Source organism: Fodinibius salinus (assembly GCF_008124865.1).
GTDB classification, from domain to species: Bacteria; Bacteroidota; Rhodothermia; order Balneolales; family Balneolaceae; genus Fodinibius; species Fodinibius salinus.
Map to the genome: position 1 here is coordinate 1 of NZ_VNHY01000001.1, position 115343 is coordinate 115343.

The 115343-nt window shown below is 42.0% G+C and carries 110 protein-coding genes and 1 pseudogene (1 of these 111 running past the window's edge); 59 read left to right on the forward strand and 52 right to left on the reverse strand.

Translation table 11 applies throughout. From position 1 onward, the window contains the following. The first annotated feature begins 245 nt into the window (after window positions 1-245). From LX73_RS00005 to LX73_RS00015, 3 genes are read left to right on the forward strand one after another with little or no spacing between them, the layout of a single operon-like run. Window positions 246-1757 carry an acyl-CoA dehydrogenase family protein gene (locus LX73_RS00005; RefSeq protein WP_148897416.1) on the forward strand — a complete coding sequence of 504 codons (1512 nt, stop codon included), beginning with the start codon at window positions 246-248 and terminating at the stop codon, window positions 1755-1757. Between the two features lie 21 nt (window positions 1758-1778). Beyond that, the gene (locus LX73_RS00010) at window positions 1779-2462 is read left to right on the forward strand and encodes a Sir2 family NAD-dependent protein deacetylase (protein ID WP_148897417.1); all 684 of its coding nucleotides are present in this window, start codon (window positions 1779-1781) and stop codon (window positions 2460-2462) included. Between the two features lie 26 nt (window positions 2463-2488). Further along, window positions 2489-3439, forward strand: coding sequence for an SGNH/GDSL hydrolase family protein (locus LX73_RS00015; protein WP_148897418.1), 951 nt, complete (start codon window positions 2489-2491; stop codon window positions 3437-3439). Here LX73_RS00015 and LX73_RS00020 read toward each other — a convergent pair. Beyond that, window positions 3436-4107, reverse strand: coding sequence for a hypothetical protein (locus tag LX73_RS00020; protein WP_148897419.1), 672 nt, complete (start codon window positions 4105-4107; stop codon window positions 3436-3438). The two genes, LX73_RS00015 and LX73_RS00020, sit on opposite strands and share 4 nt — an antisense overlap. Window positions 4108-4180: 73 nt before the next feature. Further along, the gene (locus tag LX73_RS00025) at window positions 4181-4876 is read right to left on the reverse strand and encodes an SDR family NAD(P)-dependent oxidoreductase (RefSeq protein WP_148897420.1); all 696 of its coding nucleotides are present in this window, start codon (window positions 4874-4876) and stop codon (window positions 4181-4183) included. Between the two features lie 165 nt (window positions 4877-5041). Between LX73_RS00025 and hisC the strand changes: the two genes are divergently transcribed. The 3 genes from hisC (at window position 5042) to LX73_RS00040 (ending at window position 10230) form a co-directional block, all read left to right on the forward strand. Next, the gene (gene hisC / locus LX73_RS00030) at window positions 5042-6172 is read left to right on the forward strand and encodes a histidinol-phosphate transaminase (protein WP_148897421.1); all 1131 of its coding nucleotides are present in this window, start codon (window positions 5042-5044) and stop codon (window positions 6170-6172) included. Between the two features lie 11 nt (window positions 6173-6183). After that, the gene (locus tag LX73_RS00035; RefSeq protein ID WP_148897422.1) at window positions 6184-8286 is read left to right on the forward strand and encodes an alpha-ketoacid dehydrogenase subunit alpha/beta; all 2103 of its coding nucleotides are present in this window, start codon (window positions 6184-6186) and stop codon (window positions 8284-8286) included. 114 nt (window positions 8287-8400) lie between these two features. Next, complete coding sequence (locus LX73_RS00040) at window positions 8401-10230, forward strand: sensor histidine kinase (protein ID WP_148897423.1); 1830 nt, start codon at window positions 8401-8403, stop codon at window positions 10228-10230. Between the two features lie 23 nt (window positions 10231-10253). On the opposite strand, the gene LX73_RS00045 is transcribed toward LX73_RS00040, so the two are convergent. The 11 genes from LX73_RS00045 to paaA all read right to left on the reverse strand — a co-directional run bounded on the left by LX73_RS00045 (window position 10254) and on the right by paaA (window position 20975). Continuing rightward, window positions 10254-11015 (reverse strand): enoyl-CoA hydratase/isomerase family protein, encoded by a 762-nt coding sequence (locus tag LX73_RS00045; protein WP_148897424.1) that lies wholly within the window; start codon window positions 11013-11015, stop codon window positions 10254-10256. Window positions 11016-11099: 84 nt separating this feature from the next. Beyond that, window positions 11100-13148, reverse strand: coding sequence for a phenylacetic acid degradation bifunctional protein PaaZ (paaZ, locus tag LX73_RS00050; RefSeq protein WP_148897425.1), 2049 nt, complete (start codon window positions 13146-13148; stop codon window positions 11100-11102). 123 nt (window positions 13149-13271) lie between these two features. Then, window positions 13272-13868, reverse strand: a complete 597-nt coding sequence (locus LX73_RS00055; RefSeq protein WP_148897426.1) for an acyltransferase — start codon at window positions 13866-13868, stop codon at window positions 13272-13274. 42 nt (window positions 13869-13910) lie between these two features. Further along, window positions 13911-15116, reverse strand: a complete 1206-nt coding sequence (gene pcaF / locus LX73_RS00060; protein ID WP_148897427.1) for a 3-oxoadipyl-CoA thiolase — start codon at window positions 15114-15116, stop codon at window positions 13911-13913. Between the two features lie 47 nt (window positions 15117-15163). Next, window positions 15164-15592 (reverse strand): PaaI family thioesterase, encoded by a 429-nt coding sequence (locus tag LX73_RS00065; protein WP_148897428.1) that lies wholly within the window; start codon window positions 15590-15592, stop codon window positions 15164-15166. 50 nt (window positions 15593-15642) lie between these two features. After that, window positions 15643-16809 carry a 3-hydroxyacyl-CoA dehydrogenase NAD-binding domain-containing protein gene (locus LX73_RS00070; RefSeq protein WP_148897429.1) on the reverse strand — a complete coding sequence of 389 codons (1167 nt, stop codon included), beginning with the start codon at window positions 16807-16809 and terminating at the stop codon, window positions 15643-15645. Window positions 16810-17370: 561 nt separating this feature from the next. Then, entirely contained in the window at window positions 17371-18153 is a 783-nt protein-coding gene (locus LX73_RS00075) for an enoyl-CoA hydratase-related protein (RefSeq protein WP_148897430.1), read from the reverse strand. Window positions 18154-18224: 71 nt separating this feature from the next. Next, window positions 18225-18737, reverse strand: a complete 513-nt coding sequence (paaD, locus tag LX73_RS00080; protein ID WP_148897431.1) for a 1,2-phenylacetyl-CoA epoxidase subunit PaaD — start codon at window positions 18735-18737, stop codon at window positions 18225-18227. 89 nt (window positions 18738-18826) lie between these two features. Then, window positions 18827-19612: a 1,2-phenylacetyl-CoA epoxidase subunit PaaC gene (gene paaC / locus LX73_RS00085; RefSeq protein ID WP_148897432.1), complete on the reverse strand. Its 786-nt coding sequence runs from the start codon at window positions 19610-19612 to the stop codon at window positions 18827-18829. Beyond that, window positions 19609-19923: a 1,2-phenylacetyl-CoA epoxidase subunit PaaB gene (paaB, locus tag LX73_RS00090; protein ID WP_148897433.1), complete on the reverse strand. Its 315-nt coding sequence runs from the start codon at window positions 19921-19923 to the stop codon at window positions 19609-19611. Before paaB ends, paaC begins: the two co-directional genes overlap by 4 nt. Before the next feature lie 104 nt (window positions 19924-20027). Next, entirely contained in the window at window positions 20028-20975 is a 948-nt protein-coding gene (paaA, locus tag LX73_RS00095; RefSeq protein ID WP_148897434.1) for a 1,2-phenylacetyl-CoA epoxidase subunit PaaA, read from the reverse strand. A gap of 200 nt (window positions 20976-21175) precedes the next feature. On the opposite strand from paaA, the gene hppD reads away from it, so the two are divergent. The 4 genes from hppD (at window position 21176) to LX73_RS00115 (ending at window position 26384) form a co-directional block, all read left to right on the forward strand. Beyond that, window positions 21176-22321: a 4-hydroxyphenylpyruvate dioxygenase gene (gene hppD, locus LX73_RS00100; RefSeq protein ID WP_148897435.1), complete on the forward strand. Its 1146-nt coding sequence runs from the start codon at window positions 21176-21178 to the stop codon at window positions 22319-22321. A gap of 98 nt (window positions 22322-22419) precedes the next feature. Then, window positions 22420-23604: a homogentisate 1,2-dioxygenase gene (locus LX73_RS00105; RefSeq protein ID WP_148897436.1), complete on the forward strand. Its 1185-nt coding sequence runs from the start codon at window positions 22420-22422 to the stop codon at window positions 23602-23604. Between the two features lie 174 nt (window positions 23605-23778). Beyond that, window positions 23779-26013 carry an IGHMBP2 family helicase gene (locus LX73_RS00110; protein ID WP_148897437.1) on the forward strand — a complete coding sequence of 745 codons (2235 nt, stop codon included), beginning with the start codon at window positions 23779-23781 and terminating at the stop codon, window positions 26011-26013. 53 nt (window positions 26014-26066) lie between these two features. Further along, on the forward strand, window positions 26067-26384 hold the full coding sequence (locus tag LX73_RS00115) for a methyltransferase family protein (RefSeq protein ID WP_211359329.1): 318 nt from the start codon (window positions 26067-26069) through the stop codon (window positions 26382-26384). 194 nt (window positions 26385-26578) lie between these two features. Here the strand turns inward: LX73_RS00115 and LX73_RS00120 are convergent, their stop codons facing one another. Beyond that, entirely contained in the window at window positions 26579-28258 is a 1680-nt protein-coding gene (locus LX73_RS00120; RefSeq protein WP_148897438.1) for a S8 family peptidase, read from the reverse strand. A 46-nt stretch (window positions 28259-28304) separates the two neighbouring features. Then, on the reverse strand, window positions 28305-29120 hold the full coding sequence (locus LX73_RS00125) for a hypothetical protein (RefSeq protein WP_148897439.1): 816 nt from the start codon (window positions 29118-29120) through the stop codon (window positions 28305-28307). Window positions 29121-29441: 321 nt separating this feature from the next. Here LX73_RS00125 and LX73_RS00130 point away from each other — a divergent pair, with 321 nt between their 5' ends. The 3 genes from LX73_RS00130 to LX73_RS00140 all read left to right on the forward strand — a co-directional run bounded on the left by LX73_RS00130 (window position 29442) and on the right by LX73_RS00140 (window position 33668). Then, on the forward strand, window positions 29442-31019 hold the full coding sequence (locus tag LX73_RS00130; protein WP_148897440.1) for a sensor histidine kinase: 1578 nt from the start codon (window positions 29442-29444) through the stop codon (window positions 31017-31019). A 155-nt stretch (window positions 31020-31174) separates the two neighbouring features. Continuing rightward, a complete protein-coding gene (locus LX73_RS00135) occupies window positions 31175-32827 on the forward strand; it encodes a class I adenylate-forming enzyme family protein (protein ID WP_148897441.1) in 1653 nt (550 codons plus the stop codon). 118 nt (window positions 32828-32945) lie between these two features. Continuing rightward, window positions 32946-33668, forward strand: coding sequence for a hypothetical protein (locus tag LX73_RS00140; RefSeq protein ID WP_148897442.1), 723 nt, complete (start codon window positions 32946-32948; stop codon window positions 33666-33668). A 183-nt stretch (window positions 33669-33851) separates the two neighbouring features. Here LX73_RS00140 and LX73_RS00145 read toward each other — a convergent pair whose 3' ends face one another. Next, complete coding sequence (locus LX73_RS00145; RefSeq protein WP_148897443.1) at window positions 33852-34280, reverse strand: PaaI family thioesterase; 429 nt, start codon at window positions 34278-34280, stop codon at window positions 33852-33854. A gap of 142 nt (window positions 34281-34422) precedes the next feature. Here LX73_RS00145 and LX73_RS00150 point away from each other — a divergent pair, with 142 nt between their 5' ends. The 5 genes from LX73_RS00150 to LX73_RS00170 all read left to right on the forward strand — a co-directional run bounded on the left by LX73_RS00150 (window position 34423) and on the right by LX73_RS00170 (window position 41321). Next, entirely contained in the window at window positions 34423-36219 is a 1797-nt protein-coding gene (locus LX73_RS00150; protein ID WP_148897444.1) for an AMP-dependent synthetase/ligase, read from the forward strand. A 64-nt stretch (window positions 36220-36283) separates the two neighbouring features. Further along, entirely contained in the window at window positions 36284-38656 is a 2373-nt protein-coding gene (locus tag LX73_RS00155) for a 3-hydroxyacyl-CoA dehydrogenase/enoyl-CoA hydratase family protein (protein WP_148897445.1), read from the forward strand. A 131-nt stretch (window positions 38657-38787) separates the two neighbouring features. Further along, complete coding sequence (locus LX73_RS00160) at window positions 38788-39141, forward strand: four helix bundle protein (RefSeq protein WP_148897446.1); 354 nt, start codon at window positions 38788-38790, stop codon at window positions 39139-39141. Between the two features lie 32 nt (window positions 39142-39173). Next, entirely contained in the window at window positions 39174-40361 is a 1188-nt protein-coding gene (locus LX73_RS00165; protein ID WP_148897447.1) for an acetyl-CoA C-acyltransferase, read from the forward strand. 105 nt (window positions 40362-40466) lie between these two features. After that, entirely contained in the window at window positions 40467-41321 is an 855-nt protein-coding gene (locus LX73_RS00170) for an SDR family oxidoreductase (RefSeq protein ID WP_148897448.1), read from the forward strand. Here the strand turns inward: LX73_RS00170 and LX73_RS00175 are convergent. The 5 genes from LX73_RS00175 to LX73_RS00195 form a co-directional block, all read right to left on the reverse strand. Further along, on the reverse strand, window positions 41318-42169 hold the full coding sequence (locus LX73_RS00175; protein WP_148897449.1) for a Gfo/Idh/MocA family oxidoreductase: 852 nt from the start codon (window positions 42167-42169) through the stop codon (window positions 41318-41320). The two genes, LX73_RS00170 and LX73_RS00175, sit on opposite strands and share 4 nt — an antisense overlap. Window positions 42170-42249: 80 nt before the next feature. Further along, the gene (locus LX73_RS00180; protein ID WP_148897450.1) at window positions 42250-42432 is read right to left on the reverse strand and encodes a PspC domain-containing protein; all 183 of its coding nucleotides are present in this window, start codon (window positions 42430-42432) and stop codon (window positions 42250-42252) included. A gap of 54 nt (window positions 42433-42486) precedes the next feature. Beyond that, window positions 42487-43170: a CDP-alcohol phosphatidyltransferase family protein gene (locus LX73_RS00185; protein ID WP_148897451.1), complete on the reverse strand. Its 684-nt coding sequence runs from the start codon at window positions 43168-43170 to the stop codon at window positions 42487-42489. Window positions 43171-43302: 132 nt separating this feature from the next. Further along, window positions 43303-44934: a M56 family metallopeptidase gene (locus LX73_RS00190; RefSeq protein ID WP_148897452.1), complete on the reverse strand. Its 1632-nt coding sequence runs from the start codon at window positions 44932-44934 to the stop codon at window positions 43303-43305. Then, complete coding sequence (locus LX73_RS00195) at window positions 44931-45314, reverse strand: BlaI/MecI/CopY family transcriptional regulator (RefSeq protein ID WP_148897453.1); 384 nt, start codon at window positions 45312-45314, stop codon at window positions 44931-44933. The genes LX73_RS00190 and LX73_RS00195 overlap by 4 nt, the downstream gene beginning before the upstream one ends. A 179-nt stretch (window positions 45315-45493) precedes the next feature. On the opposite strand from LX73_RS00195, the gene LX73_RS00200 reads away from it, so the two are divergent. Together LX73_RS00200 and LX73_RS00205 are read left to right on the forward strand one after the other, a co-directional pair. Further along, window positions 45494-46477 (forward strand): serine hydrolase domain-containing protein, encoded by a 984-nt coding sequence (locus LX73_RS00200; protein ID WP_148897454.1) that lies wholly within the window; start codon window positions 45494-45496, stop codon window positions 46475-46477. A gap of 1 nt (window position 46478) precedes the next feature. Further along, the gene (locus LX73_RS00205) at window positions 46479-47534 is read left to right on the forward strand and encodes a serine hydrolase domain-containing protein (RefSeq protein ID WP_148897455.1); all 1056 of its coding nucleotides are present in this window, start codon (window positions 46479-46481) and stop codon (window positions 47532-47534) included. 56 nt (window positions 47535-47590) lie between these two features. Here the strand turns inward: LX73_RS00205 and LX73_RS00210 are convergent. After that, a pseudogene (locus tag LX73_RS00210) lies at window positions 47591-47701 on the reverse strand (SLOG cluster 4 domain-containing protein); the annotation flags it as partial. A 77-nt stretch (window positions 47702-47778) separates the two neighbouring features. On the opposite strand from LX73_RS00210, the gene LX73_RS00215 reads away from it, so the two are divergent. The 3 genes from LX73_RS00215 to LX73_RS00225 are packed head-to-tail and all read left to right on the forward strand — an operon-like array spanning window position 47779 to window position 51863. Further along, window positions 47779-49353, forward strand: coding sequence for a cryptochrome/photolyase family protein (locus tag LX73_RS00215; RefSeq protein WP_148897456.1), 1575 nt, complete (start codon window positions 47779-47781; stop codon window positions 49351-49353). 18 nt (window positions 49354-49371) lie between these two features. Next, window positions 49372-50355 (forward strand): aldo/keto reductase, encoded by a 984-nt coding sequence (locus LX73_RS00220; RefSeq protein ID WP_148897457.1) that lies wholly within the window; start codon window positions 49372-49374, stop codon window positions 50353-50355. Window positions 50356-50381: 26 nt separating this feature from the next. Further along, window positions 50382-51863: a hypothetical protein gene (locus LX73_RS00225; protein ID WP_148897458.1), complete on the forward strand. Its 1482-nt coding sequence runs from the start codon at window positions 50382-50384 to the stop codon at window positions 51861-51863. 101 nt (window positions 51864-51964) lie between these two features. On the opposite strand, the gene LX73_RS00230 is transcribed toward LX73_RS00225, so the two are convergent. The 13 genes from LX73_RS00230 to LX73_RS00290 form a co-directional block, all read right to left on the reverse strand. Then, window positions 51965-52756: a purine-nucleoside phosphorylase gene (locus LX73_RS00230; protein ID WP_148897459.1), complete on the reverse strand. Its 792-nt coding sequence runs from the start codon at window positions 52754-52756 to the stop codon at window positions 51965-51967. 95 nt (window positions 52757-52851) lie between these two features. Then, on the reverse strand, window positions 52852-53649 hold the full coding sequence (locus LX73_RS00235; protein ID WP_148897460.1) for an MBL fold metallo-hydrolase: 798 nt from the start codon (window positions 53647-53649) through the stop codon (window positions 52852-52854). A 69-nt stretch (window positions 53650-53718) separates the two neighbouring features. After that, window positions 53719-54696 (reverse strand): PhoH family protein, encoded by a 978-nt coding sequence (locus LX73_RS00240; RefSeq protein ID WP_425461083.1) that lies wholly within the window; start codon window positions 54694-54696, stop codon window positions 53719-53721. 117 nt (window positions 54697-54813) lie between these two features. Continuing rightward, window positions 54814-55500, reverse strand: coding sequence for a ribulose-phosphate 3-epimerase (rpe, locus tag LX73_RS00245; RefSeq protein ID WP_148897462.1), 687 nt, complete (start codon window positions 55498-55500; stop codon window positions 54814-54816). Window positions 55501-55506: 6 nt separating this feature from the next. Further along, window positions 55507-56331, reverse strand: coding sequence for a PASTA domain-containing protein (locus tag LX73_RS00250; RefSeq protein WP_148897463.1), 825 nt, complete (start codon window positions 56329-56331; stop codon window positions 55507-55509). A gap of 30 nt (window positions 56332-56361) precedes the next feature. After that, window positions 56362-57297, reverse strand: a complete 936-nt coding sequence (locus LX73_RS00255; protein ID WP_148897464.1) for a hypothetical protein — start codon at window positions 57295-57297, stop codon at window positions 56362-56364. Continuing rightward, window positions 57275-60649, reverse strand: coding sequence for a hypothetical protein (locus LX73_RS00260; protein WP_246138136.1), 3375 nt, complete (start codon window positions 60647-60649; stop codon window positions 57275-57277). The genes LX73_RS00255 and LX73_RS00260 overlap by 23 nt, the downstream gene beginning before the upstream one ends. Next, a complete protein-coding gene (locus LX73_RS00265) occupies window positions 60649-63828 on the reverse strand; it encodes a T9SS-dependent M6-like inactivated metalloprotease (protein ID WP_148897465.1) in 3180 nt (1059 codons plus the stop codon). Before LX73_RS00265 ends, LX73_RS00260 begins: the two co-directional genes overlap by 1 nt. A gap of 15 nt (window positions 63829-63843) precedes the next feature. After that, window positions 63844-64947, reverse strand: a complete 1104-nt coding sequence (porV, locus tag LX73_RS00270) for a type IX secretion system outer membrane channel protein PorV (RefSeq protein ID WP_148897466.1) — start codon at window positions 64945-64947, stop codon at window positions 63844-63846. Between the two features lie 150 nt (window positions 64948-65097). Then, window positions 65098-66279 carry an acetyl-CoA C-acyltransferase gene (locus tag LX73_RS00275; protein ID WP_148897467.1) on the reverse strand — a complete coding sequence of 394 codons (1182 nt, stop codon included), beginning with the start codon at window positions 66277-66279 and terminating at the stop codon, window positions 65098-65100. A 44-nt stretch (window positions 66280-66323) separates the two neighbouring features. After that, window positions 66324-67460: a cystathionine gamma-synthase gene (locus LX73_RS00280; protein WP_148897468.1), complete on the reverse strand. Its 1137-nt coding sequence runs from the start codon at window positions 67458-67460 to the stop codon at window positions 66324-66326. A gap of 12 nt (window positions 67461-67472) precedes the next feature. Beyond that, window positions 67473-68546: a tetratricopeptide repeat protein gene (locus LX73_RS00285; RefSeq protein ID WP_170245536.1), complete on the reverse strand. Its 1074-nt coding sequence runs from the start codon at window positions 68544-68546 to the stop codon at window positions 67473-67475. A gap of 167 nt (window positions 68547-68713) precedes the next feature. Continuing rightward, complete coding sequence (locus LX73_RS00290; protein WP_148897470.1) at window positions 68714-70012, reverse strand: tetratricopeptide repeat protein; 1299 nt, start codon at window positions 70010-70012, stop codon at window positions 68714-68716. Between the two features lie 150 nt (window positions 70013-70162). On the opposite strand from LX73_RS00290, the gene LX73_RS00295 reads away from it, so the two are divergent. Next, window positions 70163-70990: an alpha/beta fold hydrolase gene (locus LX73_RS00295; protein WP_148897471.1), complete on the forward strand. Its 828-nt coding sequence runs from the start codon at window positions 70163-70165 to the stop codon at window positions 70988-70990. Further along, window positions 70965-71342: a RidA family protein gene (locus LX73_RS00300; RefSeq protein WP_148897472.1), complete on the forward strand. Its 378-nt coding sequence runs from the start codon at window positions 70965-70967 to the stop codon at window positions 71340-71342. Before LX73_RS00295 ends, LX73_RS00300 begins: the two co-directional genes overlap by 26 nt. A 56-nt stretch (window positions 71343-71398) precedes the next feature. Here the strand turns inward: LX73_RS00300 and LX73_RS00305 are convergent, their stop codons facing one another. The 4 genes from LX73_RS00305 to rplU all read right to left on the reverse strand — a co-directional run bounded on the left by LX73_RS00305 (window position 71399) and on the right by rplU (window position 74854). Further along, a complete protein-coding gene (locus LX73_RS00305; RefSeq protein ID WP_148897473.1) occupies window positions 71399-73333 on the reverse strand; it encodes a M23 family metallopeptidase in 1935 nt (644 codons plus the stop codon). Continuing rightward, entirely contained in the window at window positions 73330-73989 is a 660-nt protein-coding gene (locus LX73_RS00310; protein WP_148897474.1) for a fumarylacetoacetate hydrolase family protein, read from the reverse strand. The genes LX73_RS00305 and LX73_RS00310 overlap by 4 nt, the downstream gene beginning before the upstream one ends. Before the next feature lie 71 nt (window positions 73990-74060). Then, window positions 74061-74318 (reverse strand): 50S ribosomal protein L27, encoded by a 258-nt coding sequence (gene rpmA, locus LX73_RS00315; RefSeq protein ID WP_148897475.1) that lies wholly within the window; start codon window positions 74316-74318, stop codon window positions 74061-74063. A gap of 20 nt (window positions 74319-74338) precedes the next feature. Further along, on the reverse strand, window positions 74339-74854 hold the full coding sequence (rplU, locus tag LX73_RS13090) for a 50S ribosomal protein L21 (protein ID WP_148897476.1): 516 nt from the start codon (window positions 74852-74854) through the stop codon (window positions 74339-74341). A gap of 154 nt (window positions 74855-75008) precedes the next feature. On the opposite strand from rplU, the gene LX73_RS00325 reads away from it, so the two are divergent. The 9 genes from LX73_RS00325 (at window position 75009) to LX73_RS00365 (ending at window position 81918) form a co-directional block, all read left to right on the forward strand. Beyond that, the gene (locus LX73_RS00325) at window positions 75009-75188 is read left to right on the forward strand and encodes a hypothetical protein (protein ID WP_148897477.1); all 180 of its coding nucleotides are present in this window, start codon (window positions 75009-75011) and stop codon (window positions 75186-75188) included. A gap of 46 nt (window positions 75189-75234) precedes the next feature. Next, the gene (locus LX73_RS13035) at window positions 75235-77301 is read left to right on the forward strand and encodes a peptidylprolyl isomerase (RefSeq protein WP_211359330.1); all 2067 of its coding nucleotides are present in this window, start codon (window positions 75235-75237) and stop codon (window positions 77299-77301) included. Between the two features lie 109 nt (window positions 77302-77410). Continuing rightward, entirely contained in the window at window positions 77411-77863 is a 453-nt protein-coding gene (locus tag LX73_RS00335; protein ID WP_148897478.1) for an RrF2 family transcriptional regulator, read from the forward strand. Window positions 77864-78081: 218 nt separating this feature from the next. Next, window positions 78082-79155, forward strand: a complete 1074-nt coding sequence (locus LX73_RS00340; protein ID WP_148897479.1) for a CaiB/BaiF CoA transferase family protein — start codon at window positions 78082-78084, stop codon at window positions 79153-79155. 101 nt (window positions 79156-79256) lie between these two features. Next, window positions 79257-79880 (forward strand): Crp/Fnr family transcriptional regulator, encoded by a 624-nt coding sequence (locus LX73_RS00345; RefSeq protein WP_148897480.1) that lies wholly within the window; start codon window positions 79257-79259, stop codon window positions 79878-79880. A gap of 67 nt (window positions 79881-79947) precedes the next feature. After that, window positions 79948-80535 carry a thioredoxin gene (trxA, locus tag LX73_RS13095; protein WP_246138137.1) on the forward strand — a complete coding sequence of 196 codons (588 nt, stop codon included), beginning with the start codon at window positions 79948-79950 and terminating at the stop codon, window positions 80533-80535. Beyond that, complete coding sequence (locus LX73_RS00355) at window positions 80532-80969, forward strand: OsmC family protein (protein ID WP_148897481.1); 438 nt, start codon at window positions 80532-80534, stop codon at window positions 80967-80969. The genes trxA and LX73_RS00355 overlap by 4 nt, the downstream gene beginning before the upstream one ends. 46 nt (window positions 80970-81015) lie before the next feature. After that, complete coding sequence (locus LX73_RS00360) at window positions 81016-81495, forward strand: Dps family protein (protein ID WP_148897482.1); 480 nt, start codon at window positions 81016-81018, stop codon at window positions 81493-81495. Between the two features lie 36 nt (window positions 81496-81531). After that, window positions 81532-81918 (forward strand): DUF302 domain-containing protein, encoded by a 387-nt coding sequence (locus tag LX73_RS00365; protein WP_148897483.1) that lies wholly within the window; start codon window positions 81532-81534, stop codon window positions 81916-81918. A 15-nt stretch (window positions 81919-81933) separates the two neighbouring features. Here the strand turns inward: LX73_RS00365 and LX73_RS00370 are convergent, their stop codons facing one another. After that, the gene (locus LX73_RS00370; protein ID WP_148897484.1) at window positions 81934-83010 is read right to left on the reverse strand and encodes a 3-oxoacyl-ACP synthase III family protein; all 1077 of its coding nucleotides are present in this window, start codon (window positions 83008-83010) and stop codon (window positions 81934-81936) included. Between the two features lie 278 nt (window positions 83011-83288). Further along, the gene (locus tag LX73_RS00375) at window positions 83289-83717 is read right to left on the reverse strand and encodes a hypothetical protein (RefSeq protein ID WP_148897485.1); all 429 of its coding nucleotides are present in this window, start codon (window positions 83715-83717) and stop codon (window positions 83289-83291) included. Window positions 83718-84287: 570 nt separating this feature from the next. Between LX73_RS00375 and LX73_RS00380 the strand changes: the two genes are divergently transcribed. From LX73_RS00380 to LX73_RS00440, 13 genes are all read left to right on the forward strand, one after another. Further along, entirely contained in the window at window positions 84288-84740 is a 453-nt protein-coding gene (locus LX73_RS00380; protein WP_211359331.1) for an RrF2 family transcriptional regulator, read from the forward strand. A 220-nt stretch (window positions 84741-84960) separates the two neighbouring features. Next, window positions 84961-85431 (forward strand): c-type cytochrome, encoded by a 471-nt coding sequence (locus LX73_RS00385; protein ID WP_148897486.1) that lies wholly within the window; start codon window positions 84961-84963, stop codon window positions 85429-85431. A 39-nt stretch (window positions 85432-85470) separates the two neighbouring features. Further along, the gene (gene nosZ / locus LX73_RS00390) at window positions 85471-87447 is read left to right on the forward strand and encodes a Sec-dependent nitrous-oxide reductase (protein ID WP_148897487.1); all 1977 of its coding nucleotides are present in this window, start codon (window positions 85471-85473) and stop codon (window positions 87445-87447) included. 81 nt (window positions 87448-87528) lie between these two features. Beyond that, complete coding sequence (locus tag LX73_RS00395; RefSeq protein ID WP_148897488.1) at window positions 87529-88098, forward strand: hypothetical protein; 570 nt, start codon at window positions 87529-87531, stop codon at window positions 88096-88098. Next, window positions 88074-88565 carry a nitrous oxide reductase accessory protein NosL gene (locus LX73_RS00400; RefSeq protein ID WP_148897489.1) on the forward strand — a complete coding sequence of 164 codons (492 nt, stop codon included), beginning with the start codon at window positions 88074-88076 and terminating at the stop codon, window positions 88563-88565. The genes LX73_RS00395 and LX73_RS00400 overlap by 25 nt, the downstream gene beginning before the upstream one ends. 49 nt (window positions 88566-88614) lie before the next feature. Then, on the forward strand, window positions 88615-89862 hold the full coding sequence (nosD, locus tag LX73_RS00405; protein WP_148897490.1) for a nitrous oxide reductase family maturation protein NosD: 1248 nt from the start codon (window positions 88615-88617) through the stop codon (window positions 89860-89862). Then, complete coding sequence (locus LX73_RS00410; RefSeq protein WP_148897491.1) at window positions 89859-90569, forward strand: ABC transporter ATP-binding protein; 711 nt, start codon at window positions 89859-89861, stop codon at window positions 90567-90569. The genes nosD and LX73_RS00410 overlap by 4 nt, the downstream gene beginning before the upstream one ends. Next, a complete protein-coding gene (locus tag LX73_RS00415; protein WP_148897492.1) occupies window positions 90566-91357 on the forward strand; it encodes an ABC transporter permease subunit in 792 nt (263 codons plus the stop codon). The genes LX73_RS00410 and LX73_RS00415 overlap by 4 nt, the downstream gene beginning before the upstream one ends. Window positions 91358-91491: 134 nt before the next feature. After that, window positions 91492-92868, forward strand: coding sequence for an oxygen-independent coproporphyrinogen III oxidase (hemN, locus tag LX73_RS00420; RefSeq protein WP_148897493.1), 1377 nt, complete (start codon window positions 91492-91494; stop codon window positions 92866-92868). Between the two features lies 1 nt (window position 92869). Next, entirely contained in the window at window positions 92870-93907 is a 1038-nt protein-coding gene (locus tag LX73_RS00425; RefSeq protein WP_148897494.1) for a COX15/CtaA family protein, read from the forward strand. A 77-nt stretch (window positions 93908-93984) separates the two neighbouring features. Continuing rightward, a complete protein-coding gene (ric, locus tag LX73_RS00430; RefSeq protein ID WP_148897495.1) occupies window positions 93985-94704 on the forward strand; it encodes an iron-sulfur cluster repair di-iron protein in 720 nt (239 codons plus the stop codon). Window positions 94705-94797: 93 nt separating this feature from the next. Further along, window positions 94798-96612 (forward strand): hypothetical protein, encoded by a 1815-nt coding sequence (locus tag LX73_RS00435; RefSeq protein WP_148897496.1) that lies wholly within the window; start codon window positions 94798-94800, stop codon window positions 96610-96612. A 33-nt stretch (window positions 96613-96645) separates the two neighbouring features. Continuing rightward, a complete protein-coding gene (locus LX73_RS00440; protein ID WP_148897497.1) occupies window positions 96646-98031 on the forward strand; it encodes a tyrosine phenol-lyase in 1386 nt (461 codons plus the stop codon). A gap of 182 nt (window positions 98032-98213) precedes the next feature. On the opposite strand, the gene LX73_RS00445 is transcribed toward LX73_RS00440, so the two are convergent. The 4 genes from LX73_RS00445 to LX73_RS00460 form a co-directional block, all read right to left on the reverse strand. Further along, window positions 98214-98567 (reverse strand): MmcQ/YjbR family DNA-binding protein, encoded by a 354-nt coding sequence (locus tag LX73_RS00445; protein ID WP_148898336.1) that lies wholly within the window; start codon window positions 98565-98567, stop codon window positions 98214-98216. Between the two features lie 7 nt (window positions 98568-98574). Continuing rightward, window positions 98575-98958: a VOC family protein gene (locus LX73_RS00450; RefSeq protein WP_148897498.1), complete on the reverse strand. Its 384-nt coding sequence runs from the start codon at window positions 98956-98958 to the stop codon at window positions 98575-98577. Window positions 98959-99048: 90 nt separating this feature from the next. Then, entirely contained in the window at window positions 99049-99813 is a 765-nt protein-coding gene (locus LX73_RS00455) for a helix-turn-helix transcriptional regulator (RefSeq protein ID WP_148897499.1), read from the reverse strand. Between the two features lie 524 nt (window positions 99814-100337). After that, a complete protein-coding gene (locus tag LX73_RS00460; RefSeq protein WP_148897500.1) occupies window positions 100338-101744 on the reverse strand; it encodes a tryptophanase in 1407 nt (468 codons plus the stop codon). Between the two features lie 118 nt (window positions 101745-101862). On the opposite strand from LX73_RS00460, the gene LX73_RS00465 reads away from it, so the two are divergent. The 8 genes from LX73_RS00465 to LX73_RS00500 all read left to right on the forward strand — a co-directional run bounded on the left by LX73_RS00465 (window position 101863) and on the right by LX73_RS00500 (window position 107444). After that, a complete protein-coding gene (locus LX73_RS00465) occupies window positions 101863-103944 on the forward strand; it encodes an acetate--CoA ligase family protein (protein WP_148897501.1) in 2082 nt (693 codons plus the stop codon). Between the two features lie 45 nt (window positions 103945-103989). Continuing rightward, a complete protein-coding gene (locus LX73_RS00470) occupies window positions 103990-105243 on the forward strand; it encodes a hypothetical protein (RefSeq protein WP_148897502.1) in 1254 nt (417 codons plus the stop codon). A 3-nt stretch (window positions 105244-105246) separates the two neighbouring features. After that, a complete protein-coding gene (locus LX73_RS00475) occupies window positions 105247-105633 on the forward strand; it encodes a group III truncated hemoglobin (RefSeq protein ID WP_148897503.1) in 387 nt (128 codons plus the stop codon). A 2-nt stretch (window positions 105634-105635) separates the two neighbouring features. Then, on the forward strand, window positions 105636-105824 hold the full coding sequence (locus LX73_RS00480) for an acetyltransferase (protein WP_148897504.1): 189 nt from the start codon (window positions 105636-105638) through the stop codon (window positions 105822-105824). A gap of 7 nt (window positions 105825-105831) precedes the next feature. Further along, window positions 105832-106284: a cytochrome c gene (locus LX73_RS00485; protein ID WP_148897505.1), complete on the forward strand. Its 453-nt coding sequence runs from the start codon at window positions 105832-105834 to the stop codon at window positions 106282-106284. A gap of 5 nt (window positions 106285-106289) precedes the next feature. Beyond that, a complete protein-coding gene (locus LX73_RS00490) occupies window positions 106290-106511 on the forward strand; it encodes a DUF3565 domain-containing protein (RefSeq protein WP_148897506.1) in 222 nt (73 codons plus the stop codon). After that, a complete protein-coding gene (locus tag LX73_RS00495; RefSeq protein ID WP_148897507.1) occupies window positions 106499-106948 on the forward strand; it encodes a hypothetical protein in 450 nt (149 codons plus the stop codon). Before LX73_RS00490 ends, LX73_RS00495 begins: the two co-directional genes overlap by 13 nt. Window positions 106949-107036: 88 nt before the next feature. Then, window positions 107037-107444 carry a cbb3-type cytochrome c oxidase subunit I gene (locus LX73_RS00500; protein ID WP_148897508.1) on the forward strand — a complete coding sequence of 136 codons (408 nt, stop codon included), beginning with the start codon at window positions 107037-107039 and terminating at the stop codon, window positions 107442-107444. Window positions 107445-107505: 61 nt separating this feature from the next. Here LX73_RS00500 and LX73_RS00505 read toward each other — a convergent pair whose 3' ends face one another. The 7 genes from LX73_RS00505 to LX73_RS00535 form a co-directional block, all read right to left on the reverse strand. Continuing rightward, window positions 107506-107997, reverse strand: a complete 492-nt coding sequence (locus LX73_RS00505) for a DUF4149 domain-containing protein (protein ID WP_148897509.1) — start codon at window positions 107995-107997, stop codon at window positions 107506-107508. A gap of 94 nt (window positions 107998-108091) precedes the next feature. Next, entirely contained in the window at window positions 108092-108670 is a 579-nt protein-coding gene (locus tag LX73_RS00510) for a plastocyanin/azurin family copper-binding protein (protein WP_148897510.1), read from the reverse strand. Window positions 108671-108745: 75 nt separating this feature from the next. Next, window positions 108746-109174, reverse strand: coding sequence for an OsmC family protein (locus tag LX73_RS00515; RefSeq protein ID WP_148897511.1), 429 nt, complete (start codon window positions 109172-109174; stop codon window positions 108746-108748). A 13-nt stretch (window positions 109175-109187) separates the two neighbouring features. Next, the gene (locus tag LX73_RS00520) at window positions 109188-110297 is read right to left on the reverse strand and encodes a hypothetical protein (RefSeq protein WP_148897512.1); all 1110 of its coding nucleotides are present in this window, start codon (window positions 110295-110297) and stop codon (window positions 109188-109190) included. Window positions 110298-110312: 15 nt separating this feature from the next. Further along, entirely contained in the window at window positions 110313-110639 is a 327-nt protein-coding gene (locus LX73_RS00525; RefSeq protein ID WP_148897513.1) for a metal-sulfur cluster assembly factor, read from the reverse strand. A gap of 6 nt (window positions 110640-110645) precedes the next feature. Continuing rightward, window positions 110646-110888: a DUF2249 domain-containing protein gene (locus LX73_RS00530; RefSeq protein WP_148897514.1), complete on the reverse strand. Its 243-nt coding sequence runs from the start codon at window positions 110886-110888 to the stop codon at window positions 110646-110648. Between the two features lie 87 nt (window positions 110889-110975). Continuing rightward, window positions 110976-111314, reverse strand: coding sequence for a ferredoxin family protein (locus LX73_RS00535; protein ID WP_148897515.1), 339 nt, complete (start codon window positions 111312-111314; stop codon window positions 110976-110978). A gap of 175 nt (window positions 111315-111489) precedes the next feature. Here LX73_RS00535 and LX73_RS00540 point away from each other — a divergent pair, with 175 nt between their 5' ends. The 4 genes from LX73_RS00540 to LX73_RS00555 form a co-directional block, all read left to right on the forward strand. Then, the gene (locus LX73_RS00540) at window positions 111490-112239 is read left to right on the forward strand and encodes a hemerythrin domain-containing protein (RefSeq protein ID WP_148897516.1); all 750 of its coding nucleotides are present in this window, start codon (window positions 111490-111492) and stop codon (window positions 112237-112239) included. A 27-nt stretch (window positions 112240-112266) separates the two neighbouring features. Further along, the gene (locus LX73_RS00545) at window positions 112267-112905 is read left to right on the forward strand and encodes a helix-turn-helix transcriptional regulator (RefSeq protein ID WP_148897517.1); all 639 of its coding nucleotides are present in this window, start codon (window positions 112267-112269) and stop codon (window positions 112903-112905) included. A 196-nt stretch (window positions 112906-113101) separates the two neighbouring features. After that, window positions 113102-114469 (forward strand): MmgE/PrpD family protein, encoded by a 1368-nt coding sequence (locus LX73_RS00550; RefSeq protein ID WP_148897518.1) that lies wholly within the window; start codon window positions 113102-113104, stop codon window positions 114467-114469. A 63-nt stretch (window positions 114470-114532) separates the two neighbouring features. Next, window positions 114533-115343, forward strand: the 5' portion of a protein-coding gene (locus tag LX73_RS00555; RefSeq protein WP_148897519.1) for a phosphosulfolactate synthase. The gene runs 14 nt beyond the window's last position; only the first 811 of its 825 coding nucleotides appear in the window; the start codon lies at window positions 114533-114535; the stop codon falls past the right edge of the window.

Consider the following 115343-nt stretch of genomic DNA (forward strand, 5'->3'; position numbering starts at 1 on the left):
GCGCCGATGGTACTGGCCAACCGGCCGGGAGCGTAGGTCCCCGACTGCTCGTTATTATATAGCCCTTTGCGCCCTGCGCAAAGGGCTTTCTTTGTAGAAAAAAGATGGAGCTCCCACAAAAAAATATTTTATAGTTGGCAGATGTTTTTCTATAGGCATTAAATTCGCTATATTATAGGCAATTGATTGATATCAATTTTGAGTCTTTTTCTAGTGATAAATACTTTTCAATCCGATTTAAGGACATGGATTTTTCTTCTTTTATAACCCGCTATAAGACAAAGCTGCATAACTTATTTAATGTCCAGAACGATATTGATGAGATAAGTCTGGATCGTGGGTTGCCTCGGGATATTATAGATGAGGCAATGAATTGTAAGCCTCTCAGCGTTTTTATCCCGGAAGAGTATGGTGGGCGGGGAGCACAGACACACGAGGCGCTTTCGATGTTAGAAGTTAGTTCTTACGAATCGCTTCCACTTTCCTTGATGATGGGTATTAATGGAGCGTTATTTCTACAACCGGTCGTTAACTATGGTTCTGAGCAAATAAAGCAATCTATTTTTGATCGTTTTCTTCAGGAAAACAACATGGGTGGGTTGATGATTACGGAGCCAAACTACGGTTCTGATGCCCTACACATGGAAACTTCTTTTAGGAAGGTGCAAAATAATGGTGAAGCTGTATATAATGTGTCCGGTACCAAACATTGGGCGGGACTAACTGGGGCCGCTGACTTTTGGCTTATCACTGCTCGTAAAGAAAATGGAGGTGGAAAGCTCGGACGAGATATTAATTTCTTTATTCATGACAGCCGCCGTGGAGGTATTGAAGTTGAAGAGTATTACAATAATTTAGGACTTTACATGCTTCCGTATGGACGTAACAACATCAATATTACAGTACCGGAAGAGTATAGGCTGCAACCAAAATCTATTGGCATTAAAATGATGCTTGATGTGTTGCACCGCAGCCGCCTTCAATTTCCTGGAATGGGCATGGGCTTTTTAAAACGTATGTTAGATGAAGCCATAACTCATTGTAAAGAACGGTACGTGGGGGGGCAAAGTTTATTCAATTATGACCAGGTGAAAAAGCGCATTACCCGACTCCAATCATCGTTTACCATCTGTTCAGCCATGTGTGCGTTTACGAGCGAGAATGTACCTATCAATAAAGATGTATCCGATATGGATTTAACTGCAAATGCTATTAAATCTTATACCACTGATTTAATGCATCAGGCTGCCCAGTCATTGGTACAGTTAAGTGGTGCAAAAGGATATCGATTGGATAATATTGCCGGCCGGTCAATGGTTGACAGCCGTTCTTTTCAGATATTCGAGGGATCCAATGATATTTTGTATCAACAAATATCTGAATCAGTCTTGAAGAATATGCGCAAGTTGAATTTGCGTAACCTCTATACTTTTTTGAGTGATTTTAGACTAACCGAGCGTGCTGCTGATTATTTCTCAGATTTGCTGGATTTTAAAATTAACCAAAAACTTACACAAGATCGGTTGGTAGAATTGGGTCGTATTTTGAGCCGAATCATTTCGCTGGAATTCACCCTTCGATTGGGAGATAAGGATTTTAATCAGAAATTGATTAATAATGCTGTTAAGGTCTTGAGAACAGATGTTAAGCGGATGACAGCGTCATTTGTTCGTGACGAAGCGGCTGAGGTGGTAGAAGATTACGAAGAATCCAGTTCGTGGTTGGACTCCATTACTCCGGAACTTGTTCACAGTTAGTAACACCAATTCTTAGTACTGATGAAAAAGATTGTTGTGCTCACCGGTGCGGGGATGAGCGCAGACAGCGGACTCAAAACATTTCGTGGTTCCGATGGTTTGTGGGAAGGGCATGACGTGAGCGAAGTGGCAACTCCCCAAGCTTGGCAAAGAGATAAAGAGCTAGTACTAAAGTTTTACAATGAGCGAAGACAACAAGCTCACGCTGTAGATCCTAATGAAGGTCATACTGCCCTAAATAAGCTTGAACAGCAGTACGATGTACAAATTATAACACAGAATGTAGATAGCCTCCATGAGCAAGCCGGCTCATCACAGGTCCTGCATTTACATGGGCAGCTGTCAAAAGTCAGGAGTGAAAAAGATCGTTCCTTGGTTTATGAGATCGGTGGCGATACAATTGAACTGGGGGATACGGCCGAAGATGGTGCTCAGCTGCGTCCGCATGTCGTATGGTTTGGAGAACCGGTTCCAAATATGCGAAAAGCATCCAAAATTATGCCGGAAGCCGATATATTAATTGTTATCGGTACTTCGTTGGTGGTATATCCTGCTGCGGGATTGGTAGACTTGGTTCCCGACGGTATTCCAAAATATGTTATAGACCCTGCTACTCCGGAATTGATTGATGAAGAATGGAATCATTTGCAAAAACGAGCTGAGAACGGAACTCCAGAATTAGTTAATATACTTTTAGAAAACTAACACAATAATTTTTTTAGTTAATATTTATGGCTGATTATTTAGCTAGTGATGAAGAAAAAGAAGTACTCGAAAAATACTTACTACAGTTTTTGAATCTTGAAAAACGATACCCATTGTTACCGGGTATAGAAAATGAAGAAGCCATAGCTGGCTTAATGGGGCTTGAACACAGTGAGCTAAAGAAGTTGCGCGATCGATTTAGTTCAAATGCAAAGCAGGCTGCTATTGAGCTTCTTGAGGATCCTGAAGTAGCTGAGTGGATTGAGGAACTTCCCTTTGAAGATGGAGATACTATCGTGGCTCTCGGTGATTCTATAACTGATGACCTCCAGAGTTGGTTTCATATTTTTGAGCATGTACTTGAGATAGGGCTGGAAGGAAGTGAATATACCTTTATTAACAGTGGTGTGTCGTATAATAGTTCTACTGAGGCACTCAAGCGATTGAACCGAGATGTGCTGGATCACGAACCGGACTGGGTCATTGTGGCACTTGGTACTTTTGATGCACAGCGGTTGCATGTAGCTCCTGATCGCCCCATGGTTTCACTTGCTGATTACTGGGAAAACCTAAATACTATTGAAGCGAATGTTTCGGAAGTTACGGATAACCCACTTATTTGGATGACGCCACCGCCCGTTATTACAGAGATGCTGCAACAAATTCGGTTGTTTAATTTCAATTTGTTTGAAGAAGACTTGAGTAGTATCCGGGAGATTTTGACGGGCAAGAAAGGATACATTATAGATCCTTTGGGAGAGAGAATGCACGACGAAGACCAAGAAGAGCACGAAGGTGAAGAAAATGGAGGGCCAGCACCATGGAATTACCTCAGTGACGGTCTCCATCCATCACTTTCTGGTCACACAAACACAGTTAAAGAGCTAGTACGATTTTTAGCATTGGCAAAAGATCCCGAAGAAGGAGCCCAGCTGGAAACTCCGGACGATTTTGATACAGGAGAAGACGAAGATTAAAAACCTAGCTGTAGTTGTACAATGTTGATTGCCGGTCGGTGGGTAACTGTTACCGACTGGCTATTCATTGTCTTTTGCTCAATCATATCAGGTTTCAGCATACCTACTTGAAGAGACTCAGATTTATTGCTGTAGGTTATCAATCCGCCAACATCTTGTTGGGATATTGAAGTCTGCTGCCCGTAGTTGGGACCTGTAGCAAATACAAATGTATCAATAAGTCCAAAGCCAAAACCAGCCCAAGCGCCAACCCCCGACCCATATTGTAATGCATCAAGAAGTGGATTTTGACCAACAAGCGCAATAGAAGAAGCTATGATTGCGCCACCAGCTGCACCGTAAATAGTGTCGAGCAGTACAATTACCGAAGAGTTAGTACCGTCGTTAAAAGTACCGGAAATATAAAACTGTTGACCTGCATCTACTTGTGTAATATCATAAATTCCTATTCCGATGCCGTAAAGTGTGCCACCGCCGAGCCCTACGCGTACAGGAGCAAGGTCTTCGCTATTTTTAAGAGCCATGGTAGCTCCTCCGAGCAGTACTCCATTAATGGCTCCATTTAATGTGTTGCTGCCCAAAAGTTTAATAGATTGAGCAGATGAATTGAAAACAGGTCCCGTAATGAATGCAGCTGCTAAGAAAAGAGAAATTAAAAGTTTTTTCACGACTCTCATATTGTGATTAAAAATTAAAAAGTAATGTAGAAAATATACGATACTATTCCCACTACAGTACGTTTTATTCCGGGTCTTCTAAGGCAACCGGCAGGATTTTTCCATTATATAATTCAGATCCGTTGAGTGCAAAATCTGCAATATAGTCACCCATTTTTTTTGCGGATACTGGAGCTTCAATCCCCGGAAAAGCTTGTTCCAGCATTTCGGTTTGCACTGCTCCCAGACATAGCGCATTTGCTTTTATATTTTGATCAGATAATTCTACAGCCAGACATTCTGTAAGGGTACTTAAAGCCCCTTTGGAAACGCTGTATGCTGCCAGACCGGGAAATTTGGCACTTCCTTGAAAACCTCCCATACTGCTGATATTTACGATATGGGCACTTTCATTTAGTGATGGTAGCAATTGTTGTGTTAGGTTAACGGCAGTAATCAAATTACTCTCAATTTGAGCACGCCAATCAGACAGGGAAAGTTCGCTGAATGATTTATTAATAAGTGCACCGGCATTATTAATAATGATGTCAACACCGTTTTTGTACTCTTCTATACGCTTTGTCAGCTTTGCAACGGCTTGTTCATCTGTAAGATCTACAGGCATTGTGTAGATATACTCAGGATATTGCTCTTCGAGTGTAGCTAGTTTATCCTGGGATCTGGCTACTCCCATTACGTGATGTTCTTTGCTGGCAAGCGTTGTACAAATTTCAAATCCAATGCCACGACTAGCACCGGTTACTACTGCAAATTTTGACATAATTGTATGGTTCTTTGCCAGTGAAAGTAATAAGCTAATGTTGTTCTTACAATATTGATTTATCAAAAAAATTTAGCCTTCATTCGTTGTGTAAATGAACTAATTTCGGCATATTAATAACGCTTAATTTCGTTATTAATAGTTCAATAAAGTTGCTGTAATTTTATGTCGAAACTGGGTAATCGTCCGTTGGTTCCTCTTAATATTCGTGACCTTTCGCCATATGTGGCCGGCAAGACTATTGCCGAAGTGAAAGAAGAATACGACCCACCGGAAATTTCAAAGCTCGCATCCAACGAAAATAGGTTAGGGTGCAGTTCGCACGTGCAGCCACAGGTTGTTAAGGCAATGCAGGAAATTCAGGATTATCCAGATCCGGCATCGGGGCAATTACGCGAAGTATTAGCTGATGAAAATAATATCGATCCGGAGAATATTATTGTAGGTGCTGGATCAGAAAGCCTCATTGCCAATCTTTGTCGAACTTTCTTCTTGAATAACGAAGAAGCCGTAACTGCCGACGCTACCTTCGTCGGTTTTTTTGTGCAGGGTAATATTCGAGGCATATCTATAAAAAAGATTCCGGTAACTGATGATTACCGATACGACTTAAATGCTATGGCTGATGCCATTTCTGAGCGGACGAAGATGGTGTATATCGCCAATCCAAACAACCCAACCGGCACGTATATTACGAGATCAGAGTTTGAGCAATTTATGCGCAAGGTACCCAGTGACGTGCTGGTAGTCATGGATGAAGCCTATTTCGAATTTGCACAGGATGTATCTGACTATCCTCATTCACTGCGATACGATTTTGATAATGTGATTACCTTACGCACTTTTTCGAAAGCGTATGGATTGGCAGGTTTTCGAGTGGGATATGGTATTGCCTCGAAAAAGATTATTACCGAAATGATGAAAACAAAGTTGACTTTTGAACCAACAGTAGCAGCCCAGGCAGCTGCACTTGCGGCATTGGGAGATCCGGCTTTTCTAAAAAAAACCAAGGATGTAGTTAACGAGGGCAAAAAGAGACTCTACAAATTTTTTGAGGAGCACGGTGTATCATATGTTTCTTCAATATCTAATTCGGTAATGATGGTATTGCCTACCGAACAAGCAGCGATAGATTTTACGCAAAAGATGTTAGAGCAGGGGGTAATCCTGCGACGTATCAACGCTTTTGGATTACCGAATTGCGTGCGTATAACAATCGGTAGGAAAAAGGAGATGCGCCATTTTGAGCGGAGTTTTAAAAATCTTATAGAAGCACAAGAATTACCAAGTATTTAACTTAGATATTTATGTCAACCTCACAAACAAATAACAAAGAAATACCAACTACCGCAGCATCAGTTGACTGGAACAGAATTACTAAATTAATGCTGCGTTCACGGGCCATGGACGACAAAGAAGAGAATGAATTAGTACCCAACGGAGATGTATTATATCAATTTTCTGCTCGGGGACATGAACTGGGACAGATGTTATTAGGTTCACAATTGAACCACCAGCACGATGCTGCCAGTGCCTATTATCGTTCACGGCCGCTGTTGCTTTCACTGGGATTATCCCTAGAGGATGCCATGGCTGCTCCAATGGGCAAGTCCGGTGGTTATAGTGATGGTCGCGATATCGGTGTTGTATGTAATAAGCCGGGCATTGAGGGGGCAACTGTATTACCTATGGCCGGTGATGTGGGTTCCCAGTATACACCCGCTGTTGGATGGGCTCAGGGGATCCGGTATCATGCCCAAACGCTTGGTAATGAGGAGTATGAGAAAGCTATTTCAGTTGTATTGGGAGGTGAGGGGTCTGTAGCAACAAATGGTTTTTGGTCGGCTTTGACGATAGCAACTACCCAGGATTTGCCCATATTGTTTTATGTTGAGGATAACGGCTACGGGATCTCGGTGCCCGGTGAATATCAGACACCCGGCGGAAATATTGCTAACAACCTTTATTCATTTAAAAATATTCGCATTTTTGATGGTGACGGTACCGATCCGGTAGAATCCGCAGACCTTATTGACCAATCAGTAAGTTATGTACGTGACAGGAAGGGACCGGCCTTAATACATCTGACGATGCCACGGTTAAATGGTCATTCGTATCAGGATAACCAAGCCTACAAATCGGAAGAACTTATAGAAAAAGAACGCCAGAATGATCCGCTTGATAAGGTGAAATCGTTTCTAGTTCCGGATCAAATTTCTGAAAAGGAGTGGACAACATTTGAAGAGGATGCAGCAGATGATATTGAAGAAGCAAGCGAAGCGGCATTGGACCGTTCTGCTCCCGATAGCAGTGAGACGACACGGTATGCTTTTGAAGAAAAGAATGAAGATGGCAGTCCCGATATCCAAACAATTGGCGGACTGGCTCCATCTGATCATTCATTTCCGGAAAGTGCAACAACTCCTGAGCCAAGTAAACAGCGGATCAATATTGTAGAAGCTATTCGCAAAACGCTGGATTATGAGCTGGAGACTAATCCCAAACTGATGGTATTTGGGGAAGATGTAGCCGCCAAAGGCGGGGTACATGCTGCAACAATGGGGTTGCAGACTACCCATGGAGAGTCTCGTGTGTTTGATACCAGTTTATCAGAAGAGGGTATTATAGGTCGTGCTGTGGGGCTTGCTTACTCGGGGATGATGCCGGTGGCCGAAATTCAGTTTAGAAAATATGCCGATCCTGCTACTGAACAGTTAAATAACTGTGGTACTATCCGTTGGCGTACGGCCAATAAGTTTGCCGCACCCATTGTTGTTCGGATGCCCGGCGGCTTTGCAAAGTGTGGTGACCCGTGGCACAGTCTCTGTAACGAAGTATTCTTTGCTCATGCAGTTGGTTGGCAGTTGGCTATGCCAAGTAATGCCCGCGATGCTGTGGGGCTGCTACGGTCGGCTATGCGCAGTAATAATCCTACTATATTTTTTGAGCACCGAAATTTGTTGGATGCGAAGTATGCGCGTTGTCCTTATCCAGGAGACAAATATGTTGTGCCGTTTGGGGAAGCTCAAATTCTCCGAGAGGGTAATGATATTACCCTGGTTACTTGGGGCGCAATGTGTGAACAGTGCGAGCTTGCTGTTGAAGAATCAAATATTGATGCAGAAATTATTGACTTGCGTACGCTTATGCCGTGGGATAAAGAGGCGGTGTTGCGATCAGTACAGAAAACCAATCGTTGCTTAATTGTCCATGAGGACACACAAACGGCGGGATTTGGCGCAGAAATAAGTGCTATCCTTTCTCAAGAAGCATTTAAATATCTGGATGCACCCATCGAGCGACTTACTATGCCTGATATCCCTGTTCCCTACAATGTTGAGCTCATGGATTCCGTTTTGCCCGATAAGGGAAAAATTATTCAAAAAGCACAAGATTTGCTTTCTTTTTAAAAAGTACTCATTCTTTTAAGTAAGTTGGGATACATTTCATCGTCGGTACTTTTTGATATTCTATTAGCTCTTACAGAAAATTGATCTTGGGTAACGGCTTAACAAATCATTTATATGAAGCTTAGAACTAAATTGATACTGAGCTTTACGATTGTTGTAATTCTTGTTGGGGGAATAGGTATAACCTTTTCATACATCAATCAGTCGGTAAAAGATAAAGTTACATCCGAAAGTGAAGAGGCGATCCGCGAGGTTAATTTAGTTGGTGAAATGACAACACAGCTTTTTCGAAGTATTACCCAGATGCAGTATTTGCTTGGTAATCAGTACCGCAAGAGTCTGTCTATGAACTTTAGCAGAAGTGAAAAATCACCGGAAGCACTGAATGCAGAGTTAGATTCTACCCTTAACCGGTTTAAAAGTAGTTTTAGTCAGATGCAAAAGCTGGTTAAAAAAGATTCTGCGAAAAGCCAGACAGTGAATGGCCGAACTGCTCGAATGATATCGCTTTTAGACAGGTTACAAAATAAATTTCAAATTTATGCTTCTCTGACACAGCGATTTCAGCAACTAAGTTCCAAAAATTATGAGGATGGCAAAGAGTTCTTTACGGTGACCATTGAGCCTTTTTTCCGGAGTAATCTCATTCCGCTGATCGAGGATGTGCGCCGAGAAACGAAGATGAATCATGAGCAAAAAATTGCCAGCCTTAATGATCGGTTAGATAAAACAAGTTCTATTTTGGGATTTGCAACGTTGGCAGCTTTAGTTATAACTATTATCATTACCTCTTTTCTGTATCGTTCTATTGCCAATCCTGTTCAAAGAATTGCACAAGCTGCCCAAAAAATTGGTCAGGGTAACTTGGATGAGCGTATTGATTATCATTCCAATGATGAGTTGGGCCAGCTCAGCAATACCTTTGACGAGATGGTCGAGAGCCTGCAGGAAACTACGGTATCGCGTGATTATGTGGACAGCATTATTGAAGCTATGGCTGATCTGCTGGTTGTAACGGATAAAAATTATAATATAACCCGGGTTAATTCTGCGGGAGCGACCATGGTTGACAAGCAGGAAGATGAGCTATTGGGTCGTCCGCTTGGTACTATTTTTGATGAGCTGCCTGAAGACTTGTTGCAAGATAGTTCGGCAGAAGGCATAAAAAGCCGCAATGCAAAACTCTTTGTAGAAGAAACTTCAGAAATTCCGGTAAGTGTTTCCAAGGGCACCATCAAAGATAAATCAGGTGCTATATCGGGATATGTAATTGTTGCCAGTGATATTAGTTCTGAAATTGAGGCCCGTAAAAAGATATCTGAGTCACTAAAAGAGAAAGAAATTTTAATTAGTGAAATCCATCATCGGGTAAAGAATAATCTTGCCGTTATATCGGGATTAATAGAGATGCAGCTCTGGCAGGCTGAGAATAAATATGCCGTTTCGGCCCTGCAGCAAAGTCAGCTTCGGGTACAAAGCATTGCACTGGTTCATAAAAAACTATATCAGACGGATAATCTTTCCTTTATTAAGTTTAAAAAATATAGCCGTGAACTACTCAATGCTATTCGTAATACCTATCTTAGTGAAGATTCCGATATTGATATCAGTCTTCATGTTGATGATTTGGCATTGAATATTAACCAGGCCATTCCGTGTTCGCTGTTGATAAATGAGCTGGTTGTGAATGCTTTAAAGCACGCATTCGAGGATAGTAGTAAAGGGACTATTGAGGTAACATTACAAAAGGATGATTCTCATATTATTCTTCGCGTGCAGGATAATGGGCGTGGATTTGATGAAGATCCACAAGTAGATGAGTCACTGGGGCTCACACTCGTTTCTACGTTATCAAAACAGCTAGATGCAGAACTTTCTTTTAAAAATGACAATGGAGCTTTCATAGAAGTAAAATTTACTGCTGAAGATGTGGTAAACTCTTAAATTCCCTTTCTTAGATATTGGTATTATCCATTCTTGAAATTATCAATAAAGGTTTTAGTAAAGTCGGATAGCACCAGCCGCCCGCTTATCTCTGCGCGTTGCTCCAGTAGTTCGTCCCAGTTTTCTGTCCCTTCCCAAAATATTTTTTTCAATTCCTTCATAGCTTCTGGGCTGTAATCGGCAAGCTGCTCAGCCAACCGATCTACCTCTTGATCAAGGTCATCATGGGATTGACAAACATAAGAAAACAGCCCCTTTCTGCGAGCCCACTCAGCATCATTCCAGCTGCTGGCATCAACAGATAACGAGCTAAAAGCCGAAGTACCTACTTTCCGTTTTACAGCTGGTCCAACGACAAAAGGACCGATACCAAGGGCCAGCTCACTTAATTTTACCGAGGCTGCCTTGTGTGCAATGGTGTAATCTCCGGCAGCAGCAATACCAACCCCACCCCCGACTGTTTTACCCTGCACACGTACAATTGTCAGTTTTGGACACTGCCGCATGGCGTTAAGAACGTGAGCAAAGCCCATAAAAAAGTGTTTGCCTTCCTCGTAGTTATCAATGGCAATAAGCTCATCAAAGGAAGCGCCGGCACAAAAAGCCCCGTCTCCACGACTTTTCAAAACGATGACATTTGTATCGGGATTTTTACCTATGTCTGTGATTGTCTCCGCAAGTTCACGCAGCAGTTTACCAGGCAGTGAATTTCCTTTGGGATGGTAAAATTCAATGGTTCCGATGTTATTAGTGATGTCTGTAGTAATTTCTCCGTTTTGGGACATACTTACTTAAATATTTTTGGCCGCGCATGAGCGCGAGCTTAGGTTATTATTATCTATCTAAATCTGTATAAAATCTGCGGAAAATTAGTTTTCCTCTTCGAAAATATCCATATCCAAGGTGTGCTTACGCTTGATGAGTGTCAATATCGTGTATTCAGCGACAATCTCGTTATCCTGATTAGTGACTTCTACGTCCCAGTAAACAATACCAAAAGGAAATTTGTCTTTGGCTTTCTTTTGGCGGACAGTCTTCCGTTTTACAATCAGCTTTGCCTGAATGGTATCGCCGGGAGAAACCGGAGCCACAAATCGCAGGTTTTCTAATCCATAATTAAGTAATACGGGACCTTCATCAGGGTGAACAAACAAACCGGCTGTTGCTGAAAGTACAAAATATCCGTGGGCCACAATTTCTCCGAATAGGGAACGTGCTGCTGCATCCGGATCAGTATGGGCGTAAAACTCATCACCGCTCAGTTCGGCAAATTCTTCTATATCCTCTTTAGTAACTGTGCGTTTTTCGGTAGTACGGGCATCCCCCACCTCAAGTTCTTCAAAATACTGCTGGAAAGGATGGGTATCCGCTTCGTTCGTTTCGGCACCCTTGATATACTGATTGGTAATATTTTTGAGTGTGGTTGGGGATCCCTGCAATGCTACCCGCTGCATATTGTGGATAACGGCCCGTGCGCCGCCTTGTTCTTCGCCACCGCCCGCGCGGCCCGGTCCACCGTGAATAAGTTGTGGCATCGGAGAACCATGTCCGGTTGACTCATCAGCAGAGTCACGATTAATAACCATGAAACGACCATGGTAAGGGGCGCAGCCCAGCGTAATTTCGCGGGCAATATCATCATCCGCCGTAAATAGTGATCCTACCAGCGAACCATCAGCTTTATTGGCCAAGGCAATAGCTTCATCATTAGAGTCGTAAGGCATTACGGTAGTCATTGGTCCAAAAGCCTCAACCTTGTGGACTTCGTCAACATCCAGCGGCTGATGGCAAAGTAATACATGGGGACTTGTAAATGCTCCTTTTTGTTCGCCGTTACCGTAAACGGATTTTGTAACGTTGGTGAGCGTAGTAAGCTGTTCATCAAACCGATCGGCTTGTAACTTACTAGCCAAAGGACCCATTTGTGTCTCTTTTTCGGCAGGGTTTCCAATTGTTGTTTGATCAAGGTTTTCATTCAGGGCTTCAATGACATTATCTACTTGATTTTCCGGGACGATCGTCCGCCGAATGGCTGTACATTTTTGTCCTGTTTTTACGGTCATTTCTTCGGCTACTTCATCAATAAAGAGGTCAAACTCTTCCATATCTGGTGTTACATCCGAGCCGAGGATGGAGCAGTTCAGGGAATCAGCTTCCAGGTTAAAACGAACATTGTTGGCAACGATATTAGGATGGGCTTTAAGCTTGCGCCCTGTTTCTGCTGATCCTGTGAAGGCCACGGAATCCTGACTGTTCAGATGATCCAGCAGATCACCCGGTTTATCAGCGGCAATAAACTGAATGGAACCTTCAGGAAGAATTTCAGATTCTACCATGTCTTTGAATACATTATAAGCCAAGTATGAACCTACTGGTGATGGTTTGATAATAGCGGGCATCCCGGAAATAATGGTCGGGGCCAGCTTTTCCAACATTCCCCAAACCGGAAAGTTGAACGCATTAATGTGTACACCCACTCCGTGCCGCGGCACGCAGATATGTTGTCCCACAAAAGTACCCTCGCGCGACAGTTGCTCATGGCTCCCTTCGACATGGTAGGGCAGGTCAGAAAGATTGATCCGCGATTTGCTGGATAGGGAAAACATGCTGCCGATGCCACCCTCAATGTCAATCCATGAATCTTGTCGCGTTGCACCGGTATGCGTGGAAAGCTCGTAATAGTCTTCTTTACGTTTGAGTAGATATTGTGCCAAAAACTTGATTTTAAATGCCCGCTCGTGAATTGACATTGATCGGAGTTTAGGTCCGGCCTGCTGGCGGGCATATTCACAGGCACCTTTGTAGTCAAGATCGCCTTCTACCATTTGGGCGACCGTGTCACCGGTTACTGCGCTGATGAGATCGGTCTCTTTACCTTCGTTTATCCATTGGCCTTTAATATAACTTCGTACTTTCATAGTAAATACTTAATTGATGTTGAAGATATTACTCATGTGATTGTGAGAGAGCAGAGTAACCGCTGCGATTTTTAGAGGTTGATTCAGAATCAAAATGAAGATGCTTCCAATGATCCTCCATAACTATTCCTTTCTATTTCCCCATGTCTCATACTTAACCGACTGACTGGGATGATCTTCTGACTCCTCCCGCAGCGGTTCACATTCTTTGAGCGTATCATGTAATTGCTTGGGTAATTTTTGATACAGTTTTGTACCTTCTGTTTTCCATTTGATCATCTCATCGGATACATCTTTAACAATTTTTGCGGGATTCCCGACCACCAGTTTTCGCTTTGGAATGTCCATGCCTTCTTTCAAAAACGACATGGCTCCCACAATACACTCTGCTCCAAGATCTACATTATCCATGACGACGGAATTCATTCCCACAAGACAGTTCTGCCCGATATGTCCGCCGTGAATGATGGCTCCGTGCCCGATATGTGCACTTTCTTCGAGCACTACGGTTACACCGGGGAACATGTGAATAGTGCAGTTTTCCTGAACGTTGCACCCGTCTTTGATGATGATTTTACCCCAATCACCGCGAATGGCAGCTCCGGGCGCGATATAGACATCTTTGCCGATGACTACGTTACCTGTTACTGCTGCCTGTGGGTGTACATAAGCACTTTCGTCAACAACCGGCTTGTAACCATCAAATTCGTATATAGCCATTTTTGTTGGTTAATGGTTAGTAGTTTATGCTAGCTGTTATATTTATGTTTTTTCCAGAATCACCGCCATGCCTTGTCCTACGCCCACGCACAGGGTACACAGTGCATATTGCTTGTTCTGTTCGTGCAGCTCAATAGACGCTGTTTGCAGCAGTCGAGCTCCTGACATGCCCAGCGGGTGACCAAGAGCAATAGCTCCTCCGTGAGGATTCACACGGGGATCATCATCGTCAATACCTAACTCTCGCAGTACAGCTAAGCTTTGGGCTGCAAAGGCCTCATTAAGTTCAATAATATCAATATCATCAAGAGACAAGTTTGTACGACTTAACACTTTACGGCTGGCGCCTACCGGACCCATCCCCATAATACGGGGTTCCACACCCACCACGGCCGAAGCTACAATGCGGGCCATTGGTTCCAGGTCGAAATCCTTAATGGCCGAATCGCCGGCTACCAGCATAGCACAGGCCCCGTCGTTGATGCCACTGGCATTGCCGGGCGTGACTGATCCACCGTCACGGAATACTGCCGGTAGTTTATTAAGTACTTCCACCGTAGTTTCCGGGCGAATAAACTCATCTTCCTCAAAAATTTTGGGATCACTTTTTCTTTGGGGAATTTCCACTGGCATAATTTCTTTGGCCAGTCGACCGTTTTCGGTAGCGCGGGCTGCTTTCTGTTGTGATTGGGCCGCAAACTTATCTTGGTCTTCGCGGCTTACGCCAAATTTCTCTACAATATTTTCAGCTGTTTCGCCCATTGCTTCGCTGCCATACTCTTCGTCCATCTTGGGATTTACGAATCGCCATCCAAAGGTGGTATCATGCATCTCGTTGGTACCGGAGTAGGGCGCTGACCCTTTGCCCAGTACCATGGGCCCGCGGGTCATATGCTCCATGCCGCCCGTAATGAAGAGGTCACCTTCGCCTACGTTAATAGATTTATAAGCTTGTACGGTACTGCTCATGCCCGATGCGCAGAGCCGATTTACCGTTTCCCCGGGCACCGAAGTGGGTAGGCCTGCCAGCAGGGCAGCCATACGAGCTACGTTTCGATTATCTTCGCCTGCCTGGTTGGCGCATCCCAAAATAACATCTTCAATACGTTCGGGATCGATGTCACTATTACGATTCATGAGCTCTTTTATCGGTAGTGCTGCCAAGTCGTCAGCACGGATGGGAGAGAGCGATCCGCGATACTTTCCAATGGGAGTTCGGATAGCGTCAATAATATAAGCTTCAGACATAAGCTAGTAGAAAGTTTAAGGTGTTAAATAAAAAAGTTTCTTCAATTTCAATTCTGCTCAAAATGTTGTTCTTGCGTTCTAAAAACAGTGCCTCGGAATGTGGCTATAGTATCATCATGCTGGTTCATAATTGTAACATTATATACGCCGATGCGGTTTCCGAGGCTTAGCTCTTCGGTTGTTGCGGTCAGCATATCGCCGGCCGTAACTTTTTTTATAAATGAAATATTATTTTCGAGAGCCAAGGATATTCTGCCGTAGCTGTTGGATGCAAAGGCTAAAGCGCTGTCTGCCAGCGAAAAAGCTATACCCCCATGGGATACGTTAAATCCATTGGTCATTCCTTGCCGCACTTCCATCTTCAGGGTTACAGATCCTGGAGTAATATCGATGACTTCAATCCCCAGCCACTGGCTAAAGGCGTCATCAGCCATCATTTTTTCAACCACATTTTCTGCTAGTTTTTGTTTATCCATAGGCTGCAAGTTTATACCGATCGGTACGGATTAATTGATGGTATCTGTGGCTAATAAAAGGTTTCGTTATTTCTGACTTTTCGTTTCAATAATGGATTCGGGCGATAGCGATCTTCACCGTATTCCATCTGCAGAGCAGTCATTTGCTCTAAAACTTGTTCCGGTCCTATATCATCTGCCCATTTTAATAGTCCTTTGGGATAGTTGACGCCTTTAGTCATAGCAAGGTCTACATCTTCGACGGTCGCCACATTCATAAATACAGCATCTGCTGCCTCGTTGATGAGCATGGCAACAATGCGATCGACAATATCTTGCCCCAATTCTTCATCTTTGGTTGGTTCGGGATTGTTGGCACCATCGCCGTATTCGTAAAATCCCTTTCCGGATTTTTTGCCCAGATATCCGGCTTCTACCATCCGTTTTTGGGTAAATGAAGGTTTGAAACGTGGATCGTAGAAGAACTCTTCAAATACTGTTTGGGTTACTTTGTAATTTACATCGTGACCGATAAAATCCATAAGTTCAAAAGGTCCCATCCGAAAGCCACCGATCTCTTTCATAGCCCAGTCTATAGTGGCTACGTCGGCCACGCCTTCTTCAAGCTGGCGAATAGCTTCGCTATAAAATGGTCGCGCTACACGATTGACAATAAATCCGGGTGTATCTTTAGCCAGCACCGTAGTTTTGCCCCAGTCATCAATGAGCTGGCGGGCAGTTTTGGTTGTCTGATCGGTAGTAGTAATACCCGGCACAATTTCCACCAGCGGCATAATAGGAGCAGGATTAAAAAAGTGAATCCCAAGAAATCGCTTTGGCTTTTTTAGTGCGGATGAAATAGAAGCAATGGAGAGGGAAGAAGTATTTGTGGCTAAGATAGCATCACGCGGCACAATACCTTCGAGTCTTTGAAATACATCCTGCTTGATCTCTAGATCTTCAACCACAGCTTCGATGACAAGTTCGCATTCATCAAACTTGACAAGATCATCTTCAAAATGGATGCGCTCCATAATGCCGTCAACTTCTTGCTGGGTCATCCGTTCTTTTTCAACTTGGCGCTGTAAAATTTTTCTGAGAGCATGCTTGGCATTTCCAAGCTGATCTGCATACGCATCATACAAATAAACCTGATGTCCGTATGTTGATGCAATTTGGGCTATGCCTTGTCCCATTGTTCCGGCGCCAACTACACCAATTGCCGCTGACTGATCCATAAATGAAGTATATCTAAATGTTAATATTTGGTAATTTTGAAAATAACGATTTCAATCTTAAAACCAACCCATTAACTATACGAGATGCCGCCGTTGAGTTTTAGAAGGCTTTGTAAAACTATCTCTATGTTGTCATTCTGAACTTGTTTCAGAATCTCATGTCAGTTGTTGCGTTTAAATCAAGATCCTGAACGGAATTTGGGATGACAAGCTAGGTTTTGCAAGCCTTCTTTTAATAAAATAGTAACTTCATAATAAAAGATCTGTAATTATGCCCAACAATGGGCTATTTTGAGGTGTTGATGCGATATTGACTAAAAAATTACGCAAGAAGGAGCCCCCAATGGTTGCTTTGAAAAGAGGGAACAGTTTCGAGCATTGCCGTATCATACAATTTCTTATGGCATAACAGCTAGGCTTTCTTTCCGGCTGTCAACGGTAGCTTGCCACACATTATATGATGCTGAGTACCTAAGGTGGCCGTTGATGATGCAAGGATATTCTATCTGGTGATAAAAGGTTGACCAAGGCGGGCAAGCAGCTACGTTACTGAATCCTATTTTATTTACCCTTGTAGTCAGGTTTACGTTTCTCCAAAAAAGCCTGCACGCCTTCCTTATAGTCATCCGTTTTACCGGCCCGGGTTTGTAGGTCTGCTTCAACTTCCAAATGCTCATCTAGATTATTCGACAGCGATTGATTCATGGCTTCTTTGTAGAGTCCAAATCCTTTGGTGGGCATACTTGCCAGTTTTTGGCATATTTGCTTGGCTTCGTCGATTAACTTAGCTGGTTGAACGGCTTTATAGATCAGCCCGATTTTTTCGGCTTCTTGTGGAGAAATTTCTTCATCCAGCAAGTACATGGCATTTGCACGCTGCATGCCAACTAAGCGAGGCAAGAAAAAGGTTCCGCCACAGTCAGGGATGAGCCCAATTTTACTAAAAGATTGCACAAAAACAGCTTCTGTTGAAGCTAGTACCAAATCACAGCATAGGGCAAGATTTGCCCCAGCGCCTGCAGCCGTGCCGTTAACGGCACAAACGACTGGTTTTTCAATAGTGCGAATGGCTTTGACAATGGGATTATAGCTGGATCGAACAGCATCCCCAAGCTCAAAATCTTCTGCTTGTTCAGCAGCTTCTTTTAAATCCTGTCCCGCGCAAAATGCCTTTTCTTTACCGGTAATCAGAATACAACGCACCTCATCATTTTCTGCTGCGTCAGCCAATGCATTTTGCAGCTGTTTGGCCATAGGCCGAATAAAGCTATTGTATTTTTCAGGCCGATTAAGTCTGAGAGTGAGAATGCTGTCAGTAAGCTCTTGTTCAATAAATTGACTCATTAGTAATTATCTTGTTGGGTGCAGATTTTTAAGCTTATGAATTGTGGTCTCAAATTTAAGTAGATGAGCAGCTAAATACATTTAAAATGTTCAAAAGGCTCATCACAGTCATGGCAGTAGTATTGTGATTTACAGGCTGTGGAGCCAAACTCACTCTGCAATTCCGTATTTTGAGAATCACAATAGGGACACGAGATAGTTTTGTCGGATTGTTTGAGTGAAGATAGGAAATCCTCATCCGGGTCGGTTTTGCCCGGTGGAGAAATTCCGTAATCTTTAAGTTTTTTTTTGGCGTCGTCCGACATCCAGTCTGTGGTCCATGTTTCTGAAAAATCTTTTCGGACCTCAAAATTTTGGATTCCGTTTTTGCGAAGTGTTTTTTCAATTTCATCTTCAATAGCCTTCATCGCGGGACATCCGGAATAGGTGGGCGTAATTTTAATCACATACGTATCATCTTCGCGTTCAACGCTGCGAGCAATACCCAAATCAACGATAGTCAATACGGGAATTTCGGGATCGGTTACTTCAGCGATAAGCTCCCAGATATCCTCTTTGCTATATTTGGTTACGGGTTCAGGCATAACTACTTATTTAACGAAACACGAGCTTACATATTGAAAAAAATATCAGGTTAATAAATCTGGTTACAAATCATCAACCCTGTAACCTATCACTCCCAGTTGGCATCAGGATAGGAGCGTCGCAAGTGCTGCATTTCAGCCAAAAGGTGGCCAAGATGTTCGGTATGCAGTCCTTTACGTCCTCCTTCGGCCATATATTGATCGAAATCAGGAACTTCCAGTGTTGCTTCTTTTAGAGTATCCGATACAAGGTTTTTCCAGTCAGTTTTAAAACTTTTGGTATCAGCAGCTATCTCTTCATCCTGTAAGAGGTCATCAATTTCATCTTGATAAAATAGGGCACCGGTATAGGTCCAAATTTCGTCGAAGGCATCCTGAATACGTTGGTGACTTTCTTCGGTGCCGTCGCCAAGCCGCAGTACCCACTCGCGGCTGTGTCGCAGGTGGTATTTTACTTCCTTCAGGTGTTTGGCCGCCATGCCGCTGAATTGTTCATCATCGGCATCAGCCAGAATTTGATACAGGTAAAAGCTAAATGCTGAGAACAAAAATTGTCGGGCAATAGTAAATCCAAAATCGCCTTTGGGCAGTTCAGTAATCTTTAGGTTAGTGTATTCGGGATCATTGCGAAAATAGACCAAGTCATCTCGATGGCGCCCTTCATCTTCAATTTCTACTGCATACTCATAAAGTGAAGCGGCATGACCGATATAGTCCAGTGCAATATTTGCTAGTGCAATATCCTCTTCTAGGATGGGACCGTGTCCACACCATTCCGAAAGCCGATGGCCAAGAATCAGGCGATCATCAGCCAAGCGAACTAAATAATCGAAAAGTGCTTCTTTTTTTGTCAATGTTTTTGTTTGTGTAGTCATGATCGTCGTTTTGTAGATCGGGGGACATCGTAAAATTGCGGGTGCCGATAGGGTTTGTCATCAGCAGGATCGAAAAAAGGACCTGCATCTTCACCTTTGGATGCCACAATTTCTTCGCTGGGCACTACCCAAAGGTTTACGGCTTCTTTACGCCGCGCATAGACATCTCGGGCATTTTCGAGCGCCTTTTCGGCATCAGGGGCGTGGAGGCTCCCTGCATGCTGATGGGGCTTGCCGTCTCTGGGTTGAGTAAATACCTCCCACAGCGGCCATTGGGTGTCTTTGTTTTCTGATTTTTTATCGTTGCTCATGTTTAACTTTTGTTCAGAATATAGATTAATTCTTAAAAGGTTATGGGATAGTTATTCATTAATAGAAAAATCCAAGTAACGAATAATTATTAACCGGTAATCAACTAACTTGCTTTTTCTTTGCTTAATTTCTGTTTGCGGGCGTATTCTTCGGCTGCTTCGCGTACCCATTCGCCATTTTCGTGGGCTTCTCGGCGTGCCTTCATCCGCTGTTTATTCATGGGGCCGTTGCCTTTAACGACATTCCAGAACTCATCCCAGTCAATTTCCCCAAATTCCCAGTGGCCGGTTTCTTCATTGTACTCCAGGTCTGGATCAGGAATTTCAAGTCCTACAGTATGGGCCTCTTGCACATGCCGGTCAACAAAACTCTGGCGTAACTCATCATTGGTTTTAGATTTCACGCCCCACTTAATTAGCTCTTCGCTGTTGGGCGAATCTTCGTCGTGGGGGCCAAACATCATGAGTGTAGGCCACCACCAGCGATCCACAGCATCCTGAATCATTTCTTGCTGCTCAGATGTACCATCAGCCATCTGGGCTACCATTTCGTATCCTTGCTTTTTGTGGAAACTCTCTTCTTTACAGATGCGGACCATTGCCCGTGAGTAGGGGCCGTATGAGCTTCGTGCTAGCATAGTTTGGTTAATAATAGCTGCCCCATCTACCAGCCAGCCAATAACGGCTACGTCAGCCCAGCTGAGCGTAGGATAGTTAAAAATACTTGAGTATTTGGCTTTACCTTCTAGTAGCTGGTTGATTACTTCTTTCCGGCTGGCGCCAAGTGTTTCGGTAGCACTGTACAGATAAAGACCATGGCCGGCTTCATCCTGTACTTTTGATAACAAGATCATCTTACGGCGCAACGAAGGGGCACGGGTAATCCAATTTCCTTCGGGCAGCATACCCACAACTTCAGAATGCGCATGCTGAGACATCATCCGGATGAGCTGTTGGCGATAACGATCCGGCATATCATCTTTAGGTTCAATAGTTTCGCCGTTGTCAATTCGTTCTTGGAATGTTTTTTTATTTGTTGATTCTTCACTCATAAGTACAAGAATTTGGAGCACATTTTTGTTACTCAGAACATATACATGAACGTTAAATTAAACAAATGCATTCATGTCTCGATTTAGTATTATTTTTATAAGCTAAATAGATATTTCACTTAAATAATTTGAGACGTTACCGGTAGGATACTATATTAAAGTTTACAGTAGTTAAAATGATAACTGAGTCGGAGTAACGTATGAAAGCTGATCCCAATAGTGCAACCTTGGAACGTCCCGTTGAAGAGGAGTTTGATGACCATTTAGGTCTTCAAGATGTTGATTATATAGAACATTACGTCAGTAATGCAAAGCAGGCGGCTCACTTTTATCAAACAGTATTTGGATTTGAACTTAAGGCCTTTAGTGGACTTGAAACGGGTAACCGAGACTGCGTTTCATATTTGCTTCAGCAGGGCAATATTCGATTTTTGCTAACTTCGGCATTGTCCAGTGATTCTTTTATAGCTAAACATGTTTTACAGCATGGGGATGGTGTTCGCGATATTGCCATGCATGTAAAAGATGTTGATCGGGCCTACCAAGAGACGGTCAAGCGTGGGGCGGAAAGCGTAGAAGAACCACATGATCTTGAAGATGAGCATGGAAAAATACGCAAAGCGGCCATAGCAACCTATGGTGATACTATTCATACGCTTATTAATCGTGTGGAATATGACGGGATTTTCATGCCGGGTTTTGAAGCTACAGAATCCCCACTGAAAGATGTGAGTTCAGTTGGTATCCAGTATGTAGATCATTGTGTGGGAAATGTTGAACTGGGTGAAATGGAAACGTGGGTTGATTTTTATCGCGATGTGATGGGCTTTACCCAGTATATCCATTTTGATGATGATGATATTTCTACAGAATATTCGGCGCTTATGTCGAAAGTAATGGCTGGTGGGCGCGGGATGATCAAATTTCCAATTAATGAGCCTGCTGACGGCAAGAGGAAATCCCAAATTGAGGAATATATTGATTTTTATGAAGGACCGGGCGTTCAGCATATTGCATTGTTGACGGGTGATATTATTGAAACAGTTGAAAAGTTACAAAACCGCGGACTCGAATTTTTACACGTGCCTACTACTTATTATGAAGAACTCGAGAGTCGGGTTGGTACTATTGACGAACCCATTGACAAGCTGGAAGAGTTGGGCATTTTGGTTGACAGAGATGATGAAGGATATTTGTTGCAAATTTTCACAAAGCCAGTTGTAGATCGTCCGACACTATTTTTTGAAATTATCCAGCGTAAAGGAGCTCGTGGTTTTGGGAAGGGTAATTTTAAAGCGCTCTTTCAGGCAATAGAACGCGAGCAGGAGCGGCGCGGAAATCTTTAAATTTAGTCGAAGGTCCTAAGTACTGGGTAAAAGGTACTTTGTTAGGTACTATAACTCTGAACTTTTGACTTTCTACTCTCTACAAAAAGGAGGTCACCATGATTTATCACCAGCTAGGAAAAATCCCCCCCAAGCGGCATACACAGTTTCGACGTCCGGACGGGGAACTGTACCAAGAGCAACTGTTTGGAGCAGAGGGTTTTCACGGAAGTTCATCACTGCTTTATCACCATAACCCACCAACACGAACAACCAAGGTAGAACGCGGAGAAGAGATTAATATCGAAAAGTGGGATGAAGGAATACTTCGCCATCACCACCTGCGTACGGCCAATGTTGCCAAAGGTGGCGATCCAGTAATGGGACGAAAAGTGTTGCTCTACAATAACGATGTTCAAATTGGTGTGGTACGTCCTACGGAATCGATGGATTATTTCTATAAAAATGGAGAGCATGATGAGCTGCTTTTTATCCACGAGGGGGAAGGATACGTGCAGACTATGTTTGGCAAGCTCGATTTTGGATATGGAGATTATATTTTCATTCCGCGCGGCACAATTTATCAGATGGTATTTGAAACCGAAAAAAATCGCATGCTCACGGTAGATTCAACCGGACCTATTGACGTGCCGGATCGCTATTTGACCGAAAAGGGACAATTTGCCGAGAATAGTCCCTATTGTGAGCGTGACATTCGCCGCCCCGAAGGACCAATTTTTGTTAACAAACAAGGTAAATTTGAAGTCCGGATTAAAAAACAGGGACGTTATACATCATATTGGTACGAACACCATCCCTTTGATGTCGTTGGTTGGGATGGGTACCTGTATCCATGGATTTTTAATATCAAGGATTTCGAGCCGATTACGGGACGTGTCCATCAGCCGCCACCCGTTCATCAGACGTTCGAAGGCCCCAATTATGTGGTGTGTTCATTTTGTCCTCGCAAGTTCGACTATCATCCCAAATCTATTCCCGCACCTTATGCTCACTCCAATGTTGATTCGGATGAGGTGTTGTACTATGTAGAAGGTGATTTTATGAGTCGAAAAGGTGTAGAAACAGCCAGTATTACGCAGCATCCCGGTGGTATCCCTCATGGGCCGCATCCTGGGAAATATGAGGGTAGTATCGGTAAAGAAGAAACTGATGAGTATGCGGTGATGATTGATACCTTCCATCCGTTACATCTCACCACCGAGGCCAAGAAGCTGGATGACGATGGTTATCCCTACTCTTGGATCGAGGATGGGGAGAAGGAAAAAATCGAAGCGGAAGAATAATCTACTCAATAACACTTATTTAAAGCCTGTCGCTTCTATTTACGGCAGGCTTTTCTTTTTTTCAAGCTATTGTAGAATAGGTACACATGTTTGGAATTTCTGTTCATCTTCTTTCTGTTACTAGGTAGCATCATCAAATTAAAATACAGATTAGTTAGATAGTAGAATAAAGCGATGGAACATATTTTAATCACTGAGATTGACAATCAGGGACCGGGAGATATTCTGGGAGCCATCGGCGGTGAAACAGATATTGATCCCGCTATAATTGGCAATATTGATATAAATGGCTCAAAAGCTTTTGTAGAAGTTAATGGCAAAAAAGCGACGAAGCTTGCGAAACAGCTGGATGGCAAGAAAGTAGGTCAGTCACGGGTATCGGTTCGGGATGTCGATACGGAAAATTTTGAAGATTTAGAGACGGTTTTTGAATACTCGGATCGTTTAAAACAGCTGGTTGAACTGGAACGCGAACAGGAGATGCGGGAGCACGAAGAAAGTATTCGCACACTTTCAGGTCAGCAGCGAGAGGCCGATGGAAAAGCTATTCTTCATTTGAGAGGCCGCGACGAAGGCAATGCGCTTGAAGGAAAGCTGGTGAAATTCATGCGTCAGCACAAAGGAGAGCCCCTGCCGGAAACTGAGATTTCGGTTGGCGACCTGGTGATGATTTCCCACAGAGATCCTCTGCTGAGTGATAATCCTACCGGAACGGTAGTACAAAAGACAAACTATTCGATTACAGCAGCTTTCGACCAGCCCCGAAGTTTTATATTCGGTAAGGGACTGCGTATGGATCTTTATGTCAATGATATTACCTATCAGCGGATGAAGGATGCATTAACTCAGCTGGAAGAGGCTAAAGGAGCATTAGCTGAGTTGCGCAATATTTTTGTGGGGATCCAAGCTCCAATACCTTCTGACGACAAAGAGGTAGAGGAGTGGTTTAATGGTGATTTGAATGAATCCCAGAAAAAGGCGGTCTCTGCTAGTTTGGGAGCCGATGATTTCCATCTGATTCACGGGCCGCCCGGCACGGGGAAGACGACCACAGCCATCGAAGTTATTGAACAGGCCATGGCAGATGGAAAGTCCGTCTTGGCCACGGCGGCTTCGAATACGGCTGTTGACAATATCCTTGATTTTCTGCTGGATCGCAGCAAAGAAGCCGTTCGCGTAGGTCATCCAGCTCGTGTAACACCAAAGCTGAAAGAGCATACGCTGGACAGTTTGATTAAAGAACATCCGAAATTTAGTCAGTCAGAAGAGTTACGGAAACAGGCATTTGAAAAAAAGGAAGAGCAGGAAGAATTTACGCATCCATCAGGAAAATACCGGCGGGGAATGAGCAATAGTAAAATTAAAGAACTTGCCGAAGACGGACGAAGCTCGCGCGGTGTTTCAGCTGACAAGATTCAGGAGATGGCGCAGTGGATTGAGATTCAGGATGATATTGAAGAACTGTTCGAGGAGGCTGACCAACTTCGGGAAGAGGCCGTTGATGAGCTCCTTGACAGCAAGCAGGTTATTTGTACGACCAACAGCACTGCTGGCAGTGAACTGTTGGAGGGACGCCATTTTGATCTTGTAGTCATTGATGAGGCTACGCAGGCCACTGAGCCCAGCTGTTTAATTCCGATTACCCATGGCAGAAAAGTGATTATGGCCGGTGATCATCGGCAGCTTCCACCGACGGTGAAAAATCGTAAGGCTGCTGAACAGGGATTTAAAGAGACCCTTTTTGAGCGATTGGCTGAGAAATATTCCGGCAAAAGAAGTATGCTCGACATACAGTATCGCATGCATGAGAAAATTATGGACTTTTCTAGCCGTCAGTTTTACGAAGAGGGACTTTCTGCTGATGAAAGCGTAAACACTCACACGCTTACAGATCTCCAGCTCGATATTAATGCGTTTGATAATGAGCTGATGGATATTCTTGATCCAGCTGAGCCGGTTGTGTTTGTCGATACAGTTCAGTTAGATGCGGCAGAACGATCCCGGCAGGGATCAACGTCGAAAGAAAATCCTGAAGAAGCGCTGTGGGTAAGCAATATGGTTGATAACTTGCTCCGTGCCGGAGCGTATCCCTCTGATATTGCTGTTATCAGTCCGTATGACGATCAGGTTGATTTGCTCGACCGAAAAATTGATGTCGAAGACCTGGAGGTGAAGACGGTGGATGGATTCCAGGGACGTGAAAAGGAAGTAATCATTATTTCGCTGACGCGCAGTAACAAAGACGATCAGATTGGTTTTCTTAAGGATGTGCGAAGGCTTAACGTATCGCTAACCCGTGCCAAGCGAAAACTGATTGTCGTGGGGGATAGTGCTACGGTGACGTCGCACGAAACGTACCGTGAATTTGTGGATTACGTTAAAAGTTGGGGGCGGGTAGTAAGATTATAATTTCAATTCCTAGTCGAGGCTGTTAGGATGGGTAATAGTATTACTGGGTACTTTTGATTAATCACTTTGATCTGTTTGGTTTACGGCAGGTATACCTGCATCTGAAAAATAACGAAATAACTCCCATTGGGTTCCAGGAGCCCAGTTTTTACAAGTATGTTCGGCATCCGCTCATGCTGGGTTTTATTATTGCTTTTTGGGCGACGCCGCATATGACCCTGGCACATCTGGTGTTCTCAATAGCAACGACCGGCTATATTTTTGTCGGCATTTGGTTTGAAGAACGTGATTTGATCCGATATCACGGTAAAAAATATAGAAAACACCGTGAGCGGGTGAGCATGCTTATCTCAATACCCAAAAAGGATTAAAAGGTTAATCATTTTTTAAATCTAATATTATAGCTGATCCGCAAATGGTAAAAGAAGCATTCGAGCACTATCAGAAAGCAATAAAGCTTTGTCCTTCTGCGGGTAAAAGTACGGCCACGACGAAGGTAAGCCTGCACAATAGTTCTGAATATGAGGCGCCTGGGAGTTTGTGGTTGTAACAGGATACTTTTGTCTTATTTATTGCTCACCTTCTCTGCTGCCTGGAGAGCCCGATATACATTGACTACTCCGCCGGTAACCGAAAGGGTGTCAAAATCAGCTAAGGTTCCTTCTGCATTAGCTTTGTGGGGAATGATAACATCTTGGTTGGGATATTTCTTCACACTCTCCATAATGACAGAACGAATCTGGTTGGACGTAAGATTGGGATAGTAGCTCATGAGGAGAGCGGCGGTGCCCGAAACAACTGGTGCGGCCATGCTGGTTCCCTGATTACGTTCATATTTACTGTCAGGAGTTGTGGAATAAATATCTACTCCCGGAGCAAATAGGTCAACCCGCTCAGCACCGTAGTTGCTGAAGGAGCCCACAAAAGAAGAGTCCGGTTTCCATGAGCTGGCTCCGATAGAAAGCCAGAGGTCAGCAGTTTCAGATCCTTCAAAATAGTCGCCATAAGTATCGGTAGGGTAGTTCTCTTTTTGATCTGTATTCTCGGATGAGTTCCCTGCCGCGTGTACCATTAACACGCCTTTTTTATTGGCATAGCGTATGGCTTTATCCACCTGTTTCTTATATGGTGAATAAGATTTCCCAAAGCTCATATTGATAACATCAGCTCCATTATCAACGGCATAGCGGATGGCATTGGCTACATCTTTATCACGTTCATCGCCGTCAGGCACGGCACGTATTGGCATAATTTGTACATTGGCAGCTACGCCGTTCATGCCAATTCCGTTATTTCGCACAGCTCCGACAATTCCAGCTACATGAGTACCATGGCTCGGATCGGGACCGATCACGTCGTTGTTCCCGTAATAACGCTCCGTTTTATTATCATAGTCATCGCCCACAATATCACGAGGTGAAAAGTCCGGGTTATAGCCGTACTTCATAAATTCGTAAAGCTGTTTTTTCTGCTCGGCAATAACAGTAGAATCAATGTCGTTTTCCAGCACATAGGTCATTACATCTTTGGCAAAAGCCATTTGTTTATCCTGAGGCTGTATTGCCTGTATATCCTCATAGGTATAAGAGCCACTAAAATAATTCGAAAGAATTTTCTCTGCTTCCTTCTTGCTGTCCTCAAGTGAGCTTATATTATTATATTGCCGTTGTTGTTTGTTAATCTGATAAGCATAGGCTTTTTTGATTTTTTTATAGTATTCGTACTTCTTTTGGGCTTTGGCTGATAATACGGTGGTGTCGGCATCGGCAAATTTTGGGTGAAGTCGGGCGTAAATCCGGGTTACTTCAAAAGTATCATTATTCACATTCTTACCGTCAGCACCGCCAATAAAGTTCCAGCCGTTTACATCATCTTTGTATCCATTCTGGTCGTCATCTTTTTGATTATTAGGAATTTCGTCACTGTTAGTCCAGATATTTGCTTGAAGGTCACTATGTTTAATATCAACACCGCCGTCAATAACCGCTACTATTATTTGTTTTTGGGACGAACGATCTTGAAAAATTGTCTCGTACGTTAATTTGCTGCTTATCCCCCGAAACTGGGTTTGCTGTTCGTCTAAGTGGTGCCAGTTTTTAGGTGGGGTTTCTAAAGTTGAAAAATCTACTGTTTTTTGAGTTGTATCTACGGACTGCTCTATAGAAGGCTGAGTAACTTCTTTGGTGGAGCTACAGCTGTAAAATGTGATAGCGCAAATAAGTGTGATAACGAGTCGGTTAGTCATATTATATGACAGCTAACAGTTGTGATTGTTGATTTGTTTAAATGTTTTAGATGCTTTCAACAGATGATAAAAATCGTTCTTCAGCTTGCTTATAGGCGTGATGAATAGATTTTGTTATGGCATCTTTTAGCCATTTTCCGGAGGGGGTTTGATAAAATTTTGCATAGCTTGCTAAAGTATTACCATCTATCCCGTGATACATTACAAGCAGTTGGTTTTGTATTTGCTGGTCGATTTGCTGTTTAACCCTGTTGCGGAAATTGCCGACAATACCTTCAATTTGTGAGGAACCGAGTGTTCGCTGTTGGTTTAGAGTATTGAAGGCTGAAACAAGCGATCGAAAGATGATGATATTGGATTCAATTTTAAAATTTGCTGCTGATGTATTTTCAGCAAGCTTGCGTATTAGTTTCTTCCTTGATTCGGCAGGGGGCGTTTGTTCAAGCTCATATTTGTTGACAACTTGCTTTCGCTGACCTTCCAGCGTATAAAATTCTTTTCGTTTGCTAAGCACTTGCTCACTTTTCTCCATGTTCATCCAGCGGATGACAGAGTCAGCATATGTAGCATTATAATTTTTTTGGAAAGCCTTTTTTGCATCTCTATAAAGTGCCTGCTTTTGGTATGCTTGCTCAAACAAGTTCATCATTCGTTTGTTCTTGGCGGCAGGTAACCCAAATGGGTTTTGCTGAAATTGTTGATGCAGTTTGTCAGGTACTTCATAGGCGATATCTTGCAATGGGATGTTGTTGAGTATATCGCTGATCGTTTGATCGGAATCCTCAGATTGCTGACCAACTGTTGTAAATGGTAATACTGCAAAACAAATCAAAAAAAGTAATATTCGAGATAACGTACTCATAGACAAAGCTAAAGGCTTTATTATTTCTTTATTTATGTAAAAGCTAAGCATAATTTGGGCTTTAAAACAGAAAATGATTATTAAAAGATGTTTTTTAAATAGGTTTTGCTTGAATTTATAGCTGATATCCATTAGAATAATCTTCAATTCTTAAAGGTTTCAGAGAGAAATAAATGGTAATTTTTAAATATAGGGGTCGCTTGATTAGTACAGAGCTGGACTATAATTAGCAGATTACAATAAAATGCTAATTACAATCTTTTTGTACTAGTGCATTAGCTATTGAGTAACGGCTTTTCGGACTCCCAAAACTTTTTAATTATGGCAGAAAATAATGACGGTTTACACACACCGATATCACGGGGGCATTGGCGTCCTTTACCGCTCGGTCATCTGTTAGAGAACTATAATTTGTTCGATAAGCGTGTAATCCTGGTTGTAGGAGGATGGTTAGTTCTTTTTGCATTAAGTCTTTTATCAGTAGTATATCTGGTACCCACAGATTGGGGGTCGTTGGCAACCGACCAACAAGCTATTTCTATTTTCTTGCTATATTATCCGCCGTTATTGATATGTAATTTCTTACTGTTTTGGCTGGGGTTTGAATGGGGATTTATACCTGCTTACCTATCTACATTTATGGTGGCTTTAGCGTCACAAATGCCTGTGCAATGGGCTATGCTTTTCGGCGTTGCCGTTGTGCTTAGTATGGCTATTTTCGCACTTGTATATTATAGTACGCACTTTAAATATACGTTGGACAGTCTTAGCGATCTTGCCTTTTTTGTTGGGGTAGCCTTGGTAGCATCTATGGCGTCATCACTCGGTTCATTAATATGGAGCCATGTACAAGAATTAACAATTGAACAAACTCTTGTTGCCTGGAAAAGCTGGTGGACAGGTACTTTTCTACAAATTGTGCTTATCAATGGCCCTATTTTATATTTGGTAGGAGATCGTGTAGAGCGGTTAAAAGATAAGTATTTTGATGTCCCCAATCGTCCGGAAATTACTCTTCGATGGGTTTACACATCTATTATTGCCGTTGTTGTGGTGCTAAGTATTTTTATCCTTTCAGCCGAAAAACTGGGCTCGTTACGTATTCAAGAAGCACTCTTGAATTCTCCTGAAGATATAGGAACTGAAATTGTCGGAGCTTCCCAAACTTTCAAACTTACAGCCTGGATATCTATCATTATTTTGGTGACTGTTGGGCTAAGTGGCATACGGCTTGTGGATACATGGAACAGTACGCTCAAAGAGCAGGTTCGGGTAAAACGTGCCCTTATTTCTGAGATACATCACCGTGTGAAAAATAACATGCAGCTTATCGCGGGATTAATAGAGCTTCAAATTCATGATTCCAAGAGTGAGGAAGTAGGCAAAGAACTTCAAAAAAGTCATTCCCGTATTTATTCCATGGCAAAAGTTCATGAGCAGACCTATCAGCAACAAGACGCTGCTGATGTCAATATTGAGGGGTTCGCTCCGCAAGTAGTACAAAAGATAGAAGCAAATTTTATAGAAGGAAACAACGTTAACTTCAAACTGAATATCCCTTCTGTAAAACTTGTTATTAGTCAGGCAGTCAATTTTGGACTTCTATTGAATGAGCTACTGAGATATGCTGCAAAAATATCGTTCAATGATGAACGTGTTATATCTGTAGATATCGAAGAGAATGATGAAAGGATAACTGTTCACATTCATGATGCTGGAGGTGCATTGCCGTCTGTTGAGGATATCAATACGGACAAGACATTAGATTTGACACTTATTAATAGATTTTGTCGCCAGCTAAATGTGCAATTAGATGAAGATGTAGCGGAGGGAGAAGGAGAAATATTGGCATTTTCTTTTGAACGCAGAACACCCGACCCTGATCAGGTGATAGGTTAAATAATAAATTTGTGTAGTTTAAAATGTAAATCTGTTCACTACTGAGTTGATTGATTTTATGGATTGTGGTCTTTTTAGGTATTACGTGCTTGCCTTTCCGTTGCTCATAAACTAACATAGAACAAACGGGAAAGTTAACATAGAATGTTTCCTCAATGGATTTTCAACAGCTTCAGGAAAAGATTGATTATGCTCGTAATACAAGTCACTCACAATCACCGCTTGAGGTTGATGATTTTAAAAAATTGTTACAGCAGCGGACAGAAGATGACGAAAGCTATTTAACATACATTGATGAAGATGACAATAGAGTAGAAATAAGTTACAGCGAGTTTTATCAACATGTCTTGGGCTGCGCAAGATTTTTACAAAATCATGGATTAAGGCATGGTGATCGGATTGCAACAATTTCCCATAATCATTGGCATACAGTTATCCAATACTATGCGGCCTGGCTGCTGGGATTAGTAGTAGTACCTGTAAATCTGGGTGAAGATGATGAACGTATCGCTTACATTCTGGAAAATGGTAATGTAGAGCTGGCTTTTGTACGAACAGAATACCGAGAGCGGTTTAGGAAGATCCTCGAATCTTATGGTTATTTAAAGCATATAGAGTGGATTGTATGCGAAGGGAAGTTGGAAAACTTTACGCGAGACCAGGGTGAGCTAACGTTGCCCGAAGATTCGCTGGCCGAATCAGAGTCGTTAATCGTATTTACTTCGGGCACCACCGGGGCACCTAAAGGTGTAGTATTAAGTCAGCGGAATCTGCTGGAAGATGCTCGAAGCATTGCGCAATGGCACAACATTGATGAGAATACACGTATGATGTGTGTGCTGCCTATCCATCACGTAAACGGCACGGTAGTAACATTGATCACGCCCTTTTTTGCAGGAGGATCGACTGTACTGAATCAGCGGTTCAGGGCCAGCCGATTTTTCGAGATTGTTCGCGACGAGAAGGTACATATTGTTAGTATGGTTCCCACGCTGTTACAATATTTAAACAGTTATTACGAGGAGAAACAACGGCCTAAGACTCCTTCGTTGCGACACGTTATTTGTGGTGCCGGTCCACTAACCGTAAAAGTGGCAGAAACCTTTGAAGATGAAATTGATGTGCCGATTATTCATGGCTACGGACTTTCGGAAACAACCTGTTATTCTTGTTTTGTACCTGTTGATATTGATCGGGATGAGCACAACAAATGGCGCAGCGATTATGGATATCCCAGTATTGGTATTCCCGTCTCAGCCAATGAGATGGCTATCCATGATGAAGAGGGGAATGAGCTTGGAGAAAATGAGCGTGGCGAAATTGTGATCCGCGGCGTAAATGTGATGCTCGGATACTATAATAACAAAGAAGCTAACGAAGAAACTTTTAAAAACGGATGGTTTCGTAGTGGTGATGAGGGATTTTATATCAATGACGAAGAGGGGCGTCCTTACTTTTTTATCACCGGACGTCTTAAGGAGCTTATCATTCGCGGAGGGGTAAATTTAGCTCCGTTAGAAATTGATGAGGTTATTAATAAAGCCCCGGGTGTAAAAGCTGGCATTGCCGTAGGTTTTGAGAATGATTGGTATGGTGAGGAGGTCGGAGCCTATGTCGAACTTGAAGAAGGAGCGGAAGAAGATGAGGAAGCTATTTTAGCTTTTTGCAGAGAACACCTGCCGTTTAGTAAATCGCCCAAGGTAGTGGTCTTTGGAGATCAGATTCCCGTTACTTCAACCGGAAAATATCAGCGCCGTAAGGTGACGCACCATTTCAAGGAATGGAAAGACGTACAGTTTAGAAAGTAATCTTAAAAGCTAATACTTTGATCCTCTACCAGGGTTTTACAATATTTCTTACTCTTGGTTGCGTTAGTACGTAAAGTACAGAAAAGCAAAATGCTGAGTAATATTTTTGGAGGTTCTTATGAGTACGTCCCCGCTCACACTTGATTTGTTTACACAAGTTCAATCTGATTTTGAATCTTCACAATATAAAATCTTAGCTGGACTCAAGTCGGTTTCTAAAGAGTTTAAAAACAATAAAATATATCCCCACCTCAGTCACTTGGTAGAGTTGTATTCCACCCTGTCAGATATTCTGAATCAATTGCAGGGGCTTCGGGATAAGTTTCCCAAGCGCATTAAGAAGATCGATTTTATCAATGAGAAAATTGAACACGAGGTAATCTTTGTACCCGGTGCCGATATTAACAGGGTAGAAGAACTTATAGAATGGGGATTACCCTACATCAAAGATCATATTGAAGAAGGAAAAACTATTTTTGAATTTGTAGATGATGAGATTAATCTTGAAAAGGTAGGGATTGTACCGGGTTATACCGATGAAGGATACTTCTTTGTACCTGATAACGAAGAATCTCGATTGTTGTTATTCCAATATGAGGTGACGGTTTTTGAAAGTGCCAAGGATAAGTATCGCTCACTAAAAACAACCTTCAAAAAAGCGATCGAAAAAGGGAAAGCTCATCGATCACCCAACGCCATCAAGCTGGAGCTGATCAACGAAAATGAAGAATTGCCTAATCCTGCTACTTACGCATTTAATACCGATCTGTATTTTCCTTTTCGAGAGACTATCTTTCCGGTAACCAAGCGAAAACTGCTGCAGCAATTATTTAAAGAATAAAATATTGCCCCTTTTATTCACTACTCATGATTATAGGGCTTTGCCAAACTTTGTCATTGCGAATGGAGGGAATAGAATGAACGGAATGTAGTAATCTCCACGCCCCAAATATCGTGGGGCTCGCGATGAAAATTTCAGATTGTGTGGTTTTGTAAAAGGCTCGATTAAATACCTCCTACTATTTTATCTATCAACCACAGCCAACGTACATCGCGAGCTACAAACTAATTGATTTCGACTATTTGTAATTTTCGTTTCCCACACTTGTACAGATCGTCCCTTGTGAATAGGTGTAGAAACGCCACTAACTTCACGGCCTTTTTTTACGGCGCGCATATGATTAGCATTAATCTCGATGCCAACAGCTGATTGATCATTATTATCCAGGTTTAGCCAGGCTCCTACCGATGCCAATGTTTCGGCCAGTGTTACTGATGCCCCGCCGTGTAAAAGGCCAAAGGGTTGTATGGTGTTTTTATCCACCGGCATCGAGGCTTTTACTTCATCCGTCTTGAATGAAGTAAAAGAAATGTTGAGTACATCTCCCATATGTTGTTGGGGAGCATCTAAAAATGTTTTAACGCGATTTTTAATTTCTGGCTGGATATACATAATCGATTCTGTTACAATTGGTTTATTGTTTTAATATAATGGAATCGAATCACAAAAAAATAAAATAAGACTTTAAAATAATCCTTAAAGGCTTAACTTAGGATTAGATAACGCTGTTATTTTTACTCAATAATGCACTATTATGGAATATGAGCCAAGTACTATTATTTCGGAAGTTAAAAAGGGGCTTAACAAGCACGATAAAGATGTGCTAATTGCTACTAAAAGAGAAGGCCAATGGGTAAAAACCGGCCGAGAAGAATTTACCACTAATATTAAAAAGTTGGCGCTTGGCCTATATGAGTTAGGGGTTCGCAGGGGAGATAAAGTGAGTCTCCATTCCGAAAATAGTGCAGAATGGTTGATGTGTGATCAGGCAATATTATCGTTAGGTGCTGTTAATGTACCTATTTATACAACCCAACCGGCTGATCAGATTAAATATATATTAGATGATTCTGGAGCAAAAGTACACATTGTGTCTAACGATCAGCTTTTTGAGGAAACTCGGTCTATCAGAGATACTATTGAGAATGTAGAAACCTATATTTCGATTTTTGAGTCTGGGCATGATGAGGTTCGTAATTTGGACGAGATTATCCAGTTGGGAGCTCAGAAAGATGAAGAAGATCCGCAGCTTTTTGAACAGCTTAGAGGACAAGTAGATCCGCATGACCTGGCCACTCTTATATATACATCCGGTACTACCGGGGCACCCAAAGGAGTGATGCTTACGCATAATAATATTGCTTCGAATGTGCAGGCCTCTCTCGAGCGGGTCCCTTTTGATACTACTGTACGGGAACATGAACAGATGCTTTCTTATCTGCCGCTCTCACATGTCTTTGAGCGAATGATGACCTATCTATATTTGCGTCTGGGGTATCCCATTTACTATATCGAGGATATAGAAGAGATCAGAGAAGACTTAAAAGAAGTTGAGCCACATTATTTTGCTACGGTCCCCCGACTGCTGGAAAAAATACATACTGGCGCTAAAGTAAAGGGACAAGAAATGAGTGGGCTTAAAAAGCGTTTGTACTACTGGGCGATTAATAGAGCTGAAGAGTTTGATCCTGAAAATCCTCCGTCCGGGCTTGAGGCCATAAAGCATAAAATTGCTGATAAGCTTGTTTATTCTAAGATCAGGCCACTTTTTGGGAGACATCTTGCCGGCATGGTTAGCGGGGGTGGTGCGCTTTCTTCCACGATCTTCCGTTTTATGAATGCAGTTGGAGTAGATTGCCGACAGGGATATGGGCTAACAGAAACTTCGCCTGTTCTTTCTGTGCAAGATGATGATCATTTAATGCCCGGTAGTTCTGGTGCACCGCTTTCTAATGTGGATATTAAGATTGCCGAAGATGGCGAGATACTGGCTAAAGGTCCTAATGTGATGGAAGGGTATTATAATAATGAGGAAAAGACCAAAGAAGTATTTACCGAAGACGGCTGGTTTAAAACTGGTGATATTGGGAAACTTGAACGAGGCAATCTGTGTATTACGGACCGAAAAAAATCTGTTTTTAAATTATCAACAGGTAAATATATAGCTCCGCAAATTATTCAAAACTTGTTAACTGAAAGTGGGTATATCGATCAGGCGGTTGTTATTGGCTACAAACGAAAATTTTGTTCAGCACTTATTGTACCAAGTCTCGAAAATATTAAAAAACATTTTGGGAACCGAGATATAGGTTCACTGGATGATATTAAGGATAATCCTAAGGTTCGCGAGGTTATTCAGAAAGAAGTGGATAAAGTAAATGTGAACTTATCACCCTGGGAAACAGTTAAAAAGTTTGTACTGCTTTCGAAACCGTTTACTATTGAATCTGGTGAGTTAACGCCTACCCATAAAATAAAGCGATCTGATATTAAAGAGAATTATGCCGATGTAATTGATAAGATTTATGAGGATGCTGATGAGGAAGAATAATTATTGATGAGTGAGTGCTTCAAGACTCTTTAAATTTAAACCTGTTTACTAACGCAAATATTTTATGAGTACTTCTGATTACGATATTCAAAAAGTAGCTGTACTTGGGTCGGGAACGATGGGATGCCAAATAGCAGCCCATTGTGTAAATGCCGGACTCCAGGTTTGGTTACTCGACCTTAAAGATGAAGAAAGTGACAATCCCAATCAGCAGGTGGTTGATAATATAAAGGAACTCACGAAAATGAATCCCGCTCCATTGGGCAATCCGTCGGATGCTGAAAAAATAAAACCGGGTAATTTTACTGATGATCTTGATATTATTGCCGAAATGGATTGGGTATGTGAGGCCATCGTCGAAAAAATGGACATCAAACAAAGTATGATGGCCGATATTCAGGAAGTCCGCACGGAAGGTACCATTGTGACTTCCAACACATCAGGATTACCAATTGGAGATATTAGTGAGAATTGTTCAGCTGAATTTCGAAAACACTTTTTGGGGACGCACTTTTTTAATCCCCCCAGGTATATGAAACTTCTGGAAGTTATCCCCACCTCAGATACGGCAGATTCGGTCACTGAATTTATGGCCACTTTTTGTGAGAAAATGCTGGGCAAAGGCATTGTGCGGTGCAAAGATACCCCAAACTTTATTGCCAATCGAATTGGAATCTTTTCGATGGCTAACATGATGCCGTATTTCTTTAACGGTGATTTCCGAGCCGAAGAAATCGACTTTTTAACAGGCACACTCACCGGTTATTCCAAAGCAGCGACCTTTCGTACGGCTGATATGGCAGGACTGGATGTCACCCATCATGTAGCTAACAATTTGTACCCATCTATACCTGATGATGAACGGCGCGATGTTTTCCAGCTGCCGGATGAATTTGATACCATGATTGAAGAGGAGAAACACGGTAATAAAACAGGCGAAGGTTTCTATAAAAAAGTTCGCACTGAGGAGGGCAAAGAATACAAGGTTATTAATCCCGATACGCTGGAATACGAATCGCAGATAGATCCTGAGTTTGAAAGTGCAAACAAAGCGAAAAAGAAATTCAAGACTCCAGAGGAACGGCTCAAATTTCTGGTTAAACAAGATGACAAAGTGGGGCAGTTTTTGTGGGATATTCATTGCGATTTGTTGCTCTATTCAGCAAACAGAATTCCAGAGATAACTGAATCCGTTGAAGCCATTGATCGTGCGATGAAGTGGGGCTTTAACTGGGAGCTGGGACCCTTTGAGCGCTGGGATGCCATTGGCGTGAAAGAATCAGTGCAACGCATGCAGGATGAAGGGTTGGATGTTCCTGAATCAGTAGTACAGATGCTTGAAAAGGGCCGCAACCAATTTTATGATCAAAATGAGGGAACGGTATACAATTTGGCAACTGGAGAAGTGGAGCAGTTGAGTCCGCCTGCTCAAGGTGCCATCGAGATATCAACACTCAAAGCTAACGACAGGGAAGTATTCGGCAACGATCATGCTGGTTTATATGATCTTGGGGATGGCGTTGCGCTCTTTGAATTTCGTACGAAACGACAGACACTTGGTTTTGAGCTTGTCCAAGCGCTACAGAAGTCCTGTGACATTGTTGCCCGCCAATTTGATGCACTCGTCATCAGTCATGACAATGACAACTTTACGTATGGTGCGAATCTGATGGAAGCCATGCAGGCGTGGAAGCAGGGTGACAAGGAGCGCGTGAAAACTGCAGTACAGCATTTTCAGGATACTGCAGTGGGACTTCGTTATCAGCCATTTCCCGTGGTAGTTGCTCCTTTTGGGCGATCGCTGGGCGGTGGTGTAGAATTTATTATGCATGCCGATAAGGTGGTTGCTCATCACGAACTGTATGCTGGACTGGTAGAAGTAGGGGTTGGTTTGTTGCCCGCAGGCGGTGGGACGAAGGAATTGCTCTACCGTGCCATGCATCAGGTGATGGACGATGAGCAGGTGGATCCCATGCCGTATATTAAAGAAAATTTTAAAACGATTGGTATGGCTAAAGTCTCGGATGGAGCGCCCAAAGCACAGCAGTTGGGATATCTCCGGGATTCTGATTCCATTATTATGAATCGCGATCTGCTAATTTCCAATGCCAAAGATGAGGCTCGTCGTATGGCTGATTTGGGTTACCACCCGCCCGCAAAACCGACGATACAGGTACAGGGTAAGAAGGCACTGAGCTCGTTAAAGCTGATGCTTTATATTATGCATGAGGCAAATTTTATCACCGATTACGATAAAGTTGTTGCTGAAAGGGTGGCTTATGTAATGAGTGGAGGTGATTTGAGTGAACCTCAAGAAGTATCCGAAGACTATTTGCTAAAGCTCGAAAGAGAAGCCTTTTTAAAACTTCTTGAAGACGAACGAACCCAAGCCCGAATAGAACACATGCTTGAGAAAGGGAAACCGCTGAGAAATTAGTTATTTAGTAGAAAGTATATGGTATTGAGTAGAGAGTATATTGCATTAAAGTTTCTTCAATTAATCTGTAAGAAAATTGTCATAAAAAGGTCTTAATGGTAAGTGTAAATTATTAACTAAATTCACTTACTATGAATAATTTTAGAGAATTAGATGTTTGGAAGAAAGCCGTCGAACTTGCTACCAGAATTTATCAACTAACTGATGATTACCCTAAACAAGAAGTATATGGTTTAACTTCTCAAATCCGAAGATGTACTGTTTCTATCAGTTCAAATATTGCTGAGGGAGCAGGACGAAGGAGCGAAAAGGAATTTCAAAAATTTCTCGATATTGCAACAGGATCTTGTTACGAACTCGAAACGCAATTAATTATTTCAAATAACTTACAGTATTTAAATGAGGCGGAGTATAAAAATATCAAAGGTAAACTGATTGAAATCCAGAAGATGATTTATGCTCTAAGACAGAGTTTAGCAGAGTAATTTTTAAACTTTCTACTTAATACTTTTTACGTATGACTAACAGAGAAGCCGTAATTGTCGCCGCAGCAAGAACGCCAACCGGAAAAGCCAATAAAGGATCACTCCGGTTCACGCCACCCGACACGCTGGGTGGAGAAGTAATTAAATCGTTGCTGGAAAGAGCACCTTCCGTAGAGCCGGAAATGGTTAATGACGTAATTATGGGATGTGCCTTTCCCGAAGCTTCGCAGGGGCTTAACGTGGCCAGGCAGTGTGCTGCTCTCGGTGGATTACCAGCGTCAGTTCCTGCTGCCACCGTGAATCGTTTTTGTTCGTCCGGGCTGCAGACCATAGCGCAGGCCTCCGAAAGGATTATGACTGGTGCTGCTGATATTATTATTGCCGGTGGTGTTGAATCGATGTCAAAAGTGCCGATGGGCGGATTTGTTGTAGAGCCCAATCCCGAACTGGTTGAAGAGTATCCCGAAATTTATATCAACATGGGGCTGACGGCCGAAAACGTAGCTGATAAGTATGATGTTAGTCGTAAAGATCAGGATGCTTTTGCTTATCGGAGTCACCAGCGGGCGATTAAGGCTTGGGAAGAAGATTATTTTGCTGATCAAATTGTGCCCATTGAAGTGACCGAAAAGAAAGTGACTGCCGGTGGAGAAGTGGGAGAACAAGCGTTTACCTTTGATACCGATGAAGGACCTCGTAGTGATACTTCTGAAGAAATCTTAGCAAAATTAAATCCTGCCTTTAAAAAAGGAGGCACGGTAACAGCTGGCAACTCTTCACAAATGAATGATGCTGCTGCAGCTGTGATGGTTATGAGCAGAGAAAAAGCCGAGGAGCTGGAGCTTACACCGATGGCCCAATATCACGGGTTCTCAGTTGCAGGTGTACCACCCGAGATTATGGGGATTGGTCCTGTGGAAGCCGTACCCAAAGTGCTTGATCAAACTAACATGGATCTGAACGACATTGATCTTATAGAATTGAACGAAGCTTTTGCCGCACAGTCAGTGGCTGTTATACGCGAACTTGGCCTCGATGAAGATATTGTCAACATCAACGGTGGGGCTATTGCTATGGGACATCCACTTGGTTGCACCGGTGCAAAGCTTACTACGCAGATTTTGCATGATCTACAGCGCCTTGACAAACAGTTTGCTATGGTTACCATGTGTGTAGGTGGTGGCATGGGGGCAGCAGGCATTTTTGAGAATTTAAATTAACTTTAATAGAACACAGATGTAGCGAATAAAACTGCTTTTCATTGTTATATGTAGTCAGTGAAAATCTGTCCGATCCGTGCCATCAGTGTTCTAAAATTATGTTTTATGTTCAGAGAAGACACTCTTAAGAAGAAAACAATATTAATAACCGGCGGTGGAAGTGGCTTAGGTTTGGCAATGGCTAAAAAATTTGCTTCTGTAGGCAGTAATATCGCCATTTGTGGTCGAACACAGTCAAAGTTGGATAATGCCGCCGATGAAATTGCAAATGAAGGTGATATCCAGGTTGAAACTTATCAATGTGATGTCAGAGATCACGACCGAGTCACCGAAATGACCCAAAGTATTGTAGAAGATTTTGGCGCCATGGATGGACTGGTTAACAATGCGGCTGGTAACTTTCTGGCAGCCTCTGAAGATCTTAGCCCGGGTGGCTTTAAAGCCATTATTGATATTGTGCTGCACGGTTCGTTCAATTGCACTCATGCTTTTGGAAATTATCTGATCGATAGCGGCCGGGGAGGTAATATCCTGAATATTGTAACAACCTATGCTGATGATTTTGGATCATCATTTGTGCTCCCCTCGGCTTGTGCTAAATCCGGAGTACTAACCATGACGCGTTCACTGGCATATGAATGGGCTACATATGATATCAGGTTAAATGCTATTGCCCCCGGACCTTTTCCCACCGAAGGGGCATGGACGCGTTTGGTTCCTGATGATAGTTTTGAAGAAAAATTTCTTTCCAAGATACCTGCTGGCAGGTATGGTGATCCCGAAGAGTTGGCAAACTTAGCTACGTTTATAATGTCAGATATGTCACCGTATATGACGGGTGAATGTGTAACAATTGACGGTGGTGAGCGTTTGTCTGCCGGGCAGTTTAACTTTATTGATAAGCTGGCTTCCCGGGATGAGCTGAAAGAATTCTTTCAAATGATGAAAGAGAAATCTTAAACCCGGGCTAGCTTTTTCTCAACTTTTTCTATTGTTTTCGTTAACTCCAGCAGGTGGTGGCCGTTATAAATAGCTGGCCGATTTAACTGGATAGATTTGATAAATTCTAAGGCCGCCATTTCTGCTGATTTTGAAGCATCAAAATGATGACGTTTAAAGTATAAATGGTCTTTTTTTGAGGCTTCTCCCAATCTTACGGATTGTTCATGTACATTACAGTCGAGCAGGTAATTATTATTTGCAACTACTCTGTGGTGTGAAGTTTCTCCTGCAGCAGTATTAATATATATACTGGCCGTTGCTCCACTGTCGAACCGAAGAAACATTTGTATAGCCTGTATTGTATCTTCGATAACTGAAATTGTTTGTAGATCCATATGATGAACAGCCCCGTTAACCCACCGGAGGCATAGAGCAAGTTCGTCAATCCAGTAATAATTGAAGTTATATTCAGATTCGAGATGATCAGTATGATTAATCTCGCGTTTTACCTGTATAAATGAAGGGCGCTTAATTTTTTTGTGCATCCATTTTGTGGCTGGTGCGAGTGTAGGCCAGTGCGAAAACTGGAGCAGTACATTTGATTCTTCGGCAGTATGATAAATTTTTTGAACTAACTGTTTATCAGTAGGTAGCGGAGAAACCAAAAAGGTATGGTAGCCATTTTTGACTGCATCCAGCATGTGCCGTATCCGTTGCTTGCTTTTATCCAGTAAAATACAAGCGTCAACATTACCGATATCGGCAAGTTTAGAGGTGATAACAACTTCGGAAACTGTTTTATGGGGACGCAGATGCTGTTCCCAGGCTATTGCACGATCTGCCGATCCGACGATCCCTATCTTCATATTGTTGTGAATATATGAGTATTTACTTCACATATTTATGAAATGGGGATCAACTTTCAAAATAGAAATGGTTGATTTATTTAATCAGGCATGACGAGGGCCAGAATAAAATAGAGTAATACCGGAGCTCCTGAACCCAGAAATGTGATAACCACAAATATGATTCTGACAATGGTTGGATCCCAGCCCAAGTATTCGGCAATACCTCCGCATACACCGGTAAGCATTTTATCAGTACGTGATTTTCTTAATCGAGCTCCCATATTGGTAGTTATTAAGTTGAAGTAGTTGATGTTCTTTACAGGTGTACGTATATACTAATCAGATGTTACAGCAGGATTCCAGTTTAGATAAAACGAAAGTCCAAAATAGTAAAAGGGGAACAGGAATGAGCTGTAAATTAATGTAGGAGAAGAATCATCAAAGTAATACATGAGTGCAAAAAGTTGCAGGACAAAAACACTCCCCAGCAGTAAGGTTAGGGGTCGTAGAAAGGTAGTGCGCGTGGGATATAAAAATTTAACCGGTAGAAAGGTGACAAGGGCAAAAAACAATAAAATGCCTGAGGCAAATATGACAGGCAAATCCAGCAGAAAGATATAGAAGACAACAATATTCCAGTACGAGGGAAATCCAAGGAAAAAGTGGTTGTCAGTTTTGGCCTGTTTATTCGAAAAGCCAAAGACGCTGGCTAGGGCACAGATCATCAGCACCCATATTGGTAATCGCATAGTGGCGTAAATCCACAACAACGGAGCTACTGTCCACGTCAAAAAGTCGATGATATTATCCATCAGAGCACCGTCAATTTGAGCAGCATATTTTTTTGTGTTCACCAGTCGAGCAAGTGCCCCGTCAATGGAATCAATAATAGCTGATAATGCTAGTATCCAGATAGCTTCTTGATAAAAGCCATCGTAAATAAGGATAATAGCCCATAACCCTAAACTGGCACCTAAGGCCGTTAAAATATGTACCCCATATGCAGCTGTCTTTTTCACACCTAAATTATTCTAATATGTAAATTGCCTTCCGATATTTAGTTCCTTAATAAAATAAAAAAAGCGGAACCTATGAAGTCCCGCTTTAAAATCATATAGAAATGTGAAAGTTACCTCTTAAATATCAGTAATCTATGATTCGTTTTTACTATCTGGTAACTTATAAGTAATAGGGAGTGAATACTGCACGCGTACTGGCTGACCTTTTTGCATACCTGGTTCGAACTGTGCTTGTTTTACAACCCGAATTGCCTCTTTGTCAGCTCCTCCACCGATACCCCGAATTACTTGTGGGTTTTCGACTTCCCCTTGTTTATTAACAATAAACTGTACGATTACTCGCCCTTCTATACCGGCTTTTTGGGCCATTTCAGGATAGTTTATTTTTTTCTGTAGTCCAGCTAAGCCCCCTTTAATCTCAGGCATCTGTTCGACTTCTACAAAAAAGTCTTGATGTTCTAAATCACTTACATTGCTGTTTTCTTCTTTTAGATCTGTAAATGCTTTCTGTTTTGTTTCATTCCAAATATGAAGTTCAACTACACCATCTTTGGCTTTTGGACCGTATTTTTCAACGGCTTTATCTCCTTTTAAAATATCAATTGATTTAATGTATTTTGATTTTAAACGGCTCAATTTTTGAATTTTCTCATCGCTGGTTACTTGTTCGCCATTCACAAAAAATAACTGTTGTTGGTTCGTACTTTGTATTTGGGATTGGGCTTGTTGAACCTCTGAATTTGTGATACCATTCTCAGCCATGTCGGTACAAGAAATGGTCAGCACCACAAGTGTGGCCGAAACCACTGTCATTAAAACGCTCGATCGGAATTTTGAGGAAATATTGGTTTGAGAAGACATAATTTGGATTCGTTTTTTGAGTGAAGAAGGATTAATAGCCATGCTCATGGCCAATTGGGTTTGATGTTCGCGTTTTGCAAGTTTGTAGAGCAGGGAGGCATACTTCTTTTTGGAAAATTGTTTGTTAGCCAGCACTTCACTATCACAAGTGATTTCCCGGTACTCTTGACTGGAATTGTGTAGATAATGGACCAGTGGATGAAACCAGAATACGGCTTTAATAAATACCAGCAGACCGTTGAGCAAATAATCGCGATGTTTAATATGCATCAACTCGTGTTGTACGGCCATTGCCAGGTTTTGGCTATCTGTTTTTAAATCAGAAGGAATCACAATTTTGGTTTTTCGCCATCCGTAAGTAAAAGGTATAGTGGCTATATTTGAATATGCTAACAGTGTATTCGTATCATGTTTTTCGTTGATGGATAGGGCATCGGCAAGCTCAGAGCAGGAGTGCAATGGTTGGAACTGAAGATGTTGCTCCATCTTTTTAAGCTGAACGAAATCAGTTGCCATCTTGCATAAATACAGCACTATACCCAAGACAACAAGAGTTCCCAGCAGCCCCAGCCAGATATTAGGTCCATAGGTGGTAAGAGCTAAAGAAGATTCGGAAGACCCCGGACCGACAGTGATAGGATTTTGGACAACGATAAAAGCTGTTGATGCTGTTTCCGAGCTTTTAGCCAGAAAATCAGTCAGCAAGGCACCTGCGATGCCTAGTGGCAGCACCAGTGCCAGTGCAATACGGCTATGATACTGATATACTGCCGGCATTGATTTCGTCCAGCGAAGATATCCGGTGATAGGAATAGCGATACATGTCCAGACCAGCAGCGGGAACAAAATATATTCCAGCATCTGATCTCCAAAATACTGTAAAAAATTGATGATTTGTGTCATTGGTCATCCTCCATTTTATCGATCATATCTTTAATCTCCATGAGATCTTTGTCGGTCATGTCATCACTATTGACGAGCGTTTGAATGAGCTGTTTCGGTGATCCCTTGAAGACCTTTTTTATTAATTCTGATATAAGATTAGAACGTACCGATTCGGGCTCCTCGGCGGGACTGTAAACGTATGTGACCCCCTCTTTACGATATTGTAGATATCCTTTCTCTTCCAAGTTTTTCATCACCGTCATAATAGTGGTATAAGCAACCTCTCGGCTTTCGAGAATGCGTTCGCGCACCTGTTTGACTGTTGCTTCACCTAAGTCCCACACATGGTGCAGTACTTCCATTTCTGTTTCTCCAAGGGGAGTCAGTGATTTCTTCATCTTTTTATTGTTGAATTATTATTGAATGGTTTTGCTTAATGTTAGGTCCTAATTATTTAGTACTAACATAATAGTATTAATATTTGTATAAAGCAATTTTACCCTATTTTGAATCTACATACTATTTCCGTAGTATTTAATACTATCTAAATAGTATATCGTATAAGGTTTTATTCGTAATGGCCCGTTATTCTCTATATTTGTTCCTATTTATTATAACTATTCCCAATATTGTATATGCACAAACAAATAGTATTGATCATCACCAACTCCAAAAACTAATACATACAACAGATACTACTAAGGCAAGTAAAGCCTTGGTTATTCATAATTCTGAAGTTATAGGATCCTTCAATTCTAATAACTGTGACAAAACTTATATGGGTACCGCTTCAATGGTTAAATCTTGGACGGGCTTGGCTGTGGGTATATTAGTTAAGAAAGGATTTATCAAGAGCGAGAATGAACAGATTTGCAATTATGTGCCGGAATGGAAGTCTGGATGTGAAAATAATATCACGATAAAACAGTTACTTACCATGTCTTCAGGTCTTCAAAGGATTAGACCTGCATCTGAGTCTATCTTAGCTCAAGACGATATGGATAGTTTTGCTCTAAATCAGGATGTGACAAAAGAACCTGGAAAGGATTTCTCATATTCAAATGAAGGGGTTCAATTGCTGGGTATTTTAATTGAAAACGCCAGTGGACTAAGTGCTAGTGATTTTTTTCAGGATTACCTTTTCAAACCACTGGAAATGGATTCTACAAGTCTAATGGTTGATGAAAGTGGTAATGATATTGTTTATGGGGGTGCTCAAACTACCATTCAAGATGCTTCAAAAATTGCATTGTTGATGTTGAATGAGGGAAGCTACAAGGGGAAACAGATTGTACCCCCGCAATGGGTGGGAAAGTCAACAACTCCTTCACAAACTCATGAGAGTTATGGTTACTTATGGTGGATAAATACAGAACACTATGGTTCTCAAATGGAAAATTATTCAGCAATGGGTGATTTTGGGCAGTTAACAATTATTTTTCCCAAAAAGAATTTAATCTACTTAAGAGAGCAAGCCTGTAATAAAAAACCAGGTACTAATATGAAATGGATGGGGCAAGATTTTATAAATATAATTGGAAAAGTCATCATACGTAATTGAAATGAAAACAACACTCAGATATCTACAACTTTCCCTATGTCTAGTTCTATTTATTAACTGTACTACCTCAAAAGAGATTAGAACAATAGATAACAATTCGCTGGAACTTGCTAAGGAATACTCCGAGAATAAATCTGGAGAAGCACTGCTAGTTTGGGCTGATGGTGATCTTATCTTGGAAGACTATCACAATAATACTTCACCCGAAAAAAGGTATGCACTTGCTGAAGTAAGTACTTTGTTTTCTGGTCTCATTGCATTGGCTGCGAGGGATGATGGTTTGCTTAAACTTGATGAGCCAGTATCAGCAACCATCACTGAGTGGCAACATGATCCCTATAAATCCAGCATAACTATTTCACAGCTCCTCCATTTGACAAGTGGAATTACTCCGGGTAGTTACAAATCTATGCCCCCGGTAAAAAAGGTACTCAAAAGACCTTTAATTCAACCACCAGGGCAAGAGTTTCGTTATGGGCCTATCCCATTTCAAGTATTCGGACTCGTTATTCACGAAAAAGGGGTTTCTAATTACTTAAAAGATAGAATTCTTAACCCTATCGGTATAGAAGGAGGATATTGGAAAATAGATCAAGAAGTATTTACTAGCGAGACTAATAGTTATACCATTCCGCGTTTTTTTGACGGTTCTAGCCTGACTGCTGAAGAATTGGGCCGGGTTGGAAAATTATTGCTCAATCAAGGTAAATGGAAGGGGAAGACCATTATTAATGATATAAGTCCGCTCACACAACCATCACCAGCAAGTCCGGGCTACGGGCTTGGCGTGTGGCTCAACAAGAACATTAAAACAAAATCGGACAGCTCGTTTATTAGCAATTTGCCTGATAACATCATGTTGCTAAGAGGCACTAATAAGAAAAAATTTATATATGATAAAGCCCCCTCTGATTTATATATGGCAGCTGGTCGTCTTAATCAACGTCTTTATATTATTCCATCAAAAGATATAGTTATCGTTCGTTTAGGTGGTGCTGACCTAAGATGGAGTGATGCAAAGTTTTTAGCTCGATTATTAAATGGTCAACATTTATAAAATATTTAATCTAATAAGCCGGCATTCATTACACCCACATTTCTACCGCCTGTTTAGAGAATCCAACCCTGTCTAGCAATTAATTTCCCCAGTTCATAGGCATAATCAATATCCTTTTGAGAGGCTCCATCACCGGGACCCATGACACCTATAATAGACTTGTTCATAGTAAATATACTTTATTGGAACTTAGCTGCTATCAAATATATTGATATAACTCATTCATTAAATACAATTCTGAAAAATGTCATCTCGATCGTATCTCAAAGAAATTGACAACCGTATAAATTACTCCGATCCGGGTGCTTTTGGTCAAGCTGTTTTTGTGCTACATGATCAGTTAAATATGTCGGTTTGGCCGGATTGGGTACGTAGAGAAAAACCGTTATTGATATTTGTTGAGGCGAAAGCCAAAGGGGAATCATTACCCTATCACAAAAAGAAATTGGCTTATGTCCTCAGTTCCATGCGTCATTTTGCGGTAGAGTGCTTCGAGAACGGTTATCCTGTTTACTATCATGCAACTGACCAGCATTTTGGCGAAGGGGCGTCAGAGATTCTGGAAGATTATGAAGATTTGTCTCTCACCTATATGACTCCTTCGGAATGGGATAGCCGCAAGCGGCTTCGGGAGGTGAAAAACAAATTTGAGAATAGGGTCATGGAAACCCACAACACCTTCTTTTTTGCTGATGCTGATCAATGGAAAGAGAATATTGCGCCCGGATATCGTATGGAATATTTCTATCGGGATATGCGCAAGAAAACCGGTTACCTAATGAACGGCGATGAGCCTGAAGGAGGTGAATGGAACTATGATGAGGATAATCGGGAATCGTTGCCTAAAGAATATTCCGTTCCAGAGGTTACATCCTTTGAGCCGGATGAAATTACTCAAGAAGTGATAAACCTCGTAGAAGACCGGCACCCGCATCATTTTGGCAAGATCGATGATTTTCGTTTTGCAGTGAACAGAAAACAGGCACTCCAATTGCTTGATGAATTTATTGAGGAGCGATTGGCTGACTTTGGTCCTTATGAAGATGCCATGGCTACAGATGAGCCAACACTTTTGCATTCAATACTGTCACTGTATTTGAATAATGGATTGTTGCTGCCTTGGGAAATTTGTGCACAAGCAATTAAAGCGCATGAGAAGGGTAAAGCACCTATTAATTCTGTTGAGGGATTAGTACGCCAAATTCTGGGGTGGCGCGAATTTGTCCGTATTTATTATGAGGCGATGATGCCAGAGGTTCGTGATACTAATTTCATGGACTTTGAAAAGTCGCTGCCCGAACTATTTTGGACCGGTGATACGAACATGCACTGTATGCAACAAAGTTTAAAACCAGTTATTGAACAGGGGTATTCACATCATATTCAGCGACTGATGGTACTCAGTAATTTTAGTAATCTTACGAAAACTGATCCACGGGAGCTCAATAAGTGGTTTTGGTTTGCCTATGTGGATGCCTATGAATGGGTAGTGCTGCCTAATGTACTGGGCATGTCAACCTTTGCTGATGGAGGTATTCTTGCCTCAAAACCATATGTGAGCAGCGGGAATTATATCAACAAAATGAGCAATTATTGTACATCATGTGAATACAGTGTTACCAAGAAGACAGGGGAAGAAGCCTGTCCGTTTAATTATTTATATTGGAATTTTGTAGATGAGCAGCGCGAAGCATTTGAAGTAAGTGGTCGCAATAGCTTTATGGTGAATATGTTCGACAAGAAATCTGATGAGGATAAAAAGGCCATTAAAGAATCGACGAATCAGTTTTTAAATCAATTAGAGCGGTATTCAGATTAATCAAAATTATTGTAGAGTATGGAGTTTAGACAAGTAAGCGATTTGAATTTTAATATTTCGAGAGTCACGCTTGGAACTTGGGCGATTGGCGGTTGGATGTGGGGTGGGTCCGACGACCAGCTGGCGGTAGGTACGGTAATAGAAGCCCTCGAAAAGGGTATAACGACCATTGATACTGCTCCAGTGTACGGCTTCGGTAAGAGCGAAAAATTGGTCGGTCAGGCTCTACAGGAGTTCGGCAATCGTGATGAGATTCAGCTTGCAACGAAGTTTGGTTTGGAGTGGGATGATGAGGGTAATGTCCAACGCAATTCAACCCGCGAACGCATTCTTAAAGAGGTAGATGATTCGCTCCGGAGGTTGCAAACTGATTATATTGATATTTACCAGGTGCACTGGCCGGATTTGGATACCGATTTTTCAGAAACGGCTGAGACACTGCAAGAGCTTCTTGACAGTGGAAAAATAAGAGCTATTGGAGTGTCTAACTTTTCTCCGGAACAAATGGATGAATTTCAGCAAACAGCGCCTATTCACGTTTGTCAGCCACCGTATAATTTATTTGAGCGCGGTATTGAGAAGGATGTTATTCCATATTGTAAAGAAAATGGCATTACGCTGCTTACGTACGGGGCGCTGTGTCGCGGGTTGTTATCCGGGAAGATGAGTAAAGATCGAACCTTCAATAAAGGGGATATGCGCCGTGATGCGGACCCGAAATTTCAGGGCGAAACATTTGATAAACATCTCGAGGCCGTTGAGAAACTGAAAGAATATGCGGATAAGAATTTTGATAAAAAAGTTATTCACCTGGCCGTCCGTTGGATTCTGGACAAAGGAATTGATTCAGCGATATGGGGAGCCCGAAAGCCCGAGCAGGTGACCTTTGATAATGCGTTCGGCTGGAAATTTTCGCACAAGCAGGTCAAAGGAGTTGAGGAAATCGTAGAAACAATTGTTGAAGACCCGGTAAGTCCTGCTTTTATGGCTCCGCCTGAGTAACAATTTACAGATTTTGAGTATCTATTATGAAAAATATCAACAGCAAACGTGTTTTTAAACGGAACGGAACGGAACCTGATTCTGATGGCGATTATGTACTGTATTGGATGCAGATAAATCGGCGTTTTCAATACAATTATGCACTGGAATATGCTGTAGGATGGGCTAATAAGTTAGATAAGCCGCTACTGATTTATGAAGGGTTAAGTTGCGATTATCCGTGGGCCTCTGATCGTTTCCATCACTTTCTGATGGAGGGGATGAAAGAAAATTTGTCCTATGCTGAAGAGGAGAATGTTAACTATTACTCCTATCTGGAAGACAAACCGGGAGCGGGGGATGGACTACTTTATGAGTTAGCCGAAAATGCCTGTGCCGTCATTTCAGATGAATTCCCGGTCTATATCATCCGAGAGCATAATGAGAAAGTTGCGCCTAAATTAGAAACCCCTTACATCACGGTAGATTCCAATGGTATTATTCCACTTGGGTTGACGGAGAAAGCCCCTTACAACGCTTACTTTTTCCGCAAAATAATGCAACGCAATTTTGTAGAGTGTTTTACGAATTCTCCTAAGAAAGATCCGTTGGCCGATCTTGAAAACCTGTCAAAGGTTAAGTTGGGTGATGAGTTTTTGTCAAAATATCCCCCGGCTGATAAGAAACTCGAGAATCAAGAGTCTTTTATTGGCTCCTTACCTATTAATCATGATGTGAGTAAAATTGCGTTGGAGGGCACCCGTCAGTCAGCGCTGGGCAAATTAGGCCAGTTTATTCAGTACGGCCTGTCGAAATATGATGAGAATCGTAATGATCCCGACGAAAATGCCGCCAGCGGATTAAGTCCGTGGCTCCATTTTGGCAAGATATCGGAGTATGAGATTGTGGATGCTGTGCTTGATCACCAACCCAAAGGATGGGACTTAGATAATATTACATTTAACAAAGGGTCCACCGGCGGATTTTTTAATGGTGATCCCAATGTGGATTCTTTTTTGGATGAAGTAATAACGTGGAGGGAGGTCGGGTTCCATTTTGCACATCACGAGCCTGATTACGATCAATATGAAACGTTGCCAGACTGGGCATTGGAAAGCCTTGAAGAACATAAAGATGATCCGCGGGAATACATTTATGAGCTGGAAGAGTTTGCACAGTCCAAAACCCATGATGAGATCTGGAATGCTGCTCAGACCCAGCTCAGAGAGGAGGGGGTTATGCAAAACTACCTGCGTATGCTGTGGGGAAAAAAAGTGCTGGAGTGGACGCCTAATCCCGAGACCGCACTGGCTTATTTGATTGAGCTCAACAATCGTTATGCTATTGACGGACGTGATCCCAATAGTTATTCGGGTATCTTTTGGATTTTTGGCCGTTTTGATCGGGCCTGGCAAGAGCGTCCTATTTATGGTAAGGTGCGCTATATGACGAGCGACAGTACGCGTCGTAAACTAAAACTGAAGGAGTATCTGGATAAATATGGGAACCAGAAAACGTTAGATATGTAATTGGTCCGTCACGGGTATGCGCAGATCAAAAACTATAATCTTATTAATGGGATAATATAAAATTAGTGCATATCCGTTTGATTTGAATGATCCGCGTTCATTCAAAGTTTTGCAACCAATTCTTTAACAAGTTTTGCAAAATCCTCTTTACGGGAATCAGCGGCAGCTTTAACTTCATCATGATCAAGTTTTTCGCCGGTAACTCCTGCAGCCATATTACTAATCAGCGATATAGCTACTGATTTAAGTTCGAGTCGCGCTGCCTCGAATAGCTCAGGTGCGGTGGACATTCCCACCGCATCAGCACCCATTTTACGAAAGGCACGAATTTCGCTCTTGGTTTCGTAATTGGGGCCGGTAGAAAAAATATAAGTACCTTGTTGGGTAACGAGTCCCAAATTAGCGGCAAGTTGTCGAACTTCATCAACCCATTGGTGGTGCAGATACCGGTGTTTAGTATTCCCGCGCGGAGAAATAGCCAGATTATTACGAATGATACCTTCAATGACCATCAAGTCGCCCACCGAAAAAGATGTATTGATTCCGCCGGCTGCATTAGAAACGATAAGCTTGTTAGCCCCCAACGATTTAGCTATGTAAACTGGGGTGGCTGCCTGTTCGAAAGAAAAGCCCTCGTAGTGATGAAAGCGACCGGAAAATGCCATAATATTTTTACCACTCACTGTTCCAAAGATGAGTTCACCGGCATGACCTTTTACTGATGAAACGGGCATGCCGGGAATATTGCCGTAGGGTATGGCTTGAGGATTTTTAATTTCATCAGCAAACCCGCCCAGACCGGAACCGAGGATTATAGCCGCTTCAATTGCATCAGGAATTTCTTGTTGTTGCAGGTAATCAGCTATTTGATCAGTAAAGTCAGGTAGTTTCATAGCTTACAAAGTTAGTTTACGCAGAAATGAAAAGTCGCAAGGATGTAATAGGATTGGTAAAATATTGCGCCTTGGGGATGTAGCCTGCGCATTTTTTACATAGGTTCAATTTTATATCCTTGTTGTTCATCGTAGTCCGTCAGGTTAAATAGGGGGTGATGTGAATCGTGATAGCCCATTACCGTGTAATCTTCTTCGTAGGCTAATTTTGTTAATTCTTGACGGGCTTCCATGCTACGGTCGGCGTCAAAATCATATTTGGCAGCGAATTTCCGGTTTACTTCACCTCTGTTGGCAAGCACATCGCCACCCATCAGGTATTTTTGGTTACCGTCATCAAAAAGTAGGACCTGTGAAAACTCAGTATGTCCGCCAATCTTTTTAACACTAATTTCGGGATAGGGCTGATCCTCCTCATCCAAGAAATTTAAATCAGCTTTGGCATCTAAGAAATGAGTAAATTCTGTTTTTTCGTCATCATAATATTCATCCATATCCATTACTTTTTGCCATCCTTTTTTCGAAACCCAAACATTGGCATCGGGAAAGGTGAGTTCCCAAAATCCTGATGATTTACCTGCAAGCCCGCCTATATGATCGTAATGCAGATGGCTGGCAAAAATATCAGTAATCTCATAGTCAGTGACTCCCAGCTGATCGAGATTATCTTTGATGGTGTCAGTACTGGTATCTTCTCCAAAGTCGCCGATACCTACATCAAAAAGAATATTTTTGTCTTTAGATTGAATCAAAAAGGGATTGAGAGATATTTTAAGTGCTCCTTTAGCAGGCGGGTCGTCACGGTCAATACGATTGAATTTCTTGTCAAGCCCAACGCTAAAGGTACCTTCGTAAAGCGGATATGCAAGACTTTTTTGGGATATTTCGGTCATTAATAGTAGGGGGTTTGAATTGTAAGTTTTGAATGTTGAATGGAGTCATTCAAAACTCAGAATTCATTGTTATGAATTCTTTTCTTCATGTTGATCATAGGCTTCAATAATTTCGCGAACGAGTCGATGCCGAACCACATCATCCTCATCAAGATAGACAAACGAAATTCCATCAATATCTTCTAAAATATGCTGTATGGATATGAGTCCCGATTGTTTTTTGCGAGGCAGATCTGTTTGGGTAATATCACCGGTAATAATAGCGCGGCTGTTAAAGCCTATACGCGTCAAAAACATTTTCATTTGCATGTTTGTGGCATTTTGTGCCTCATCGAGAATCACGAACGCATCGTTAAGAGTACGTCCCCGCATATAGGCCAAGGGTGCTATTTCGATGTTGTTTTTGGCTAGTTGCAGTTCCAGCTGGTCATATTCAATCATGTCCTCAAGTGCATCATAAAGCGGGCGGAGATAGGGATCAATTTTCTCGCGGAGATCGCCAGGAAGGAATCCCAGTGTTTCGCCTGCTTCTACGGCAGGACGGGTAAGGATAATTTTTTTCACCTTACGTTCTTTAAGTGCTTTCACCGCCAGTGCAACTGAAGTATATGTTTTTCCCGTTCCTGCCGGACCAATAGTAAAAACTATGTCGTTTTCCGCAGATGATTTGAGAATTTGTTTTTGACCCGGTGTTTTGGCTGTTATTGTTTGGTCGTCAAAGGTGTGGAGGATAAACTCTTCTGAATTGCTATCATCTTCGAGCGGATTCGGTCTTTCAGGTTTCCGGTCTTCTTTTTTAAGGGCCAGTACCGTATCAATATCGCTATCGTTGAGATTGCCGTTTTCAACGGCCATTTTTTCAAGCTCGCTAAAAATATTAACCAATTCTTGACGGTCTTTGTCCGGGCCGTCAATTTTAATCGAGGCACCGCGAGCAGTAAGCGTAGTATCGGGATACGCTTCGTCGAGCTGCTTTAGGTGCTCGTCATGGAATCCCAACACGAGAACAGGTTCGACATCCTCAATTTGATACGTTTCGTTGCTGATAATAGATTGATCTGCGATAGAAATATCAGGATTAATTCAAAATAGCATCGTAAAGATAAGGAAACTGAATGAACATTTTATAAATATTGATATTATTGGCAGTACATAAGGATATTGTTAGACAACTGTTTCTTTACCTTTTTGTGCTTTTTCGTTCAGTCTTTTTATGCGTTCAGCAATGTTTTGAGCTTTAAAAACAGCACTGCCGGCCACCAGCACATCAGCCCCTGAATGGGTAATATTAGTAATATTATCTGGTTTAACCCCGCCATCCACTTCTATAAGAAATCCGGCTCCCTTTTCTTTGCGCATATTTCTGAGATCTTGTAATCGTTGGAGGGTGGCCGGGATAAATGATTGACCGCCAAAGCCGGGATTAACGCTCATCACAAGTACCAGGTCGAGTTCATTCAGCACGGGAGTGATAGACTGCAGTGATGTTCCCGGATTGATCGCCACGCCGGCGGTGATGCCATACTGATGAATATTTTGGATTGTTCGGTGTAGGTGTGGGCAAGCTTCTTGGTGAACGGTGATTTGATCTGCTCCGGCATCTACAAAAGCCTCAATATATTGATCCGGATTTTCAATCATAAGGTGTACGTCCAGAAAGGCGTCAGTACAGTGATTCGCATCTTCTACAATACTCGGTCCATAGCTAATGTTGGGCACAAAATGACCGTCCATAATATCACAGTGAATCCACCGGACACCGGCGGCATTACATTCCTCAATTTGTTCGCCAAGCTTACTGAAGTCAGCGGCTAAAATGGAAGGAGCAATGATGGGAAGTTCAAAATCCATAGTATGTTATTTGTTTGTGGAATCGGGAGAAGCAATATTAGTTGTAGTATCGATGACAGCTCCCGACTCACTTTCTTCTTTTACATTAAATCGTTCAGAAACAGTTAATTTAATTGTTTCACCAATGACAATTTCTTCTTTTTTAGGTGAAAAATCGAGAATGACATTTGGTTCAAATTCTTTACTGGGCTTGAAGCGAATTTCGCCTACCCGCAGACCTACTTCCTGTAGTTTTTGTTGTGCTTCCGAAAGCCGGAGTCCGCGAATATTAGGTACTTGTACCACCTTTTCTCCCAAGCCGTCACTGACAGCAAGATCCACAACAGTACCTTTGGGCACTACTTTGCTTGCGGGTACCGATTGGCGTAGTACGCTGTTTTTAAATCGTGAAGACTCATAGCTTACCGTTCCTACCTTGAGTCCATTGTTTTGGAGTTGAATCTTTGCATTTCGATACGAAAGACTAGTCACATCAGGTACTTTAACTGTTGGGTTACTTTCGGTATTTACGGTTAGATAAATTTTGCGATTTGGTTTAACGATTTCAGCAGGAGAGGGGGTTTGGTCAATGACATAATCAGCTGGATAGGCTGTGTTTGAACGTCGTTCTGCCACTTCGTACTGCAATCCATAATTTGTGAGCTGTTGCTGAGCTTCTTCCAGCGAAATCTGTGAGACATCCGGTACTGTTAGCCCCTCATCATAATTAGTGTAAGCAGGCATAATAACGGTATCAACCAGTAATAGAAGCAGTGCTCCTATTATGATAATGGCTGCTGCACCGATATACGTTTTTTTACTTGTGAAGAAACGTTTTATTGCTGAGATCATATATCAAAAAATCGAACTTTAAATAGTAAATTAAAAGTGAAATTTAACCGAAAGTGTTTCTTGGGGATTGATCAGATTAGTATCAGTTTCTATCCTGGCATTTTTCAGCTTAACAGTTAAGAAGGCATCAAAAGCAGACAAGAAATGGTTTATCAGAAGTAATGAAATCATATTTCTGGCAATACGATAGCTATCGTTAAAGTTTTCGGCTTGTTGCGAACCGCGCATAAAATTCATGGGCATTGCGCTTCCATCCCAAGGTAGCTGGTACTTATTGTTGATATTTGTACCAAAACCTTTCCATCCGCTGCCAAACTGGTAATATTTGCTGATCAGCTCATAATATTGTTGTGAACCGAAGTCGGGTGTTACATGGGAAAAAGTATTGCCGACCTCATTATCCGGGTACACAAATCGAGTATTTCGTTCAACTTTTCGGAGCAAGTCCAGTTTTACTTTTTCCCAGTCTTGAGTGCTGTATGAAGGAGTGATACCGCTAACCTGATTTCGAAGATCATCAATATGGGGATTTTGCAGCTGGGGATTTTGGTCGTGATAGTTTACAAGCCATTTGGCATAGGAGACTACACTCCAGTTGTTGTTGGCAAATTGATTATAACGGCGCTGCTGACGATGTGCATCATTAATCTGTTTAAAGTGGATGCCGAGTAAAACAGCATCGGCAAGTAGATATGCTCCGGCGCGGATCCATTTCTTATTGGCCGCTTGCCCGCTGCCGGGGATGATAGCAGAACTAAGCAGTGCCAGACCGGCTTTTTTGCGAACAGGCTGGTAAAAAGGATCGGAGTTACTGTAATTGATTGTCGGTTTTAAATCCTGCATAGTGATTTGCTCAGCGGTGGATGGTTCCCCGGATTTGATTACCGGTTGGGCATAGCATGCTAGAGAAAGACTGATAAAAAATAATCCCCAAACCGTAATTTTATTGACTATGGTTGAAAACATTAAAATCGAAAGTTAATCCAAAATGGAAAATAAATTCTTTACCGTATGATATCTTTCCTCCAGATGTTTCGGTGATAAAATTATCAGGTAAAGTAACATCAAAAGTATTAAATCCATAGGCGCCGCTCACAAAGAGTTTTACTGGGAACAGGTAGTAGCTGTTAAAGGCAAACCGAAGCTCTCCGCCCAAGCCTGTTTTAATAGTATTACCGATCTGTAGCGGGCCGTCCCAGCCATTGCCACCTTCCGCAAATAAACGTAGATAAAGCTTATCCATTGTGTGACGTCCTATTTCTTTATTGATACCGCGCAGAAGCGGGAAGGTATATGAGAGCGTTAACATAGCAGTCGTGTTGCCTCCCAAAGCAAAATAAGGGTAGCTGCGCATTCCTGAAAAGCCACCGATGTAGTCGAGATAGAAAAAGTCATTTGGTTTATTAAGGTAGCTGAATCCACGTCCGTACAGATTTACTGCTGTATTGGTTGATACCGGAAATCCATATCTCACTGAAGCTTGTACAGAATGATTTTTAACCGTTTCATAAACAGGGGATAAAGTACCACCACTAATTTCATATTCTTCCAATAACTTGTTTGGCTCGTAGGAATATCGCAGGGAGGTCCGAAGCCCTAGTGGAGCTACATCTGCGTGTGGATATGACCAAAATTGCTCATAGGTGTAAGCGGCGGTAAATCTGGTTCCCCGAAAGTATTCTGATGAAGAGGAAGGTACGAACTGTTGTAGTTCTTCAGAGAAAAAACCGTCGGTCTGTACTTCGTAGGGACTGTATCCCACGCCCAGTTCTATAATATTTTGGGCATTAATTTTACTACGTAAAAATAGGTTAGCCTCCCAGATATTATAAGCTATATCGGTAGTAGTAGTATCGGGCAGACATGACGTACAGGGAAATTCTTCGATTGAAAGCCCGTCAGCTACATTGCGCCGCTGACTGTAAAATTCCAGAGATATCGTAGGAGACCACCGTTTTTTGATAAAGGGGAGCCCTTGGTATTCGGTGATTAAAAACAGATCTCGATCAATATCAGTAAGTCGGGAGGGAGAGAAGAAGTCTCCAATACCGCTAGCTGATTCTGAGGCAGGTCCAATCAAAAATCCGCCAAAAATATTGAGCTGATCAGTGACATCACGAGAGCTAAAATAGGTTCCAATTTTTAAATCCCGCAGTAAGTTTTCTCCAAGAGCTCCAAACTTTCCATTAGTGAGCAACCTGCCATTTGGACCATTTTTTTTCGAATAGTTGTCAAATCGGATGACTGGATAAAAGCTTATGCTGGTAAAATTATTATCATAGGGGTGCAAAAAGGCCGGGTTGCCACTATTAGATTCTTTCTGATTTAATGATAAAGAATCAGAGCGACCGAGCTTTTGTAATTTTTTTTGTGACAGACTTTCTATCTCATCCAGTGAAGGCCGATCGGTAAGGCGTGATGAGTCAGGTATTTTAAAGTTAGTGAGCTCAGAACGTTGGTATGAGTGATTTAGATTTAATTTGTCGTCGGATTTTTCGGGTAGCTCAGTAGATGCGATTTGGTATCCTTCGGCAGTAAATTTGGAGAAGTATAACATATCGTCCGAAGTATGCGGCATAAAGGCTCCGCCCAGCACACTGGTAATTTTTTGGGGCTGTGACTGATCTTGGTCTAAGGGCAGACAGTAGATATTGAAAATACCATCGGGGTCAGCAGCATAATATAGGTAGTTGCCTGATGCATCAATATAAGGGTCACGGAAATCGGTGAGCGTGTCTTTTAATACAACGTTCGTGCGATTGGTGTTAATGTTGTATGAATAGATATTACGCGAATAATGGTTAGCAGCAGAAAAATAAATATGTTGGGCATCTGGGTGCCATGACGGGGTAAAGATGACTTCGCCCTCAGAAAAATTAGTCAACTGTTTTATCTGACCCGTAGAGATATCAAGCTCTACGATGTTTTGCGTTCTATTTTTTTGTTGAACGGCGGCTAATTTATTTTGCTGTGGGTGCCAGGCCGGTGATGACAGGCGCTTACTTTTGCTTATTGGGATAATTTGTTGAGTATCAACATCATAGATATACAGACCGTTGTACTGTTCCCCAAACTTATTTAGGCTCTGCTTGCTAAAGGCTAATTGTTGACCATCTTTAGAAAAGGAATAAGCCGACTTAATTTTTTTGATAATGGGCTCTTGATAATGCCCGGAATGTTGGTTTGGAGAAGATTTTTGGAGTAGCCCCAAATTTATAACCTGTCCAGAGCTATTACTGTCCAGTGGCTGAATAAAGAGCTGTGTACCAAGTGCTTTCAGGTTTTTGTTTGAGAGGTAAGCCAGTTTTGAACCGTCGGGAGAAAGCTTGGGATATAAGTTTAAAAACCCTTGATCTTCAATATTATTGGTTGCCGTCACTTCCAGAGAATCTATTGCTCGTTTATACTGCTTTTTGGAAGTGTGAATAAAACTATCAAATAATTGTTGAGCAGATTCCCCAGTGGATTTTTCCAGTGCTTCATCAATGGTAAATACCCCAGACTGTCCGAGTGAATCAGAAATTTTTGGGATAATGGATTCTCCGTATTGCTCGGCTAAATAGGTGGTAAAAGCAAAGCCTTGGTTGTAAATTTGTTCTCGTTCTAAACCATTTTTGGACGTAAAAAAACTCATTTCTTGAAAATCGATTGGCTCATCCGCCAGCAGGGATGTGCGCAACAGCATATCGCGGTGCGAATCCCAAAAGTCGTGGTAAAGTTGTTGACGCTGATACTGGGCCACCCCTTCTGCAAACCAGGCAGGTACATTAATAGAAGAAAATGGATAGGTGATAATGCCTTTGGGAAATCCATAAAGTACATCGGGACGCCGGACATTAGCATATGAGAGCCACTGAAAGTAGATAGCAGGGAAGCGCCGGTTCCTCTTCATAGCCGTTTGTAGCTGAACGATATGTGTGAACTCGTGGGTAATCACATCCCAGAGCCAGTCATGGGTGCCGCGGAAAGGCGTATCCAAAGCAGAGACCCAAATATCGATATGGTTGTCAAAAAAGTAAGCCGCCCCGTTGGAGTAGTCTTGCCGATCCCTGAGTACGATATCTGTTTTAGTATCGGGCTCGAAATTGTACAGCGAAGTTATAGGTGGATAGACTTCTTCAGCGATTCGAGACGTTACTTGCGCGGATTGACTGTTACCTTCTTGAAAATGTATCTGAAAATGGTCAGTCTCTATGGAATACCAGGGCAGGTGATTTTGGGGATAATTATAAAGGTCGGGTGATAGCTGAGCAGTGGCACTACTCACCATCAATACCCAAAATATGCAGTATAATATGTATGATGCGATATTTTTCATTAGTGGACGACAACCATTTTGATCATCTTTCGAGCTTGTTCTCCATTAATTTTTGCTGTTACCATCGCTAAATACAGACCACTGCTCCAGTCTTTGGTTGAAATACGATGTTCTTCAGCAGTCCCGCCCGAGGCATTAAATTGCTTTTCTAGCACGACAGTACCACCTGCCGTAATCACTTTTAAATCTACATGTCCGGATCCGGAAGTTTTAAACCGTATATTGGTAAAGTCTTTAGCGGGATTGGGCCAGTTATAGGTTTCTTCTTTAACTAATATTGATTTTTGGTCACCATGATTTGAAGAAGGACTTGTATTATTAATACCGGATACTTTATTGAAAGGTGCATTCCCATATCGATTTCCCCAGAGCACTTTTGTAATATTATTGATCTTCCAGGCTTTTATTGATCCCTCGTGACTGACAGCATAAAGTATATTCGTTTTTAATATTGGGTGTACCGGCTGGTTTTGTTGGTTATTTACGGCTCCAACATAAAGCGGAAATCCATCTAGTTCCTTCCCATTTTTGCTGTAACCATAAATATTTATCCCTACACTGTCTTGGGCAGTTATGTAAATGTGTGGAGAATTAGAGCTGCTAGTATTGGCAATTAGTGGGGTGCCAATGAATGAGCTGCCTTTGGGAGGGGAGAGCGGAAAGTGGGCAAGCATGGCACCGTTGATGTTACGGGCTTCTAACTTTTGCGTAGATTTATTGACAAATAGAAAATCAATCTTTCCATCTTCATCAAGATCTGTCATGGCTGGCCATTCCAGGGGAGTCCCTTCAATAATTTCGTTGGGATTTATAATATCATTGGGATTAAAAACCAGTAGCTGTTCATCAGTAAGTAAATAGAATCGAATTTTTTTAGCTGAAAGCTTAACAACGCCCGTATAACGTCTGTTCGTTGCTGACGTCATGGCGAAAGAGCCATTCCCCGAAGAAATTTGGAGCTTACCATTTTGGATGCTAGAAAACTGACCGTCAATAATTTCTGAGCGTTGTTTAGGTTGGGCCAGTGGTGAAGAAAAGGAGCCGTTATTGGCATTAATTTGCTGGTCAGTAAAATCCAGCGACAGGGTTTGGGCATTGTTAGCACTGATAAAAGCATCGTTTGCGTTTGCAGAATTAGTCCAGTTGGTATTCCAGCTGCTTCCGTCCCAATTCCACGAGCTAAGCATAATTTGGTTGCCGATTGGGGGCTGGCCCAGTACAAGTTGGCTGCCTTGGAAAGGTTGTTGAATGTTCCCTGATTGAAAATCAAAGAGTGAATTCGAATTGTTACCTAAGTTGATGGCATAGGCTGACTGCCGGCCGGGAATAATCAAAAATGAATCTGACTGTGCTTTATACAGTGATAGCTGGAGCGGATAAGATTTATAATAATCTTCGTTGGCACTGGTAAATGCCTGATCAGGAATTTCATCTTCAGCCAGCGGTATGGTCGAAATATTATCGCCGGATGTCGGACGAACACGAAAAGTAGCCGTGGATTGATTGGCCGAAAAATTAAAAAGCTCAAAAAAGTTGCGGGCTCCCGAATTACTTTCATTTGAAGGACGGGTATTAGGGCCAAATCTATTTTCATAGAAGCTTAACGTATCTCCCGACAGTGTAATAACGGAAGCGTCATTGTCAGACCACCAGAAATCAAAAGCGGTACCCCGTGCTTGTTGACTAAAATCATCACTTGCTGGGCGGCCGATATCTTGGGCACCATCAGCTTCCTCCAGATCTACCCCCCGCCGTTGTGGATTGGCATTTACGGTTTGGTCTGTCAGCGATCGTTCAATAACAGCCTCATCGATATGCCATATAAGTATGCCACCGTTGAGTATGCGGTCATCGGATGTGCCTGCCTTCCCGTCTGTCCCAACATCAATACCACCGGGCAAACTCCAGTCAAAATTACTGACATCAGTAAGCACACCTTTTGGGAAAAGATCTGTAAATCCGTCTGATTGATTCGTAAATATCTGATCGGTATTACTAAAATTTTTAGTTGTTTCAGTGCCATCCGGTTGTTGAAAGGTAAGAGTAAGATTGTTGCCGGCAGGAGCGCGATGACGGTTTTCAATCAAAAAGTATTCGCTGCGGGATAGGGAGTATTTAGCAATGCTGTTATTTTGATGAAAGGCAACTGCCGGTAGTGCGATGGGGCCGCCGGTATTTTTTGAAATCATGAAGGGAGACTGCCATCCCAAAAAAATCTTTTCCCATGCTGAGGGTTCGGGCGGGAACAAGCCCCGATAGGAGAAAAAACTTTCACCGTCCATCAGTCCAAATCGCCCGATGCCGGAACTTCCCGTAGTGGTATTAAAAAGGTCTGGTAAGCCCAAGTAACTGCCGATTGAGGCTGTGAACAGTCCATTGATAGAAAGTTGTAGCACAAATTCTTCGCCCACTGCATTTTTTCCTTTGCGGGAAAGGGTACGGGGTAGTACCATTGAATTGGTTATCCGGAATGAGGTGTTGTTGATGGCAAATCCATCAAAGGCGGGGGCATTTAACAAATCTCCCAGTGTATTCTGGTTCATGAACAGCGAAGGAATATCCTGCGGAGTTTTATCTAAGTTAGTGCCGATAAGCTCGATATCTCGTCCGACGCCGGCATGAAAAATAACAAAGGCGGTTTTTTGGGGATCCAGGGTGTCGGTTGAGAATCCACCGTTATTTTTTACGGCTTGCCAGGAATCCCTGACCAATTGTGCTACTTTTTCATTAGTAAAGTTTTGGCCGGTCGGAGAATATCTTTCCATTTTATTATTGAGCTGATAGATAGGACCCAAAACACGGTATTCAACGTGCATTTGCTGTCCTGACACAGTCTCGAAATAATTTTTTGCAAAGCGGAGATGGGACTTAAAGTAGGATTCGTTGTGGGGCAGAGGATCCAGTGTTATATCAGGCCTATCAAGATATGAAAGGTTCCCGTCCTGGAATGTACCGTTACCTGTTGTTAAACGGTTATTATCTTCTTGGAACTGTATCCGTATAGCAATAATTGTCAGTGAATCGGGGGCTTTGGCAGTTAATTGCTGGCCATTGTTTAAGGAATGACTTCGTTTTGGAATCGTTTGTTGCGCTTTAGCAAGTAGCGGGTATAACAAAAAAGGCATGCTCAATAAGAACATGCCTGTAAATATGCGGGCAACAACGGTGTTATTCATCATGACCAGCTTACTGAATTAGAAGTTCAGCAGCAAGCCAAATCGTGTTGTATTGGCCAGTGGGTGATTTTTGTCGCCGATCGTGTAAATATAGCTAAAATCAATACCAAAGAATTTATATCGCAATCCTGCACCTAAAGTCATAAACTGGCGATCTCCGTTATTTGGATCTTCGTAATAAAACCCACTTCGTAGTGCAAAAAGATCATTATACCAGTATTCAATGCCGCTGGCAATCATCAGTTGTTCAGCTAGAGAAAGTGTTTCTGGCCCATTACCTGTTTTACGCTGATAGCTGTCCCAAGATGTAAATAAGGGAGTCAAAAATCCGTCCGAACTGCCGGTAGTATCCGCACGTGCCATTATTTTGGAAATGTCATTGGCAATGGTCAACGTATTTATGCCTTCTTCATCTAAATTAGTAGTAAAAGACCATCCCAGCCGCATCATTGTTGGGAGAGGGTCTTTTTGTCCATTGTCGGTGTATTTCATTTTGGGACCAATGTTAGAAATGTTTAAGCCCGCCTTCATTGATGCATCACGACTCAAAAAATTAAAGGTATCAGATTGATACATACCTGCGATGTCGATTCCCACACTTGAACCAGGATTAATTTTTTGTCCTCCTGATTTCCCTTCTGCTAAACTGCTATAAATAAATCGAGCTCCCGTTCCCAAAGACCAATTTTGATTAATTTGGAAACCGTAGGATAATCCTACTGCTAATTCATAGCTATTAAATTTATTTATAGTGTTACCAGTTTCATTAGTCCGAACCTGTTCGCCAAGGTTGAGGAAGGTAATATGACCTCCGATGGTACCGATATTTTCCAGATGATATTTACCGACGAGATAATCGTAAAACAGGTCAGCATTGAATTGAGGAAGCCATTCGCTATGGGTAATACTTATCTGATTGCCTCGCTGAAACCCCAATCCTGCAGGGTTCCAAAATACAGCTGAAGCATTATCAGCAATAGCAACACCAGTATTTCCCATACCGGCAGCACGAGAATCAGGTTCTATTTGTAGAAAAGGAACAGAAGTGATACCAACTTGTGCATAAGCACCACTTATAGAAAAAAGCAGTAAGATGAATGTGGCAAAAACTTTTTTAACCATAAAAGATAAAAATATAGCATTAAAAACCTGCGAACGGATGAATTGAAAGTACCCTATTTATCAGCTCGAATGCAAAACCTAATAAATTAATTTATCATAATATTTTAAAAATAAAAAAGGCGGGACATGGTCATATCCCGCCTTTTTATCTTAACTTACCATTTCCAAAACCATTGCTGATGCTCCGCCACCGCCATTACAAATGCCAGCACAGCCGTGACTTCCGCCAGTACGCTTTAGAGCATGTAGCAGGGTAACGATAATACGGGCCCCCGAACAACCAATGGGATGGCCAATACTTACAGCACCTCCGTGAATATTTACTTTTTCGGGATCCAGTTGAAGGATTTCATTATTTACTAGCGTGACTACAGAAAAAGCTTCGTTTACCTCAAAAAGATCAATCTCATCCTTAGATATACCAGCTCGTTTTATTGCTTTAGGCATTGCATCAGCTGGGGCAGTCGTAAACCATTCGGGTTGTTTGGCAGCACTTGCCTGACTGGTTATTTGAGCGATGGGCGTAAGGCCAAGTTCATTTGCTTTATCTTCGCTCATCAATAGTACAGCAGCTGCACCGTCATTAATGCTGCTGGCATTTGCGGGGGTTACAGTCCCTTCTTTGTCAAAAACGGGATTCAGTTTGGGAATTTTATCATAATTAACACGCTTGAGCTCATCGTCCATTTTTACTTTAGAAACGTTACCCTTGCGGTCTTTTATTTTCATTTCAATAATTTCATCATCATAATAACCCTCTTCATGTGCATTGATGGCGCGTTTGTAGGATTCTATTGCAAATTCATCCTGCTGTTCGCGGCTTATATCGCATTCATCAGCGCAAATTTCAGCGGCATTTCCCATGTGGAAATCATTATATACATCCCACAGTCCGTCTTTAATAATGCCATCTTCGGCTTCAGCATGACCCAATTTGGATCCAAAACGATGTTTTTGCAGGTAGTAAGGTACGTTGCTCATACTTTCCATTCCGCCAGCAGCAATAATATCTGCTTCGCCAAGCTTAATTTGGTTCGCACCGATCATAATGGCTTTCATCCCAGATGCACACACTTTGTTGACTGTCGTTGAGGGCGTAAGGTCCGAGAGTCCAGCCTTAAGTGCTGCTTGCCGGGCTGGTGCCTGACCAATACCGGCAGTGAGAACATTTCCAAATACCACTTCCTGGATATCATCGGCACTGATGCCTGTCGTTTTAACAAGTTCTGTGATTGTGGCAGCGCCTAGTTCAGGTGCTGAGTATGATGATAAGCTACCGCCAAAAGAACCTACCGGTGTACGTTTTGCTTCTACAATAACTACGTTCTGCATAAGAAAATCTTTTTTAGATTTATAAAGAATGTATTTCAGTTTGTTTAAAATGCCTGATCTAAATCCTGGATAAGATCATCAGCACCTTCAATACCAACGGACAGGCGAATGAGTGAATCTTTTAGTCCTGCTGCTTCGCGTACTTTTTTGGGGATAGAACCATGTGTCATGGAAGCGGGATGATTTACCAAGGATTCTACGCCTCCCAAACTTTCAGCAAGAGTGAAAACCTCTGTCTGACTCATAAATTCTTTAGCTCGTTCCTGAGCGTCATCTTTTAGAGAAAATGAAACCATAGCTCCAAAATCATCCATCTGTTTTTTGGCAATTTCGTGTTGCCCGTGACTTTCAAGTCCTGGATAACTAACTCGTCCCACTTTTGGGTGGTTATCCAAAAATTCTGCTATCTGTTTGGCGTTATCAGTAGCTTGTTGCATGCGTACAGATAATGTCTTTATACCTCGTAACGTTAAATAGCAGTCCATCGGTCCGGGTACAGCACCGGTTGTCTTTATTTGAAATCGCAATTGTTCCATAATCTCTTCATCAGAGGTTGCAACAGCTCCACCAATAATATCAGAATGACCTCCCAAATATTTTGTAGTAGAGTGCAGTACAGCATCGGCTCCAAGGTCTAATGGACGTTGCAAATAGGGAGACGCAAAGGTATTGTCAACGACTGATAACATATTCTGATTATCAGCAAAATCCGTTAATGCTTTAATATCAACGACGCGCAAAAGTGGATTTGTGGGAGTTTCTATCCACAGAAGGGAAGTGTTTTCAGTAGCAGCCTCTTTAACGTTAGCCAGATCGGTCATATCTACAAAAGAAAATTCGATACCGAATGGCTCAAATACTTTGGTAAACAAACGATAGCTGCCGCCATATAAATCATTAGATGCAATGACGTGGTCACCAGGACGAAACATTTTTAATACTGCATCCATAGCAGCACATCCACTTGCAAAACAGGCACACTCATCGGCGTTTTCTAGTCCGGCAATTAATTTTTCCAGTGCTGTTCGTGTAGGATTACTCACTCGGGCATAGTCATATCCCTTGTGTACACCCGGTGCTTCTTGTGCATAAGTAGATGTCTGAAAAATCGGAGGCATTACTGCACCCGAAGTTTCTTCCATTTTTTGTCCTGCGTGGATAGTCTTAGTATTAAATTTCATTACAGAAATTGATTAAAAATTAGACTTTATGTTTTGGGCTTCTTCCTTCATTCCTAAATAAGAATATGTTTGGTACAGATTTCGCCAGAACGTTTTGTTTTTGGGATGTTTCTCAGTTAGCGCTTTGTATAACGGCAGTGATTCTGTTAAAAACTCCTTCATTCGTTTTTGGACAGTTGATGCGAGGTCACCCGTAGCAATACTTTGAACTTGTTGGTACACAGACGCACTGTTGAGATAGAATTGTGCTGCCTGCTGTTTAATATTGATGTTTTGCGGATTGTCTTCTAAAAGTTTGTTAAAAAGTGTATGGGCACGTTGAAACAGAGAATCTACTGAGTTAAAATTATTTTCAGTGAGTTTGCTTTGTTTCTTTTTCAGGTTGTCCATTTGTTGTGAGCCAATATGATATAGTTCTGTGGCCAAACTTTGCTTATAAATAATATTATTAGACTTCTGTTCCACCAGACTTTCTAATAATTGAATAGCTTGCTGGTGCTGTTTGTTCGCTATATATGCATTTGAAAGTCCGTGAATAAGGTTGGTATTTTGGTCAGATATAGAAACTGCCTGTTGGTAGATTCGCACAGCTTTTTGAGGCTGATCATTTTGCAGATAAAGATATCCCAATTGTTCTAATACCGGTATAGGTGGTCGATCTATTTGCTTTTGCGCTTCCTCAAGCAATGCAATAGCTTTTTCCGGTTGTTGGCTGTGATAATATGCCTGTGCCCCCAGCTTGTATGAGGTAGCACTGTCGGGAATAATTACCGTAGCATTGTGGAAGTGATCACCGGCCCGTTTATAATAATCAGAAGCTAATACAGAATCATCCTGGGTAATTTGTACTCCTTTATTGTGTTCGTTACTCCAAGAAACATTCAATAGTTCCGAAGCCTTGTTCTGATCAGTATTTGTATATGCTTGCTCATACTTTTGTGCTGACAGCATAAGCGTAGTATGGGCTTGTTGATATGTTGAAAGGCGACTGCCTACTTCCTTTTTTTCTGCCAATTTGATTAACAACTCCCCTTTTTGATACAACATAGAAGCAGTACTGTCAGATTTGGACAATTGCTTATCCAACTGCTTTATTTGTTTTCTAAGCTGTTTTTGAGTGCGTTTATCAGATTGAGAGGTTGAAGATTTCTGTAAAAGTGTACATCCAAAAAAGAACCCGAATGCAAGTATAACACTTGCTATTCGGGTGATAGAATAATTCATGAACAAAAGTTAAAGCTATATGAGGTTAATTAGTTCATTCCAGCTTTTTTCATGGCTTTTTTGGCTTTTTTGTCCATACCCAAGTTGGTATAGATGCTAAACAGGCTTCGCCAGTAATCTTTATTGTCGGGATCAATTTCAGCCGCCTGTTCATAATACTTCATGGATTGACGAAGGAATTTTCGTCCTTCTTCATCCAGCTTTTTAGCTTTCGCATTATCCTCCGTCATATTACGCTTATCAAACTTGGCTTTTGCTTTGTTTTGGTATATAACACCAAGTGTATTATATGCACCGGGATTTTCAGGATTATATTCTACCGTCGTTTTTAATTCTTTCTCAGCCCGATTTTCTAACTCAGTAATTTGAGAACTTAGTTTTTTATTTTCTTGTTCTAAGTTAGAAATTTTTTGTTTGTTTCCACCTTCTTCTTTGAGCGTCTTAATTTTCTCTTTATTGGCAGAAACAGTATCGCCCAGAGTAAGCGCCTTTTTATAAAGTTGGGTGCCGAGAACTTGGTGAAATTTAGGCTCTTCAGGATTTTGTTGGACAAGTTTTTCAGTAGTACTTATTGCTTTATCAGACTTTCCAACCCGGTTATAAGCATCAGCTAAATTTGAAATAATGTCTTTGTTTTCAGGGAAAAGTTGTGCAGCTTCCTCAAATACTTTAACAACTTGTTGGTTATTTTCCTGATTAAAATGGTAGCTGCCCAACTGCATATAATCAGTAGCTTTTTTCGCAGAGTCAGGTATCATTTTTAGATATTGAGACTTTGCAGAGCTGGCCCTTTTGTAAGATTTGTTTGCACCTGCTATTTGCGCAAGTACATCCCATGACATCGCACTGTCTGGTTGCACCATAGTGGCATTTTCGAGGTGTCCCTCTGAATATTGTAATGGATTATTTACAGTGTTCTTTAAACTATCATTCCGAAAATACTTGATACCGAGATTATGTTCTGAACTCCAAATTTGTTTTTTAATAGTGGGGATACGGTTGATTTCATCAGGAGTATTTTCACTATTTGCTGCAATTTTTTCGCCTTCGGCAAATGTTTCGTTCATACGTTTATAGTAATCCCGTCTAGCAGATGGATCATTTTCTTGTTTTGCTAATCCACTTAGAGCAACACCTTTGTAATAATATCCCAAAGGGTCCTCAGGATATTTTTCAATAGACTCATTTGCTGCTTCTAATGCTACTTGGGGATTCTGACTTTTAATATTTGATTCGGCTTTTTCAACTAGTGGGTTTGAACTTCCACACCCAATCATAACGCCGATGAGCAAGGTCACGAGTAAATATGGTAATTGTTTTCTTAACATGGTGTTAATTGCTATAAAATTGAATATTAAAAAATCCGTTTTGAAATTGGAAAGTAACTATATATCGCCCTTTCTGCAATATAATCACTAAAAATTATTATATTCTTTCTCGTTCATAAAATTTGGCAGTATAAGTTTTATAAAATAAAAATGTTTGGAGCTAGCAAGTATAAAATTCAGCGTAAGCATGATTTTAAGTATATCCAAACCAATGGAGGGCGTTCGAAAACAAGTACACTTGTTTTTCTGCACGGTATGTTTGGGCAGTTAAGTAACTATGACCCGCTGATAAACCAACTTGGAGAAGTTCCGATTGTTGTTCCCGAAATTCCGCTTTATGATGGTTGCAGTTCACAGCTGACGATACGCCAACTCACAAAATGGTTTCATTCTTTTTTGGAGCAGATGGATATTGAACAACCTATTTTGCTTGGTAACTCTATGGGTGGACACTTAGCGCTGGATTATACCTTGCAATATTCCGAAAATGTAGATTCTTTAATTTTGACGGGCAGTTCAGGAATTCAAGAAAAGAATTTCGGCTATACTTTTCCCCGGCGAAAAGATCGCGATTTTATCCGCAAGAAAGCAGCTCTTACGTTTTATGATGATCTTGTTAATGAACAAATTGTGGACGACATAATGGATGTTGTTTCATCTCCGTCTAAAATGCTTAACTTGCTGGCCATTGCCCGGGATACCTACGAATATAATGTTGAAAAATATTTACCGGATATACCACATCCGACATTGCTTATATGGGGACGGAATGATGAAATTACGCCCCCCAACGTGGCTCACCGTTTTTATGAGCAATTACCCAATGCAAGTTTGCGATGGATTGATAAATGTGGACATGCACCAATGATGGAACATCCCGAAAAGTTTGCCTCTTATTTGAATGACTTTTTGATTAATCAGCAATATAACTCAAAACCAAAAATTTCTAGTCATGAAAAAAATTATTCATACTTCTAATGCACCGGATGCGATAGGCCCTTATAGCCAGGCGGTAGTACATGATGATATCGTTTACTGTTCTGGACAGATAGGATTAGATCCCGATACCAATGAATTTGTGGGAGCTGATGTCAGTTCTCAAGCCAAACAGGTAATGGAGAACCTGAAAGCGGTATTAGAAGAAGCCGGATCAGGTTTCGAGAAGACTATTAAATGCGGTATCTACCTTGATGATATGAGCAACTTTGAGACCGTAAACAAAATATATGGGGAATATTTTAAGAATGATCCACCGGCGCGCGAAACTGTTGCCGTCAAAACACTGCCCAAGAATTGCAAGGTAGAAATTGGCTGCACGGCTTATATCTAATATTCGGTATTTGATTATTAGATATGGACCTGGTGATTGCATCAGGTCCTTTTTTATTACTTTCTCAGTTCAAACGTTGTAGTCCGTTTGTTCCCTACCTTGTCAAAGGTTGTGATTTTAATATTCATTACGTTTGTGGGAGTAAAGTTCGGATGATAATAGACAAACTGATTATCTTCGGGAGCATATTCTGGGATGCCCTCTTGCCCATTAACCGTAATTTTTGTTTTCTGATAGGCAATACCGGATAGGTTATCTTGTGCATCAATAAGGATAACCCAATGGCCATCGGGACGTTTTTTTAAACGTGGATTGTTTAACTTTGGGGGGATAGTATCGCTTTTTAGGACAAAAGTTCCCAGCGACTCGACTTCACCTTTTATGAATTTATCAGTAAAAGAGGTCGGAATCAGTTCCCATTTTTCATCTTCATCAAATCGATCGAGCTTATAGAAAGAAAAGCTAGAAGAGGTGGTAAGCATCGAGTCTTTGGGGAGATAGAATGTAAATGCCCCTTGCTGAGGAACAATCTCCGGGATTAGCTCAACAGAGATAGAATCGCCTGATGCTTTTTGAACGGCCATCCCTACAGATACAGTGTCATAAAATGTATGTTTAGGAAATATGGCAAATGATTGTGTATCTGCTGAACGTAAAAAGGTTGTCATATTTGGAGTAATACGCCGAAATATGGTGGGTCCCGTGCCTTGGATATTCATGAACAACGGATCCTTATTTTGTAGTGGTAGAGTCCATCCGTTTTGGTGACGGCTGATATTATCACTGCTGTCTATGGTAATAGTAGTGGTAGAAAACTGCTGTTCTGAGAGTGTTACCCAATCGGGAAACCAACTCCAAGTATGGGAATTGGCCACAATACTGCCAGAAGCCGTTTTTCTTCCCGTGTTGGTTTTCTTTGCTGGGTTTGATGATTTTGCCAATACGGTTATTGAGAACGAAACACTGCTTCTGTTTCCAAAATAGTCTGCAGCTGTAATTGTTACCCGGTGCTTGCCCGGAGCAAGGTTGAGAATTCCGTTTTCACTGCTGGTAGTATAAAAGGGAAGGGTGTTACCGTTAGCCACAAACAACCGCTGATACCCTTCATCTTGTTTTTTTAACAGTGGATAGATACGATCAATGAACATCTGTCCGGTTTCCTGATACGAAAAACTGTCCATCTTGGCATGGAACATCTGTCGACCATCAACACGCATACCGAGTTCGTAAACAGCATAGGAATTGCGGACCCCATTGGATTGATCAAACACATTAATTCCCAATCCCACGGGTCCTGTTATCCGTATATTCGAAGTTTGATACGAAGAGTTACCTCCCCACACATTTTGGGTATGGATTTTATTGCTACCATTAATAGTCGAACGGTGAGAAAACGGTTCAACAGAAATGCCCGTAATTTGTGGAGCAATATTATCTTTGACTGATAGATTGGTCAATAAAGGATTAAATGGCTTATGGTCGGGGGTTCGCAGCTCGAAATGCAAATGGGGCGGGCCAATGCCCGATGCACCACTGTAGCCGATTAGCTCTCCTTGTTTGATAGTTCGGTTTACCCAGCCACTGAATTGGTCTATTTCAAAACTGTAATTATTGGATATACGTACTGAGTCAGCAAAATGCTGAAGCTCATCATTAAACGAGAGCAGGTGGGCATAGACGGAATATGACCCGTCTTTGTGTTTAAGATACAGTACCTTGCCGTAGCCACGGGGGCCAATGGTGATACGATCAACAATTCCGTCTCGGGTGGCATAGACTTCGTATCCACGGCGGCCCCAAGTTTTTAAATCTAGTGCGGCATGAAAGTGGGCAGTACGTGTTTCTCCGAAAGTTGATGTTAAGTAGTGGCTGGCATTGGTAGGCCAGAGGTATTCGGCTTTTGATGGATTAAAACTGGATTGTCCCAGCACCTTCGCAGATCCTCCGAAAAGGATGAACAGTATTAGGATTGATGTTGGCAGGTGCTTCATGATCCACTGACCGTAACATTGAGTTGTACAAGATTATCGCCCAGTGTGGCCTGAATATCATCACCGGGTTGTATGGCTGAAACGCCCTTAGGCGTGCCTGTAAAAATAAGGTCACCCGGCTGTAACGTAAACATAGAGGAGAGGTAGCTGATTAATTTCGTTATCGAAACAATCATTAGCTCGGTATTATCGGATTGACGAATTTCTCCGTTAACGCTGAGTGTAAGATCTATATTCTGAGGGTTGGTAATTTTATTAGCGCGAACAAAGGAACTGATTGGGGCAAAGGTGTCAAATCCCTTTGCTATTGACCAAGGGTGACCAGCCTCTTTTGCCTCTTGTTGGATGTCTCGTGCCGTTACATCAATACCAATTGCATATCCGTCTACATGCTGCAGGGCGCGTTTTTCGGAGATATTTTTACCTCCTTCACCAATTGCAGTTACCAGCTCAACTTCGTGATGCACATTATTACTTTGCTCGGGAATTTGAATAGTATCTCCGTCAGAAATAATGCTGCTGGTAGGTTTTAAAAAGACGAGGGGACAATCCGGCGGATTGTTGTTGAGCTCACGAGCATGTTCTACGTAGTTACGACCAATACAGAATATATTGGTAGCAGTAAGATGGGGCAATCCCGGTATGGTGGTTGACATAATAATCAGAATATAAAAAAGCCTTGGTCTTTGAAGAAACCAAGGCTTTCAAAATATTGATAAAAAAGTTGTTATGCTTGTGGCTCTACATTTACAAATTTACGGCCATTTGCACGTGTGCGGAATACAACCTTGCCAGCTTCTTTGGCAAAAAGTGTGTCATCGCCACCACGACCAACATTTAGTCCTGGGTGGAACTTCGTGCCACGCTGTCGAACAATAATATGTCCGGCTTTGACCATCTCTCCGCCGTATTCCTTAACTCCCAGTCGTTTTGATATCGAATCGCGACCGTTCTTTGTTGAACCTTGACCTTTCTTATGCGCCATAACGTTGTGTAATTTCTAAATTATCCTTCTTGCTTACTTTCCCATGCATCCAAGACCGTTACACGATCTTCATCTTCGGGAATGAATCCTTCTAAATCTTCAAGATCCGTATTATTAATATGCTTTATTGCTTCTTTGGCAAGCATATCGGTAGAAAGCTGTTGCTCGTCGCTTTCTTCGGTCTCTTCTTTTTGGGTAGAAGAAGAGCTTGAACTTGCAGATCCTGAGATAGAAATACTGTTAATTTCTATTTGAGACATCGGTTGTCGGTGTCCGCGCTTCTTTTGGTATCCTTTGCGGCGTTTCTTTTTAAAGACAATAACCTTGTCCGACTTTACATTATCAAGCAATGTTGCTTCAATAGAAGCTCCCTCAATAACGGGTTTGCCGATCGTTACGTCACCGTCATCATTGGTTAAAAAGACACGGTCGAATGTTAAGTCTTGGTCAACCTCGTCACTTTGCTTATCTACAAACAAGACATCGCCTTCAGAAACCCGATACTGATGCCCACCTATTTCAACTACTGCGTACATCTAATTGTAATGATTTGTGGTTATAAAATACGTTTTCACAGAATGCCAAATATAAACTTTTCACCATCCAAAACAAAGTAAAAAAAGCTGATGAATTAAAGGATACAAAATTGTATCATGATAGCTGAAGAAAATCCTATTAAAATTTAGTGCAATGGATAAAGACTTACCAGATTTACACGAACAGGCTTTTATGTTTAAGAATACTAAACGTTTTCAACACGATGGGGGACGGGCATGGATTAAAGATTCACAGCTACACGAGGCCCGGAAAGATGGGAATGGAAAGCTAACGACGGTTACAGAGAAAAAGGATGCGGCCCGCGTCGAATAAGCTGAAGATCACAAGCCTTCCCTGTAATTAATGAGCGAGCTATTTTATGAAATATGTTAAATTTCGGACATGGATTATACTGGTTACAGTAGTTTTAGCCGTGTTTTTTTTACTGATGTATTCTGGCGGTGAGAGGGGAACATATAAAAGTGCACAACCGATTACTGATTCGGTACTCACCCAAACTTATCCTAACATATATGAGGCCATTTCGGAGCGGGATGGCTCATTGTTACAGCCGTACCTTACTCATAGCAACGATGAGGTGCGGGGACAGGCGTGGCGTGCTTTTGCCAATACATCGGTAGATTCACTTGGGCCGTTTATTAATCTAGCCGTCCGGCAAAACACTGCTGTTTCGTGGTTTGGGATAAGTCAGCATGAAATGAATAAAGAACAGTTGCGCCGTTTGGAACAGCGCTGGAAAGAAAATCCCAATGAGCGACCCGGAATTTCAAGAGTGCTGGGACAGCAAGGCGACCAGAAAAGTCTGCAGTTATTTTTACAATATTCGGACTCTACAAATTTCGAAAGTAAATATCATTTAGCCTTGGCTGTCGGCCGATTGGTTGCTCAGTTTGATCTTACAGCTGACCAACAGTTAAAAGTGGTACAGCGTGCTTTTAATGCAAATGAAGATAAGACAACACGGGCTTATTTATATGGATGGTATCGCGGCGATGCTTCTCGATTGAATCCGGTAGTCCAAGATACACTCATGTCGCGCTGGCAGGTACTTGGAAGGGGACTAAGCCCCGAAATTGAACAGTATATCAATAAGATGATGCCGAAGCGTACCACTTCTGAATTGGCAATCTTTTATAACGGAGAACAACGGCTGGACAGTGAGGTACAACTGTCGATAGAATTGGCAAAATCAATTGGTGAAGTTAAGCTTACAGATCAGAATTCATTAGCAGCAAAAATGCTGTTAACCAATGCTAATACGCATGTTCAAGTACAGACACTAAAAAGCTTAAATGGAAAGCTTGATCGGAATGATGGTCTATATAATTATATTACCGGTACGATGCTTACGAATGCACAGCTTGCTGATCCTGTATGGCTGCAGGCGCTTGCGACCTCGGTTAATATTGATAGCGTTCTTGCGGATAAATATACAGATCGTTTAGGCTCCATTCCTCAAGAAAACAAGTATTTTACGCCGAAGGTATTGGCTGTTTATGAAAAAGCTAAGGGTCCTGATGCTTATTTAAACAAAATTGAAGAACTTGTGGGGAGCGATACCCTCAAAACGATGTATGCCCTGCAGAGCATGAACCGGTATTGGCAAAAATTGTCTGGTCAAGAGCAGGCCGAACCGCATATAAAGCAGGTTCGAAGTATCGTTTTTGATGCACTCGAAATGGGCGATCGCGGAGTAGCATATATGACACAGCCGTTGCTGGAAAATAAACAATTATTTAGCAATGGAGATTTTGATCAGATAAATAATGTATTATCATACTTTTCTTTACCGGCAGATGTTGAAGTATATCAGGTTTTTGGGTCCTTATATTATGATCGATTCAGGGAGCAGGCGCGTCCCGTTATTGATTCGCTGGCTGCCCAAAATTATGCTCCACTGAACCGCTCGCTGTCTGATGCAGGTTGGGATGTAGAAGTACCGGAAACGGTTGAACCCAATTTTCGAATGCCTAACTGGGATAGATTATGGGAGCTTGGCCGCCATCCTGTCTGGACCCTGAAAACAGAAAAGGGAAATATTTCTATCGAGATGAATACATTGAGTGCCCCAGCGACGGTATCTATGATCGACAGTTTGAGCAGGGCTGGAGCTTACGATGGTGTACCATTTCATCGTGTGGTACCGAATTTTGTGATTCAAGGTGGAGATATTGAACGTAAAGATGGTTTTGGCGGGCCTGAGTTTGTTATTCCTACAGAAGCTTCAGCTCAAGGGTTTGTGCGTGGAGCAACGGGTATTGCCAGTGCAGGTACCGATACCGAAGGGAGCCAGTATTTTGTTATGCACCAGTGGAAACCGCATCTCAACGGTAGCTATACGCGTTTTGGTAAGGTTGTTGATGGAATGGATGTTGTAGATAATATTACCATTGGAGATAAAGTGTTGTCGACAACTTGGTACTAAGGTTAGTTAATAAAAAATGGCAGCAAGGAACCTATCCTTAATTATGAATTCAAAAATGAGTTTCTTTATATTAAGATGATGTTGTCTGAAATATTAAACGGTATGTTTTATGCTTTTTTCTAAGTCTTGTGTTTATGGGTTACGAGCAACGCTTTTTTTAGCATCAAAAGAGGATGAGGAGCACACCTCCATACGTGAGTTGAGCGAAGAACTTGATATTTCTTTTCATTTCTTAACCAAAATTCTACAGCAGCTTACAGAAGTAGATCTGTTGGAATCTAAGAAAGGACCCAAGGGCGGAGTTCGTTTGACAAAGCCAGCTGAAGAAATATCATTATTAGATATAGTAGTAGCTATAGACGGTGATGAGTTATTTAAAGAATGTGTGTTGGGCTTACCTGGTTGTGGGATAGATAAACCGTGTCCGTTACATAGTATTTGGGCAGAAAATCGTGATGATATTCAAAAGATGCTGGAAACACAGACTCTGCTGGATATGGCTGAGAAGGGAAAACAGCAAAATTTAAGAGTAACTGCTGACGGAAAATTTGAGTGGGGTTAATTTTAAGTAGAATAGATTTAGCACTTTTCAAAACTACTATTTGCAATTCACAAGACAATCCACCCATATACCTAACATTTGGAGATACTGATTTGAGCAGTTGTAATAATATTCAGATTGATGAGCACTGGATTTCGAAAAAAGAGTTGATGGAGCTCATTAATTTTGAAAAATACTTTAGAGCTGTTGCTTGGTTCTGATGAATAAATTTTGTGCTTATGCAGTCATTATTTTCTGACCTCACGATTGTCGAGTTGGCCAGCGTGCTAGCTGGTCCGGCAGTGGGGAATTTCTTTTCTGAATTGGGGGCTGAAGTAATTAAGGTCGAAAATAAAACAAATGGCGGTGATGTTACTCGACAGTGGCGCCAACCGAATGAAACTACTGAGGGTCCCTCGGCCTACTACTCTTCGGTCAATTGGAATAAGGAATCCGTGCTGTTGGATTTTACGGATGATACCGACATGCAAAAGGTCAGACAGCTTCTTCGGGACGCCGATATTGTTATAACCAATTTTAAGAAAGGTGATGACAAGAAATTCGACCTGACATATGAAGATTTAAAAACGTTAAAGCCATCGGTTATTCACGGAAAAATATCTGGTTTTGGAAGTGATAGTGATCGTCCGGCCTATGATTTAATTCTGCAGGCCGAGACCGGTTTTATGTCGATGAACGGCCAACCAAAAAGCCCACCTACGAAGATGCCGCTTGCCCTTATTGATCTATTGGCTGCTCACCAGCTCAAAGAGGGTATTTTATGTGCATTGCTGAAACAGAAAGAAAATCCTAATCAGCCTTTTAATATAGAGGTTAGTTTATATGAAAGCGCGATATCATCGCTTATTAATCAAGCTACTAATTGGTTAATGAATGGTAATATACCGCAACAGATAGGGTCAAAACATCCCAATATTGCGCCATATGGAGAGATCTTTACCACTATTGATGATTACTCTATTACTTTCGGCATCGGAAGCGACCGACAGTTTCGGGATTTGTGTAATATTTTAGATGCTGAGACTTTAGCAGAAGATCCAAAATACGAAAGCAACGAAGGACGTGTTGAACATCGACAGGAATTAGCAGCGATTCTCCGGAATAAAATAGAACAGTTAAAAGGTGTCCCGCTGTTAAAGAAGTGCCGGTCTGAACTGGTGCCTGCTGCAGAAATAAAAAACGTTCAACAGGTTTTTGAAGGACAGAAAGCCCACAAAATGCTGCTCCGGGAGACAATTGAGGGGCGTGAAACGGTACGTCCCCAAACGACCGTTTTTAATATTAGAAGCTAACTTCTTTTCTCTTATACAGGACGTAATGTTGGTATTTAAATATTTAGGACAATTAACTCTTTTATTATTATTTTAAGGTAATCCAAAGAAAACGTCCAAGTATGAAGGTACCAACCGACCTTTCGTCTCTTACCGATACGCTGGAATCAGATATGGACCTCAGTGATCTGGGGATTACCAAACAATTTGCGCCCGGTGAAACTATTGTGGCCGAGGATGCGCCCGTGCGAAGTATTCCTATTGTTACAAAGGGAAGTATTAAGGTGTTGCAATCAGATGACACCTTTAAGGAAATGGTGCTTTACTATCTGCGTCCCGGTGAAACGTGCATTATGTCTTTTTTGGCAGGCTTATATCACGATACCAGCAAAGTGAAGGCGGTAGCCGAAGAGGAGTCGGAAGTACTGTTTATTCCGGTTGTTAAAATTCATAATCTCATTAAAGGGCATCCTGAATGGTTGAATTACATATTTCAGATTTATCACAAGCGTTTTGAGGAGTTGCTAGAAGTTGTGGATGCGGTAGCCTTCAAAAACATGGATGAACGGCTACTTCAGTTTTTAGAGAAGCGTTGTGAAGTCATGGAAACGGACACGCTTTCCATGACACACGACCAGTTGGCCCAAGAGTTGGGAACGGCACGCGAAGTCATATCACGTTTGTTAAAGAAAATGGAGGCTGAGGGCCTTGTAGAGCTGGGTAGAAATAAAATTAGGCTTATGTGACCTAAGTCACTGACATTGGTACTGCGGTGCTTTATTATAGTCTTCGAATGAGAAAAGAAGTGTAGTTATGATTAAAACTGTAAAAAGTAGATTGTTAACCAACTGGCATTTAACGCGATGGATTGCCCTTGCAGTTGGTTCGTTTTTTATCATACAGGCACTTCAATATCAAGATATGATATTGGGACTAGTGGGCGGGTTTTTCCTGTTCCAGGCCGTAACCAATACCGGTTGCCTTTGTGGAAGCTGTGCCGTCACCTCGTCGCCTTCTGCAGAACCGAACGACAGTAATATCAAACAAGTAGAATTTACACAAATCAACGGAATTGATATGCCTAGGACCAAACAAACGGAGACTTTTAACGATATTATTAACGCTGATAAACCAGTGCTGGTAGACTTTTACGCTGACTGGTGCGGTCCATGTAAGATGATGGGCCCCATCCTGAAAAAGCTCAAAAAGAAAATGGGCGATCAGATCAATATCATTAAAATAGATGCCGAAAAAAATGTTGATGCAGCTATTAAATATAATATAAGTGGTGTACCTACGCTTATATTATTTAAGGATGGAGAGATACTTTGGCAGAAGTCAGGTGTTATGCAAGCTCATCAGCTAGAATCAACCATCAATCAAAATCTTGGGATTTCATGAGCGAAGAACATACATATAATGTAAATTTATCCTGGAAAGAGAAACGAATAGGAACGATAGGTTCGCCAGAATTAAATGAAGAAATTGAAGTAGCTACACCGCCTGATTTTGATGGTGGCGAGGAGGATATTTGGTCGCCGGAACACCTATTTGTTTCTTCGGTAAGTAGTTGTTTTATGACCACTTTTATAGCTATAGCTGAGTATTCTAAGCTTGTTTTTGAAAATTTAGAGATAAATGCTACAGCCAAACTGGGAAAGGTAGATGGAAAATTTGAAGTGGCAGAAATTACACTAAAGCCTGAGTTGGTGATCAGCGAAAAGAAATTTACTGACAAAGCCCGTCGGATTATGGAAAAAGCCGAGCAGGCCTGTTTAATTACCCGGTCTATTAAGACAGAAATTATTTTTGAACCTAGAGTTTCTATTAATTAATGTTCTGCATTAGAATTTAACAAATCAAAATAAGAGGAATATCATTATGGATAACTTAAACGATATAGGCTTAGACAAAGCCAAATCAAAAGAGCTCGAAGAAAAGCTGAGCGAACTGCTGGCGAATTATTCTGTATTTTACCAGAATACGCGCGGCTATCACTGGAATATCAAAGGGGATGATTTTTTTGAACTGCATGTGAAGTTCGAAGAATTATATAACGATTTGCAGGTGAAGATCGATGAGGTGGCAGAGCGAATTCTCACTTTGGGATATACGCCCAGCCATCGTTATTCCAACTATATTGAAAAATCAGAAATTGCTGAAAGTAAGCAAATATCAGATGGGAAAGCAGCAGTTCGTGAAATTTTAGAAGCATTTAAAACTACCCTTCGGCTGCAGCGCGAAATTCTTGAACTTTCGGATGAAGCAGGAGACGAGGGGACTAATGCGCTGATGAGTGATTATATCCGCGAGCAGGAAAAAGATGTATGGATGTATTCCTCATATGTCGATACGAAGTAATACTTGTAACGGACAATCAACAAAATCGAACAGATTATGTCTTATCATTTTAGCAAAACATTGGATACTTCTTTTGAAGAAGCTATTGAGAAAACAACTGAAGCACTAAAAGAAGAAGGTTTTGGAGTGCTTACCGAAATTGACATCAAAGCAACGCTCAAGAAAAAGCTGGATGTGGATTTTAAGAAATACCAGATTCTTGGAGCATGTAATCCGCCGCTGGCGCACCAAGCACTAACGGCAGAGGACCACATCGGACTGATGCTGCCTTGCAACGTAATTGTACAGGAGCATGACGATGGTAATGTTGAAGTTTCGGCTGTGGATCCGGTTGCTTCTATGCAATCCGTCGAAAATGATGAGCTGGGCGGTGTGGCACAGGAAGTTCGAGGTCTGCTAAAAAAAGTAATCGAGTCGTTATAACAAATTAGCCGGTGGTCAGGCCATTTTGTAGACTACGGAGTTGATATTCATTCCGGCTCCCACGGAAGAAAGTACGATAATGTCATCTTTCTTAATTTGATGGTCTTCCATCTTATCTCTTAAGATAAGATCCAGCATCGTAGGTACTGTAGCTACAGAAGTATTGCCCAGCCATGAAATTGTCATGGGCATAATATTATCAGGGACTTTTTGGTCGTATAACTTGGCCAGTCGATCCAATATAGCTTGATCCATCTTAGCATTGGCTTGATGGATTAACACTTTATGGACATCCTCGAAAGGGATATCGGCCTTTTCCAAGCTGGTTTTAACAACTCCCGGGACCTTACTTAGGGCATATTGGTAAAGCTTGCGTCCATCCATCTTCATGTAAAGTGTATCGTCACGCTTGTCATTAAAAGAGGGTTCCATCTGCAGAAAAAAAGCCTCTTTTTCGGCATCGGTACGAGCGTCGTGGCTAAGAATGCCTACCGGCATATTATTTTGCTTAGCTTCTAATACAGTAGCTCCAGCGCCATCGGCGTAAATCATGCTATCGCGGTCATGGGGATCACAGATTCGAGATAGTGTTTCTGTTCCAATTACCAGACATTTGTTGGCATCGCCGCTGCGCAGGTAATAGTGGCTCTGGATGACGCCCTGCAGCCAGCCCGGACATCCGAATGGAAGATCATAGGCAATACAGCTGGGATTGGTAATACTAAGTTTTTGCTTGACTCTAGATGCCAGGCTGGGGACCATATCTACACTGGGATTGTCGGCGCGTAAGTCCCCAAAGTTATGAGCTACGATCAGATAATCTAACTCATTGGGATCGGTTCCAGCTGCTTCCAATGCCTTTTGGCCGGCTTTTGCTCCCATATCCGAAGCCATAACGTCGTCGGCTGCATATCGTCGCGATTTTATGCCGGTGATTTCAGCAAATTTTTCAATGATTTCTTCATTGCTTTTCTTATAAGATTCCCCATCAGGCTTTAGAAAACTCCGGTCTAAAAAATCAGAATTTGGCACATTATTGGGTGGGATATATGAACCAGTGCCGGTAATAACTGATTGAATGGATGTAGTCATATTATAATTTTTTTGGGAAAAAGATCATCAAAAAATCTATAGTAGTGTAAGTTGGTAACGCTATCACTATTTGCCGATAGTTATTGTGAGTAAGAATAACCTGATTAAAGGAACTTTATTTTAAATGTACAGTATAAAATAAGAATTTAAAATTATTAAGAGTATTTTGTCTCATAATAGATATGGTGCTAAACTTCTGCAGGGCAGGGGGCTATTTTATGATGCAGGATAAATAATAATGTCAGAAATTTATGTTTGAACTATTGGTTTTATGCTAATTAAGGCCATACAGACCAAGGGATACGAAGCAACATCAGGAAAATTCCCAGCCCGTAGAAAATAAGGATGCTTTTGTATCGGCTGATATCATTGGTTCCGTTCTTGGCTTTAGAGTAGCCAACGGTAATCAAAATGATGGCAATAATCATGGTGAGAGGGTGCTCCAACATATATAGGCGCGACATAGCATCGCCCATGGCTTCACCGGAGAAATTAGATATTCCTTTTGGTGAAATTATATAAAGTACAAGTCCAACAAGAAGCTGTAGATGGGTAATAATTAGTCCCACAAGTGAAACTTTGCGTACCCTTTCTGTGAAGGCCTTATCGTTAAAGTACTTAAATAGCACGTATCCAAAGATAATTGCTAGTGCGGCAAGTACCAGATAAGCCAGTCCTGAATGTAGGTGTTGTAGTCCTGTGTACATAAATAGTTGTTTTAGGATCTTTTTATTTAGAGATCACAGTATAAAAAACTCCGCCTGTAACGGAAACTTAAAACGGATTTTATTTTCCATTGAGCTCTTGCCTAGTAGGGTGATCTAGATATCCAGTCCACAACCCACATAATTTTTGCGCGTCTCTTGGAAAGCGGGTTAGTAGGAGCAATGTTTGGTATATATTCACTAAATTTTCAAATCCCAGAATTGTATCGGTGCTGTTTAATTTATTTTTCCGAACTTTGGCGACTAATAGTATTGTGGAAGGGGAGGGGACGGGTATTCTCTGTTATAATTGCAAAGAGTTCAAGTTCGGCTCATCGACTAGCTCTATTATCTCAAGAGCATCAGATAAATTGTTTTCTTTTTGTGGATGAATCGTATATTCCCGAAGGCATAGATTTATGCATTTCTTATTTTAACAAATCGGCTATAGCCCCAAGCAAAATTGACCCATTTCCTTTCTTACAGGAGAGAGAAAAAAGTGCAAAAAAATATTTGTATTAGACGTAGGATAGTCATAGTTTAAGATAAAATTGTCTTAAAACTTAAATTATAATGATCTTCTCCAAATCATGTGTGTATGGCCTACGGGCGATGATCTATCTCGCGTCGATATCGAGAGAAGATTATGTATCGATCAAAGGATTGAGTGAAAAGCTTGATATCTCATTCCATTTTTTAACGAAGATATTGCAGCAATTAACGGCGGCGGATCTCTTGGAGTCGATGAAAGGCCCCAAAGGCGGGGTGAGGCTGTCAAAGCCCGGTAGTGAAATTACGTTGAAAGAGGTTGTTGAAGCTATTGACGGCCCGGCAATTTTTACCGAGTGTGTCCTGGGGTTACCTGGTTGTGGTAGTGAAAAACCGTGTCCAATGCACGACATGTGGCAAAATACACGGGATGGAATTAATGAAGTATTTATGAGTACCAGTTTGAAGGATATGTCAAAGGAAGGGAAAAAGAAGGATTTACGAATTACACCTGACGGAAAATTTATTTGGGGTTGATGCTTATGTATTGCAGTGCTGCAAATTGTTACGAGAAATGCTTTGCAGCCATGCAATGGTAAAAAGAGACGCCCTTTGGTTACTTTTATCGCTGATATTGAAAACGCCGTCAAGACCTTTAAAATAAGTTTTTGATTGAAATAGACAACGAAGTGTAATTTGGCACGATAGTTGCAAATTCACTAATAAAAGATAAAATACTCTTAAAACTAAAAGCATAATGAATACTCAAATATCAAAAATTACTGGATTGATAGTATTAACAATGGCACTGCTAATAGGCTGTGGCAAGAGTTCGGATAGCGAAAAGGATAGCACGGATTCTGAGGAAGAAAAGCAGGAGCTTACCGATTTTGAAATGACAAATGGTATTGGTCCGGTTGACGAAGAAATTACGATTGAGGAAATCGATACCGAACTAGCCAAAGAAGGGATGCGAGTTTTTGATATGAAGTGCGGTGCTTGTCATAAGTTGGACAAGCGCTATGTAGGGCCTCCATTAGGGGGCGTTATGAATGCACGTACGCCGGCTTATGTCATGAATATGATTCTAAATCCGGAAGAAATGCTTAAAAAGCATCCTGTCGCTAAATCGGTCGGGTCTGAATACCCCACCCGAATGACGAATCAACAATTGACCAGAGAAAAAGCACGCGCTGTGGTAGAATATTTGGCACAAGAATCACAATAAACAATCACTAATACATAACAATCAAAAAAACACAATACTATGAATAAATTATTAAAAAAATCTTTGTTGTGGCCCCTTGCGGCAGTAGCAGCAATAGGTTTTCTATCTGTGGGTTGTAGCTCGAATGGGGAGTTTGGTTCCTCTTCTGACGCTGCAGAGAAAGTTTACGTAGCACCGGGAGAGCACGATGAATTTTACGGCTTCTTTTCCGGTGGTTACAATGGACAGCTTGGCGTATATGGATTGCCATCTGGCCGACATATCTACACCATTCCGGTCTTTTCACAAACTCCGACAAATGGCTATGGATATTCTGAAGAAACAAAATCCATGTTGCAGACTACCGACGGATTTGTACCGTGGGGCGATGCACACCACCCTGAACTTTCTCAAACAGATGGGGAAACGGATGGTCGCTGGGTATTTATGAATGAGAATAATACCCCACGTGTTGCTCGTGTTGGTTTGGATGAATTTAAAACACAAGAGATTATCGAGATCCCTAATTCAGCGGGTAATCACGCATCGTCTTTTGTGACTCCCAATACTGAGTACGTATCGGCAGCTACACGTTTTAGTATTCCCATGGACGAGAAAAATATGGAGAATATGGATGTGAGCATCGACAGCTATAAAGAGAATTTTAAAGGGACTATCTCTTTTATCAAGGTATCTGACAAAGGAAAGATGAATATTGATTTCCAAATTATGATGCCGGGCTTCAACTATGATCTTTCCCACGCAGGAAAAGGCCCTTCTCATGGCTGGTCGTTCTTTACTTCATATAACAGTGAAGAAGCAAATACGATGCTTGAGATCAACGCTTCAAGAAACGACAAGGATTATATTGCAGCTATTAACTGGGAGAAAGCAGCTGAGTATGCTAAGCAGGGTAAAGGTAAAATGATGCCCGGAAAGCACTATCGCAACTATATTGACCATGAAGAAGGCGGTGTTGCTAAAAGTGAAGTTATTGAAAAAGTGCGCGTACTTGATCCGCGGAAGCTGGAAGGTATCGTTTACTTTCTGCCTACGCCTAAATCCCCCCACGGTGTTGATGTAGATCCTACGGGACAATACATCGCAGCGGGTGGTAAACTTTCTACAGTTATACCGGTACACTCATTTGCCAAGATGGAAGAAGCTATCGAGAATAAAGATTTTGAAGGCAAAGAGCAGGGTATTCCGGTATTGAATTACGATTCCATTCTGCATGGTGAGGTCGAAAACCCAGGATTGGGACCACTCCACACCGAGTTCGACGGCAAGGGGTATGCTTATACAACGGCCTTTATCTCATCAGAAATAGTAAAATGGGATATAGAAACAGCCGAAGTTGTTGACCGTATCGACGTGTATTATTCTCCCGGCCACTTGATGATACCGGGCGGTGACAGTCAGAATCCCGACGGTAAATACTTGGTAGCACTAAACAAAATTACTAAGGATCGTTATCTGCCAACAGGACCAGAAATGTTCCACTCGGCACAACTGATTGATATCTCAGGCGATAAGATGAAGTTATTGCTGGACTTCCCTACAGAAGGTGAGCCACACTACGCACAGGCTATTACGGCTGATAAGGTGAAGGAGCGTCAGAAACGATTCTACGAAATCGATGACAATAACCATCCCCGAGCAACAAAAAGTGAGAAAGAAGCACGGGTAGAGCGTGATGGCAACGAGGTGCATGTATATATGACGACTATCCGAAGTCACTTTGCACCCGATAATATTGAAGGTATCAAAGTTGGTGACGAGGTGTATTTCCACGTCACAAATCTCGAGCAGGACTGGGATGTACCTCACGGTTTTGCTGTAAAAGGTGCAAATACCTCCGAGCTGCTCATTATGCCGGGCGAAACGTTGACATTGAAATGGGAGCCCAAAAAGCCAGGTGTTGTTCCGTTCTACTGCACCGACTTTTGTTCAGCTCTGCACCAAGAGATGCAGGGTTATGTACGGGTATCTCCAGAAAATTCAGATACACCAATCTCTTATGGCACAGGTGAATAAATGACCTCAATCCTTGGGGAGAGGAGGGTGAAGCCTCCTCTCTTCTTACCTTAATAGAACTTAAAAAGAAATACCAATATTATGGATACTAAAGAAAAAATTTGGATGGCCATTGCAGCACTAATGCTTATAGGAGTTTATTTTGTTCCCATTTGGAGTATCAGCATGGATGCGCCCCAATACCCAGAGGGAATTGGAATGAATATTACGGTAGATAATATCCAGGGCAAACAGAAAAACGATTTAAAAAATATTAATGGATTGAACCACTATATCGGGATGAAAGAAATTAATCCCAATTCAATACCCGAGCTCAAGGTTATGCCCTATATCTTTGGTTTCTTGATTATCAGTGGATTAGTTATTGCTGGAGTTGGTAATGAAAAATGGATTTTATTTTGGCTCGGAATATTTGTTTTGCTGGCTATTGCCGGTCTAGTAGACTTTTACATTTGGGGATACGATTATGGACATAATTTAGATTCCTCCGCCCCAATTGTAGTGCCAGGTATGACGTATCAGCCACCACTTATCGGTAGTAAGCAATTGCTAAATATTAATGCCACCTCACTGCCGCATATCGGATTTTATATTTCATTACTTTCAATGGGAATAGCCAGTACAGTATGGTGGAAGAGCAAAAAGGATTGACAAACAAAAAGGATACAACAATGTATTTATACAAATTATTAAAGATTATTGCTGTTATAGGACTGTTGCTGTTGGTTACGGCTTGCAGCCAAGAACCAGCAGAAATTCACTACGGTAATGATGAGTGTGCGCATTGTAAGATGATGATTACAGATGCTCAATTTGCATCACAGATTGTTACCGATAAGGGTAAGGTCCATAAGTTTGATGCCATAGAGTGTATGGCCATTTATTATCAAATGAATCAAGATGAGTTGGACGGCGCAAAGCTTTATGTGAGTAATTATGCTAAACCCGGAAACTGGTTAAACGCGAAGAAGACCCAATTTGTAAAAAGTGAAGTGGTCAACAGTCCTATGGGTGAATCCCTGATTGCTTTTCCCTCCCGAAAAGAAGCAGAGAAGCACATTAGTGATCGACCAGGAAAATTATTGAAGTGGGCAGAGGTGTCCCAAATTGAAATGTAGCAGTAAGGCTACAGATTGGTACTGAAAATTTAGAATAAGGATTGAGGCTATGAGATTATTTAAACTAACAATGTTATTGTTTGTTGGGTTATTGCTATCAGCCCAACAGGTTTGGGCGACTCAGATTACCGTTTCTAAGAACGGTGACATCACTTCTGTACAGGCCGGTATTGACCAAGCCCAACCGGGTGATACCGTTTTTGTTAAAGCAGGACGCTATGTTGAGTATAATATCCAAATAGATAAAAGAATCACGTTATTGGGAGAAGACAATGCTATCATTGACGGTGATGAGCAGGGTTTTGTCGTTGTTGTTAAAGCGGATAGTACCGTGATAAAAGATATTGAAGTTCATAACAGTAAAGCTGGTTTTATGGATGACTACGCTGGCATTGTTGTTGAGGAAGCCAATAACGTGCATATCGAGAATGTGAAGATGGTTAATAACTTTTTCGGGATCTACCTCGCAAAATCGGAGGGGACTATTGTGAAGGGAAATCATATTATTGCATCACGTCAGCGCGAAACCAATTCCGGAAATGGTATTCATCTTTGGTACACTAAAGATGTAGAAATTACTAATAACTATGTAAGTGGCCATCGCGACGGGCTTTATTTTGAGTTTGTGGAAGGGGCCTTTATTGCCGGTAACGAAAGCGAAAACAATATTCGCTACGGTATTCACTTTATGTATTCTGATAATTGTCGTTACGAACGCAATACTTTTCGTGATAATGGAGGAGGAGTTGCCGTAATGTATACTTCAAACGTAGAAATCGTAAATAATCACTTTGCTGATAATTGGGGGTCGTCGGCATACGGAATGCTGCTAAAAGAAATAAACAGAAGTATAGTGACTGGAAATACCTTTACCAATAATTCTGTAGGATTGTATATGGAGGCCTCCAGTCGAAACAAGGTGAAAGACAATGCATTTGAACAGAACGGCTGGGCTGTTAAATTGATGGCAAATTCTACGAACAATACGTTTACTGAAAATAATTTTATCGCTAACTCTTTTGAAGTTTCAACGAACAGTCGAATGAATTACAGTAATAATTTTGATCACAATTACTGGAGTCAGTATGAGGGGTATGATCTGGACCGCGATGGTGTAGGCGATGTTCCGCATCGCCCGGTGCGCCTGTTTTCGATTTTAGTAGAGAAACAACCGCAGTCGTTGTTATTGCTGCGGAGTCTGTTAATTGATCTTTTGGATGCCGCCGAAAAGTTTATGCCGGTCCTAACCCCGGAGACACTTATTGATTCTAAACCGCAAATGGAACCTGTATTATGATTTCAATACAACAACTACAAAAAGATTTTGGTGCCCGTACGGTCCTTGATGAGCTGGATTTAGAAATTCCGGCCGGACAGGCTACCGGTATCGTTGGTCCTAATGGATCGGGCAAAACGACAACAATTAAGGCACTATTAGGATTGGTAAAACCTACTTCTGGAGATATCTTAATTGATGGAAAATCAATCGAAGGAGAGTGGGAGTATCGCAATAAGATTGGTTATATGCCGCAGATTGCCCGGTATCCCGAAAATATGACGATTGGTGAACTCTTTCAGTTTATCAAAAATATGAGGAACAGTGATACCAATCGCGATCGGGAATTACTCGAATATTTTGAACTGGATAATGAAATTGACAAGCGAATGCGGGCCCTTTCCGGTGGGATGCGCCAAAAAGTGGGTGCTATTCTGGCGATGATGTTCGATCCCCAAATACTGATCTTTGATGAACCCACAGCGGGGTTGGATCCCAAGTCGAGCGTACAGTTCAAGAGGTTGGTGCACCGCGAAAAGGAAAAAGGAAAAACGGTGCTGTTAACATCACATATTATGAGTGAGATCGAAGAGCTGACCGATCATCTGATCTTTTTAGTGGAAGGGGATATTCGATACGACGGCCCGATGCATGAGCTCATGGAACGACAACAAGAACAGCGGCTTGAAGGCGCCGTGGCAAAAATGATGGAGGAAACAGCAGCATGAAAACACTAACGATTTTAAAATATCAATGGAAAGATCTGCTTCGCGGGAAATGGATTGTTGGCTATGGCCTCATCTATCTGCTCATTGCCGATGCAATGATTCGATTTGGTAATGCAGGGCCCAAAGCAATGCTCAGTATCTCGAATATTATGTTGCTTCTGATTCCACTCGTAGGGATGATATATGGCGCGCTGTACCTATATCAGGCGCGTGAATTTACCGAGTTATTGTTGGCGCAACCGATTGACCGCTCCTCGTTATTTTGGGGGTTATTTGGCGGATTGGCGATCCCGTTGGCGTTAGCATTCACAGTGGGGACAGCACTGCCTATGATTTATACCGGTATGATCCTTACAGCAAATCTGCAATCGATTTTGCTGATCTTGATGCTTGGTATCATCTTATCATTGTTATTTACAGGTATAGGTTTTTGGTTTGGTCTCAAGTTTTTCGAAGATCGCGTGAAAGGACTCGGTTTTGCACTTGTAAGCTGGCTCTTTTTAGCGGTGCTTTACGATGGACTAGTCCTCTTAGCAGTATTTGCTTTCGGGGATTATCCCATTGAAAAGCCGATGCTGGGCCTGGCTCTGGCAAATCCCATTGATTTGGCTCGGATAACTGTCTTACTTGAGTTTGATATTTCGGCCTTGATGGGATACACCGGGGCAGTTTTCAATCGCTTTTTTGGTAGTATGGTGGGGATCAGTGTGGCATTCAGTTGTCTGATGTTGTGGCTCGGTATTCCCTTATGGAGAAGTCAGCAACAGTTCGAAAAGAAAGATTTTTAATAACAGTAGAATACTGATAACACAGATATAACGAACTTTTGCAGCTAAAATTTACTGAGGGTCTACAGGTAATATTTTCTTAAACTGTGACTTTCCGTAAAATCTGTGGTATCTGCATGCTAAAAAAATAAATTATGGAAGATGTTAGCCTCGATCTGATCAAGAAATACAACGTTCAAGGACCGCGATATACTTCGTATCCCACGGCCGTACAGTTTCAGGAGGCCAACGAAGATGATGTAGCATCTTTGCATCAGTACCTAATTGATCGCAATGCCGAGCCTCACCCCGTATCGCTATACTTCCATGTCCCGTTTTGTTTTTCGCTTTGCTGGTACTGCGGCTGTACGAAAGTTATTACCAAAGATCAGGATCGCGGTAATCTTTACCTCGATTATCTTGAGAAAGAGATGGACCAGGTAACTGAGTTACTCCACCCTGATTCCGAAGTGGTACAAATTCATTTTGGCGGAGGCACGCCCACATTTTTAAAACCTGAACAGCTGCAGCGACTTGGTAAGGCGATTCACAGTCGATTTAATCTAACCGAGGAAACAGAGTTTGGCGTAGAGATAGATCCTCGAAAATGTACGCGAGAACATATTCAAACCCTGGCTGATATCGGCACTAACCGGGCCTCGCTGGGTGTGCAGGATACTAATGAAGAAGTTCAAGAAGCCATTCATCGCATTCAGCCGTTTGAGCAAACCAAACAGGTTACCAAGTGGCTGCGTGAAGCAGGAATCGATTCTATTAATTTTGATCTTATTTATGGTCTTCCGCTGCAGACGCTCAGCACTTTTCGCAAGACGATGGATGATGTACTTAGCCTACAACCCGATCGCCTAGCCGTATATAGCTACGCGCATATTCCAAGTATGATGCCGGCCCAGAAGCTCCTCAACGAAGAAGAAATGCCCACAACGAATGAAAAGCTGGCCATGTTACAGCTGAGTATTTCGCATCTGACTGATAATAGTTATCGCTTTATCGGGATGGATCACTTTTCGCGCGAAGATGAAGAACTTTCTCGAGCTATGGATGACGGTACTTTACAGCGCAACTTTCAAGGGTATAGTACATTGGCCGGCGCAGATCTCTACGCTTTTGGAATGTCAGGTATTTCGAATGTGGGTTCTTGGTATTGGCAGAACCAAAAAGATCTTGCTGAGTACTACGAACAACTGGATGAAGGGAAGGCTCCGGTTTTTAAAAGTTATACCCTTAGCAGAGATGATTTGATTCGGCAGGATGTTATTATGAGTATCATGTGCCGGATGGGTGTTGATTTTGATGAAATTGCTGAAAAATGGGAAATTAACTTCTCTTATTATTTTAGCGATGAGCTGGCTCGTTTGCAGGAACTCGAAAATGACGATCTGGTTATTAGAACGAATGATACTATTCGGATAACAGAACAGGGGCGACTCTTCTTGCGAAATATAGCTATGTGTTTTGATAAGTATCTGAACAACAAAAAGCAGCGGAAAAGTTTTTCGAAGACTGTTTAATATGAACTCACAACAAAAAAAATATATCCGAAGATGGTTTTGGTCTGGTGCAATACTCATTTTCTTGATGGTTGTTGTAGGAGGTATTACCCGACTTACCGACTCCGGGCTGTCAATGTCCGACTGGAACTTGATTATGGGCACGTTCCCACCGATGAATGAAGCCGAGTGGATGGCTGTATTTGGGCGTTATAAAGAGTTTCCACAGTACCAGCAGTTGAATATGGGTATGTCCCTTGCCGAGTTTAAAGAGATTTTCTTTTGGGAATATTTGCATCGTCTGCTGGGGAGAATGATCGGGTTTGTTTTTTTGATCCCCTTCGCCTTTTTCTGGATTCGTGGATATTTCAACGCTAAGACGTTGCGTCGTGCATGGATTTTATTTGGATTAGGAGCCCTACAGGGTGCCATGGGTTGGATCATGGTGAAGAGTGGCCTCGTTAACGTACCGTACGTGAGCCATTATCGATTGGCGGCCCATCTGATATTGGCTATGCTATTATTCAGCTTTTGTATTTGGTATGCTCTTGATCTTTATGAAAATGATCCGACTAAGAAAAGTTTAAATGTGCAATCGCTGCGTCGATGGTCAGTCGGACTCATAGTTCTTTTCATATTCCAGGTTATTTGGGGAGCTTTTACAGCCGGACTTGATGCCGGATATATTTACAATACGTTCCCCATGATGAACGGAGAATGGATACCCCAAAATGGGTGGAACCTTCAGCCGCTCATTGCCAACTTTGTAGAAAATCCGGGAACGGTGCAATGGACGCATCGTATCTTAGGCACTTTGCTGGGATTGGTCGCCCTTGGCCTTTGGTGGAAAAGTGACAATTCTGATGTAAGTAACTTGACGAAACAAAAAGCCCGAATATTACTGGGGATGATACTTACACAATATGTACTCGGCATTTTAACCATTATCACTAATGCAGAAATTCTGATTGCCGTAGTCCACCAGGCAGGTGCATTTTTAGTTTTATTTTTCTGGATTTGGTATTACCATGATCTGAAATCTAATTGGGCATCTGTCTAATATTATGCTTAATTTAAGATAAGATAGTATTAAATATTAAATAGGGTCGTAATTTTGAACTTAATGAATGTACAGATATGAATATTGCAGAAGAACGCACAGTTGGAGAAATTGTCAAAGATGACTACAGAGCTGCGCAGGTTTTCCAGCAATACAAACTGGATTTCTGTTGCGGAGGTAACCGTACCATAGAGGAAGCATGTGCGAAAAAGGGGATAGATCCTCAAGAGGTTTATCAGGCACTAGAACAGTTAGGTCAAGCCGGCTCTAAAAAAGATAATTATGATCAGTGGTCGCTGGATTTCTTGGTAGATTATATTGTAAATAATCATCATGGATTTAGCCGAAATAAACTGCCCGAGATTGGTAAGTATGCGAAAAAGGTAGCCAAAGTTCACGGAGACCGTCACGAAGAACTGCACGATATTTATCACGAATTTACTATGCTTCATGCCGACATTTTCAACCATCTTGACAAAGAAGAGCGTATCCTTTTTCCCTATATCAAAGAATTAGTAGAAGCAGAGGAAAATGGGACGAAGCCGGATAAGCCGGACTTTGAAGAAGCTGCCAACCCCATTGCAATGATGGAGGATGAGCATGATGAAGCCGGCTCATCGATGGAAAAGATTCGAAAGCTGAGTAATGACTTTACTCCGCCTGAGGATGCCTGTACGACCTATCGTTTGTTATTTGAAAATTTGGAAGCTTTCGAAAAGGATTTGCATAAGCATGTGCATCTGGAAAACAATATCCTTTTTCCTAAGGCAATCGAGCTTGAACAACAATTGAACTAAATCCAATTAATATTTTTTACGCAATTCGTCTCATTATTCCATAGTAGATATATCGTAATTGCGCGGTAATCTTAAATATAAGAACAGTCAATCATGTCCCAATCCCCACACAAGTTTTCAATTCCTGTAATGGGAACTGGTCACTCTATTGATTCGCCTATAAGAGTAGGCCCATACGGTATCAACTCGGTAATTTCTATTGTAGATGATCTGCTGGTCGAAAAAATCCGCAAGTATTACTGTGAAAAGTACGATTTTGAATATAGTAATATTGGACGCACTGCCGAGGATGGTCGTGCTCGGCGTATTACTGCTTATTTGGATACGGTGCAAGAAATTGTCCAAAAGAAATTCTCGGCGATTAAAAATCAGCCTTTTTTTGAGAATAATGACAAGGCAAAATATTTTGAAATGCTTCCAGACGGAAGTGCTATAAAGGAGAAATATAATCAGCTGGTAAATACTGAAAAGGGCAGCCTGCGTGATCGATTGTCTTGCGAGCTTTCTCGCATGATGAAACCCGGATCCATCGATGTAAATATTATGGCTAAGGTTGATAAGCTGAGTTATACCCAAGATGGCGTTCCTATGAGTAAGGAGTTCAGTGATGCTAGTGCAGCACTCCGCGGTTATGCCAAGAGCAAGGTGTCATCGAGTGTAATTTTATCAGCCGGATTTAACCCACGTCTCTATAACTACATTACGGAATTCAAGGATTTTTACCGGGATGCGACCGGAGAAATTAAGAAGAACATTATCCTTAAAGTCAGTGATTTCCGTTCGGCTCTCATTCAGGGTAAATACCTGGCGAAAAAGGGACTCGAAGTTTTTGAATATCGTATCGAATCCGGATTAAATTGCGGGGGACATGCATTCCCCTCCGATGGACACTTGATGCCGAGTCTGCTCCGGGAATTTCGCGAAAAGCGTGATCAGCTGACCAAAGCTGTACAACCACTTATTAAAAAATATTACAAAAAAAATGCCGATGGCTTTTCAGATAACTGGGAAATTACCGAGCCGCGTCTTACAGTTCAGGGTGGTATCGGAGTAAGCGGTGAGGCAGATCGTTTGTTGAATGACTTCGAGATGGATGCTACCGGATGGGGTAGTCCGTTTTTGTTGGTGCCTGAAGCTACGACCGTGGATAAGCCAACACGTCAATTATTAGAAGATGCCGGCGAAAAAGAGTTGTATCTCAGCGGTGTATCTCCGTTGGGCGTCCCATTTAATAATGTAAAGGAAACAGGATCCCAAAAATGGCATCAAGAACGCATCGAAAAAGATAAGCCGGGATCGCCCTGTCCAAAAGGGTTTCTGAAGTCCAATACGGAATTTACTGAGCAGCCTATCTGTACGGCTTCTACCCAATATCAGTTATTGAAGCTTGATGAAATTGCAGAAAGCGAGATGTCTGAGGATAAAAAAGAGAAAAAGCGAGAGAAAGTACTTAACAAAGCATGCCTGTGTGATCACTTGGGTAACGGAGTACTTATCAATCTTGGAATTCTTGCTGAACATCGTGCTCCACAGGCAATCTGTCCCGGACCGAATATTGCCTATTATGATGGGGAATATACGCTTCGAGAGATGGTTGATCATATTTACGGATGCAGCGAATCGATTGCAGATGAAGATCGCCCCCACATGTTCGCGAAGGAGGTGACGATGTATGTAGATTATGTGGAAGAGCTGGCCGAGCAGTTGGATGGAGAATCAGGCTTAAAAAAATTGCAAAAGTTCCAAAAGAACCTAGAGCAGGGGATGGACTATTGTTTAGAAATTGCTGACTCTGAGCCTTATCAGGATGAAAATTTGTCCTCAATTTCTTTTACTGTATCTAAGCAGAAAAAGCGTCTGCAGTCTATTGTGGACAGTTATGAAGAACGAATTTTAGTTGAAGCATAAATTAGAGATTAAAATTTAGAACGAGGAATAATAATGGCAGATAATAGAGATAGGTCTTGGGCTGAACCGTATAAAATTAAGATGGTGGAGCCGGTTCAAATGATCAGCCGTGAGGAGCGCGAAAGAGCAATTGAGGAAGCCGGATATAACACATTCTTGTTACGATCACGTGATGTATATATTGATTTGTTAACCGACAGTGGCACTTCGGCTATGAGTGATCGCCAGTGGGCTGGGATGATGATGGGTGATGAAGCTTATGCCGGCAGCGAGAACTTCTATCATCTCGAGGAAGCCATTCAAAAGTATTATGGATACGAGCATATAGTCCCTACGCACCAGGGACGTGGAGCCGAGCATATGATTTCTCAGCTTATGATTGATGAAGGCGATTTTGTGCCCGGCAATATGTATTTCACCACAACTAAGCTGCACCAAGAGTTGGCTGGTGGTACATTCGTGGATGTCATCATTGATGAGGCACACGATCCTGAAAACGAACATCCCTTCAAGGCCAATGTGGATCTTAACAAACTCGAAGATCTCATTAAAGAAAAAGGGGCGGAAAAAATTCCGTATGTGTCCATTGCAACTTCAGTGAATATGGCCGGTGGTCAGCCTATCTCGATGGACAATCTTAAAAAGGTACGGGAGCTAACGAATAAGTATGATATCCCGATTATTCATGATATGACGCGCGTAGCTGAAAATGCATACTTTATTAAGCAGCGTGAAGAGGGCTATGAAGATACTCCGGTCAAGGAGATTGTGCGTGAAATTTGTTCGCTTACTGATGGTGCTACGATGAGTGCCAAGAAGGATGCACTGGTGAATATCGGAGGATTTTTAGCACTTGACGATGAAGAGCTTTTCAAAAAAGCGCAGAATATGGTCGTAGTCTATGAAGGGCTGCATACCTATGGTGGAATGGCTGGACGTGATATGGAAGCGCTGGCGATTGGAATTACGGAGTCGGTGGATGAGGATCATATTCGTGCCCGCGTTGGACAGGTGCAGTATTTGGGCGAAAAGCTGATCGATATGGGCGTGCCGGTTGTGCGACCGATTGGAAGTCATGGTGTGTTTTTGAATGCGAAGAAGATTCTTCCGCACTTGAGTCAGGATGAACTACCGGCTCAAACACTGGCTGCCGAGCTGTATCTTGATGCTGGTATCCGCAGTATGGAGCGCGGTGTTGTTTCGGCTGGACGTAATCCTGAAACTGGCGAACATAATTATCCTGATCTCGAGTTGGTACGGCTAACAATCCCACGGCGCGTATATACGCAGGCGCATATGGATGTGGTGGCCGAATCGGTTGAGGCGGTTTACCAGCAACGGGAAGATATTACGGGTCTTGCCTTTGATTATGAGCCGGAGTATCTGCGGTTTTTCCAGTCGCGATTTAAGAAGCGATAAATATTGTTGGTTTACGAATTAATGGCCGTAATCACCAATCTTGTTCCGTACTTCTGGTGCAGAACAAGATTGGTTCATTAATTTAGCCATCATTTTTATTTCCTATTCCATGGTATTTAGGATCGTTTACCTTTATCTCGTTTTGTAGCCATAATTATTTTTCTCGGGGAGTGATAATAGCATTATAAAGATTTTAATTCTTCCTGCGTTTTTTTGGGCAGTTTCGCAACTACCAACTGGTACGAATCCGAAATCCACTGTTTTAGCAAGTCTTCAGGCACCGAATGATCCATCTTAATACTATTCCAGTGTTTTTTATTCATATGATAACCGGGAATAACAAAAGGATATTTTTCCCGGAGATTAATTGCTTTTACCGGATCACATTTTACATTGACTAGCTCAAAGCTGTCAACATCGGTTATACTAAATATTTTGCCTTTAATTTTAAAGACTAGAGTGTCCTCGTCAAAGGGAAAGCCTTCTTCAGCACCGGGAAAAGACAGACAGTATTTTCTATATTCTATAATATTCATCATCCTGTTAACCATCTGAAAATGTCAGGATAAAGTTATTGGGATCCTGGATTGCAAACTCCTTAGTTCCGTAAAAGGTTTCGTGTATGTCCTTGATTAGATTAACTTTATCCTTTATTCCCTGGTATAAATCCTCAAGGTCTTCCACTTTAATGAAAAATGTCAATGCTCCACCTCCTTTTTGGTTTTTGAGATCGGGATATTCATCCCTAATGGATTCTTTCTTTTGGAACATAAGCGAAACACCATCTCTTTGTACTAATGCCCATTCTAAATTCCCTTCTTCCGGAACCGTTTGGAGGAGTTCAAAATCAAGTATATCTGTATAAAATTTGGTTGTTTTATTTACGTCTTCAACCATCAAATTGGGACTCAGTGATTGCAACTTCATAATAAATAATAGGAATTGTCTTTATGTCGGTTTCTTTCTCCTTAAATTAACTAATTTGATAAAATGAAGCTTTGTAAAAAAACGACATCATCATATTTCAGAAGGTAAAAATCCAGCCATTTTTTTGAAATCCTTGGTCAGATGGGCATGATCATAGTATCCATTATCAAAGGCAATATTGAGCAGGTTTTCTTGAGGCTTTAACTCTATTAGTGATTTTGTATAGAGAAATCGAACAATACGAGCATAACTTTTCATATTTACGCCGATGGTCGATCGGAAGCGTCGCTCCAGCTGTCGCTTGCTAATGCCAAAGTTATTGGTCAAATCCTTAACCGTAATATTTCCCTTACGATCTCTGATATATTGAGTCAAGGCGATGGCAATAGGATCAACGCTGTCATCAGACTTACTTTTCATCCTGAAAATCACTTGATCCAATGCTGAGGAGAGCTGTTTCTGTGATTTAAGGCCGACCATTCTTTCCCACGTTGCGTCAGTTAAACCGGGGCATATATTTCCGGCACCAATATTTGTATCCTTCAATTTATGAAGAGGAACGGAGGTAAGCGGACTCATGGCCCCAGTTTTAAAGCGAACCCCCACAAGTCTGGTATTAGGAGTTACACAAACTTTTTGGTATTTGGTCATTATACCCACTGCTGATATGCTCTTTTCGGGTAACCCTGCTTGTTCTTCCACAGCTGAGACAGTACTCCCAAAATTAAATATTAGATCTGTACATCCATCAGGTAGAATACGCAGCGACTGTTCGCTGTCGGTATCAGATATCCAATAACAGTCAACTATATTTTGTAGTGCTTTATCAGGCACCAGCTCTTGGTAACTGCTCATCAGTTTTAAGAGTTGCTTATTGTTTCTTCAAGAGTTGAAAGAACTTTTAATGGGAGAGACAGAAGTAGCCTAGGTTTCTATGTTTCTCAGCCCTTAAATAGATTAGTTTATTAAACCTTTCTTCAAAATAAAAACAATGTTTAAACAAGCTATTCTATCTGAATATTATAATTTTAAGCACAAAAAAGTAATATATGATATGACTTTTTAATTCATTCTAATTTAAAAAGCTATTGATAAAAGGTTAATATTTATAGGTTACTTATTATTACTTATAGATTGGTTGCTTGTTAATGAGTAAATAGCAGAAAGACTTGTTCTGTATGGGGTAATAAGCTTATATTGTAAACAGTTGATCGAAAAAGAGCTCTGCAACTGCAGGGCTTTTTCTAATTATAGCCCTTCTTGAACTATAGCATCCCAAGTATCACACCTCATTTAAAACGACATAGTTCTAGTGTTATTAAATGAGATTTCCCAAAAGACCAATCATGATGAGTAAATTTGACTGGCAAATTTAATTATTATGATCCTTTAATTGGTTTAAGCCGAGCAGAAAAGTGCCGAAGTACATCCGGACTATCGACAATTTTATAGCCCTCCAATTTTTTACGTTGTTCATAAGCAGAGATTATGACTTCAGCCAGGTAGTCGACATGACTTTGAGTATACATTCGTCGGGGAAAAGCCAGCCGAACGAGTTCCATAGCAGCTGGTTTTTCGGAGCCATCGGGTTGTTTGCCGAACATAACAGTGCCAATTTCTACGCCGCGAATACCGCCCAACAGGTAGAGCGCATTATTAAACGACCAAGCGGGATATTCCGTGGGAGGGATGTGAGAAAGGATTTGCTTGGCGTCCAGGTACACCGCATGCCCGCCAGTGGGTTGTACAATAGGAATACCTGCCTCAGTTAGTTTATCTCCTAGATAGCTTATAGACCGGATTCGATAACGAAGATAATCAGGGTCGAGAGCTTCATATAATCCTTGGGCAACAGCCTCCATGTCATAGCCGGCCATCCCACCATAGGTAGGGAATCCTTCAGTAAGGATTTCGAGATTTCGACATTCTGAAGCTAGTTCATCACTATTCAGAGCCAAGAACCCGCCGATGTTGGCCATACCGTCTTTTTTGGCACTCATGGTACATCCATCGGCATAGCTAAACATTTCTTGAGCAATTTCTATGGGCTTTTTATCGGCAAAAGCATCTTCACGTGTTTTGATAAACCAAGCGTTTTCCGCAAATCGGCAGGCATCAATAAAGAACGGAATATTATGTTTATGAGCGATTTCAGAAACACCCTTGATATTAGCCATGCTTACCGGCTGTCCGCCGCCCGAATTATTTGTGACGGTTATCATGATTACCGGAATATCTTCGGAACCAACTTCTCTTATGGTATCTTGTAGCTTTTCCAAATTCATATTCCCCTTAAAGGCATGGTCGCTTTGCGGTTGTTTCCCTTTATCGATAACGAGATCACGTGCTTCGGCCCCGGCATGTTCAACATGGGCACGGGTCGTATCAAAATGGGTATTACTGGGGATGACGTCTCCTTTTTTCGCAATAGTTGTGAAGAAAATGTTTTCGGCTGCCCGGCCTTGGTGAGTAGGAATCAGATGTTTAAATCCGGTGATATCCTGCACAGCCGATTCCAGCTTGTAGAATGAGGAAGAACCGGCATAGGATTCATCACTTTCAAGCATGCCTGCCCACTGTTTAGATGACATCGCTCCGGTACCGCTGTCAGTAAGTAAATCAATGACCACATCTTTAGCCTTTAGTAAAAACGGGTTGTAACCGGCCTCTTTGAGCAGCTGCTCGCGTTCTTCCATCGTGGTAAAACGGATAGGCTCTACCGAGCGGATGCGAAAAGGTTCAATGATGGTATCTGTTTTGAAAGGCGAAAGGGACGAGATTTCCATAATAAAAGCCGATTGTTGGGTTAATATTTAATAGTAAAAAGAGGATTTTGTCTTTGACAAAGTATAATATTAACGGTAAAATAAGACAAATTACTCTTAAATTAGAATTTCTCTTATAATGCTTGATCCATTCTTTAAACCACAGGGGGTTGCAGTTATTGGTGCTTCCCGGAATCCCCATAAACTGGGATACGGCATAGTTAGAAATCTCAAGGAATATCGATATCAGGGCGGGATATATCCGGTTAACAAATCTGCGACTGAAATACTGGATTTGCACTGTTATGAGTCGGTGGCAGAAGTTCCCGATCCTGTGGATTTAGCTATCGTTATAGTACCGGCACCTGTTGTCTCAAAGATTATAAAGGAATGTGGACAGCGAGGTATTAAGCATGCGATTGTAATTAGTGGTGGATTTAGCGAGAGCGGTGAAGAAGGCGAGAAGTTGGAAGAGGATCTTGTTAGCGTAGCAGAGGAATGGGATGTCAATTTTATTGGTCCCAACTGTATTGGCACCATCGACACCCATACCCCGGTAAATACAACCTTTGTAGCAGGAATGCCGGAGTCAGGAGAAATTGGATTTTGTTCGCAATCAGGTGCGATGGTAGCTTCAGTGATTGACTGGGCTCGTGGGGCGGGAGTAGGATTTTCGCGGATTGTAAGTTTGGGTAACCAGGTTGATGTCAATGAAACACAGATGATTGAAGCACTGCACGAGGATGATCAAACGAAGGTGATTACGGCCTATATTGAAGGGGTTTCGAATGGAAAAGAGTTTATGAAGGTAGCCCAGAAAGCAGCTGAAGATAAACCAGTGGTAGCGTTAAAAGGCGGACGAGGGGAAAGCGGAGCTCGAGCAGTGGCATCCCATACGGGGGCGTTAGCCGGCAGTGCCGAGGCGTATGGAGCAGCTTTTGAACGCAGCGGTATTCTACAGGCAGGAACTATGGAAGAGATGTTTGATTGGGCACGAGCCTTGGCTTGGCAACCGCTTCCCAAAGGGAAAAATGTGGCAGTGTTAACAAATGCGGGCGGACCAGCTATCCTGGCAGTTGATGCCTTAGAAAAAGCAGGGATGCAATTGGCTGAACTGACTGCAGAGACTAAAAAATATTTGGAGTCGCGACTACCTAAAGCTGCCAGTGTAAGCAATCCCGTTGATGTGTTAGCGGGCTCTGGTCCGGGTACTTATGCGGTGGCGTTGGATGCGTTACTAACTGATGAAACCGTGGACTCGGTTGTAGTTATACAGGCACCTCAGGATTGGTTTTTGCCAGCCAGTTTGGCTGAAGTGGTGGGTGAGGTAGCTGGTTCGCATGATAAGCCTGTTATTGCATCTATTATGGGGAAAGCCTCTGTGGATGAAGCGCTGAACATATTACATAAGCGAAAAATACCAAACGTTGCTTTTCCGGAGCGGGTGGCTTCAGTCTTGAAAGCTATGGTCAAGCGCAAAGAGTGGCTCGATATTCCACAGCAAACACCTGAGCAATTTACTGATTTTAATGAACAGAAAGTTCAAAAAAGTGCCGCAGAAAAGGATTGGAAATCGCTGCTTGTAGAATATGGCATTGCCTTTCCTCCGGAGCAGTTTGCTGAAAATAAGGCAGAAACCGTTACAGTTGCAGAGTCTATTGGATATCCGGTAGTTTTAAAATTGGTTTCTGAATCCGTTTCGCACAAAACCGAAGTGGATGGGGTGAAATTAGATATCAGGAGTAAAGATGAAGTAACTGCAGCGTGGAATAAAATCAAAGAGGCGGCCGAGTTAGCAGATGTTGATATGGAAGGTGTGCAGGTCCAAAAAATGCTAACAGGCGGGCAAGAAGTGATTATGGGACTTCGGCGCGATCCGCAATTTGGACCTATGGTACTGTTTGGAACCGGGGGGACTGATGTAGAGCTTTTGCAGGACGTGGAATCAGCAATTGCGCCCTTGAATCGACTACAAGCTGAGAATTTGGTGGATGCTACTCGTGCCGGTATTAAGATGAAAGGCTGGCGAAATCAGCCACCGGCTGACCGAGAAACGGTTATTACATATTTGATGCGGCTATCACAGCTTGGCAATGACTTGTCAAACATTGATGAACTGGAAATGAACCCTTTATATGTATTATCCAAAGGACAGGGTGCTTATGCCGTGGATGTCAGAGGTACATTGGTTGAGGATGAAAAAGTAGTAGTACAAGACTGAAAAGTGGGCAGAATTAAAAGATATTTTAGAAAAGATTGAGAAATAGTGACTAAACTAAACAATTATTCTGGTAGCAATTATTTGAACGACGAATGGCTGTGGCATGCTTCCATAACCTGTTTTGTGTTGGCAGGACTGACGGGTTTTCTGTATCGATTGGGGATGATGGGATGGGTGCCCGGAGAGTTATCGATGGGTAATATTCGGCACGCGCATTCTCATCTTATGTTTTTTGGATGGGCAGTCCCGCTTCCGTTGTATATCATTATGCAAAAAATCATTTGCCAAACTGAGGAGGGTGAAAAAGGTGCTGCGTGGATGAAATATTCTATTGCGTCAATTATGCTCTTTGGATTACTGGCCTATCCTTTTTTCCTGTTTTATGGATACCGTCCGGTGGCTGTAGGATCTGCTGCACTTCCGCTATCGGTCATCTTTTCTGGTTTCGTTATGATCAGCTGGTATGGTTTTATGATTGGCTATTGGAAGAGTCGTACGGCCTTACAAGACGATGAAAGTCTGCCGTGGATTGATGGTGCTCTTGTTTTATTGATAGTGTGTTCGCTCGGTGCTTGGGGGGTAGCTGTAATTCAAGAACTGGCTCCGCAATCGCATTTGCTAATGAAAAGCATGACGCACTTTTTCCTTTCTTCGTTTACCGAAGGCTGGGTGGTGTTGATACTATGCAGTATTTTGATCAGTGAGTTTGAGATCAACGAACGAAACTGGTGGACTTCGCCGCAGCTTGCATTGGGAGCTATTGCCATCGGGGCACCGCTGACGTTTTCTTATGGGATATCCGAATCACTGCTGACACCCATGCTGCTAGGAACGGCACGTTTGGGGGGTGGGCTGGCAGCTATTGGTTTGCTGTTAGTAATGAGCGCCATATTAAAATCCGGAAAATGGAGACACCCAATCTGGATTTGGCCGGTTGCACTGTTGACGTTAAAAGGAATAATGCAATTAGGTGCTTCGGTAGTGCCAAGCTCCTTTTGGTTGTCCGATCCTAGTTTGCGTGTGCTTTATTTGCATATTCTTTTATTAGGTGGATTGACATTACTGGCTTTAGCTTGGATCAATAAGAGAAAGTCAGTTTCCAAATGTTTTTATCATCTTGTGGTAGCCTCTATAATGGTAACTCTGACCACGTTGCTAATGTTTACAAGGGTTTGGCCCGAGGCACTTTCAGGAGCATGGGTTGTCGATGCTTTGGCATTGGGAGCTTTGCTTCCGATTTTGGCAGTATTCGCCTATTGGATGATGTTAATACAATCCCAAAAGAAAAGCTCTATTTGATTTATGCCAGATATCAGGAATGAAGAAGATATTACTACCTTGGTCCACGCTTTTTATGCAAAAGTAGAGGAGGATGAACGGTTGGGATATATTTTTAATGAAGTTGCTGATGTGGACTGGGATGATCACCTGCCGAAAATGGTAGATTTTTGGTCGAAGATGCTATTTCAGACTGAGCGATACAAAGGGCGTCCGTTTCGGCAGCACTTGCCGCTCCCAATTGAGAAAAATGATTTTGGTCGGTGGGTTAGCTTGTTTACAGATACTGTAGATGAGCATTTTGAAGGCAACCGGGCTGACTATGCGAAAGAGTTGGCTGTAAATGTCGCGAATTCATTCAGTACACGAATGGCAATGGAAGGGAAGTTTGATCAAAAGGATGAGAACTAATTATGACGAATAATGATCAACAATATACTCAGATAGAATTAGCAGAGTCAGTACGCGAATCTTGTATTGAAGCAGCACGTGATGGGTTTAAAGATGCCTCAATGAGTGGGTTATGCAATGAGGGTGCGATGGAAGCGGCTATAAGTGCAATCCAACAGCTTGATTTACAAAAAGTAATCCAAAAAAAGTGATAAAAAGATGAAGAAATCTATATTAATTTTTACTGTTTTGGCAGGATTCTCTATCAGTGTTATGGGATGGAGTTGGTATCCGCAGCAAAAAGCTAGTCAGCCGGAAACTATGTCCTTGGTACCTATGATGCAGCAGTTGTTGAAAGATATTCAACAGGTTGATCGTGGGGTTTTTACTGAAAATTTTGAAATGATCAAAGAAGGAGCAGGAAATATATCTGATCATCCAACAATGACAGCCGAGGACAAAAAACTGGTAAAGCAAACATTGGGAAAAGAGATGAAGCAGTTTGTGGAATTTGATATGGTTGTGCATCATCATGCCGACTCAATGCGAATGGCGGCTGTCAGAAAAAATATGCAGAACGTACTTAAGCATTATCGTATAACTCAGCAGGGTTGTGTGGACTGCCATTCGAACTATCGCGAAAAAATATCTACAGCAAGGTTAGAAAAGTAATTTTAATGGAGCAACCCATCATAGGATTTCACAAGGATGAAGAAGACGATTGGGTAGCCGAACTACAGTGTGGGCATAACCAGCACGTGCGGCATAATCCGCCGTGGATGTTACGTCCTTGGGTAACTACAGAAGAGAGCCGAAAGAGCCGGCTCGGAAAGAAATTGGAATGCAAAAAATGCGATCGTAACGAACCTCAAGACTTTGATCCGTCATGCCGAGAATAGCACGTGTATTTATAAAAACGGGACTTATTTATTTTTTAGTCTCACTGTTGGTAGGATTGACTGCCGAGTTTAACTGGCTGCAATTTCCCGGTATGGTGCCGCTGTTTTGGCACTTGTTGATGGTGGGGTGGATAACGCAAATTATCTTCGGGGTATCCATGTGGATGTTTCCCGGTCGAACCCGCGAAGAAGGATTTAAGGCTCAGCTTTGGGGGTGGCTGACGTATATATTTTTGAATGTGGGATTGTTACTGCGTGTCATTGCAGAACCAGCTACATACATAGCGGTCGGATCAATATGGAATATAGTAATCGTTATTTCGGCAGTAAGTCAGGTAGCAGCCGCCTTAACATACATTATTGAACTGTGGCCACGTATTCAATCCAAAGAGCAGCGTCGCAGGCAACGCAAGAAGAAGCGACAGAACAAACAGTAAAATTTTACTGCAAATGCTGAAATAAATTCAGCGTGATATAAATGATTTGAAGTTTTAAACCCAATAATAAGCAACTAACAACCGCCTCATGCCTACACCAAGCCGTTGGATGATTAAAGCTTCAATGTTATATATGTTGGTAGGATTTTCAATCGGAGCACTGATTCTTATCAGCAAGGTATATCCCGAGCTTTCCACTGTTTGGAGTTTGCTTACCGTCCATATTGAAGTGGGCATTTTCGGTTGGATCATTCAGCTTACCATGGGAACAGCTTACTGGATTCTGCCGCGATATCTAAAAACAGGATCAAGAGGAAGTTCCAGGTTGGCACTGGTGATGGTTGGACTTTTAAATCTGGGCATTTTAATCAACGTGGCATCCTATCTACAATTTTTAGACTCATCTGCCACCATATTAGGACGATTACTGGAAGTGGGAGCCGTAGTTCTTTTTATTGGATTGCACTGGAACCGAGCCGTGAGTTATAATAAGTAATGAGAAAAAAGTGACGACTAAGAAATAGAAAAGATACTTGTCACCTTCTATTTTCTACTAACTACCCTCTTAACAAGCGTATAGCATAGTAGAGGATAACCAATCCCAAGACTAAGTTAAGGCGTCCCAGCAAGCTCGAAATTTTTCGTATTCGTTTTGTTGTTGGATGGTTGGGCTGCTTGTCCATAAGTTCGGCCGCTTTGGGACCGGCATAAAAATCGTGCACTCCGCTGATAACGAGCACTAATCCAAATACGAGTAATTTTATAAATAGATATCCGCCGAAGACTTCCGTCCAGAACGATCCGGTAAGCAATTGTTCTGCCGTATATCCCCGGGTTAGTAAATTGGTTATGCCGGTGATGATTAGCACCACAAATAATAGCCAGGAAATACGGCTGAACTTTTTACCAATTAGCGTAAAGAATTCACCCTTCTTGTTTTTTAGTAATTCATGACGTGTTACAGGTACTAAAACACCCGCTGTAAACAGCATGCCGCCAATCCAAAAAATAGCTGACGTAATGTGGATAAAGACTGAGAGATAATACATGTGGGGAATTTCTGTTTGAGTAGTCTTACAGAAATAAAAAAAGGCGACTGATATAATCAGCCGCCTTATAAACTATTTTGAGTTGAAGAGTATATTATTCTTCAACTTTGAGAATGCCTTTCATTCCGCTAGCATAGTGACCGGGGAAACTACAGATATACTCATATTCACCGGTTTCCTCAGGAGCGGTGAATGTAATTTCAACCGTTTCTCCACCAGCAGCAAGATCGGTATGAGCAATAATTTGATCTTTCAACTTAGTATCAGTAGGTATGAAGTCATTATCTCGGGCCTTGCCTGCTGCATCAGCAAAGGCGGCAGCATCAGCATCCATAACGAGGAGCACAAAGTTGTGTGCCATGGCCGAAGCGGGAAGGTCGCTTTCAGTAAGCAGACGAAAGCGAAGTTTTTCGCCGGGAGCGGCAGTTATAGACTTGAGCAATACATAGTCGCCCATTTTTTTGCCAGTAGTAATTCCTTCTTTATCGCCTTTAACAACAAATTTCATGCGATCGATACCGATTGCCTCAATCGTACGAACATCATCAGTTTGTTCAGTAGCTTGAGCTTGTGTATCAGTTGCTTGTTCTTCGGTTTGTTGGTCAGAGCCACCACCACAAGCTGCTACGAATAGTAGCATCAGTGAAAATAGATAAGGTGTAAAACGTGTCATAAATGAGATTCATTCTTAGGTTAAAAATTAAGTACTGAAGATACGAAACTATTTAATTGATTACACATTATTTCGCTATCCCGTTAGGCTAGCATCCAACAATATTTCGGTGCCCGACAATGCTTTAGAAACGGGACATCCGTCTTTTGCTCCATTGGCAAATTGCTGGAACGTATCTTCATCAATATCAGAGATATTGGCTTTTGTAATTAATTTTATTTTAGTGATAGCAGGTCCGTCATCGGTTACTTCAAATGTAACGTTCGCTTCGGTCTCTACCGACTTCGGATCATAACCCGCTTGGGCAAGTTCATTGGATAATGCCATAGAATAACAACCAGCATGAGCTGCCCCAATAAGTTCTTCGGGATTGGTACCATTACCACTTTCGAATCGTGAAGCGAATGAGTATTCTCCTTTATAAGAACCGCTTTCCAGCTTCATCGTTCCATTTCCATTTTCCAGGTCTCCATTCCATTGTGCATTTGCTTTACGTGTAGGCATAATATTGTATAATTTAAGGTTGCTTTTCTGTTGTTATTGTTTCGGATTTCTGAGATAAAATCTCTTTTGTCAGTTGATAAATAATCCCTCCCAGAAACAGGAGGATAGCTGCCACATTTCCATAGCTGCCGATAATTCGTACTTTTGAAAGTCCTATCATATCCCCGGCAATCCGTACAAATAGAAAGCCGTGCAATAGCATGAGCGGCAGGTAAAAATAAGTGTGCCAGGGTACTAGTTTACCCGATAATGAAGGAATAATGACAGAAGCATGGGCAAAGATCATACTGAACACAAATCCCACAAAAAGCATGTGGAGCAGTCCGTCATAAATAGGTCCGGCCGTGGGAAAACCGTACCACAGACCAAAAATACCGGCAAGTATAAGCCATCCGTAACCCGTAAGTAGGCAGATGGCACTGTACTTCGTCCACTCAATAGATTTAATAGTCTTGCGAGCAATGTCGTACTTGATGAGCCATCCCGCAATACCCATAAGGAGGAGAGAGGCTATACTCCAACCGATGGTGCGATCGATGTGGGTTATAGTTAAGGCGGCTATCCATCCAATAATAAGTAGCGTAAAAATGTGTTGGGCTCGTTTGGGTGGACGCATGATGCGGTTGAGCTCCAGTCGTTCTCCAAAAATAGTGAGCATGGGAAAAGCCGCCCACCATCCAACAATCGAGTAGATGGGGCTGCTGGCTACAAATAGTACGTTACCTACTAACAGTGAGAAAGCCCCCAGTGCCATAATTAAATGATAGATTTTGGGCTGTAGGTAATAGAGATAAGCCATGACAAGCGTAAGTCCGGCCGATCCCAGGATTAGCGCACCGTGGGATGGAATCGGAAATCCAGTGAGCAGGAGGATGGTGGAGGCTGCTAAAAATACTGGGGCGACGTAGGCCCATTTTTTTTCAAGTGCAGCCGCACGTTCAAGGCCGATGAGGGTACCCAAAAATCCGTTTATCATCAATGGCCCGTGGGCTATGGGCGAAATCGGTGGGTTGCCGGAGGATAGTAATCCCAGGCGGACTAAGCCGGAGTATAATCCAGTAAGTAATCCTGCAGCTGCCAAGATGAGCAGTCCCACAAGTACAGAGGTTGGAACTTTGTTCATGGTTAGAAATTTATTTTATGCACGTTGTTGGGGTGGGGGGTGAGCAAAAAACTCTACATCGTCTTTGATCATATCAACAGACCATTCCGGCTCCCACACTATTTTTGCCTCGTAGTCTTCAATTTCATCTATGGACGCCAATGTTTTTTCGATCTCTTGCTGGAGGTATCGGCGCATAGGACAGCCCGGCGTGGTGACAGTATATTCAAGTATCACCTTGCCATCAACAATCAAGATGTTATATACCAGCCCCAAATCCACGATGTTCACCCCTAACTCGGGATCAATGACATTGCGGAGTTGCCGGACTATCGTGCGCCTATCTATGGGAGTAGAATCCATAATTTGTTATTCAGTAGTTTTGCCGATATGTACTTTCCAGACCTCAGGACCTTCTTTAAGGTAATCCCAGCTGAAACTATTCTTTCCGTGCATCGCTGCCAGCTGATATCGAAGCGGTTTGGGATCATGGTCGTTTATAATGATAAAAGTTTCCCCCTCATCAAGTTCATCATAGGTGTCAAAAATTGTTGCATGTTTTTTATGTGGAGGAATTTTACGAACGTCAATTTCTTCTACTGTACCAGGCATCTTTGTTGATTTTAGTTATAGTTATTGATTAATAGTTAATTGCAGGTGAAGCCCGAATAATCATTAACAAATAACTACTTCACTTTATCATTTCCAGTTTTCGATCAGTTGCTCTCGTTTATTCTCAACGCCGCTCCACTTGTCAACCTCTGGCAATGCTTCTTTCGACTGATTGATGACACAATCATGCCACTCATCAGCCAGCCGTTCATTTAATTCAATGTAATCTACCCATTCCATAGGTACTTCATCATCGGGATAAATAGCTTCTTCAGGGCATTCGGCCACACAGGCATCACAATCGATACATTCCAGCGGATCAATTGCCAGAAAGTTCGGCCCCTCGCGAAACGCATCCACCGGACAAACAGCCGCGCAATTAGTGTGCTTGCAATTTATACATGGATCCGTAACGACATAAGCCATTGGTTTCTAACCTTCTATCAATCATTATTCGTTGCTTCAGTCCAAAGGTAGGAGTCGCAAAAATTAAATTCAACTATAAAAACGGTTTTAACCTTTTTTATTGATTTGCCAATATAATAGCGTTATCTTTGAAGTGGATTGAAACAGCAACTGTTTTAAGAGCAAAAGAGAACCTATGAAATCCGAACAGTCCCTTGAAGGTTTAACGCCTAATGCTACTCTTTCTCAAATCTTGTCTGTGTATCAAAAGGCCGGTGGGCTATTGGAGTCTATTGGCTTGAATGTTTCGGAGCATAAGCAACAAACCTTAAGCTCTGTATGTAGGCAAAAAAAGTGGAGTGAAGACGAGGTATTAGAGTGGTTAAAGGAAAAGCAAGATTCACGAAATAATATTTCGGAAAGGGAAAATGGGTCCAGAGAGGATTTTGGGGATAATTTATCTGAATGGAGCTCTTATGTGGAAGAAGCATACCATAGTCCTACGTTTCAGTTGATTCAGGACATTGACGAAAGGTTCCCAAGGATTAAAAAAGTTCACGGGAATCAATATCCCTGGATAAAAAAGATGGAACATTCAGTGACCCATTTTTTACAAGATTTTCGCCTTTATCTAAAATTCGAGAGTAAAAAGTTTTTTCCGCTTATCCGAAAGTTTGACAACAATAAGGGAAAAGTGTTGGATGGAACTGTCCGTGAGTTAAAGAGATCACATAAAATTATTGCGAATGATCAGCAGCGGCTGCGGAATAAAATGGATGCAGTTCGAGAAAAGGGCAATGGATTTAAAAATCCGGAGCATGCTTGTACCACACTGCGTATTTTGAATCACCAGTTCAAACAGCTTGATACAATGCTTGCTGAACAGTTTGAAATAGAACAGCAACATATTTTACCTCTTGTGCAACAAAAGTTTAAGACCGTATAATTTTAGATTTTAACTAAACATACTGATATGGCACTTGCTGGTTCAAAAAAAGAAATCGTGGATTTGATAAAGCGAAAGGGTACCCTTTCCATTGACGAGGCCGTAGAGAATATTGAGTTGGCCAAAACCACACTTCGCGAGCATTTTTTGCAGCTCGAGCGCGATGGCTATGTGGATCGCGAATATGTGCGCTCGGGTCCCGGGCGTCCCAGACTGCACTATCAGCTTACCTCCAAAGGTAACAGCTTATTTCCATCCTCAGAGTCAAAGCTGATTCGAAATATCATTCACTATCTAAAGAATGACGGGAAGGAACAGTTGGTAGAAGACTTTTTTGAAGATTTTTGGGATCAACGTCTTAAAGAAGCTGAAAAACGAATACAGGAAGCTGAGTTTGATGACATTGAAGACAAGATGAAGGTGCTGATGAATATGCTGGAAGAGGAGGGTTTTATGCCTGAGTTTGATCTGGATGATCAAAACCAATCGCTAACAGTGAAAGAGTGTAACTGTCCTTTTAGCGAAGTGATTAAAGAAACGCGCCTGCCGTGTAAGCTTGAGGCAATGTTTTATGAGAAGATTTTTGATTCGAATGCCAAGCGTACCACTTACATCGCAGAAGGTGATCATGCATGTACGTATGACATCGAAATATCAAACAGTTAGAATATGTTGGAAAGTAATTCAGAAGTACAGACATCAATAGCTGATACCATCAAAAGCTGGTGGATTATTGAATGGGTTTATCCTACAAATTGTTTTATTACCAAATAATAAGATAAAATAGTATTAAATATTATAAGTGCTGATGTTGTTAAAATAGCAGTCAGCTTAGAATCTAAAATGAAATGAGGTAGCATTTATGATCGTTCATGATTTAGCAAAATTTATTGATAACGCTTCTTTTAGTGATTTATCTGAGCAGGCTAAAAAGCAATTGAAGATAAGGCTTCTCGATTCACTTGGTACGGCTATCGGCGCTATTGAAGGTCCACCGGTTACATCTATCAGAAAGATGATTCGTGACTTCGGTGGCTCGGAACAGAGCACGCTCATCGGCGGTGGCAAAACCACGCCCGATAGGGCAGCACTTTACAACAGCGGACTGGTTCGCTACCTCGATTTTAATGACAGCTATCTTGCCAAAGGGGAGACATGTCACCCAAGTGATAATATCGGTTCCATCCTGGCAGTCGGAGAAACAAACGATCTTAGTGGCAAGGATTTTTTAACGGCACTTGGAGTTGCTTACCAAGTGCAGTGCCGCCTGAGTGATGAAGCACCGGTACGTGATAAGGGATTTGATCACACCACGCAGGGTTCCTATGCCGTGGCGGCGGGTGTTTCTAAAGCATTAGAATTGGATGAAGAAAAGACGGCCAATGCGATCGCTATCTCGGGAACGGCATTGAATGCACTCCGCGTTACCCGCACCGGCGCTTTGTCTAACTGGAAGGGGCTGGCCTATCCTCATACCGCATTTGGCGGAACTCATGCTGCTTTGCTTGCCAAGTACGGCATTACCGGACCGCCGGCCGTATTTGAGGGCAACAAGGGGTTTATGGATTCCATTGCTGGTGATTTTTCAATCGAATGGCAAAGCGAAGATCTGGAGCGTGTTACCAACACGATTATTAAAAAATACAACGCCGAGATTCATTCCCAATCTTCTATTGAGGGCATAATTGAACTGAAAGATAAACATGGGTTTACTGCTGATGAAGTAGACAAGATTGATATCGAGATATTCGATGTTGCCTATCACATTATTGGCGGTGGCGAAGAAGGAGACAAAACAATTGTCCGCGTGAAAGAGGAAGCGGATCACAGCTTACAGTACATGGTTTCTGCAGCGCTCCTAGACGGACAAGTGATGCCAGAGCAATACAAACAAGATCGCATTGAGTCCGATGATATCCAGTCGTTGTTACAAAAAGTCAAAGTTGCACCCAGACAGGAGTACAGCGATCGATTTCCCGATGAGATGCCGACAAAACTGACGATACATCTCGAAAATGGAGAAACCCATTGCATTGAAAAGCGCGACTATGAAGGATTCCACACGCGTCCCATGAGTTGGGAGACGATTATTGCCAAATTTGAAGGATTGGCCGAACCTTATACTTCAAAAGAATTACGTGATCAAATCGTTAAAACAGCAAAGAATGTTGAACAACATTCGGTTTCTGAACTGATGAAACTGCTAAGAAAAGTAAAACTAGAATCTTAAGGAATATTTGAATTATGCGGATACGGCTTCCGTATCCCAACAAAAATAAATAAGGTGGCTATTATGGCCGACGAAAAAACATTCGACTTCCTGAATAAAAACGAACGAGAACCCAAACCCAGAAAAACAGGCATTACTGAAATTCGCGGACCGTATTATGCGGTTATGGGCAAACGATATCTCAATGATATTATGGAAACGATGGGTGAACATGTCGATTCACTAAAGTTTTCCGGCGGATCGTTTTCGATTATGCCCAAAGAATCTGTGCAGGAGCTAATTGACATTGCTCATGACCATGATGCGCTGGTTTCTACTGGCGGATTTATGGAATATGTACTTACACAGGGAAAAGATGCTGTAGATCAGTATATCAATACCTGTAAAGATTACGGCTTTGATATTATCGAACTATCGGCCGGATTTATCAGCTTGCCTACTGACGACTGGTTGCGGCTGATAGAAAAGGTCCAGAAGGCCGGGCTCAAAGCTAAGCCCGAAATTGGTATTCAATTTGGTGCCGGCGGCGATACTACCAAGGGAGAACTCGAGTCCGAAGGCACGCTTGATACAGGTTATGCCGTTAAACAAGCTAAGCGTTTTGTAGATGCCGGAGCCTATATGATCATGATTGAATCAGAAGGCATAACTGAAAATGCTGATCCTTGGAGAACGGACGTGCCGGCCGAATTTATTAACGAAATCGGCTTGGAAAAGCTGATGTTCGAAGCGGCCGATCCGGAAGTATTTGCATGGTATGTCAAGAATTATGGTCCCGAAGTTAATATGTTCGTAGATCATAGTCAGATTGTACAGCTCGAAACACTGCGCCGTGGCATCTGGGGCACTAAAAGTCTTTGGGGGCGCGTGCTGA

Bases quoted from the DNA above. Each gene is read 5' to 3' on its own strand.
- LX73_RS00300 (WP_148897472.1), top strand. From the start codon at position 70,965: ATGAAAAAAATTATTCATACTTCTAATGCACCGGATGCGATAGGCCCT.
- LX73_RS00200 (WP_148897454.1), top strand. From the start codon at position 45,494: ATGGCCCGTTATTCTCTATATTTGTTCCTATTTATTATAACTATTCCC.
- LX73_RS00290 (WP_148897470.1), bottom strand. From the start codon at position 70,012: ATGTTAAGAAAACAATTACCATATTTACTCGTGACCTTGCTCATCGGC.
- LX73_RS00415 (WP_148897492.1), top strand. From the start codon at position 90,566: ATGAAAACACTAACGATTTTAAAATATCAATGGAAAGATCTGCTTCGC.
- LX73_RS00525 (WP_148897513.1), bottom strand. From the start codon at position 110,639: ATGGATTCTACTCCCATAGATAGGCGCACGATAGTCCGGCAACTCCGC.
- LX73_RS00140 (WP_148897442.1), top strand. From the start codon at position 32,946: ATGAGTACGTCCCCGCTCACACTTGATTTGTTTACACAAGTTCAATCT.
- LX73_RS00010 (WP_148897417.1), top strand. From the start codon at position 1,779: ATGAAAAAGATTGTTGTGCTCACCGGTGCGGGGATGAGCGCAGACAGC.
- LX73_RS00340 (WP_148897479.1), top strand. From the start codon at position 78,082: ATGCAGTCATTATTTTCTGACCTCACGATTGTCGAGTTGGCCAGCGTG.
- LX73_RS00445 (WP_148898336.1), bottom strand. From the start codon at position 98,567: ATGAATATTATAGAATATAGAAAATACTGTCTGTCTTTTCCCGGTGCT.
- LX73_RS00075 (WP_148897430.1), bottom strand. From the start codon at position 18,153: ATGAGTCAATTTATTGAACAAGAGCTTACTGACAGCATTCTCACTCTC.
- LX73_RS00425 (WP_148897494.1), top strand. From the start codon at position 92,870: ATGAACTCACAACAAAAAAAATATATCCGAAGATGGTTTTGGTCTGGT.
- LX73_RS00545 (WP_148897517.1), top strand. From the start codon at position 112,267: ATGGCACTTGCTGGTTCAAAAAAAGAAATCGTGGATTTGATAAAGCGA.
- LX73_RS00165 (WP_148897447.1), top strand. From the start codon at position 39,174: ATGACTAACAGAGAAGCCGTAATTGTCGCCGCAGCAAGAACGCCAACC.
- LX73_RS00220 (WP_148897457.1), top strand. From the start codon at position 49,372: ATGGAGTTTAGACAAGTAAGCGATTTGAATTTTAATATTTCGAGAGTC.
- LX73_RS00070 (WP_148897429.1), bottom strand. From the start codon at position 16,809: ATGGATCAGTCAGCGGCAATTGGTGTAGTTGGCGCCGGAACAATGGGA.
- LX73_RS00305 (WP_148897473.1), bottom strand. From the start codon at position 73,333: ATGAAGCACCTGCCAACATCAATCCTAATACTGTTCATCCTTTTCGGA.
- LX73_RS00370 (WP_148897484.1), bottom strand. From the start codon at position 83,010: ATGACTACATCCATTCAATCAGTTATTACCGGCACTGGTTCATATATC.
- LX73_RS00480 (WP_148897504.1), top strand. From the start codon at position 105,636: ATGACGAATAATGATCAACAATATACTCAGATAGAATTAGCAGAGTCA.
- LX73_RS00495 (WP_148897507.1), top strand. From the start codon at position 106,499: ATGCCGAGAATAGCACGTGTATTTATAAAAACGGGACTTATTTATTTT.
- LX73_RS00125 (WP_148897439.1), bottom strand. From the start codon at position 29,120: ATGAGTACGTTATCTCGAATATTACTTTTTTTGATTTGTTTTGCAGTA.
- paaA (WP_148897434.1), bottom strand. From the start codon at position 20,975: ATGAGTGAAGAATCAACAAATAAAAAAACATTCCAAGAACGAATTGAC.
- rpe (WP_148897462.1), bottom strand. From the start codon at position 55,500: ATGGATTTTGAACTTCCCATCATTGCTCCTTCCATTTTAGCCGCTGAC.
- LX73_RS00195 (WP_148897453.1), bottom strand. From the start codon at position 45,314: ATGAAGAAATCACTGACTCCCCTTGGAGAAACAGAAATGGAAGTACTG.
- LX73_RS00145 (WP_148897443.1), bottom strand. From the start codon at position 34,280: ATGTATATCCAGCCAGAAATTAAAAATCGCGTTAAAACATTTTTAGAT.
- LX73_RS00255 (WP_148897464.1), bottom strand. From the start codon at position 57,297: ATGTTTTCAACCATAGTCAATAAAATTACGGTTTGGGGATTATTTTTT.
- LX73_RS00160 (WP_148897446.1), top strand. From the start codon at position 38,788: ATGAATAATTTTAGAGAATTAGATGTTTGGAAGAAAGCCGTCGAACTT.
- LX73_RS00400 (WP_148897489.1), top strand. From the start codon at position 88,074: ATGGTGGAAGAGCAAAAAGGATTGACAAACAAAAAGGATACAACAATG.
- LX73_RS00015 (WP_148897418.1), top strand. From the start codon at position 2,489: ATGGCTGATTATTTAGCTAGTGATGAAGAAAAAGAAGTACTCGAAAAA.
- LX73_RS00025 (WP_148897420.1), bottom strand. From the start codon at position 4,876: ATGTCAAAATTTGCAGTAGTAACCGGTGCTAGTCGTGGCATTGGATTT.
- LX73_RS00215 (WP_148897456.1), top strand. From the start codon at position 47,779: ATGTCATCTCGATCGTATCTCAAAGAAATTGACAACCGTATAAATTAC.
- pcaF (WP_148897427.1), bottom strand. From the start codon at position 15,116: ATGTCTGAAGCTTATATTATTGACGCTATCCGAACTCCCATTGGAAAG.
- LX73_RS00110 (WP_148897437.1), top strand. From the start codon at position 23,779: ATGGAACATATTTTAATCACTGAGATTGACAATCAGGGACCGGGAGAT.
- LX73_RS00360 (WP_148897482.1), top strand. From the start codon at position 81,016: ATGGATAACTTAAACGATATAGGCTTAGACAAAGCCAAATCAAAAGAG.
- LX73_RS00155 (WP_148897445.1), top strand. From the start codon at position 36,284: ATGAGTACTTCTGATTACGATATTCAAAAAGTAGCTGTACTTGGGTCG.
- nosD (WP_148897490.1), top strand. From the start codon at position 88,615: ATGAGATTATTTAAACTAACAATGTTATTGTTTGTTGGGTTATTGCTA.
- LX73_RS00055 (WP_148897426.1), bottom strand. From the start codon at position 13,868: ATGGCTATATACGAATTTGATGGTTACAAGCCGGTTGTTGACGAAAGT.
- LX73_RS00535 (WP_148897515.1), bottom strand. From the start codon at position 111,314: ATGGCTTATGTCGTTACGGATCCATGTATAAATTGCAAGCACACTAAT.
- paaZ (WP_148897425.1), bottom strand. From the start codon at position 13,148: ATGAAAGTACGAAGTTATATTAAAGGCCAATGGATAAACGAAGGTAAA.
- porV (WP_148897466.1), bottom strand. From the start codon at position 64,947: ATGGTTAAAAAAGTTTTTGCCACATTCATCTTACTGCTTTTTTCTATA.
- LX73_RS00035 (WP_148897422.1), top strand. From the start codon at position 6,184: ATGTCAACCTCACAAACAAATAACAAAGAAATACCAACTACCGCAGCA.
- LX73_RS00265 (WP_148897465.1), bottom strand. From the start codon at position 63,828: ATGATGAATAACACCGTTGTTGCCCGCATATTTACAGGCATGTTCTTA.
- LX73_RS00175 (WP_148897449.1), bottom strand. From the start codon at position 42,169: ATGAAGATAGGGATCGTCGGATCGGCAGATCGTGCAATAGCCTGGGAA.
- LX73_RS00170 (WP_148897448.1), top strand. From the start codon at position 40,467: ATGTTCAGAGAAGACACTCTTAAGAAGAAAACAATATTAATAACCGGC.
- LX73_RS00040 (WP_148897423.1), top strand. From the start codon at position 8,401: ATGAAGCTTAGAACTAAATTGATACTGAGCTTTACGATTGTTGTAATT.
- LX73_RS00365 (WP_148897483.1), top strand. From the start codon at position 81,532: ATGTCTTATCATTTTAGCAAAACATTGGATACTTCTTTTGAAGAAGCT.
- LX73_RS00225 (WP_148897458.1), top strand. From the start codon at position 50,382: ATGAAAAATATCAACAGCAAACGTGTTTTTAAACGGAACGGAACGGAA.
- LX73_RS00490 (WP_148897506.1), top strand. From the start codon at position 106,290: ATGGAGCAACCCATCATAGGATTTCACAAGGATGAAGAAGACGATTGG.
- hisC (WP_148897421.1), top strand. From the start codon at position 5,042: ATGTCGAAACTGGGTAATCGTCCGTTGGTTCCTCTTAATATTCGTGAC.
- LX73_RS00395 (WP_148897488.1), top strand. From the start codon at position 87,529: ATGGATACTAAAGAAAAAATTTGGATGGCCATTGCAGCACTAATGCTT.
- LX73_RS00105 (WP_148897436.1), top strand. From the start codon at position 22,420: ATGATTTATCACCAGCTAGGAAAAATCCCCCCCAAGCGGCATACACAG.
- rplU (WP_148897476.1), bottom strand. From the start codon at position 74,854: ATGTACGCAGTAGTTGAAATAGGTGGGCATCAGTATCGGGTTTCTGAA.
- LX73_RS00180 (WP_148897450.1), bottom strand. From the start codon at position 42,432: ATGGGAGCTCGATTAAGAAAATCACGTACTGATAAAATGCTTACCGGT.
- LX73_RS00345 (WP_148897480.1), top strand. From the start codon at position 79,257: ATGAAGGTACCAACCGACCTTTCGTCTCTTACCGATACGCTGGAATCA.
- LX73_RS00135 (WP_148897441.1), top strand. From the start codon at position 31,175: ATGGATTTTCAACAGCTTCAGGAAAAGATTGATTATGCTCGTAATACA.
- LX73_RS00435 (WP_148897496.1), top strand. From the start codon at position 94,798: ATGTCCCAATCCCCACACAAGTTTTCAATTCCTGTAATGGGAACTGGT.
- LX73_RS00500 (WP_148897508.1), top strand. From the start codon at position 107,037: ATGCCTACACCAAGCCGTTGGATGATTAAAGCTTCAATGTTATATATG.
- LX73_RS00325 (WP_148897477.1), top strand. From the start codon at position 75,009: ATGGATAAAGACTTACCAGATTTACACGAACAGGCTTTTATGTTTAAG.
- LX73_RS00485 (WP_148897505.1), top strand. From the start codon at position 105,832: ATGAAGAAATCTATATTAATTTTTACTGTTTTGGCAGGATTCTCTATC.
- LX73_RS00460 (WP_148897500.1), bottom strand. From the start codon at position 101,744: ATGGAAATCTCGTCCCTTTCGCCTTTCAAAACAGATACCATCATTGAA.
- LX73_RS00510 (WP_148897510.1), bottom strand. From the start codon at position 108,670: ATGACACGTTTTACACCTTATCTATTTTCACTGATGCTACTATTCGTA.
- rpmA (WP_148897475.1), bottom strand. From the start codon at position 74,318: ATGGCGCATAAGAAAGGTCAAGGTTCAACAAAGAACGGTCGCGATTCG.
- LX73_RS00295 (WP_148897471.1), top strand. From the start codon at position 70,163: ATGTTTGGAGCTAGCAAGTATAAAATTCAGCGTAAGCATGATTTTAAG.
- LX73_RS00540 (WP_148897516.1), top strand. From the start codon at position 111,490: ATGAAATCCGAACAGTCCCTTGAAGGTTTAACGCCTAATGCTACTCTT.
- LX73_RS00280 (WP_148897468.1), bottom strand. From the start codon at position 67,460: ATGAAATTTAATACTAAGACTATCCACGCAGGACAAAAAATGGAAGAA.
- LX73_RS00130 (WP_148897440.1), top strand. From the start codon at position 29,442: ATGGCAGAAAATAATGACGGTTTACACACACCGATATCACGGGGGCAT.
- LX73_RS00235 (WP_148897460.1), bottom strand. From the start codon at position 53,649: ATGACCGAAATATCCCAAAAAAGTCTTGCATATCCGCTTTACGAAGGT.
- LX73_RS00455 (WP_148897499.1), bottom strand. From the start codon at position 99,813: ATGAGCAGTTACCAAGAGCTGGTGCCTGATAAAGCACTACAAAATATA.
- LX73_RS00550 (WP_148897518.1), top strand. From the start codon at position 113,102: ATGATCGTTCATGATTTAGCAAAATTTATTGATAACGCTTCTTTTAGT.
- paaB (WP_148897433.1), bottom strand. From the start codon at position 19,923: ATGAGCAACGATAAAAAATCAGAAAACAAAGACACCCAATGGCCGCTG.
- LX73_RS00335 (WP_148897478.1), top strand. From the start codon at position 77,411: ATGCTTTTTTCTAAGTCTTGTGTTTATGGGTTACGAGCAACGCTTTTT.
- paaD (WP_148897431.1), bottom strand. From the start codon at position 18,737: ATGCCTGAACCCGTAACCAAATATAGCAAAGAGGATATCTGGGAGCTT.
- hemN (WP_148897493.1), top strand. From the start codon at position 91,492: ATGGAAGATGTTAGCCTCGATCTGATCAAGAAATACAACGTTCAAGGA.
- LX73_RS00250 (WP_148897463.1), bottom strand. From the start codon at position 56,331: ATGATCTCAGCAATAAAACGTTTCTTCACAAGTAAAAAAACGTATATC.
- LX73_RS00440 (WP_148897497.1), top strand. From the start codon at position 96,646: ATGGCAGATAATAGAGATAGGTCTTGGGCTGAACCGTATAAAATTAAG.
- LX73_RS00260 (WP_246138136.1), bottom strand. From the start codon at position 60,649: ATGAAAAATATCGCATCATACATATTATACTGCATATTTTGGGTATTG.
- LX73_RS00065 (WP_148897428.1), bottom strand. From the start codon at position 15,592: ATGGATAAACAAAAACTAGCAGAAAATGTGGTTGAAAAAATGATGGCT.
- LX73_RS00310 (WP_148897474.1), bottom strand. From the start codon at position 73,989: ATGTCAACCACCATACCGGGATTGCCCCATCTTACTGCTACCAATATA.
- LX73_RS00410 (WP_148897491.1), top strand. From the start codon at position 89,859: ATGATTTCAATACAACAACTACAAAAAGATTTTGGTGCCCGTACGGTC.
- LX73_RS00375 (WP_148897485.1), bottom strand. From the start codon at position 83,717: ATGTACACAGGACTACAACACCTACATTCAGGACTGGCTTATCTGGTA.
- LX73_RS00515 (WP_148897511.1), bottom strand. From the start codon at position 109,174: ATGCCTACACGTAAAGCAAATGCACAATGGAATGGAGACCTGGAAAAT.
- LX73_RS00505 (WP_148897509.1), bottom strand. From the start codon at position 107,997: ATGTATTATCTCTCAGTCTTTATCCACATTACGTCAGCTATTTTTTGG.
- LX73_RS00520 (WP_148897512.1), bottom strand. From the start codon at position 110,297: ATGAACAAAGTTCCAACCTCTGTACTTGTGGGACTGCTCATCTTGGCA.
- trxA (WP_246138137.1), top strand. From the start codon at position 79,948: ATGATTAAAACTGTAAAAAGTAGATTGTTAACCAACTGGCATTTAACG.
- ric (WP_148897495.1), top strand. From the start codon at position 93,985: ATGAATATTGCAGAAGAACGCACAGTTGGAGAAATTGTCAAAGATGAC.
- LX73_RS00150 (WP_148897444.1), top strand. From the start codon at position 34,423: ATGGAATATGAGCCAAGTACTATTATTTCGGAAGTTAAAAAGGGGCTT.
- LX73_RS00380 (WP_211359331.1), top strand. From the start codon at position 84,288: ATGATCTTCTCCAAATCATGTGTGTATGGCCTACGGGCGATGATCTAT.
- LX73_RS00475 (WP_148897503.1), top strand. From the start codon at position 105,247: ATGCCAGATATCAGGAATGAAGAAGATATTACTACCTTGGTCCACGCT.
- hppD (WP_148897435.1), top strand. From the start codon at position 21,176: ATGAAAGCTGATCCCAATAGTGCAACCTTGGAACGTCCCGTTGAAGAG.
- LX73_RS00355 (WP_148897481.1), top strand. From the start codon at position 80,532: ATGAGCGAAGAACATACATATAATGTAAATTTATCCTGGAAAGAGAAA.
- LX73_RS00230 (WP_148897459.1), bottom strand. From the start codon at position 52,756: ATGAAACTACCTGACTTTACTGATCAAATAGCTGATTACCTGCAACAA.
- nosZ (WP_148897487.1), top strand. From the start codon at position 85,471: ATGAATAAATTATTAAAAAAATCTTTGTTGTGGCCCCTTGCGGCAGTA.
- LX73_RS00385 (WP_148897486.1), top strand. From the start codon at position 84,961: ATGAATACTCAAATATCAAAAATTACTGGATTGATAGTATTAACAATG.
- LX73_RS00120 (WP_148897438.1), bottom strand. From the start codon at position 28,258: ATGACTAACCGACTCGTTATCACACTTATTTGCGCTATCACATTTTAC.
- LX73_RS00190 (WP_148897452.1), bottom strand. From the start codon at position 44,934: ATGACACAAATCATCAATTTTTTACAGTATTTTGGAGATCAGATGCTG.
- LX73_RS00450 (WP_148897498.1), bottom strand. From the start codon at position 98,958: ATGAAGTTGCAATCACTGAGTCCCAATTTGATGGTTGAAGACGTAAAT.
- LX73_RS00205 (WP_148897455.1), top strand. From the start codon at position 46,479: ATGAAAACAACACTCAGATATCTACAACTTTCCCTATGTCTAGTTCTA.
- LX73_RS00045 (WP_148897424.1), bottom strand. From the start codon at position 11,015: ATGTCCCAAAACGGAGAAATTACTACAGACATCACTAATAACATCGGA.
- LX73_RS00005 (WP_148897416.1), top strand. From the start codon at position 246: ATGGATTTTTCTTCTTTTATAACCCGCTATAAGACAAAGCTGCATAAC.
- LX73_RS00530 (WP_148897514.1), bottom strand. From the start codon at position 110,888: ATGCCTGGTACAGTAGAAGAAATTGACGTTCGTAAAATTCCTCCACAT.
- paaC (WP_148897432.1), bottom strand. From the start codon at position 19,612: ATGACTACACAAACAAAAACATTGACAAAAAAAGAAGCACTTTTCGAT.
- LX73_RS00275 (WP_148897467.1), bottom strand. From the start codon at position 66,279: ATGCAGAACGTAGTTATTGTAGAAGCAAAACGTACACCGGTAGGTTCT.
- LX73_RS00465 (WP_148897501.1), top strand. From the start codon at position 101,863: ATGCTTGATCCATTCTTTAAACCACAGGGGGTTGCAGTTATTGGTGCT.
- LX73_RS13035 (WP_211359330.1), top strand. From the start codon at position 75,235: ATGAAATATGTTAAATTTCGGACATGGATTATACTGGTTACAGTAGTT.